The sequence below is a fragment of the Sulfuricurvum kujiense DSM 16994 genome, from assembly GCF_000183725.1.
GTDB classification, from domain to species: Bacteria; Campylobacterota; Campylobacteria; order Campylobacterales; family Sulfurimonadaceae; genus Sulfuricurvum; species Sulfuricurvum kujiense.
The window spans coordinates 115,344-229,022 of the sequence record NC_014762.1 but is presented as its reverse complement, the minus strand read 5'-3'; the positions used below and the strand labels follow the sequence as shown (position 1 = coordinate 229,022).

General features: G+C 45.3%; 122 protein-coding genes, 5 tRNA genes, 1 other RNA gene, 1 pseudogene and 2 riboswitches (2 of these 131 running past the window's edge). Of the genes and pseudogenes, 43 read left to right on the top strand and 86 right to left on the bottom strand.

Translation table 11 applies throughout. The features are described from left to right. Positions 1-560, bottom strand: partial view of a hypothetical protein gene (locus SULKU_RS01230; RefSeq protein ID WP_013459104.1) — the start only. The gene continues 925 nt to the left of window position 1, outside the view; 560 of the gene's 1,485 nt are visible here — the first part of the coding sequence; the start codon lies at positions 558-560; its stop codon lies off the left edge, out of view. Between the two features lie 79 nt (positions 561-639). Between SULKU_RS01230 and SULKU_RS01225 the strand changes: the two genes are divergently transcribed. Next, on the top strand, positions 640-1,116 hold the full coding sequence (locus SULKU_RS01225) for a phospholipase D-like domain-containing protein (protein WP_013459103.1): 477 nt from the start codon (positions 640-642) through the stop codon (positions 1,114-1,116). On the opposite strand, the gene fliR is transcribed toward SULKU_RS01225, so the two are convergent. The 4 genes from fliR to rpsB form a co-directional block, all read right to left on the bottom strand. Next, positions 1,108-1,872 carry a flagellar biosynthetic protein FliR gene (gene fliR, locus SULKU_RS01220; protein ID WP_013459102.1) on the bottom strand — a complete coding sequence of 255 codons (765 nt, stop codon included), beginning with the start codon at positions 1,870-1,872 and terminating at the stop codon, positions 1,108-1,110. The two genes, SULKU_RS01225 and fliR, sit on opposite strands and share 9 nt — an antisense overlap. 4 nt (positions 1,873-1,876) lie before the next feature. Next, the gene (locus SULKU_RS01215) at positions 1,877-2,518 is read right to left on the bottom strand and encodes an ABC transporter ATP-binding protein (protein WP_013459101.1); all 642 of its coding nucleotides are present in this window, start codon (positions 2,516-2,518) and stop codon (positions 1,877-1,879) included. A gap of 87 nt (positions 2,519-2,605) precedes the next feature. Continuing rightward, positions 2,606-3,673, bottom strand: coding sequence for a translation elongation factor Ts (gene tsf, locus SULKU_RS01210; protein WP_013459100.1), 1,068 nt, complete (start codon positions 3,671-3,673; stop codon positions 2,606-2,608). A 2-nt stretch (positions 3,674-3,675) separates the two neighbouring features. Next, positions 3,676-4,452 carry a 30S ribosomal protein S2 gene (rpsB, locus tag SULKU_RS01205; RefSeq protein ID WP_013459099.1) on the bottom strand — a complete coding sequence of 259 codons (777 nt, stop codon included), beginning with the start codon at positions 4,450-4,452 and terminating at the stop codon, positions 3,676-3,678. Between the two features lie 303 nt (positions 4,453-4,755). Here rpsB and SULKU_RS01200 point away from each other — a divergent pair, with 303 nt between their 5' ends. Beyond that, positions 4,756-6,285 carry a DUF3373 family protein gene (locus SULKU_RS01200; RefSeq protein WP_013459098.1) on the top strand — a complete coding sequence of 510 codons (1,530 nt, stop codon included), beginning with the start codon at positions 4,756-4,758 and terminating at the stop codon, positions 6,283-6,285. 26 nt (positions 6,286-6,311) lie between these two features. Here SULKU_RS01200 and bcp read toward each other — a convergent pair whose 3' ends face one another. Together bcp and SULKU_RS01190 are read right to left on the bottom strand one after the other, a co-directional pair. Beyond that, positions 6,312-6,779 (bottom strand): thioredoxin-dependent thiol peroxidase, encoded by a 468-nt coding sequence (gene bcp / locus SULKU_RS01195; protein WP_013459097.1) that lies wholly within the window; start codon positions 6,777-6,779, stop codon positions 6,312-6,314. A gap of 18 nt (positions 6,780-6,797) precedes the next feature. Next, the gene (locus tag SULKU_RS01190; RefSeq protein ID WP_013459096.1) at positions 6,798-8,213 is read right to left on the bottom strand and encodes an aldehyde dehydrogenase family protein; all 1,416 of its coding nucleotides are present in this window, start codon (positions 8,211-8,213) and stop codon (positions 6,798-6,800) included. A gap of 134 nt (positions 8,214-8,347) precedes the next feature. Here SULKU_RS01190 and SULKU_RS01185 point away from each other — a divergent pair, with 134 nt between their 5' ends. The 6 genes from SULKU_RS01185 to SULKU_RS01160 all read left to right on the top strand — a co-directional run bounded on the left by SULKU_RS01185 (position 8,348) and on the right by SULKU_RS01160 (position 12,706). Then, positions 8,348-8,797, top strand: coding sequence for a globin domain-containing protein (locus SULKU_RS01185; protein ID WP_013459095.1), 450 nt, complete (start codon positions 8,348-8,350; stop codon positions 8,795-8,797). Positions 8,798-8,906: 109 nt separating this feature from the next. After that, positions 8,907-9,827 (top strand): branched-chain amino acid transaminase, encoded by a 921-nt coding sequence (locus tag SULKU_RS01180; RefSeq protein WP_013459094.1) that lies wholly within the window; start codon positions 8,907-8,909, stop codon positions 9,825-9,827. Positions 9,828-9,881: 54 nt separating this feature from the next. Beyond that, the gene (locus SULKU_RS01175) at positions 9,882-10,919 is read left to right on the top strand and encodes a prohibitin family protein (RefSeq protein WP_013459093.1); all 1,038 of its coding nucleotides are present in this window, start codon (positions 9,882-9,884) and stop codon (positions 10,917-10,919) included. A gap of 70 nt (positions 10,920-10,989) precedes the next feature. Further along, on the top strand, positions 10,990-11,664 hold the full coding sequence (gene hisIE, locus SULKU_RS01170; protein ID WP_013459092.1) for a bifunctional phosphoribosyl-AMP cyclohydrolase/phosphoribosyl-ATP diphosphatase HisIE: 675 nt from the start codon (positions 10,990-10,992) through the stop codon (positions 11,662-11,664). Then, a complete protein-coding gene (locus SULKU_RS01165; RefSeq protein WP_013459091.1) occupies positions 11,661-12,176 on the top strand; it encodes a DUF2393 domain-containing protein in 516 nt (171 codons plus the stop codon). Before hisIE ends, SULKU_RS01165 begins: the two co-directional genes overlap by 4 nt. Next, positions 12,167-12,706 carry a DUF2393 family protein gene (locus SULKU_RS01160; RefSeq protein WP_083801855.1) on the top strand — a complete coding sequence of 180 codons (540 nt, stop codon included), beginning with the start codon at positions 12,167-12,169 and terminating at the stop codon, positions 12,704-12,706. The genes SULKU_RS01165 and SULKU_RS01160 overlap by 10 nt, the downstream gene beginning before the upstream one ends. Positions 12,707-12,713: 7 nt before the next feature. Here SULKU_RS01160 and mnmL read toward each other — a convergent pair whose 3' ends face one another. From mnmL to trxA, 5 genes are all read right to left on the bottom strand, one after another. Then, on the bottom strand, positions 12,714-13,676 hold the full coding sequence (gene mnmL, locus SULKU_RS01155) for a tRNA modification radical SAM protein MnmL/YtqA (RefSeq protein ID WP_013459089.1): 963 nt from the start codon (positions 13,674-13,676) through the stop codon (positions 12,714-12,716). 115 nt (positions 13,677-13,791) lie between these two features. Continuing rightward, complete coding sequence (gene purF, locus SULKU_RS01150) at positions 13,792-15,141, bottom strand: amidophosphoribosyltransferase (RefSeq protein WP_013459088.1); 1,350 nt, start codon at positions 15,139-15,141, stop codon at positions 13,792-13,794. A gap of 10 nt (positions 15,142-15,151) precedes the next feature. Further along, complete coding sequence (gene dapB, locus SULKU_RS01145; RefSeq protein ID WP_013459087.1) at positions 15,152-15,922, bottom strand: 4-hydroxy-tetrahydrodipicolinate reductase; 771 nt, start codon at positions 15,920-15,922, stop codon at positions 15,152-15,154. Positions 15,923-16,008: 86 nt separating this feature from the next. Then, the gene (locus SULKU_RS01140) at positions 16,009-16,947 is read right to left on the bottom strand and encodes an NAD(P)/FAD-dependent oxidoreductase (RefSeq protein ID WP_013459086.1); all 939 of its coding nucleotides are present in this window, start codon (positions 16,945-16,947) and stop codon (positions 16,009-16,011) included. A 183-nt stretch (positions 16,948-17,130) separates the two neighbouring features. Then, entirely contained in the window at positions 17,131-17,448 is a 318-nt protein-coding gene (gene trxA, locus SULKU_RS01135) for a thioredoxin (RefSeq protein WP_013459085.1), read from the bottom strand. Positions 17,449-17,660: 212 nt separating this feature from the next. On the opposite strand from trxA, the gene SULKU_RS01130 reads away from it, so the two are divergent. Further along, on the top strand, positions 17,661-18,560 hold the full coding sequence (locus SULKU_RS01130) for a cytochrome-c peroxidase (RefSeq protein WP_245535153.1): 900 nt from the start codon (positions 17,661-17,663) through the stop codon (positions 18,558-18,560). Continuing rightward, positions 18,557-20,605: an EAL domain-containing protein gene (locus tag SULKU_RS14185; RefSeq protein ID WP_013459083.1), complete on the top strand. Its 2,049-nt coding sequence runs from the start codon at positions 18,557-18,559 to the stop codon at positions 20,603-20,605. Before SULKU_RS01130 ends, SULKU_RS14185 begins: the two co-directional genes overlap by 4 nt. On the opposite strand, the gene SULKU_RS01120 is transcribed toward SULKU_RS14185, so the two are convergent. The 3 genes from SULKU_RS01120 to SULKU_RS01110 are packed head-to-tail and all read right to left on the bottom strand — an operon-like array spanning position 20,602 to position 23,796. Beyond that, positions 20,602-20,937 carry a YraN family protein gene (locus SULKU_RS01120; RefSeq protein WP_013459082.1) on the bottom strand — a complete coding sequence of 112 codons (336 nt, stop codon included), beginning with the start codon at positions 20,935-20,937 and terminating at the stop codon, positions 20,602-20,604. The two genes, SULKU_RS14185 and SULKU_RS01120, sit on opposite strands and share 4 nt — an antisense overlap. A 5-nt stretch (positions 20,938-20,942) precedes the next feature. Further along, positions 20,943-23,018, bottom strand: coding sequence for a molybdopterin oxidoreductase family protein (locus SULKU_RS01115; RefSeq protein ID WP_013459081.1), 2,076 nt, complete (start codon positions 23,016-23,018; stop codon positions 20,943-20,945). Positions 23,019-23,043: 25 nt separating this feature from the next. After that, complete coding sequence (locus SULKU_RS01110) at positions 23,044-23,796, bottom strand: SDR family NAD(P)-dependent oxidoreductase (RefSeq protein ID WP_013459080.1); 753 nt, start codon at positions 23,794-23,796, stop codon at positions 23,044-23,046. 40 nt (positions 23,797-23,836) lie between these two features. On the opposite strand from SULKU_RS01110, the gene SULKU_RS01105 reads away from it, so the two are divergent. The 3 genes from SULKU_RS01105 to ppnP are packed head-to-tail and all read left to right on the top strand — an operon-like array spanning position 23,837 to position 25,228. Beyond that, entirely contained in the window at positions 23,837-24,676 is an 840-nt protein-coding gene (locus tag SULKU_RS01105; protein WP_013459079.1) for a CvfB family protein, read from the top strand. Continuing rightward, the gene (locus SULKU_RS01100; RefSeq protein ID WP_013459078.1) at positions 24,666-24,881 is read left to right on the top strand and encodes a hypothetical protein; all 216 of its coding nucleotides are present in this window, start codon (positions 24,666-24,668) and stop codon (positions 24,879-24,881) included. The genes SULKU_RS01105 and SULKU_RS01100 overlap by 11 nt, the downstream gene beginning before the upstream one ends. A 29-nt stretch (positions 24,882-24,910) precedes the next feature. Continuing rightward, a complete protein-coding gene (ppnP, locus tag SULKU_RS01095) occupies positions 24,911-25,228 on the top strand; it encodes a pyrimidine/purine nucleoside phosphorylase (RefSeq protein WP_013459077.1) in 318 nt (105 codons plus the stop codon). A gap of 8 nt (positions 25,229-25,236) precedes the next feature. On the opposite strand, the gene SULKU_RS14180 is transcribed toward ppnP, so the two are convergent. The 24 genes from SULKU_RS14180 to rpsJ are packed head-to-tail and all read right to left on the bottom strand — an operon-like array spanning position 25,237 to position 36,544. After that, positions 25,237-25,878: a tetratricopeptide repeat protein gene (locus SULKU_RS14180; protein ID WP_013459076.1), complete on the bottom strand. Its 642-nt coding sequence runs from the start codon at positions 25,876-25,878 to the stop codon at positions 25,237-25,239. A gap of 54 nt (positions 25,879-25,932) precedes the next feature. Beyond that, positions 25,933-26,151: a translation initiation factor IF-1 gene (gene infA / locus SULKU_RS01085; protein ID WP_013459075.1), complete on the bottom strand. Its 219-nt coding sequence runs from the start codon at positions 26,149-26,151 to the stop codon at positions 25,933-25,935. A 10-nt stretch (positions 26,152-26,161) separates the two neighbouring features. Continuing rightward, positions 26,162-26,920, bottom strand: a complete 759-nt coding sequence (map, locus tag SULKU_RS01080; protein WP_013459074.1) for a type I methionyl aminopeptidase — start codon at positions 26,918-26,920, stop codon at positions 26,162-26,164. 2 nt (positions 26,921-26,922) lie between these two features. Then, on the bottom strand, positions 26,923-28,185 hold the full coding sequence (gene secY / locus SULKU_RS01075) for a preprotein translocase subunit SecY (RefSeq protein WP_013459073.1): 1,263 nt from the start codon (positions 28,183-28,185) through the stop codon (positions 26,923-26,925). Next, on the bottom strand, positions 28,185-28,583 hold the full coding sequence (rplO, locus tag SULKU_RS01070; protein WP_013459072.1) for a 50S ribosomal protein L15: 399 nt from the start codon (positions 28,581-28,583) through the stop codon (positions 28,185-28,187). The genes secY and rplO overlap by 1 nt, the downstream gene beginning before the upstream one ends. Before the next feature lie 3 nt (positions 28,584-28,586). Next, positions 28,587-29,030 carry a 30S ribosomal protein S5 gene (rpsE, locus tag SULKU_RS01065; RefSeq protein ID WP_013459071.1) on the bottom strand — a complete coding sequence of 148 codons (444 nt, stop codon included), beginning with the start codon at positions 29,028-29,030 and terminating at the stop codon, positions 28,587-28,589. A gap of 9 nt (positions 29,031-29,039) precedes the next feature. Beyond that, a complete protein-coding gene (gene rplR / locus SULKU_RS01060; RefSeq protein ID WP_013459070.1) occupies positions 29,040-29,396 on the bottom strand; it encodes a 50S ribosomal protein L18 in 357 nt (118 codons plus the stop codon). An 11-nt stretch (positions 29,397-29,407) separates the two neighbouring features. Then, entirely contained in the window at positions 29,408-29,944 is a 537-nt protein-coding gene (rplF, locus tag SULKU_RS01055) for a 50S ribosomal protein L6 (protein ID WP_013459069.1), read from the bottom strand. Positions 29,945-29,953: 9 nt separating this feature from the next. After that, the gene (gene rpsH / locus SULKU_RS01050; protein WP_013459068.1) at positions 29,954-30,349 is read right to left on the bottom strand and encodes a 30S ribosomal protein S8; all 396 of its coding nucleotides are present in this window, start codon (positions 30,347-30,349) and stop codon (positions 29,954-29,956) included. Positions 30,350-30,391: 42 nt separating this feature from the next. Further along, positions 30,392-30,577 (bottom strand): type Z 30S ribosomal protein S14, encoded by a 186-nt coding sequence (locus SULKU_RS01045; protein ID WP_041666707.1) that lies wholly within the window; start codon positions 30,575-30,577, stop codon positions 30,392-30,394. Continuing rightward, positions 30,577-31,122 (bottom strand): 50S ribosomal protein L5, encoded by a 546-nt coding sequence (gene rplE, locus SULKU_RS01040; RefSeq protein WP_013459066.1) that lies wholly within the window; start codon positions 31,120-31,122, stop codon positions 30,577-30,579. The genes SULKU_RS01045 and rplE overlap by 1 nt, the downstream gene beginning before the upstream one ends. A 2-nt stretch (positions 31,123-31,124) precedes the next feature. Next, on the bottom strand, positions 31,125-31,355 hold the full coding sequence (gene rplX / locus SULKU_RS01035; protein ID WP_013459065.1) for a 50S ribosomal protein L24: 231 nt from the start codon (positions 31,353-31,355) through the stop codon (positions 31,125-31,127). Then, a complete protein-coding gene (gene rplN / locus SULKU_RS01030; protein ID WP_013459064.1) occupies positions 31,355-31,723 on the bottom strand; it encodes a 50S ribosomal protein L14 in 369 nt (122 codons plus the stop codon). Before rplN ends, rplX begins: the two co-directional genes overlap by 1 nt. Beyond that, complete coding sequence (gene rpsQ, locus SULKU_RS01025) at positions 31,720-31,971, bottom strand: 30S ribosomal protein S17 (protein ID WP_013459063.1); 252 nt, start codon at positions 31,969-31,971, stop codon at positions 31,720-31,722. Before rpsQ ends, rplN begins: the two co-directional genes overlap by 4 nt. A 10-nt stretch (positions 31,972-31,981) precedes the next feature. After that, a complete protein-coding gene (gene rpmC / locus SULKU_RS01020) occupies positions 31,982-32,167 on the bottom strand; it encodes a 50S ribosomal protein L29 (RefSeq protein WP_013459062.1) in 186 nt (61 codons plus the stop codon). Beyond that, positions 32,154-32,579, bottom strand: a complete 426-nt coding sequence (gene rplP, locus SULKU_RS01015) for a 50S ribosomal protein L16 (protein ID WP_013459061.1) — start codon at positions 32,577-32,579, stop codon at positions 32,154-32,156. Before rplP ends, rpmC begins: the two co-directional genes overlap by 14 nt. 2 nt (positions 32,580-32,581) lie before the next feature. Next, positions 32,582-33,292, bottom strand: a complete 711-nt coding sequence (gene rpsC, locus SULKU_RS01010; RefSeq protein ID WP_013459060.1) for a 30S ribosomal protein S3 — start codon at positions 33,290-33,292, stop codon at positions 32,582-32,584. 2 nt (positions 33,293-33,294) lie between these two features. Then, positions 33,295-33,612 (bottom strand): 50S ribosomal protein L22, encoded by a 318-nt coding sequence (gene rplV, locus SULKU_RS01005; protein WP_013459059.1) that lies wholly within the window; start codon positions 33,610-33,612, stop codon positions 33,295-33,297. A 9-nt stretch (positions 33,613-33,621) separates the two neighbouring features. Then, the gene (rpsS, locus tag SULKU_RS01000) at positions 33,622-33,903 is read right to left on the bottom strand and encodes a 30S ribosomal protein S19 (RefSeq protein ID WP_013459058.1); all 282 of its coding nucleotides are present in this window, start codon (positions 33,901-33,903) and stop codon (positions 33,622-33,624) included. Between the two features lie 2 nt (positions 33,904-33,905). Next, entirely contained in the window at positions 33,906-34,751 is an 846-nt protein-coding gene (gene rplB / locus SULKU_RS00995) for a 50S ribosomal protein L2 (protein ID WP_013459057.1), read from the bottom strand. 1 nt (position 34,752) lies between these two features. Then, a complete protein-coding gene (locus SULKU_RS00990; RefSeq protein WP_013459056.1) occupies positions 34,753-35,034 on the bottom strand; it encodes a 50S ribosomal protein L23 in 282 nt (93 codons plus the stop codon). A gap of 1 nt (position 35,035) precedes the next feature. Continuing rightward, complete coding sequence (rplD, locus tag SULKU_RS00985; RefSeq protein WP_151174213.1) at positions 35,036-35,650, bottom strand: 50S ribosomal protein L4; 615 nt, start codon at positions 35,648-35,650, stop codon at positions 35,036-35,038. After that, positions 35,647-36,222, bottom strand: a complete 576-nt coding sequence (rplC, locus tag SULKU_RS00980) for a 50S ribosomal protein L3 (protein ID WP_013459054.1) — start codon at positions 36,220-36,222, stop codon at positions 35,647-35,649. Before rplC ends, rplD begins: the two co-directional genes overlap by 4 nt. A 10-nt stretch (positions 36,223-36,232) precedes the next feature. Beyond that, positions 36,233-36,544, bottom strand: coding sequence for a 30S ribosomal protein S10 (rpsJ, locus tag SULKU_RS00975; protein WP_013459053.1), 312 nt, complete (start codon positions 36,542-36,544; stop codon positions 36,233-36,235). A 173-nt stretch (positions 36,545-36,717) separates the two neighbouring features. Here rpsJ and SULKU_RS00970 point away from each other — a divergent pair, with 173 nt between their 5' ends. Next, the gene (locus SULKU_RS00970; protein ID WP_013459052.1) at positions 36,718-37,785 is read left to right on the top strand and encodes an ATP-binding protein; all 1,068 of its coding nucleotides are present in this window, start codon (positions 36,718-36,720) and stop codon (positions 37,783-37,785) included. Here SULKU_RS00970 and SULKU_RS14175 read toward each other — a convergent pair. Further along, complete coding sequence (locus tag SULKU_RS14175) at positions 37,782-38,450, bottom strand: TIGR04219 family outer membrane beta-barrel protein (RefSeq protein WP_013459051.1); 669 nt, start codon at positions 38,448-38,450, stop codon at positions 37,782-37,784. The two genes, SULKU_RS00970 and SULKU_RS14175, sit on opposite strands and share 4 nt — an antisense overlap. A gap of 85 nt (positions 38,451-38,535) precedes the next feature. On the opposite strand from SULKU_RS14175, the gene SULKU_RS00960 reads away from it, so the two are divergent. Both SULKU_RS00960 and SULKU_RS00955 read left to right on the top strand, forming a co-directional pair. After that, on the top strand, positions 38,536-39,084 hold the full coding sequence (locus SULKU_RS00960) for a ribonuclease HII (protein WP_013459050.1): 549 nt from the start codon (positions 38,536-38,538) through the stop codon (positions 39,082-39,084). 35 nt (positions 39,085-39,119) lie between these two features. Then, on the top strand, positions 39,120-39,353 hold the full coding sequence (locus SULKU_RS00955; RefSeq protein ID WP_013459049.1) for a hypothetical protein: 234 nt from the start codon (positions 39,120-39,122) through the stop codon (positions 39,351-39,353). A gap of 33 nt (positions 39,354-39,386) precedes the next feature. Here SULKU_RS00955 and SULKU_RS14170 read toward each other — a convergent pair whose 3' ends face one another. After that, a complete protein-coding gene (locus SULKU_RS14170) occupies positions 39,387-40,490 on the bottom strand; it encodes an OmpA family protein (protein ID WP_013459048.1) in 1,104 nt (367 codons plus the stop codon). Positions 40,491-40,566: 76 nt separating this feature from the next. Next, on the bottom strand, positions 40,567-40,899 hold the full coding sequence (locus tag SULKU_RS00945; protein WP_013459047.1) for a hypothetical protein: 333 nt from the start codon (positions 40,897-40,899) through the stop codon (positions 40,567-40,569). A gap of 73 nt (positions 40,900-40,972) precedes the next feature. Between SULKU_RS00945 and SULKU_RS00940 the strand changes: the two genes are divergently transcribed. Then, a complete protein-coding gene (locus tag SULKU_RS00940) occupies positions 40,973-41,920 on the top strand; it encodes an NAD(P)-binding domain-containing protein (RefSeq protein ID WP_013459046.1) in 948 nt (315 codons plus the stop codon). Between the two features lie 12 nt (positions 41,921-41,932). Here the strand turns inward: SULKU_RS00940 and SULKU_RS00935 are convergent, their stop codons facing one another. The 5 genes from SULKU_RS00935 to SULKU_RS00915 all read right to left on the bottom strand — a co-directional run bounded on the left by SULKU_RS00935 (position 41,933) and on the right by SULKU_RS00915 (position 46,546). Beyond that, entirely contained in the window at positions 41,933-42,286 is a 354-nt protein-coding gene (locus SULKU_RS00935) for an AMMECR1 domain-containing protein (RefSeq protein WP_013459045.1), read from the bottom strand. 41 nt (positions 42,287-42,327) lie between these two features. Further along, complete coding sequence (locus tag SULKU_RS00930; protein ID WP_013459044.1) at positions 42,328-43,176, bottom strand: biotin synthase; 849 nt, start codon at positions 43,174-43,176, stop codon at positions 42,328-42,330. A 3-nt stretch (positions 43,177-43,179) separates the two neighbouring features. Continuing rightward, a complete protein-coding gene (locus SULKU_RS00925) occupies positions 43,180-43,695 on the bottom strand; it encodes a metallophosphoesterase family protein (RefSeq protein ID WP_013459043.1) in 516 nt (171 codons plus the stop codon). Continuing rightward, entirely contained in the window at positions 43,692-45,914 is a 2,223-nt protein-coding gene (gene topA, locus SULKU_RS00920; RefSeq protein WP_013459042.1) for a type I DNA topoisomerase, read from the bottom strand. Before topA ends, SULKU_RS00925 begins: the two co-directional genes overlap by 4 nt. An 86-nt stretch (positions 45,915-46,000) precedes the next feature. Further along, positions 46,001-46,546: a YcbK family protein gene (locus SULKU_RS00915; protein ID WP_013459041.1), complete on the bottom strand. Its 546-nt coding sequence runs from the start codon at positions 46,544-46,546 to the stop codon at positions 46,001-46,003. Positions 46,547-46,711: 165 nt separating this feature from the next. Here SULKU_RS00915 and SULKU_RS00910 point away from each other — a divergent pair, with 165 nt between their 5' ends. The 14 genes and pseudogenes from SULKU_RS00910 to SULKU_RS00850 all read left to right on the top strand — a co-directional run bounded on the left by SULKU_RS00910 (position 46,712) and on the right by SULKU_RS00850 (position 60,824). Continuing rightward, positions 46,712-47,101 carry a hypothetical protein gene (locus SULKU_RS00910; RefSeq protein WP_013459040.1) on the top strand — a complete coding sequence of 130 codons (390 nt, stop codon included), beginning with the start codon at positions 46,712-46,714 and terminating at the stop codon, positions 47,099-47,101. After that, a complete protein-coding gene (locus SULKU_RS00905; protein ID WP_013459039.1) occupies positions 47,101-48,546 on the top strand; it encodes a type II secretion system protein GspD in 1,446 nt (481 codons plus the stop codon). Before SULKU_RS00910 ends, SULKU_RS00905 begins: the two co-directional genes overlap by 1 nt. A gap of 2 nt (positions 48,547-48,548) precedes the next feature. Beyond that, positions 48,549-49,343: a hypothetical protein gene (locus SULKU_RS00900; RefSeq protein ID WP_013459038.1), complete on the top strand. Its 795-nt coding sequence runs from the start codon at positions 48,549-48,551 to the stop codon at positions 49,341-49,343. Then, positions 49,330-49,773 carry a hypothetical protein gene (locus SULKU_RS00895; protein ID WP_013459037.1) on the top strand — a complete coding sequence of 148 codons (444 nt, stop codon included), beginning with the start codon at positions 49,330-49,332 and terminating at the stop codon, positions 49,771-49,773. The genes SULKU_RS00900 and SULKU_RS00895 overlap by 14 nt, the downstream gene beginning before the upstream one ends. Before the next feature lie 42 nt (positions 49,774-49,815). Then, on the top strand, positions 49,816-50,418 hold the full coding sequence (locus SULKU_RS00890) for a type II secretion system protein (RefSeq protein ID WP_013459036.1): 603 nt from the start codon (positions 49,816-49,818) through the stop codon (positions 50,416-50,418). 156 nt (positions 50,419-50,574) lie between these two features. Continuing rightward, positions 50,575-51,180 carry a type IV pilin protein gene (locus tag SULKU_RS00885; RefSeq protein WP_013459035.1) on the top strand — a complete coding sequence of 202 codons (606 nt, stop codon included), beginning with the start codon at positions 50,575-50,577 and terminating at the stop codon, positions 51,178-51,180. A gap of 116 nt (positions 51,181-51,296) precedes the next feature. After that, a complete protein-coding gene (locus SULKU_RS00880) occupies positions 51,297-51,890 on the top strand; it encodes a type II secretion system protein (RefSeq protein ID WP_013459034.1) in 594 nt (197 codons plus the stop codon). A 2-nt stretch (positions 51,891-51,892) separates the two neighbouring features. Beyond that, positions 51,893-51,964, top strand: a pseudogene (locus SULKU_RS15405) (type II secretion system protein); the annotation flags it as partial. A 66-nt stretch (positions 51,965-52,030) separates the two neighbouring features. Next, entirely contained in the window at positions 52,031-52,387 is a 357-nt protein-coding gene (locus SULKU_RS00875) for a hypothetical protein (RefSeq protein ID WP_245535152.1), read from the top strand. Between the two features lie 40 nt (positions 52,388-52,427). Next, a complete protein-coding gene (locus tag SULKU_RS00870) occupies positions 52,428-53,990 on the top strand; it encodes a GspE/PulE family protein (RefSeq protein ID WP_013459032.1) in 1,563 nt (520 codons plus the stop codon). Continuing rightward, on the top strand, positions 53,980-55,020 hold the full coding sequence (locus SULKU_RS00865; RefSeq protein ID WP_013459031.1) for a type II secretion system F family protein: 1,041 nt from the start codon (positions 53,980-53,982) through the stop codon (positions 55,018-55,020). Before SULKU_RS00870 ends, SULKU_RS00865 begins: the two co-directional genes overlap by 11 nt. Continuing rightward, entirely contained in the window at positions 55,021-55,686 is a 666-nt protein-coding gene (locus SULKU_RS00860) for a type II secretion system GspH family protein (RefSeq protein ID WP_013459030.1), read from the top strand. It abuts the gene before it with no gap. A 98-nt stretch (positions 55,687-55,784) separates the two neighbouring features. Next, positions 55,785-58,193, top strand: a complete 2,409-nt coding sequence (locus SULKU_RS00855; RefSeq protein ID WP_013459029.1) for a flagellin N-terminal helical domain-containing protein — start codon at positions 55,785-55,787, stop codon at positions 58,191-58,193. Between the two features lie 222 nt (positions 58,194-58,415). Beyond that, positions 58,416-60,824 (top strand): flagellin N-terminal helical domain-containing protein, encoded by a 2,409-nt coding sequence (locus tag SULKU_RS00850; RefSeq protein ID WP_013459028.1) that lies wholly within the window; start codon positions 58,416-58,418, stop codon positions 60,822-60,824. A 42-nt stretch (positions 60,825-60,866) separates the two neighbouring features. Here the strand turns inward: SULKU_RS00850 and SULKU_RS00845 are convergent, their stop codons facing one another. The 19 genes from SULKU_RS00845 to SULKU_RS00755 form a co-directional block, all read right to left on the bottom strand. Then, complete coding sequence (locus tag SULKU_RS00845; protein WP_013459027.1) at positions 60,867-62,867, bottom strand: motility associated factor glycosyltransferase family protein; 2,001 nt, start codon at positions 62,865-62,867, stop codon at positions 60,867-60,869. Positions 62,868-62,936: 69 nt separating this feature from the next. Further along, positions 62,937-63,557, bottom strand: coding sequence for a pseudaminic acid biosynthesis-associated methylase (locus SULKU_RS00840; protein ID WP_013459026.1), 621 nt, complete (start codon positions 63,555-63,557; stop codon positions 62,937-62,939). Positions 63,558-63,563: 6 nt separating this feature from the next. Beyond that, a complete protein-coding gene (locus SULKU_RS00835; RefSeq protein ID WP_013459025.1) occupies positions 63,564-64,913 on the bottom strand; it encodes an amidase in 1,350 nt (449 codons plus the stop codon). Next, positions 64,910-66,043 carry an N-acetyl sugar amidotransferase gene (locus SULKU_RS00830; RefSeq protein WP_013459024.1) on the bottom strand — a complete coding sequence of 378 codons (1,134 nt, stop codon included), beginning with the start codon at positions 66,041-66,043 and terminating at the stop codon, positions 64,910-64,912. Before SULKU_RS00830 ends, SULKU_RS00835 begins: the two co-directional genes overlap by 4 nt. Continuing rightward, positions 66,040-66,582 (bottom strand): GNAT family N-acetyltransferase, encoded by a 543-nt coding sequence (locus SULKU_RS00825; protein WP_013459023.1) that lies wholly within the window; start codon positions 66,580-66,582, stop codon positions 66,040-66,042. Before SULKU_RS00825 ends, SULKU_RS00830 begins: the two co-directional genes overlap by 4 nt. Beyond that, positions 66,579-67,880: a DegT/DnrJ/EryC1/StrS family aminotransferase gene (locus SULKU_RS00820; RefSeq protein WP_013459022.1), complete on the bottom strand. Its 1,302-nt coding sequence runs from the start codon at positions 67,878-67,880 to the stop codon at positions 66,579-66,581. Before SULKU_RS00820 ends, SULKU_RS00825 begins: the two co-directional genes overlap by 4 nt. Beyond that, a complete protein-coding gene (locus tag SULKU_RS00815) occupies positions 67,877-68,824 on the bottom strand; it encodes a Gfo/Idh/MocA family protein (RefSeq protein WP_013459021.1) in 948 nt (315 codons plus the stop codon). The genes SULKU_RS00820 and SULKU_RS00815 overlap by 4 nt, the downstream gene beginning before the upstream one ends. Beyond that, positions 68,817-69,836: a glycosyltransferase family protein gene (locus SULKU_RS00810; RefSeq protein WP_041666705.1), complete on the bottom strand. Its 1,020-nt coding sequence runs from the start codon at positions 69,834-69,836 to the stop codon at positions 68,817-68,819. The genes SULKU_RS00815 and SULKU_RS00810 overlap by 8 nt, the downstream gene beginning before the upstream one ends. Next, complete coding sequence (pseI, locus tag SULKU_RS00805; RefSeq protein ID WP_013459019.1) at positions 69,818-70,852, bottom strand: pseudaminic acid synthase; 1,035 nt, start codon at positions 70,850-70,852, stop codon at positions 69,818-69,820. The genes SULKU_RS00810 and pseI overlap by 19 nt, the downstream gene beginning before the upstream one ends. Further along, positions 70,849-71,316, bottom strand: coding sequence for a UDP-4-amino-4,6-dideoxy-N-acetyl-beta-L-altrosamine N-acetyltransferase (gene pseH, locus SULKU_RS00800; protein WP_013459018.1), 468 nt, complete (start codon positions 71,314-71,316; stop codon positions 70,849-70,851). Before pseH ends, pseI begins: the two co-directional genes overlap by 4 nt. Beyond that, positions 71,282-72,091: a UDP-2,4-diacetamido-2,4,6-trideoxy-beta-L-altropyranose hydrolase gene (gene pseG, locus SULKU_RS00795; protein WP_245535164.1), complete on the bottom strand. Its 810-nt coding sequence runs from the start codon at positions 72,089-72,091 to the stop codon at positions 71,282-71,284. Before pseG ends, pseH begins: the two co-directional genes overlap by 35 nt. A 50-nt stretch (positions 72,092-72,141) precedes the next feature. After that, the gene (pseF, locus tag SULKU_RS00790) at positions 72,142-72,828 is read right to left on the bottom strand and encodes a pseudaminic acid cytidylyltransferase (RefSeq protein ID WP_013459016.1); all 687 of its coding nucleotides are present in this window, start codon (positions 72,826-72,828) and stop codon (positions 72,142-72,144) included. 10 nt (positions 72,829-72,838) lie between these two features. After that, positions 72,839-73,966, bottom strand: coding sequence for a UDP-4-amino-4,6-dideoxy-N-acetyl-beta-L-altrosamine transaminase (pseC, locus tag SULKU_RS00785; RefSeq protein WP_013459015.1), 1,128 nt, complete (start codon positions 73,964-73,966; stop codon positions 72,839-72,841). Next, positions 73,963-74,970 carry a UDP-N-acetylglucosamine 4,6-dehydratase (inverting) gene (gene pseB / locus SULKU_RS00780; protein WP_013459014.1) on the bottom strand — a complete coding sequence of 336 codons (1,008 nt, stop codon included), beginning with the start codon at positions 74,968-74,970 and terminating at the stop codon, positions 73,963-73,965. The genes pseC and pseB overlap by 4 nt, the downstream gene beginning before the upstream one ends. Positions 74,971-75,019: 49 nt before the next feature. Continuing rightward, entirely contained in the window at positions 75,020-75,262 is a 243-nt protein-coding gene (locus SULKU_RS00775) for a hypothetical protein (RefSeq protein ID WP_013459013.1), read from the bottom strand. Further along, positions 75,249-76,961: a flagellar filament capping protein FliD gene (gene fliD, locus SULKU_RS00770; protein WP_013459012.1), complete on the bottom strand. Its 1,713-nt coding sequence runs from the start codon at positions 76,959-76,961 to the stop codon at positions 75,249-75,251. Before fliD ends, SULKU_RS00775 begins: the two co-directional genes overlap by 14 nt. Positions 76,962-77,062: 101 nt before the next feature. Next, entirely contained in the window at positions 77,063-77,749 is a 687-nt protein-coding gene (locus tag SULKU_RS00765) for an SDR family oxidoreductase (RefSeq protein WP_013459011.1), read from the bottom strand. Continuing rightward, entirely contained in the window at positions 77,731-78,750 is a 1,020-nt protein-coding gene (locus tag SULKU_RS00760; RefSeq protein WP_013459010.1) for an SPL family radical SAM protein, read from the bottom strand. Before SULKU_RS00760 ends, SULKU_RS00765 begins: the two co-directional genes overlap by 19 nt. Continuing rightward, positions 78,719-79,504, bottom strand: coding sequence for a 5'-methylthioadenosine/S-adenosylhomocysteine nucleosidase family protein (locus tag SULKU_RS00755; protein WP_013459009.1), 786 nt, complete (start codon positions 79,502-79,504; stop codon positions 78,719-78,721). Before SULKU_RS00755 ends, SULKU_RS00760 begins: the two co-directional genes overlap by 32 nt. 58 nt (positions 79,505-79,562) lie before the next feature. Here SULKU_RS00755 and ffs point away from each other — a divergent pair. Continuing rightward, positions 79,563-79,660, top strand: an RNA gene (ffs, locus tag SULKU_RS14620) — signal recognition particle sRNA small type. A gap of 6 nt (positions 79,661-79,666) precedes the next feature. Here the strand turns inward: ffs and msrA are convergent. Then, a complete protein-coding gene (msrA, locus tag SULKU_RS00750) occupies positions 79,667-80,194 on the bottom strand; it encodes a peptide-methionine (S)-S-oxide reductase MsrA (protein WP_041666839.1) in 528 nt (175 codons plus the stop codon). Between the two features lie 250 nt (positions 80,195-80,444). Beyond that, on the bottom strand, positions 80,445-83,036 hold the full coding sequence (locus tag SULKU_RS00745; protein ID WP_013459007.1) for an ABC transporter substrate-binding protein: 2,592 nt from the start codon (positions 83,034-83,036) through the stop codon (positions 80,445-80,447). A gap of 99 nt (positions 83,037-83,135) precedes the next feature. Between SULKU_RS00745 and metH the strand changes: the two genes are divergently transcribed. Next, positions 83,136-86,636 (top strand): methionine synthase, encoded by a 3,501-nt coding sequence (metH, locus tag SULKU_RS00740; RefSeq protein ID WP_013459006.1) that lies wholly within the window; start codon positions 83,136-83,138, stop codon positions 86,634-86,636. A 128-nt stretch (positions 86,637-86,764) separates the two neighbouring features. Here metH and SULKU_RS00735 read toward each other — a convergent pair whose 3' ends face one another. Genes SULKU_RS00735 through SULKU_RS00720 form a run of 4 tightly spaced genes read right to left on the bottom strand, consistent with a single transcriptional unit; the run spans position 86,765 to position 90,253 of the window. After that, entirely contained in the window at positions 86,765-87,943 is a 1,179-nt protein-coding gene (locus tag SULKU_RS00735) for a replication-associated recombination protein A (protein ID WP_013459005.1), read from the bottom strand. Positions 87,944-87,945: 2 nt separating this feature from the next. Next, a complete protein-coding gene (locus SULKU_RS00730) occupies positions 87,946-88,344 on the bottom strand; it encodes a secondary thiamine-phosphate synthase enzyme YjbQ (protein ID WP_013459004.1) in 399 nt (132 codons plus the stop codon). Then, the gene (locus tag SULKU_RS00725; RefSeq protein WP_013459003.1) at positions 88,341-89,288 is read right to left on the bottom strand and encodes a pseudouridine synthase; all 948 of its coding nucleotides are present in this window, start codon (positions 89,286-89,288) and stop codon (positions 88,341-88,343) included. The genes SULKU_RS00730 and SULKU_RS00725 overlap by 4 nt, the downstream gene beginning before the upstream one ends. Next, on the bottom strand, positions 89,285-90,253 hold the full coding sequence (locus tag SULKU_RS00720; protein WP_013459002.1) for a KpsF/GutQ family sugar-phosphate isomerase: 969 nt from the start codon (positions 90,251-90,253) through the stop codon (positions 89,285-89,287). The genes SULKU_RS00725 and SULKU_RS00720 overlap by 4 nt, the downstream gene beginning before the upstream one ends. Before the next feature lie 44 nt (positions 90,254-90,297). On the opposite strand from SULKU_RS00720, the gene SULKU_RS00715 reads away from it, so the two are divergent. Genes SULKU_RS00715 through SULKU_RS00705 form a run of 3 tightly spaced genes read left to right on the top strand, consistent with a single transcriptional unit; the run spans position 90,298 to position 93,031 of the window. Further along, positions 90,298-91,689: a bifunctional ADP-dependent NAD(P)H-hydrate dehydratase/NAD(P)H-hydrate epimerase gene (locus SULKU_RS00715; RefSeq protein ID WP_013459001.1), complete on the top strand. Its 1,392-nt coding sequence runs from the start codon at positions 90,298-90,300 to the stop codon at positions 91,687-91,689. Then, positions 91,686-92,240, top strand: a complete 555-nt coding sequence (purN, locus tag SULKU_RS00710) for a phosphoribosylglycinamide formyltransferase (RefSeq protein WP_013459000.1) — start codon at positions 91,686-91,688, stop codon at positions 92,238-92,240. Before SULKU_RS00715 ends, purN begins: the two co-directional genes overlap by 4 nt. Positions 92,241-92,254: 14 nt before the next feature. Further along, positions 92,255-93,031 carry a thiazole synthase gene (locus tag SULKU_RS00705; protein ID WP_013458999.1) on the top strand — a complete coding sequence of 259 codons (777 nt, stop codon included), beginning with the start codon at positions 92,255-92,257 and terminating at the stop codon, positions 93,029-93,031. A gap of 248 nt (positions 93,032-93,279) precedes the next feature. Here the strand turns inward: SULKU_RS00705 and SULKU_RS00700 are convergent, their stop codons facing one another. Together SULKU_RS00700 and SULKU_RS00695 are read right to left on the bottom strand one after the other, a co-directional pair. Further along, positions 93,280-94,503 (bottom strand): MFS transporter, encoded by a 1,224-nt coding sequence (locus tag SULKU_RS00700; protein ID WP_013458998.1) that lies wholly within the window; start codon positions 94,501-94,503, stop codon positions 93,280-93,282. Continuing rightward, a complete protein-coding gene (locus tag SULKU_RS00695; RefSeq protein ID WP_041666704.1) occupies positions 94,503-95,870 on the bottom strand; it encodes an amino acid permease in 1,368 nt (455 codons plus the stop codon). Before SULKU_RS00695 ends, SULKU_RS00700 begins: the two co-directional genes overlap by 1 nt. A 204-nt stretch (positions 95,871-96,074) precedes the next feature. Here SULKU_RS00695 and SULKU_RS00690 point away from each other — a divergent pair. The 6 genes from SULKU_RS00690 to SULKU_RS00665 all read left to right on the top strand — a co-directional run bounded on the left by SULKU_RS00690 (position 96,075) and on the right by SULKU_RS00665 (position 98,200). Then, positions 96,075-96,152 (top strand) — tRNA-Pro (locus tag SULKU_RS00690). 48 nt (positions 96,153-96,200) lie between these two features. Beyond that, positions 96,201-96,277: transfer RNA gene (locus tag SULKU_RS00685), tRNA-His, on the top strand. Positions 96,278-96,327: 50 nt separating this feature from the next. Next, positions 96,328-96,404 (top strand) — tRNA-Arg (locus SULKU_RS00680). A gap of 11 nt (positions 96,405-96,415) precedes the next feature. Beyond that, positions 96,416-96,492: transfer RNA gene (locus SULKU_RS00675), tRNA-Arg, on the top strand. Between the two features lie 18 nt (positions 96,493-96,510). Then, positions 96,511-96,595 (top strand) — tRNA-Leu (locus SULKU_RS00670). A gap of 247 nt (positions 96,596-96,842) precedes the next feature. Then, positions 96,843-96,935, top strand: a riboswitch (guanidine-I (ykkC/yxkD leader). A 47-nt stretch (positions 96,936-96,982) separates the two neighbouring features. Further along, entirely contained in the window at positions 96,983-98,200 is a 1,218-nt protein-coding gene (locus SULKU_RS00665; RefSeq protein WP_013458996.1) for a hypothetical protein, read from the top strand. Between the two features lie 180 nt (positions 98,201-98,380). Here SULKU_RS00665 and atzF read toward each other — a convergent pair whose 3' ends face one another. From atzF to SULKU_RS00605, 12 genes are all read right to left on the bottom strand, one after another. Beyond that, positions 98,381-100,129 (bottom strand): allophanate hydrolase, encoded by a 1,749-nt coding sequence (gene atzF / locus SULKU_RS00660; RefSeq protein ID WP_013458995.1) that lies wholly within the window; start codon positions 100,127-100,129, stop codon positions 98,381-98,383. Beyond that, positions 100,126-100,467: a DMT family transporter gene (locus SULKU_RS00655; RefSeq protein WP_013458994.1), complete on the bottom strand. Its 342-nt coding sequence runs from the start codon at positions 100,465-100,467 to the stop codon at positions 100,126-100,128. The genes atzF and SULKU_RS00655 overlap by 4 nt, the downstream gene beginning before the upstream one ends. After that, positions 100,467-104,066: an urea carboxylase gene (uca, locus tag SULKU_RS00650; RefSeq protein ID WP_013458993.1), complete on the bottom strand. Its 3,600-nt coding sequence runs from the start codon at positions 104,064-104,066 to the stop codon at positions 100,467-100,469. The genes SULKU_RS00655 and uca overlap by 1 nt, the downstream gene beginning before the upstream one ends. 135 nt (positions 104,067-104,201) lie before the next feature. Then, positions 104,202-104,843, bottom strand: coding sequence for an urea amidolyase associated protein UAAP2 (locus SULKU_RS00645; RefSeq protein WP_013458992.1), 642 nt, complete (start codon positions 104,841-104,843; stop codon positions 104,202-104,204). Continuing rightward, a complete protein-coding gene (locus tag SULKU_RS00640; protein ID WP_041666702.1) occupies positions 104,836-105,600 on the bottom strand; it encodes an urea amidolyase associated protein UAAP1 in 765 nt (254 codons plus the stop codon). Before SULKU_RS00640 ends, SULKU_RS00645 begins: the two co-directional genes overlap by 8 nt. Further along, complete coding sequence (locus SULKU_RS00635; RefSeq protein WP_013458990.1) at positions 105,569-106,345, bottom strand: ABC transporter ATP-binding protein; 777 nt, start codon at positions 106,343-106,345, stop codon at positions 105,569-105,571. The genes SULKU_RS00640 and SULKU_RS00635 overlap by 32 nt, the downstream gene beginning before the upstream one ends. Further along, entirely contained in the window at positions 106,345-107,154 is an 810-nt protein-coding gene (locus SULKU_RS00630) for an ABC transporter permease (RefSeq protein WP_013458989.1), read from the bottom strand. Before SULKU_RS00630 ends, SULKU_RS00635 begins: the two co-directional genes overlap by 1 nt. A gap of 121 nt (positions 107,155-107,275) precedes the next feature. Continuing rightward, positions 107,276-108,274 (bottom strand): putative urea ABC transporter substrate-binding protein, encoded by a 999-nt coding sequence (locus tag SULKU_RS00625; protein ID WP_245535151.1) that lies wholly within the window; start codon positions 108,272-108,274, stop codon positions 107,276-107,278. Between the two features lie 47 nt (positions 108,275-108,321). Continuing rightward, positions 108,322-108,414, bottom strand: a riboswitch (guanidine-I (ykkC/yxkD leader). A gap of 164 nt (positions 108,415-108,578) precedes the next feature. Continuing rightward, on the bottom strand, positions 108,579-108,785 hold the full coding sequence (locus tag SULKU_RS00620; protein WP_151174210.1) for a hypothetical protein: 207 nt from the start codon (positions 108,783-108,785) through the stop codon (positions 108,579-108,581). Positions 108,786-108,850: 65 nt separating this feature from the next. Further along, positions 108,851-110,071, bottom strand: coding sequence for an EAL and HDOD domain-containing protein (locus tag SULKU_RS00615; RefSeq protein ID WP_013458987.1), 1,221 nt, complete (start codon positions 110,069-110,071; stop codon positions 108,851-108,853). A gap of 2 nt (positions 110,072-110,073) precedes the next feature. Continuing rightward, entirely contained in the window at positions 110,074-112,524 is a 2,451-nt protein-coding gene (locus tag SULKU_RS14165; protein WP_013458986.1) for a sensor domain-containing phosphodiesterase, read from the bottom strand. After that, a complete protein-coding gene (locus tag SULKU_RS00605) occupies positions 112,521-113,420 on the bottom strand; it encodes a type 2 periplasmic-binding domain-containing protein (protein WP_013458985.1) in 900 nt (299 codons plus the stop codon). The genes SULKU_RS14165 and SULKU_RS00605 overlap by 4 nt, the downstream gene beginning before the upstream one ends. Before the next feature lie 126 nt (positions 113,421-113,546). Between SULKU_RS00605 and pgp3 the strand changes: the two genes are divergently transcribed. After that, positions 113,547-113,679, top strand: partial view of a peptidoglycan metallopeptidase Pgp3 gene (gene pgp3 / locus SULKU_RS00600; RefSeq protein WP_013458984.1) — the start only. It continues 707 nt past the right edge of the window; only the first 133 of its 840 coding nucleotides appear in the window; its start codon is at positions 113,547-113,549; the stop codon falls past the right edge of the window.

Below are 113,679 nucleotides of genomic sequence, written 5' to 3'. Positions count from 1 at the left end.
TCGGTATCCTCTAAAAGTTCTTGAACTTCCTGTACCTCTTCCTGATCCAAAATAGCGGTTTCAGGCAATTTGTCCTCATAATCGTCCAAGTCGCCAAAATCTAAATCGTCTTCCGCTCCGACTAACGCTTCAGTTTCATCGCCCTCTAGTTCTGAAAGGGAATCTTCCAAATTTATCGCATATGTCGAAGTACTTGAAGCATGCTCTTCAACTTCATTATCCGACTGATCACGCCCAACACTCACTTTTTTTTCAATTTGAACAAACATATCCACCAAATCGGTAGGCAAGAACGGCTTATTAATAACATTATCAAACCCGGAAGGGACGGCTTTGCCTCGTGTAGCCATAAATAACGTGTTTTTAGCAACAATTTTTTCATTGATGGAATCCAATATCTCATCACTGTACAATGCATCATCGACAATGAGCAAATCGTATTCATTCCCCTCAATTTCGTCTGTTGACCAGACTACACTCAAATCATCTTTTGTTTTTTGCGCGCTGAGAGCAACCAGCTTTCGAACTACCGGATTATCGTTAAAAAGCAAAATTTTCATTATTTGCTACCCCTCTTTTTATGTTTGTGCTTGTTCATTCATAGGCTAAATGGTATCATTGTAACTAAAAAAAAATTAAATGATAAAACTTCTTGTGCTTCTTTTCATATTTGTATCCGTTTATGCACAAGAAACTATTTTTAAACTGCCCGATAATCACAGCCGTTTTCTGCATCAATTGGATCGCTCGTTTAAAACTGCTTCACAAATTCTTATCATAACCCCCTCTTTGCACCATTCAGATTTAAGTAAAAAACTTCTCTCGGCAATCAAAAAAGGGACTACGGTGACATTAACCGTCCAAGAGACAAAGGGAGACCCTCTTTCTCTGATCCAGTATAAAAATATAGAACTGTATCTCTCTGAAGTGAAGCTGGATCAAACGCTCATCCTAGTAGATGATTCTTTGGTATGTACAAGCGATGGTACTATTAATGAAGAGTTATTTCGTTCGGCTCACTCCGTCATTCGATGCAGCGATAATCCAAACAAAATCCGTTCGATCCGAAATGCTTCCTATCCTTTTATTCAACACGCCAGACCTTATTTAGAATAGCTTTTCGAGAAAATTATAGGCATTTTGGGTTTGTGAGGTAACGATCATCAAGGTTGCCCCCAATGTAGCCATAAGGACTACAAACGAAACGGCGATTTTAATCGGCATACCGATGACCAATAGGTTGAATTGCGGCATCGTTTTCATCAGCATTCCGAAAATTAAATCTGCCAGCATGGATAGCGCCGTAATCGGAAATGCGATCATGAACCCGACGACAAACATGTTTGTCATTGCATGCATAATGTATTTAAACAGTGACGGGGTCATCAGAAATCCTCCCAAAGGAACGGTACTGATCGACTGTGATGCATATAACAATATCCAATGATGCAAATCAAAGATCAGTAATATCATTAATGCCAGCAACGATAAAAACTGACTGATAATCGGCATCGAAACCCCAGATTGCGGATCAATCGCCGAAGCAAGCGAGAATCCCATCATAAACGATATTTGCCCCCCTGCAAATGTGATCACATGATAGGCCAGCTGCAATACGATTCCGACGGCAAGGCCGAAAAGCATTTCACCCAAAATCGCAACGGTGAGACTAAGGGTATCGGTAGGGATATGTAGCGGCGGAACGGCACCGAAAAAAAAGACCGTAAAGAAAAAAGCCATAGCCGCTTTGATCGATATCGGAATATTCATATGTGAAAATATCGGTACTGCCATGAACAAAGCACCGAAGCGGATGAACAGCAAAATAAAAGCGATGGTCCGGCCTTCGCTAAAAATTTCTGCCCATTCCATAACTTTACATCTCTTTCAAACTACCGTTTTGCATACGATAGACATGTGTACAGCGTTCAGCCAGCGCTTCATCGTGGGTCACTAAGATCATTGCGGCCTTATGCTCGCGCAAATAGTCATCGAAAATTTCCATTACCTCAAGCGCCGTCGCATGATCAAGATTCCCTGTCGGCTCATCCGCAAAAATCAGACGCGGTTTTTTGGACATTACACGGGCAATCGATACACGTTGCTGCTGCCCTCCGGAGAGTTCGGTCACTTTTTGGTTGATCACGTGATCGATCCCCAAACGCTTTAGCAGCGTCGGATCAATTTTCTCACCGGAAAGGAGCGTTGCCACTTCCAGATTTTCATACGCGCTGAAGCCCTTAAAAAGGTAGTGGCTTTGATAGATCATCCCCAAATCATTACGGCGAAGCTTCACAAGCGATTTATCGTCAAGCCGGTAAATATCCTCACCGAAAAGCTCGACATTCCCTTTTAGAGGATGCAGCAATGAAGAGAGAATGTGCATCAGTGTCGATTTTCCGCTCCCGCTGACACCGACTATGGCGATCGATTCTCCCTCATTGAGAGTCATGGAAATATCCTCAAACAAAGGATAGTCAAAGGCATGTGATAAAGAGGTAGCTTTTAAAAGTGTCATAGGGGAATTATAAAGGAAATAAGATTAATAAAGAGGAAAAAGAAAGCGTTTCCCCGCAAAGGGGAACTAGAGAAAAAATAAAACTGATTAACTCATTTGTGCAGCGACTTCGGCAGCGAAATCGTTGACTTGTTTTTCGATACCTTCACCCACTTCGTACTTAACGAACTCTACAAGTTCAGCCGTTCCGCCGTGTTTTGCCGCTTCTTTTGTGATCGCTTCAGCTACTGTCAAAGAATCATCCATAACGTAGTTTTGATCCAAAAGCGCAAGCTCTTTATCCAAAGTCGTATTGTCCGCTACGAAACGAGCCAATTTACCAGGGATGATGTTTGCCCAGATTTTTTCCGGTTTGCCTTCTGCCGCGAGTTCAGCTTTTATCGCTTCTTCAGCTGCAGCCATAACTTCCGGAGTCAATTGGCAAGCAGAGATATATTGAGGAACGTTTTTAAGCGGTTTTTTCAAACGTGCCAATTCTTCGTTCTCAGTTTTGATCGCTTCGATACGACCGATAGTTTCCGCTTCAACGAACGCAGGATCGAAATCTTTAGATGTCAATGTCGTAGGTTTCATCGCCGCAGCGTGCATTGCAACGTTTTTAAGCATAGGAGCCATAGCTTCGGCTACTTTTGCATCCGAACACGCAGCCGCTACAAGAACACCGACACGGCCGTTAGAGTGAACGTAACCGTTAACGCATCCGTTTTCACCCGCATTGAGAGTTACAAAACGGCGAGTTACGATTTTTTCACCGATACGTGCTACTTGAGATGTGAAATACTCAGAGAATGTACCTGTTTCATATGAAGTTTCGTTCAACTCTTCTACCGTGCTTACACCCGTTGTAAATACGTGTGCCGCAGTGTTTCCGACCAAAGCGATGAAGCCGTCGTTTTTAGCAACGAAGTCAGTTTCCGAGTTGATCTCTACCAAAGAAGCCGAAGAGAAAGTTTCAGATACTTTAAGACCTAAAAGTCCTTCAGCCGCAACACGATCCGCTTTCTTAGCCGTTTGGGCCATACCGCGGTCACGTAACCAATCTTTCGCTTTTTCCATATCACCATCACACTCAGTGAGGGCTTTTTTACAATCCATCATAGGCGCATCTGTCGCCGTACGAAGGTCTTTTACCATTGCTGCTGTGATTTCTGCCATGATTACGCTTCCTCTGCTACAACTTCTTCAGTAGCCGCTTCAACCGCTGCTGCTTCAGGTGCAACTTCTTCTTCCGCTACCGCTTCGTCGTTTCCGCCGTTACGAAGTGCTTTACCTTCATTGATCGCTTCCGCCATTTCTTTACAGAAAAGTTGGATAGAACGGATCGCATCGTCATTTCCAGGGATTGGAATATCGATAACGTCAGGATCACAGTTAGTATCAAGTGGAGCAACAACTTGGATTCCGAGGTTACGCGCTTCTTGAACCGCGATGTGTTCTTTTACCGCATCGATAACAAACATCATGTCCGGCAAAGTTTTCATATGACGGATACCGCCGAGGTATGCGATCAATTTTTCTTTTTGACGATTCATCATCAACGCTTCTTTTTTAGTCAAAAGGTTGATTTGTCCGTTTGCTTGCATCTCTTCGATGATATCAAGTTTGCGGATTGATTTTTGGATCGTCGGGAAGTTTGTCAACATTCCACCCAACCATCGGTTGTCAACGTACGGCATTCCACATGCTACTGCCGCATCGCGGATCGCAACACGTGCTTGTTTTTTTGTTCCTACGAAAAGAACAGTTTTACCTTCAGCTGCAGCATCAACAACTTGTTGATACGCATTGCGGAAATAACGCAATGTTTTTTGAAGATCGATGATGTAAATGTTTTTACGAACACCGAAAATGTATTTTTTCATTTTCGGATTCCAACGACGTGTTTGGTGACCAAAGTGTACACCGCATTCCAAAAGGTCTTTCATAGTTACCATAAGAGGCTCCCGTGTTAATGTATTTTTTTGTTCATTCGTTTACTTGGGCGAGCGCAAACAGAGCCGATGAAACATCGGATGCACGAGAACAGCACGATTCGCTTGCGATTTTTTTCTTACGTCATAAAATGAGGAGAGAAAATCGGGCGGATTATACTGAAATGGCTCTTAAATTTAGCTGTATTTAATATTGTCTATTTGTCACGTTTTTATCACACGAATCTTAACTTTTTAAAATTGCTTTTATATAACTTTCGTTAATATCAATCTGCCAATGCACTGGCATTGGAATAAGGAGATATGATGAAACAACGGATTTTGGGCTCAGTCATAACCGCCGCGTTACTTACCACAAACGCATTTTCGGATGACTCGCTTATACAGCGGTTCGAAAAAATGGAACGTGAGATGGCGGCACTAAAAGCCGAACTTGAATCGATAAAAGCTGAAAACAGCCGTCTAAGCACTCAACTTTCAACGCCTTCGAATACCAATTCAAAACAAGACGCGACAACGTCTGCCAATATTAATGAGACACTTGAAGATATTCAAGACCAAATCAGCACGATCAATAAAAAAACAAACGGCGACAACCTGAAATTCGGGGTTGATTTCCGCACCAGTGTCGATAACCTTCACTATAAAATGGCGGATGGAAGCACACACAAAAACGATGCCGTATTCAGCAACCGCCTTTGGCTGAATATGGGCTATGCCGCCAACAAAAACATCAGTTTTACCGGGCAGTTAGCCTATAATAAAATTTTCGGCGAACGTGCGCAAACAACTCAAAGTCCGGCGATGGAGGGTTTTGACTGGATTAGCGGCGAATCGGCGTATGATGACACCCTGCGTGTCCGCTCGGCCTATTTCCTCTATACTGACGATGAACTCGCAGGTTTGGAAATTCCGTGGACGTTTAGTATCGGCCGCCGCCCCTCTACCGAAGGACACCTCATCAATTTCCGCGACGATGTCAAAACTTCCTCTCCGCTCGCCCATGCGATCAATGTCGAATTTGACGGAGCCAGTGCCAAATTCGGGACGGAAGAACTTACCGGCCTTGCGGGATCGTATTTCAAACTCTGTGCAGGGCGCGGTATGAGCGAAGCGGAACCGAGATTTAGTTCTGCCCCCTACACCGGTAACGGCTCTTCCAAAACCAATAACATCGATATGGCCGGCATTATCGTCGTTCCCTATGATGACAAACAATTCAGTACCGGCTTTCAATACACCTATGCGAATAATTTGATCGATCAAGAAGCTCCGGGCGGGAATATGGAAACGGTAGGCGGACTTCATACCGCAACGGCGTTTGCTATGGTCAACGGGATCGGGGACGGATGGAGCGAATTTTTGGATGATTCGTTAATTTTCATCAGCGGTGCCGTGTCCAAAACCGATCCGTACAAAGGGAGCGGAAAACAAGGTATGTTAGGCTCATTTGACAGCGAGACAGGTTACAGCTACTGGATCGGAACACAGTTTCCATCCCTCATCAGCGAAGAAGGGCGATGGGGGATCGAATTTAACCACGGTTCCTCGTTCTGGCGTCCTCTTACCTACGGCGAAGACACACTGATCGGTTCTAAAATCGCTGCACGCGGAGATGCGTATGAAGTGTATTTCACCGAACCTTTAGTGGACGACATCCTAACGTTCCAACTACGCTATACCTATATCAATTATGATTACAGCGGAAGCAACGGCTTTTTCGGAAGTGTTACAGGTACCCCTATGAGTATGGATCAGGCTATCGGTGCCGGTTACGGTGACAACGTCGTCGACAAAGCACAAGACATCCGCGCTTATCTGCGATATAAATTTTAATCCTTTATGTTCCCGTATCGCGGGAACTACCCTTGAACCTTTGCCAACTCCTCTTTAACTTTCGCCACATGATCTTTCACTTTAACATTCGTCCATGCCACACGTACGATCCCTTTCGGATCGATAATATAGGTTGAGCGGACAATCCCCATATACTCTTTGCCATAGTTTTTCTTCATCGCCCATACACCGTACTCTTGCATCATCTGGGTTGTCGGATCGCTGAGAAGTGTGATCTGAAGCGATTTTTTCTCGATGAAATTGCGGTGCGACTTGGTACTGTCAGCGCTTACACCGAGAATAATCGCCCCCATATCGTCATAATCGTCCATAGCGTCGCTAAACTCGCACGCTTCGGTCGTACATCCCGGAGTCGAATCTTTCGGGTAAAAATAAAGAACGATCCATTTTCCGCGCAGGTCGCGTGAACATATCTCTACGTCGTCTTGGTTACTCAAACAAAAATCGGGGGCTGTGGTTCCTACTTCTAACATTATTAATTCCTTTATTTTTTATAGTATGACTATGGACTTAATTTCCGTAAACTCTTCTATTGCAAAACGGGGACCTTCGCGTCCTACACCGCTGAGCTTGACACCGCCGTAAGGTTGAATATCAAAACGGAGTGTCGGCATATCGTTGATTACGACACCGCCGGCATCGAGTTCATCGATCGCTTTGGTCGCATGAGAGAGGTTATTGGTAAAAACCGAAAACTGCAATCCATACGGCGAATTGTTCATACGTGTGATTGCATCATCAATTCCATCCACCCGAACCAGACTCACGATCGGCGCAAATACTTCCTCGCAAACGATTTTCATCGACTCCGTAACATCCGCCATGACACACGGATAAAAAATGCGTCCTTCACATCTCGGCGGCGTCAATGCACGTGCCCCCTCTTCGATGGCGCTTTCAACCCAGCTCATAGCTCTTGACGCCGCTTCGTCATTGATCAGCGGTCCTAAAAACGTATCGTCGTTATAGGGTGATCCGACGACGAGTTTGGACGTTGCTTCGGCCATTTTGAGAGCAAATTCATCATATACAGAGCTGTCAACATAAATACGCTGCAATGAAATACACACCTGCCCCGAATTGACAAACGCACCGATCGCACAACGCGCGGCGGCATATTCCAAATCGGCGCTTGTATCGATATAGGTCGCCGCATTGCCGCCGAGTTCGAGAGAGATTTTTTTAATTCCCGCACTGCGGGTTATGATATTTCCGACCCCGACCGATCCGGTAAAACTGATGACACGAGGGATATCGCTCCCGACCAACGCGCTTCCCACCTCCGCATCACCGTAAACGACGCTAAGCGCATCGGGCGTCGCGTAAGGGCTTTCGATAAAAAGCTGTGCCAGCTTGTACGCGCATAGCGGCGCTTCCGGCGTCGGTTTCAACACGACTGCATTCCCCGCGACCAATGCGGGGGCGAGCTTGTGAGCAACAAGATTGAGCGGAAAATTAAACGGGGTAATCGCCACTACGACTCCGGCCGCCTCCCGACGCCAATAGGCGTGTGCGGCCCTTCCGCTCGGCATAGCATCGGTATTGATACTCTCTCCGTGCATGGTGCGCATCGTCTCCGCAGAGAGGGTAATCGTCTCGATACAGCGGTCCACTTCGATACGTGCGTAGGTAATCGGCTTACCCACCTCATCGCACAACACTCTGGCAAATTCCTCGCGCTGCTCTTTGAGCTTTGATGCGACATCCAGCAGCCATGCGCAACGCTGATGAAGAGCCACTTTTTTTGCGATTTTAGAGGCATTTTGAGCAATTATGAGCGCTTGGCGTGCATCATCTGCACTGCACTCGGCCGCACGTGAAACGACACGTCCGTCATACGGGCTGAGACGTTCGTTGTAACTTTGTGTAACCACCTGCCGTGATCCCATCCAAACGTGTGCATCCATAAAATCGTCTCCGCCATTTAATTATGTTTCAATTATACAAATCATCACCTAAAAGGAGGGAGAAACAAAATATTTAAGGAGTTTCTTTTTAAGAACCTTTTAGAATGTGTCTCAAAAATACGCAGAGGACCATTATGCTTGAACTTAAAATTACCGACGGTGTTTTAGGCGTACGCCCTCCCGTCACCAAACCCCATCCGGGATTTTTCTTCCAAGTGGGAGAAGAACGGTTCCGTAAACTCGTCGATGATCACTACGAGAAGATCCGTAACAGCGATATCGCTTTTTTATTTCCCGTCAATGACGAAGAAGATTTCGCCAATGCTAAAAAGCATGCCGCCGATTTTCTGATTCAAATCTGCGGGGGACCGGACTATTTTGCCCAAACGCGCGGAGAGCCTCGTATGGTCGGGCGTCATGCCCCGTTCCGTATTGATGAGCACGGCCGCCGCCGATGGCTGGAGTTTTATGCCGAACTCCTCCCTCCGCTCGAAGCGGAGGGGATTAATCCCGAATATATCCAATCCTTTTGGGACTACCTCGACATATTTTCAATCTGGATGATCAATACCCCTTCGCATTAAACGCTTCCCGCTCTGCGGGCAAAGTGCCCTGCGGGTAAACCTTCTCTTAATAAACCTTAAATCACATCTTCGCTAAAATCATCCAATTTTTCTTTTGGAGATCTTCCCTATGAATGAAGCCAAATATATTTGGATGAACGGTAAACTGCTCCCATGGCATGACGCGAAAATTCACGTCCTTTCCCATACACTGCACTACGGAAACGGTGCGATTGAAGGGACTAAAGCATACAAAACCCCGAAAGGGTATGCGATTTTTCGTCTGAACGACCATACCAAACGTCTGATCGAATCGGCAAAAATGACCTTGATCAATGTCCCGTACACCGTTGAAGAACTCAACCATGCTCAAATCGAGTTGTTAAAAGCCAACGAATTTACCGGCGAAAATGTCTATCTCCGTCCAATCGTTTATCTCGGATACGGTGTTATGGGTGTTTACCACAAAGAAGCACCGGTTGAAGTTGCCGTTTCCGCATGGGAATGGGGCGCCTATCTCGGCGAAGAGGGGATGAAAAAGGGAATCCGTCTTAAAATCTCATCGTTCAGCCGCCCGAATAACAAATCGAATATGGGTAAAGCCAAAGCGGTTGCCAACTATCTCAACAGCCAAATGGCAAAATTTGAAGCGGTTGAAGCGGGATACGACGAAGCACTGCTCCTTGATGATGAAGGATACGTAGCCGAAGCGAGCGGAGCTTCATTTTTCATGATAAAAGACGGAGAGATCATCACTCCGCCAAACGATAATTCGCTTGCGTCAATCACCCAAAAAACGGTTATCGAAATGGCAGAAAAAATGGGTTACACCGTCTCCCGCCGACGCATCAGCCGCGAAGAAATCTACATCGCCGATGAAGCATTCCTTACCGGAACTGCAGCTGAAATCACCCCTGTCCGCGAAGTTGACGCGCGTGTTTTAGGAGCCGGCGGACGCGGGCCGATCACGGAGAAAATCCAAAGCAGCTATTTTGATATCGTCTACGGACGCAATCCGGATTACGACCACTACCTAACGTATATAAATTAAAACACTAAATCTACCGGTATAAATACCGAAGATTTTATAGTAAAAAGGAAAATTATGGCTAGTGACATGAACGACTATTTTAATAAGAAAAAAAATGAGGCAAACCGAGGGGGCGGATTTCAGTCTCCGAAACCGCCAAAAATGGACTTTAACCTAAGCGGGCAAAAAGCCGGAATGTTATGGATCATCGGCGGAATCCTTTTGCTCCTTGTTTTAGCGAAGCCGTTCATCATTATCACCGAGGGGGAACGCGGTATTCTTTCGACGAACGGGAAATACGAAGAACGGGCTTTATTGCCGGGACTTCATTTTCTTATTCCGTTTATCCAAAAAGTCTATCTCGTCGATACCAAAGTGCGTATCATCAACTATGCCGATAAAATCGATCGTGCTTCGACAGCGGGGGATGGCATCGTCCTCAAACCGGCTATTACCGTTTTGGACAAACGGGGGCTTCCCGTCACTATTGAATTAACGGTTCAGTACCGTCTTAATCCGCAAGTGGCTGCACAAACGATCTCAAACTGGGGATTTAGCTGGGAAGACAAAATCATCGATCCGGTAGCCCGTGATATCGTCCGAAATGTCGTCGGTCAATATGAAGCGGAAAATTTGCCGATTATGCGCAATGCCATTGCCCAAAAAATCGAAGTCGGAATCCGCAATACCGTAGAGGGGCAGAAAAATGCTCCTGCCCAGCTTGAGTCGATCCAGCTCCGTGAAATCGGGCTTCCTCAAAAAGTAAAAGATCAGATTGAACGTGTCCAAGTAGCTAAACAAGAGGTCGAACGAGCTCAACAAGATGTAGAACGGGCAAAACAAGAAGCATTCAAAAAAGAGACGGAAGCGCAAGGAACCGCAAATGCGATCACTATCCAAGCCGAAGCTCAAGCCAAAGCCAACCGACTGATCGGTTCTTCCCTTACTCCGGGACTGTTAAAGCTGGAGCAAATCCAAGTGCAAGGCAAATTCAATGAAGCACTGAAAGAAAATAAAGACGCCAAAATTTTCCTGACACCGGGGGGTTCTACCCCAAATATTTGGCTCGATACCAAAACAGGCGATGGACAAAAGATTTCTTCCACGAAATAACACTCTCCTTTCGGAGAGTTTCTTTGGTATCCATTCGTGAACACCAAAGAAACCCTTAAAAGGCAACCCCATGAATCTCGACCTTATCGATTGGCAAAAATCGGAACTTCTTCCCGTAATCGTTCAAGACTCCACGACACTGGAAGTCTTGATGATGGCCTATATGAACCGCGAAGCATTGGAGCTCTCTTTATCGACGCGGATCGCTCACTATTATTCCCGCTCCAAAAAACGGCTTTGGAAAAAAGGGGAGTCCAGCGGACATCTTCAGCATATCGAACAATTCTTGCTCGATTGCGATAACGACACCCTCTTGCTGATTGTCCGCCAAGAAGGGGTGGCCTGCCATACCGGACGCAAATCGTGTTTCTTTACCAATATCGAAAGCGGTGAGGCGATTAGCCGGCCCCTAATCGATACAGCGGCGACTTACGGTATCATTGATGAACTTTATCACACCATCTTGTCACGTAAAAATGCTGACCCCTCTACCTCTTGGACAGCTAAACTGCTCAGCAAAGGGGACAACACCATCCTTAAAAAAGTAGTCGAAGAGGCAGGAGAGTTTAGTTTTGCGATCAAAGACGGCAACGAAGATGAAATTATTTATGAATGTGCCGATTTAGTGTATCACGTCTTAGTAGCACTCGGACATAAAAATATATCTCCCGATCGTATCAAACAAGAGCTTGCCCGACGATTTGGGATGAGTGGGATTGCGGAGAAAAACTCGCGGGAACAATGAAAACAAAAATAATCGATTTTATACACCACCTCATCATCTACGATTACCTCCTTTTCGGAGGAATTTTTATTTTATTTCTTTTATTTTTGGTATTGGCCATCGCCCTTCGCCACAAAATGGCTTTAGCGGTTCTTTTTGTTGTCTTAGCGTTCGGAACGCTAACCGCAGGATCTGTTGCAGGGTATATTCAACTGCATAAATACCTTTTTAAAAATAAAATCATTCTTCATGAAGTGAAAGCGCTTCAATATACGGAAGCCCTTTTGATTAAAGGCGATATCAACAACACATCAAAACGCTCTTTTAAGGAGTGCACCATTACTACAGGCGTCTATAAAGTGACTCACAATAAATATTTGGATCGTGTTTATCCCTACGTTCCTTTTAAAAAATCCTCACAAAAGTTTATCAAGCCTATCCCTCCGGGCGAATCAAAACCGTTTAAACTTTTTGTTGAACCGTTCCGATATACTAAAGACTACAATATCACTATAAAGGCGGAATGTCGATGAGCCCGTTAACTATTTGGCATTATCTTTTAATTGCCGTTTTAATACTTCTATTACTGATTGGATTTCTTGTCTCCCTTCGTACAAACTCCAAATTTTCAGTTTTTACTACAATATCTCTTACTCTTATGCTGATTGGATTTTTTACCTGGAGATCTATTAATGAAAATGTCTATATCGTGGAAGTCTCTCAACTGGATCAGGAGCGCTTTTATCAATCTGAACAGATTGTTCTCAAAGGGATCGTACGCAATGTCGGAAACTATCCGGTAGCCAATGTCATCGCTACCGTCAAACTGATCAACTCTCATGGCGGAGTCGGCGGGAAGCAATCTTTATTTACACAGCCATCCGTTTTTGCCCAAATATATGAGGGAGACAATCCTAATTTTAAACGCCAGACAGTCGAAAAAGAGGAACTTGTCGCTGATTATTTAAATCCTGGAAAGGCAAAGCCCTTTACGATTATTATGAAATACCCGTCATACTTTAAACACGCTACGTTTGATGTCACGGCAAAAGCAGCCTATTAAGCATATGCTAGTATTTTAGGCCAACCGATTCTAGCGCTTTATTGATGGAGCGGAGTTGCCTATTTTTATCTTTGCACCATTGCGGAGCAATCAAGCTCTCATCACCGATACCGGCGCTGATGCGCTGGACACTGACATGGGACGGTTTTAATACGATCGCTTCTCTTAGAACTTCTAAATAAAGCTCTTCGTCTATCGGTTCAAACTCGCCCCGTGCATACTCATTTGCCAAAGCCGTCCGTTTTACGACATACAAAGGATGATATTTAACCGAATCGATACCGAGCGCATACGCCTCTTTCGCGGTTTCCAGCATCATCTCTTTCGTTTCGCCCGGAAGACCGAAAATCAGATGTCCGCAAACATTCAGTCCATACGATTTTGCTTTTCGTATCGCCTCTTTTACATTGGCGCTGTCATGTCCCCGATTGATACGTTCCAACGTAGTATCATAAATGGACTGGATCCCGAACTCAATCCATATTTCCGTCTTTTGCGAAAGGTCAGCCAAATATTCAAATGTCTCATCACTGATACTGTCCGAACGGGTTCCGATACTAAGTCCGACTACATTATCGAATGTCAGCGCTTTTTCATAAAGGGCTTTGAGTGTTTCCAGAGGAGCGTAAGTGTTGGTAAAACTCTGAAAATAGACTAAAAACTTCTGGGCATTATTTTCATCACTCAAACGAGATGAAAGGGCTTGAAATTGCCATTCAAGCTGCTGTAGCTGTTTTTCTAAATGAGGGTTGGAGGTTGATTGAAGATTGAGATAAAATCCCTTTAGTTCGCGTGCTCGATCCAAGCTTGGGCTAAAAGAATCATTTTCACAAAAAGTACATCCACCTTTGGCAACACTGCCGTCTATATTAGGGCAGGTGAATCCCGAAATTGATACGGGGACCTTTGAAACTTTTGCCCCGAAACGGCGATGCAGATATTGCCCGAATGTAAAAATTTGAGTACGCATTAAAAATTCATTGCCTTACACTTCTCAAAAAACTCTGTTTTTTCTAGCTTTAGGGGGATGCAAGGGACAAATGTCCCTGCCATTAAAACGGACGAGTTCGTTTTAATGTATAGCATTAAATAATGTACTTGCCGGTGAAACAAGCTGTACAGTAGTTCTCTTCCTTGCCGTTAACACTCGCCAAAAGTGCTTCATTGCTCAGATAGCCTAACGAATCGGCCTCAATGAACGCGCATATCTCTTCGTTGGTCATATTGGCCGCAATCAGTTTCTCTTTATCGGGGGTATCGACGCCATAGTAGCACGGATCAGTCGTCGGCGGGCTGGAAATACGCATATGCACTTCACTCGCCCCGGCCGCTTTAAGCATACGGACGATTTGACGGCTGGTCGTTCCGCGTACGATAGAGTCATCAATAACAATCAACCGCTTACCGCGAATAAGATCATTGATCGGAGAAAGTTTCATTTTAACTTTCAAATCCCGCATCTCTTGTGTAGGTTCGATAAACGTGCGCCCGATATAATGGTTACGCATGATTGCCATCTCAAACGGAATTCCGCTTTGTTGCGAGTAACCGATGGCTGCCGGGACTCCGCCATCAGGTACCGGGACTACCATATCGGCTTCGATCGGTTGCTCTTGCGCCAATGCTTTCCCCATCGCTTTACGCATTTCATAAACATTTTGGTTATATACGTTTGAATCCGGGCGGGCGAAATAGACGTATTCAAAAATACAATGTTTAGGAGTAGGCTCAAATACTTTGATAGATTTAGGAGCTTTCCCTTTTTCAAAAATCAACAGTTCGCCCGGTTCAACGTCGCGAATGTATTCCGCACCGATCAAATCAAACGCACACGTTTCAGAAGCAACCACATATCCGTCCCCGACACGTCCGAGACTGAGCGGACGGAATCCGTGCGGATCGCGCATTGCAAACATTTTCGTACGGCTCAAGAACACAAGCGAATACGCACCCTCGATCTTTTTGACCGCATCAATGATTCGATCGGTCAAATGGTGCTGGTCACTTTTAGCAATCAAATGGATCAGATTTTCCGTATCCATATAGGTTTGAAAAATCGCCCCTTTTTTGATCAACGCATCCCTAACTTCTTTGGCATTGGTGAGATTTCCGTTGTGAACAATCGACATTTCACCCAAATCGTAGCGGGCAAATACCGGCTGTGCATCGAGGATCGAATCATCACCCGCTGTAGAATAACGAGTATGCCCGATTGCCATATGCCCTTTGAGGGTATTGAGTTTTTGAGTATCAAATACCTGCGTTACCAACCCGCGGTCTTTAATCGTATAAAGTTTTTCACCGTCTCCGGTACTGATTCCGGCTGCTTCCTGCCCACGGTGCTGAAGGGCATGGAGGGAAAAATAAGCCAATTTTGAGGCTTCCGGATGGTCGAAAATTCCGACTACTGCACATTTTTCATTTAAGCTACGCACTTTTGTTTCCTTATGCTAGTTCTAAACAGTCTTGGATACTGTAAAGGCCGTTGGGTTTTCCGACCAGCCATTTTGCGGCACGAATAGCACCTTTTGAGAAAGTATTTCGACTCGTTGCCGTATGGTGCAACTCTACAAACTCTCCGTCATTGTAAAAGCCGACCGTATGACGACCGACGATATCTCCCCCGCGCAATGCCATGACCGCAATCTCGTCTTTGGTTCGCTCACCGATATTCCCGTTACGTCCGCTGACACGAACGGCATCAAGATCGAGATTCCGTCCTGCTGCCGCTGAATGGGCAAGGGTAAGTGCCGTTCCACTCGGAGCATCTTTTTTATGGCGATGATGCTGCTCTACAATCTCGATATCAAAACCCTCAAGCGTTTTGGCCGCCATATGAACCAATTTATTCAGAAGAGCGACCCCCAACGACATGTTCGTAGCATATAAAATCGGCATTGACTCGCTTGCAGATTTCAGCAAATTCATTTGGTGTACATCCATCCCAGTTGTGCCTATCACCAGCGGCGTAGGGTGCTCAATTGCCTGTTCCAGTAAAAGCTGTGTCGCTTCGGGCAATGAAAAATCGATAATAACATCACTCCCTTTCAGCAATGTCGCCATATCATTGGTTACTAACACCGAAGGGTCGATGGAAAAATTGAGTTCATTACGGACATAAACTGCACCCAATGAGATTTCATTTTCATTATGCAAATCTTCGATCAACAGTTTTCCAACACGCCCGCCAGCGCCAAATACACCTGCTCTAATCATTTTGTACAATCCCTATACTGCATTATTCTGATGACATTCTAGCGTCATACTGTTTAAAAAGGCGTAAATAAACAGTTATAGCAGGGTTAATGATGTCCATCCACAAACGCGATTGCCTGCAATGCAGCTACCGCACCGTCACCTGCTGCGCAAACAACCTGTTTCGGAGCAGATTCACGCATATCTCCGGCTGCGAACAGTCCTGGGACAGAGGTTTTCATACTTAAATCGACTTTCACTTCTCCCCATGGAGTCATGTCACATAAAAAAGAGCCGTCTTCTTGAATCAATACCTGATTGTTCACATTATTACCGACAAATACAAAGATTCCCGGAACATCGATTTGGCGAAGTGAACCGTCTTGAAGTTTTACACGTATCCCGTCCACTCCCATTGCACCGCCGAAAACCTCTTCGGGGACCGCATTTAGGACCAATTCGATATTCGGAGTCCCTTTGACTCGTGCAATAGTATTGGGTGCTGAACGGAACGAATCTCTGCGGTGGATAAGATAGACTTTGGTACAAATTTTTGCCAAATAGAGCGCCTCTTCCAGTGCGGTATCTCCCCCTCCGATAACCGCAACCTCTTTGTTTTTATAAAAGAAGCCGTCACAGGTTGCGCATGTACTGACACCGCGTCCGAAAAATGTATCTTCGCCGACAAATCCGGCTCGCTTCGGAGCCGATCCGGTACAGACAATAACACTCTTGGCCTCATCGCTTGTTCCATCCGATTTCTGGATGATGAAAATACCGTCTTCACCTCGTGCGACACGAGTCACTTCCGACATTTCATGTTTCAGACCGAAACGCTGACATTGTTCCGGCCACGGGATCATCAAATCCATTCCCGTAATATGTCCGGTTACACCCGGATAATTTTCAATCTCAGAACTCATTGTAATCTGGCCGCCCGGCATCCCTTTTTCAAACATTGTTACGTTATCCAAGCCGCCGCGTGTAGTATAAAGTCCCGCAGTAAGTCCCGCAGGTCCTCCCCCGATAATCGCACAATCCAACATCCCTGATCTCCTGTTATTGAAAACATTAATATGGGTATATGATACAGTCTAATAAATAAAGAGGCACTTTTGAGGGATAAAAAGGTAAAAAGTTAAGATTCTATTTATAATTAAAATAAATTTTTGAAATAATATTGAAGGATTCAGAAAATGGGGCATCGCCCCACTTCTTTATAAAAAGAGTTACAGTAGAGCGTTCAGCTTATCAGCAAACGCTTGTTTTGATGCGGCACCGACCATTTGTTCAACGACTTCGCCGTTTTTAAAGAAAAGGATAGTCGGAATAGAACGGATACCGTATTTTACCGCAATATCTTGCTCTTCATCTGTATTTACTTTACAGATATTTGCTTTTCCTTCATATTCTGCCGCCAATTCTTCGATGACCGGAGCGATCATACGGCAAGGTCCACACCAAGGAGCCCAAAAATCTACCAATGAGACACCCTCTTTGGTTATTTCATCAAAATTTGATACTGTCAATTCAACGTATTTACCCATTGTACTTCCTTGATTGCGAATGTTTGTAATAAGTCATTATAACGCTCCAATCTTTAAAATGACTTATTACATTATTCTCACACAATTTCTCAAGATGCAATACAATGAACATATTTTAATCTAATTTGAATTATAATAACTTCCTTTTAAAACACAATATAAATAAAGGGTATGGACACTGGGTTATGAAGGGGCTGATATGGATTGTATGCTTGTTATCATCTTTGACCTATGCAATAGAACCGATTGCTCCGATCCCTCAAACACTTCCTTACGATCCTCAAAAAGCGGCCTTAGGTCAAAAACTGTTTTATGATCCGATCCTTTCCAAAGATTATTCTATCTCTTGCGCAAGCTGTCATAAGAGAGCGTATGGGGGAACAGACGGGGAAAGTGTCTCTGTCGGCATCTACCAATTGCAGGGAAACATGAATGCTCCCACCGTATTGAATTCAACCTTTAACTTTAAGCAATTTTGGAACGGCCGTGCCAACAATCTCCGTGAACAGGCACTCGGTCCTATCCATAATCCGATTGAAATGGGCTTTAGTGCAGCTGAAGCCGTATCACGCCTTAAGAAGATCCCTGAGTACAAAGAATCATTTCAAACCATTACAAAGCGCAGTCTCATTACCTCAGATGATATCGCCGATATGATCGCCGAGTATGAAAAAACGCTTATTACACCCAACGCGAAATTCGATCTCTTTTTGAAAGGGAAATCAACACTATCGTATGAAGAGCAAGAGGGATATAATCTCTTTAAAACACTCGGATGCGCAACCTGCCATAACGGCGTGAATGTGGGAGGCAACTCTTTTCAAAAAATGGGAGTCATCATCCCTGTAAAATGGGATCAAAAGAGCAGCGACCGGTATGCCCTTACCAAGCGGGAGATAGATAAGAACGTTTATAAAGTCCCGACATTGCGCAATATTGCCCTGACCGCACCTTATTTTCATGACGGCAGTGCCCCGACCCTCAAGGATGCGGTTAAACGGATGTCATATCACAACCTGGGTATAACCCTTTCCGACCAAGAGTCAGCCTACATCATATCTTTTTTAAAAACACTCACCGGCAAACTTCCTAAAACGAGTCTATATCGATGAAGCTCTCCCATAAACTCGCTTTAACCGCCGTGCTTGGCGGCAGTGCACTCATCTCATTATTTCTCTTTAAAACATTTTCACATGATTATTTCACTGATCGAAATAAACTCGGGCTTAATTTTAAAGCGATAGAAACAGCTCAGAATCAGCTCGACAATCAAATCTTAAATAATGCTTTTTTCCTCTATACCAATCAAGACGGAATTAATGACAAAATCAACCATGTTCACAAAGAGCTGGATATCCTTCTTCGCAATCCGCATATTATTCAGGAGCATCCAAACACCTATGCGGCTCTCCAAAAATACCGCGCACAATTTAACCATAAAGTTAATGCCATCTATGATTTTCAAACAACCAATATCGTCATTAAAAATACAACTGCAGCCCTTTTAGCCTCACAGCAGCATTTGTTTGAACACGATGAGACCACCCCTCAGGGACAAGAGGTACTCTACGAGATCAATCGGTTGGCCGGTTCTATTTTACTGGCAAAAAACGCTTTGGACAGTGAACTTATCACATCTTTGCGTCCCAAGATTGCTGCCCTGGAACACTACCGTTTTGTGAACCCCAAAAATGAAGAGCTTACACAGCGGATGATCTCTCATTTCAAAGTTATCGAACAATACTTTCCCCAATTTGTCAAAGTGACGGAGCAGATAAAAGATCCCGCTTTATCGGCTACCCTGAGCGAAGCAGAAACAGCTTTTTACCGCGAATCGGATGCTGAACTTCGCTTTGTCTCCTATTTTTCCTATTTGCTAGTCACTCTGTTCATTATCAGTATCGGAATCATCGCCATCTTTTTGGTTCAAAGCGAGCGAGAAGCGAGAATAGACCCTCTTACCCGGCTTCGTAACCGTAAAGCGTATGAAGAAGACTTAAAACGAAAAGGTGAAAAGGCCGCCCTTATCTTGATCAATATTAACAAGTTTAAGCACTACAACGATTTTTACGGCGTGAAAGAGGGGGATCGTCTCTTAATCGAAACCGCACATCATATACAGAACATCCCTTTTGCAGGATACAACCCGTCTTATTACCGTCTGGGTGCGGATGATTTCGGAATCCTGTTTGAATTATTCGACTACAACGATCTCCATGCAATTTCCAAAACATTTCTGAAAACTTTTTCCGAGAGACCGATTCTAATCGATAATGAACCCCGTACCCCTTCCATTTCAATCTCTGCATCCAAATTCTCGCCTTTGCTGGAAACAGCCGATATGGCGCTTAAGAACAAAACACATACGAATCCTACCGTCTACCATCAGGGGCTTAATCTCCACCAAATCATAGCCGACAACGTTACCAAAGCGAGAGAATTAAAAGATGCCCTAGCGGAAAATCGGATCGTTCCGTACTTTCAACCGATTATCAGCCTCTCTACCCGGAGCGTTACCAAACACGAGGTGTTAGCGCGTATCATTATGAAAGATGATCAGGCAAGGTCCATTTATCCCTATCTCCATATCGCTAAAGAGTCCAATCTCTACCCTCAACTTACTCGTGCCATTGTTACCCAGAGTTTTGCCATAATCGCAGAACATGAGGGAGATTTTTCAATTAATGTATCGATCGATGATATCGGAAATAAAGAAACCGTAGCACTTCTGGAACAATTGCTGGAACAGTACGAATCGATCGGAAAGCGGATTATTTTCGAACTGTTAGAATCTGAGGCTATCGAAGAGTATAATGAAATTGTTGAGTTCATTGTCAAAATGCGCCGTTACGGTTGTCGCATCGCCATCGATGATTTCGGCAGCGGTTATTCCAATTTTTCACGCATTTTAAATCTTGCTATCGATATTATCAAAATAGACGGTTCACTCATCCGCAATCTCGATACCGATGATAAAGCCATAACAATCGTTCAAACCATTGTCAATTTTACTAAAAACAGTTCCATCAAAACGGTCGCTGAGTTTGTCCATAACGAAGCCATTGCCGATATCGTTGAAAAACTCGAAATTGATTCCGCGCAAGGATTCTACTTTTATGAACCGGCAAGACATCCTGTCACTGTCGGGCAGCCCTAAAGGGTAATATTTTCAATCCACTCCAGAGTCTCATCGCTGATGATCAGCGCATCGATGCAATAATCAAGATTAAGCTTTTTTTGTTGGAGATAGGTTTGGATCGTACGGTTTAGTTTTTGGAGTTTGGAAGAGGTAATATTGTTAACCGCCTGTTCATACGAGGAACCGCTTTTAACTTCGATAAAGTGAAGAACGTTATCGGAACTTAGCGCAATAATATCGATTTCTCCGAAACGGTTATAGACGTTCCTATCAATGATACGAAGCCCTTTTCCTCTCAAATAGTCACATCCCCGCTCTTCGGCTAAATTGCCACGAGCGCGAGTGTGCATAGTATTTAATCCAAGTAGTCGGGTTTGATCACCTCGACTTTTATTGATTTGAAACGCGCCGTTTTAATCAGCTCGTCACACTCATCTCCGAAAAGAAAGTTAATATTGCTCTTAGCATGGTGAAATGTTGTAAAAAGGGTCCCTTTTTTGACGGTTGAACTCACTTTTACCCGTAACGGAGCACTTTGGCCGTATTCGCTTTTAAGGACGACAAAGTCTTTGTATTCAAAAAAATCTTCATCCTCGACACTGACCAACAGCGTATCTTCGCTGTGACTGCGACTGAGTTTATCACACGCATTGGTTTGGGCACCGTTGTTGTAGTGGACCAAAATCCGTCCTGTCGTCAGATAATATCCTTCATGACTTTTAACATTTAAAAGCTCTTCAACCTGACCTCGGGGAGAGTATTGATGGTAATGAAACGACCCTAAGCCGTCTTTGGTTCGAAACGTACCGATGTGCAATACCGGAAGGTCCTCTTCCTGTACCGGCCACTGCAATCCCCGCAAACGGTTAGCCTCAAGCTTTTCATAACTCGCCCCGCCGAAACGGTTTGGAGCATCGGCTCTCACTTTTTCCCACACGTCATACGAGGATGCAACGCCCAAATCGACACCGTAACGTTTGGATATCTCCGCAATCACTTCCCAGTCATCCGGCATCGTCGCCCGTACAAGCGGTTGTGAAAGGTGGAGTCGGCGCTCGGCGTTGACGTAAACGCCTGTTTTCTCATAGGCACTTTTTACCCCGAAAATTATGTCGGCAAATTTAGTCACTTCGTTGTCAAAGAGTTCATTGACGACTAGAAGATCGAGATTGCCCAATGCCGCATGAATTTTATTTTGATTCGGATGGATATGGGCGATATCTTCACTGATATTGAAAAGGGCTTTTATTTTCCCATCACACATCGCATTAATAAGATCAGGGGTCATCATCCCCACCTCTTTGGGCGGTTGATAATCGGGAGCATAGTACGGAAGCATCCCGACATCACAGGTCCCCTGGACATTGTTCTGTCCCCGAAGCGGCATCAATCCCGCTCCCCGTTTTCCGATATTGCCTGTCAGCATAGCCAGATGGGTAATCGCCATCACGGCATACGATCCGTCAAGATGTTCAGTAATTCCCAAGCCCCAGAAAAAAAGACTTTTTCGGGTTGCATATTTGCGGGCAACGATACGGATATCATCCACCAGCGATTCGTATCCCGGAATCTGCAATAAAAATTCGGGGTTGGCGTAAGAGTCGTTCAAGATTGAACTTTTATACGCTTCATACCCTTTTGTCCGGCTATTAACAAATTCGACATTGACAAGATTCTCGGAAATAATGACATACGCCAACATGTTAAGTATCATCAAGTTGGCTTCATACGGGATACTCAAATGATGCGTCGCTGATTTCGAGAGCTGAATCCTGCGGACATCGAGGACCGCCAGCTCCACCCCGTTGTTTTTAATGACATCAAGCATCCGGTTGGCAACGATAGGGTGCCCTTCGGTCGTATTGCTCCCCATCACTACCATAAATTCCGTCTCATAAATATCGTCAAACGGATTGCTCATTGCCCCCTCGCCGATCGTCGTACGCATCCCTTTTAATGACGGGGAGTGGCAGACACGGGCGCAGTTGTCGACGTGCGGCGAACCGACCACATGGCGGGTAAAATGTTGAAACAGATAGGAACTCTCACAGCTTGTACGGGCACCGCCGATTGCGGCAAAACTGTGCGAACCGTGTTCATCGGTGATCGATTTGAGCTTTCGTGCGGCAAGCTCATATGCACTCTCATAGCTAATCTCATAAAAATCGTGATCGACTGGTTCGAGATAATCCATATCGAAATCAGCAAACAATGCGGAATTCTTCGCTAAAAATGTCTTACGGACGCGGGCATTGCGCAAACGTTTCGGATGCGTCAAAAAATCCCATCCCTGCTTTCCTTTGATACAAAGGCGCCCTTGTGAAACGACTCCCTCGTCTTTGGCAAAGATTTTTTGAATCTTGTTGTCTTCTACCTCAGCGGAAATATCACACCCCACACCGCAATAAGTACAAACGCTGTCGATAGTCATCCGTTATTTCCTTGGAAGAAGAGAGCTACTGCCCCTTTTTAAAATTAGTGAAGTTTACAATTTTGTCTCTTAAGGACTGCGGAAACAGCAATACAATTCGAATCATTAAGTAAAATCTAAAAGGGAATGCGTATCGGATTTTTTTTCGCTCTATCGCACGGACAATCCGCGCAACCCCTTCCTCCGTTTTTAATAAGAACGGCATCTTAAAACGGTTCTTCCGGGTCATCTCCGAATCTATAAATCCCGGCATAATCGTCATCACGGAAATTCCATGCGGTTTGAGCTGATAATGCAGCCCCTCCGCATACGCGTTAAGCGCCCGTTTGGAACTGCTGTAGGCGATAGATGTCGGCATACTGAGCAATGATGCGAGAGATGAAATAAAGACGATTTCTCCCGATCTTTGCTCCATTAATTTAGGGATAATCGGTTCCAACAGCGCGTGAATACTCAAAAAGTTGGTTTTGAAAAGACGCTCAAAATCTTCAAACGGTGTCACTCCGCCGTTATGCCCGACCGACACACCGGCATTGAGGATAATGCGGTCAATCGGATTTTGACCGAGTTCCGTCCCTATTTCTCTTATCCGCTCAAAATCGTTGACATCGGCTACAAGTGTTTCCACGTCCGCTCCCAACTCTCTGCATCGGCTCGCCACATCGGATAATCTGTCTTCTCTACGTGCAATCAATACCAACGTATTATCTTTCGTCGCGTAGTGTAGAGCCAACACTTCTCCCAAACCGCTGCTTGCACCTGTTATTAGTATCCGCACCCTTTTCTCCCGCAAGCAAATAATCGATATAATTATACCCATGAATGAAACACTAAAAGTCGGGGAGATCAATATCCTCGTTATCGACCGCTCTACCGTGCCGGGGTTATTCCTACGTGCTCTGGATGAGAGCGATATATTACTGCCGAACCAGTACGTCACCGAGTCGATGCATATCGGCGATACGATCGACGTATTCGTCTATACCGACAGCGAAGACCGCCCTGTCGCGACAACCGTAAAGCCCAAGGCGATGGTGAACGAAATCGCCTTTGTCGAAGTGGTCGATACGAATTCGATCGGTGCCTTTGTAGACTGGGGACTGCCGAAAGATCTTTTTGTCCCCAGAGCCCTTCAAAAACGTCCCTTCGCCGTCGGGGAAAAACGGCTGGTTCGTGTCATTCTCGATGATCAGACCAACCGTCTTGTCGGAACCGAAAAGATCAGCGGTGCATTAGAGACTCCTCCGAAGAGTTTTTATCCGAACACCCCCGTAGAGTTTATGATTATTGCCAAAACCCCTATGGGGTATAAAGTGATAGTCGATCATAAATATGAGGGGATGATTTACGCCAATGAAATTTTTGAAGACGTCCGTGTCGGGCAGATCAAAAAAGGATTCGTCAAACTTTTGCGTCCCGACGGAAAGCTCGATCTCTCGTTGCAAATGGTCGGAAAAGCGAAAGCGTCCAGTGCCGCCGATAAAATTTTCTCGATGATACAAGGCAATGGAGGAATGCTCCCGTATAACTACAAGAGCGATCCCGATTTAATCCAAAAAACGTTCGGGCTCAGTAAGAAAAATTTCAAAGCGGCCCTGACTCAGCTCGTCGATGCTAAAAAAATAACAGTTCAGGAGAACGGAATCTATGGGATATAGACCACGCAAAAGCCCTTTTACCCACTTAAAGGCCCGTAATCTCGTCTACACGGAAAACGATCAAACCTATACCCTTATCAGCTTTAACCGTGATTCGATGCTTCTGGAAGTTCATATCAAAGATGGAACAGAGACAAAAATTGTTACCGATTTCCCGTTTGCCCACTTGCCTAAAAAGATCAAGCAGGAACTCAATCCGCTATAATTGCGCCACTATTTTACAAAAGGATGTGTATGTCACAGTTCATCAACGTCACTATCGACAAAAAAGCCAATGTTTATTTCGACGGAAAAGTTACCAGCCGTACAGTTCACTTTGCCGACGGTAGTATCAAAACTCTCGGGATCATGGCTCCGGGAGAATATACGTTCGGTACAGCCGATAAAGAGATCATGGAAATTATGAGCGGAGAAATGGATATTCAGCTTCCTGGTTCAGATGCATGGATCACGATCAACGGGCCGATGAGTTTCGAAGTTCCGGCGAACAGCTCTTTTAACCTAAAAGTCAAAACGATCAGCGACTACTGCTGCAGCTACATTAAAGAATAAGACCCCCATCAGCGTCGTATCTCGACGCTGTTCTCATCAATCCAACCCTCTTTTTTATACTCTTGCCACCCTTTTTTAGTGACCGTTCCGCTTATTTTATAGAATTGCCTGTTTTTTGATGTTGACGTTAAAGCTGTATTAGCCTTAAGTGCGATACATATCCCTTTTTGGTCGCAGACTTTTGCACCCTCTTTTGTCATCAGGGTTGTCGGGGTGATCATTTCGAAAGAGTTGTCCGAAACTGCATCATGATAATTATTTACGGCATCGGATGATTTTTTATCCAGTTTCCCGTCAATAATGTCGTTAAGTAGTTTTCGTGCTTCTTTATCTTTTTGTTTCGCCGCTTTGGCAAGCCACATCATCGCTTTACCCTCATCCACGTCGACTCCCCGTCCGGCCGCATACATGATCGCTACATTGTATTGCGCGTCCACATGCCCTTGTTCTGCCGATTTTTCAAACCATTGTGCCGCCAGCGACTGATTTTCCTCTCTACCGATTCCGCGCTCAAATATAACGCCGACTTGAAACTGCGCTTCTTTGTTACCGCGCAGAGCATCCGTATAGGTTTCCCAAAAAGATTGTTGTCCTTCCGAAGAAAAGAGTGGAGTAACAAGAAAGAAGAGCAGGTATAAGTATTTTTTCATAAATGAAAATCCCTTATCAAAAAATAGTTATAGGCTTCCCGCTAAGGGGAAGATTTATTTGTAGCGATAGGTAATTCGCCCTTTGTCCAAACTGTATGGAGTAAGTTCGATTTTCACCGTATCACCTGGGAGAATCTTAATGTAGTGCATACGCATTTTTCCTGCGATATGACACAAAATCACATGACCATTCGGCAACTCAACACGAAACGTTGCATTGGGTAGTGCCTCAATAATCTTTCCGTCTACTTCAATGACATCATCTTTTGCCATTTTTATTCCTTTACGCGATTGATAATATTTCAGCTCTACCGTTGATTATTGCAACCGTATGCTCGTAATGAGAGCCTCTCAGCCCGTCCGTACTAACCACATCCCAACCGTTTGCCAAAATTTTGGAAGTCCCCTCTTTTTGGCAAATCATCGGTTCCAGACAAAAAACCATTCCGTTTTTGATCTTTGGACCCGCTTTGGCATTGTTCCCGTCCAAATAATTGGGTATTTCAGGTTCTTCATGCGGTTTTTTGCCGATGCCGTGCCCGCAGAACCCTCTTAGCGGGACAAATCCCCGCCCATTGATAAATTGTTCAATCTCATAAGAGAGCTCTTTAAAGCGCATCCCGTCTTGAATAATATCTATGGCGAAATACAAAGCATCTTTCGCGCAGGCGATCAAAGCTTCATCTTCTTGAGAAATTTTCCCGACACCGACTGATATAGCCGCATCGCCGAAATAACCACCCTTTTTTGTACCGACATCAAATCCAACAATATCACCCTCTTTTAGAGCATAATCGGTCGGGATACCATGAATAATGACATCATTGACAGAGGTACAAACAGCATTCGGAAATCCGTAGAGCCCTTTAAAAGAGGGGATAGCGCCTTGGCTACGGATATACTCCTCACCAATAGCGTCAAGCTCTTTCAGGGTCATCCCGGGCTTTGTATGTTGAGCCAACAGCTCCAATGTCCCGGCAACAATTTTATTGGCGGAACGAAGAAGTTCTATTTCACTGTTTTTGCGTAGCGCAATCGCCATTGTTACAGGCCAACCGCGCTGAGGGTTTGATATTTAGACATGTACACTTGCGCTTCAATACGACGCATCGTATCCAGTGCAACCTGAACAACGATCAAAACCGCCGTCCCTCCGAAGAAGAACGGTACTCCCATCGCTTTAACGATAACCCACGGCAATGTTGCGATCAATCCGAGATAAATAGCCCCGGTAATCGTCAAACGTCCCGCCGTGTCATTCAAAAACTCTTTCGTTGATTCACCCGGTCTAACACCAGGGATAAATCCGCCTTGACGTTTAAGATTCTCTGAAATATCTTTTGCATTGAACACGATTGACGCATAGAAAAACGCAAAAAATACAACAAATAGAAATGTCAAAAAGTTAAAGAAATAATGGTTCGGGTTAAGTACGTCTGCAATCGCTTGAACCGTCGGATTAGTGCTCGAAGACATAACAGTCATCGGGAACATCAAAATAGCCGAAGCGAAAATAACCGGAATAACCCCTGAAAGATTCACTTTGACCGGAATGTAGTTCATAACCCGTTTATTTTGATTTTGCATCATCGTCTTTTTCGCATAGGTAACCGGTATACGGCGTTCTCCAAGCTCAACATAGATGATGACCAAAATCGTTGCAATAATAAGGGCAATAATTCCAAGTAACGACAAGAATCCCATCGCTCCGGTATTTACCATTGTTACTGCTTGCGAAATCGCACTCGGAATTGCCGAAACAATCCCCGCAAAAATGATTAACGACACACCGTTCCCGATTCCGCTTTGCGTAATCTGCTCACCGATCCACATCAACAACATTGTCCCCGCAAGCATCGAAACGACTGCCAACGTTACAAATGTACTGTGATCGACCAAAATAGCGCTCGCGCCGTCTTGTCCGGTCATGCTTTGCAGTCCGACGCTCACTCCGATTGCCTGAACAATCGTAATCACTATCGTTGCATAACGGATAATTTGCATGTATTTAACCATACCGTCACGCTCTTTTTTCATTTGCGCTAAGTTAGGGAAAGTCGCTGCTAAAAGTTCCATGATGATAGATGCGGTGATATAAGGCATGATACCCAGAGAGATGATCGAGAGACGTTCTACGGCGTTACCGCTGAACATATTGAATAGACCTAACGCGTCAGCTTGATGAGAGTTAAAAAATGAAGCGATAACGGCTGTGTCAACACCCGGTACCGGCACGTATGCCAGTAGACGGTAGATGAAAAGAAAACCGATCGTAATTAAGATCTTGTTTACAAGTTGTTGGTTCATTAGTTACCAGTTGTTGTAACGTTTTCATCTTTGATTTTAGATGCTAAATCTTTAGCGCTTGCGCCAACAAGTTTAACGCTGACAACCGATTTTGCCAATCGGTGTACACTACGGATGGTTTCCATAGTGATTTCCGAAAGTGCGGCAATCTCTTTTACTTTTTCAACATTGATTGTTGTCGGTTTAACAACACGTGATGTAAAACCGAATTTCGGCAAACGGCGAGCAAGTGGTTGTTGTCCACCCTCAAAGTTACGTTTTTCATTGTAACCTTTACGCGCTTTTTGACCTTTGTGACCTTTACCGGCAGTTTTACCCTGACCGCTTCCTTGACCACGTCCAAGACGTTTTTTGCTGTGGGTAGAACCCTCAGCAGGAGTAAGGTTTTCTAATGCCATCGCTTATCCTTTAATACGTGATAGTGCATCGATTGTTGCACGTACCACGGTGTTTGGATTGTTAGAACCCAAAGACTTCGTCAAAATGTCTTGGATTCCCGCAAGCTCAAGTACCGGACGGGTAGCGCCACCGGCGATAACCCCTGTACCTTCTGATGCAGGTTTAAGCAAGATACGACTCGCGTTATATTTAACTTCGATGTCATGAGCAATGGTAGTACCTTTGATCTTAACTTCTGTCAAATTTTTGAACGCTTCGTCGACCGCTTTACGGATAGCGTCTGGAACTTCTTTCGCTTTTCCGACTCCGTAACCTACGGTTCCTTTTTTATTTCCTACAACGACTAGAGCGGTAAAACGAAAACGTCTACCACCCTTTACAACTTTAGTTACACGACCGATGTTTACAATCGCTTCTGAAAATTCTTCTCTGTTAATCGCTTGCATCATCAGCCCTTAAAACTTGATTTCATTTGCACGAAGTGCTTCGGCAAACGCTTTTACAACACCGTGATACAAAAATCCGTTACGATCGAACGTAACTTCACTGATCCCGGCATCTTTGAGGTTTTTAGCAAATACTGCCGCCGCTTTTTCAGCATCGGCTTTGTTCGCTTTAAGACCCAAAGTTTTTGAGTGTACTGCTGCTAATGTTACCGCTGCTTCATCATTGATCGCTTGCGCGCTGATGTAGCGGTTTGAGCGGAAAATAGAAACACGCGGCAATGACGCGCATCCAGAAATTTTAGAGCGAATACGGCGCTTACGCTGAAGACGTTTTGCCGATTTGTTTTTAAGTGTTTTACCTGTCATTTCATCGCTCCTTATTTCTTAGATGTCTTACCGGCTTTACGCAGGATAGTCTCATCAGAATATTTAACACCTTTACCTTTGTACGGCTCAGGTGGACGGAATGATCGGATCTCAGCAGCGATTTGACCAACTTGTTGTTTGTCTGCACCTTTGATGCTGATAACGTTTTTCTCAACTGCCATTGAAATTCCGGCTGGAATATCGTAGTTGATATCATGACTGAAACCGAGTTGAAGATTCAATACATTCCCGTTAACCGCTGCACGATAACCAACCCCGTTGATTTCCAGTTTTTTCTCAAAACCGGTAGTCAAACCTGTAATGATGTTTGCTGCCAATGCACGGTATGTGCCCCAGAAAGCGCGATCAGTACGTTGATCAGAATTTGTGCTAAACGTCAAAGTATTACCGTCAAGCGCTACACCGCAGTTACCAAGAGTATCCAAGGTCTGTGTTGTTGCACCTTTGGTAAATGTCAATACAGTTCCCTCAAGCGTTGCTTTTACATCAGCAGGGATAGAAATAGGAAGTTTTCCAATACGTGACATCTTATCTCCTTACCAAATTGTACAAAGGACTTCTCCGCCTACGCCAAGCTCGAATGCTTTATCGTTAGGAAGAACCCCTTTAGAACTGCTGACAATGATGGTACCGTAACCGTTTTTGAAACGTTTTAGTTCATCTTTACCTTTGTAAACACGACGTCCCGGTTTAGAGACACGTTTTACTTCATTAATAACCGTACGACCTTTTTCGTCGTATTTCAATACTACATTGATTGTTTTTTTAACGCCGTCTTCAACAACGTTAAAGCTCTCGATGTAGCCTTTGTCTGCCAAAATGGCAACCACAGCTTCTACAACTTTAGAGTGTACCAATGTTGTAGAATCTAAACGACGCATAGCCGCATTACGGATACGAGTCAACGAATCCGCGATCAAATCATTAATCATTTATATTTCCTTATCTTAGTCGTAAGCAGTATCGAGCCGGAATTACCAGCTTGACTTTCTAACGCCTGGGATCAACCCTTCGTTTGCCATTTTACGGAAGCAAACGCGACAAATTCCAAAATCACTGATGACAGAGTGCGGACGACCGCAGATCTGACAACGAGTATAAGCACGAACTGCGAACTTAGGTGTACGCGCCGCTTTAGCGATCATTGACTTCTTAGCCATTATTCTCTCCCTTTAGCAAACGGCATACCGAGCATTTCAAGAAGCTTGAACGCATCTTTGTCAGCTGTTGCAGATGTAACCACAGTGATGTTCATCCCGTGGATTTGCATAATTGAATCGTAATCAACTTCCGGGAAAATCAACTGTTCGGTAATACCGAAGTTGTAGTTACCGCGACCGTCAAAACCGTTACGTGGAATACCACGGAAGTCTTTAACACGCGGAAGTGATACAGAGATCAATTTGTCCATGAAATCATACATTTGAGCACCGCGTAGTGTCACTTTAACACCGACCGGCATCCCTTCACGTACTTTAAATCCCGCAACTGATTTGCGAGCATTAACAACCATCGCACGTTGACCGGCAATGTTGCTGATCGTGTCTTGGATGTTTTGGATCAATTTATTGTCTTTCATGGCAAAACCACAACCGACAGAGATGATCACTTTTTCCAAAGCAGGAACTTGCATTACGTTTGCAATCCCTAAAGTTGTTTGAAGCTCTGGTTTAAGAGCCAAATATTTATCTTTTAGTCGTGCCATGATTATGCCTCTACTTTGCGGACATTCGATGCATCGATCGGCATCTCTTTGTTCAAAAATCCGCCTTGTGGATTTTGTTCGCTAGGTTTGATTGCTTTTTTAGCAACACGGCAACCTTTAACGATTACTTTGTTTTTCTTAGGCATAACTTGAAGCAATTCTGCTTTAGTCCCTTTATCGTCACCGGCGATTACTTCAACGATATCGCCTTTTTTGAAATTAAATTTTGCCATCATACAACCTCTGGAGCAAGTGATACGATTTTCATGAATCCAGCATAACGAACTTCACGGCTTACTGGTCCGAAAATACGTGTACCGATCGGCTCACGTTTTTTATCAAGGATTACGGCTGCATTTTCGTCGAAACGGATAAGTGAACCGTTTTCACGGTGAACTTCTTTTTTCGTACGTACAACAACTGCTGTAACAACTTGACCTTTTTTGATCTTACCGGTTGGAGCCGCTTTTTTAACAGAAGCGATGATAACATCACCTACTGTTGCATAACGACGTTTTGAACCGCCAAGAACCTTGATACACATAAGCTCTTTAGCTCCTGTGTTATCGGCTACCGCTAAACGAGTAAAACTTTGAATCATGCATTCACTCCTTTAACAAGAGTTTTAAGACGAAACGATTTGCTTTTTGAAAGTGGGCGGCACTCGATCGCGATCACTTCATCACCAATGTTAAGTTGGTTGTTTTCGTCATGAATCATATATTTTTTGAAACGTTTTACCGTTTTGTGGTAACGCGGATGCATAACACGGCGCTCAACAACGATAGTTGCTGTTTTTTCGCCGGCCTTAGTCACTACGATACCTTGAATTTCACGTTTATGTGTCATAGCTTAGCCCTTACTTCACTGCGTTCATAGCAGTGTTAATGCGTGCAATGTCTTTCTTTGCCGTGCGAAGTTCGCTCGTGTTAGTCAATTGCATCATTTTTTGCTTAATTTTCAAAGTGAAAAGCTCAATCTTTTTCTCTTTGAGCATCCCTTGAAGTTCAGCAGCTGTTTTGCCGTTCAAATCAGTATATTTCATTGCTCATCTCCGCAGTTACAATTTTGGTTTTGAACGGAAGTTTTTGCATCGCAAGCGATAATGCTTCACGCGCAAGAGTCTCTTCAACACCACCCATTTCAAAAATGATACGGCCTGGTTTGATGTTCATTACCCATTGGTCAACAGAACCTTTACCTTTACCCATACGCACTTCAAGTGGTTTGGCAGTCAATGGTTTAGCCGGGAACACACGGATCCAGATTTTACCTTGACGTTTGATATGACGGTTTGCTGCAATACGAGCCGCTTCGATTTGGCGAGAGTTGATACGTCCCGCTTCCGTTGCCTTGAATCCGATTGAACCGAAATCAAGTTTGTTGGCATTCGTAGCGTAACCGCGGTTACGCCCTTTCATCATTTTACGATATTTCGTACGTTTAGGCATCAACATGATTAGTTAGCCTTTCGTCGTGGACGACGTTGTTGATCTTCGCCACGCTCTTCTTTAGATTCTTTTGCTTCTGGTTGAATTCCTTTAGTGAGAACCTCACCTTTGAAAATCCAAACTTTGATACCGATTACACCGTAAGTGGTGTGCGCTTCAGCAAAACCGTAATCGATTTTTGCACGAAGTGTATGCAACGGTACGCGACCTTCAAGGTACCACTCAGTACGAGCGATCTCAGCACCGCCAAGACGGCCGGCAACTGAAACTTTAATACCTTTAGCCCCTGCACGTTGTGCATTTTGCATAACTTTTTTCATCGCGCGGCGGAACGCTACACGTTTTTCTAGTTGAGTCGCAACGTTTTCTGCAACGAGTTGTGCAGAAGCTTGTGCTTTTTTCTCTTCTTTGATGTTAACTGCTACCGGTTTACCGATAAGGTTTTGAAGAGATTCTTTGATTTTTTCAATGTCAGAACCTTTCTTACCGATGATGATACCCGGACGAGCCGCAATGATAGTAACGCGAAGACGTTTCGCAGTACGCTCGATTACGATGTTGCTCACACCGGCGTAGTAGAGTTCTTTTTTCAAATAGGTACGGATTTTATGGTCTTCGCCAAGTGAAACCGCAGCCGTTTTAAAGTTAGGGAACCAGCGAGATTCCCAGTTGCGGTTGATACCGAGACGAAGTCCGATAGGATTAACTTTATGACCCATAATTATTTACCCTCTACTTCTACCAAAATGTGTGCTGTCGGTTTACGGATACCAGAAGCCGTACCACGTGCACGTTGAGTGAAACGTTTAAGTACAGGACCGTTATCTACACGGCATGATTTAATAACACAATCTTGTGCATCAATACCGCTGTTAGCTACTGCTGACGCAACCACTTTAGCGATAATTTTTGCCGCTTTGTTTGGAGTGAACTCCAATGCAGCCATTGCTTGCTCTGCATTCATACCTTGAACTTCGCGAGCGATCAAACGAGATTTAGTCGGAGATACGCGAACGAATTTTAATAGTGCTCTTGCCATATCTCTTCCTTATTTCCCGATTTTCTTTTGTACAGAACCTTTATGGCCCTTAAATGTACGTGTTGGTGCAAATTCACCAAGTTTGTAACCAATGTGGTTTTCCGTTACGAAAACAGGTACAAACTGACGGCCATTGTGAACGTTAAACGTTAAACCGATCATGTCTGGCAAAACAACGCTTCGGCGTGACCAGGTTTTGATAGGTTTGTTGCTTTTCGTCTCTTTGGCAGCAATCACTTTTTTCATAAGGTGTCCATCAACAAATGGTCCTTTTTTTACTGATCTAGCCATGATTAGCCTACCCTTTTAGCATTTGGTTTACGGCGAGTAATAATCAATTTATCACTTGCTTTCTTCTTACGTGTTTTAGCACCTTTAGTCGGTTTACCCCACGGAGTAACCGGGTGACGTCCTGAATTCGTTTTACCTTCACCACCACCATGCGGGTGATCGATAGGGTTCATCGCAGAACCACGCGTTTGAGGACGGATACCCATATGACGAGTACGACCTGCTTTACCAAGGACGATGTTGATGTACTCTTCGTTACCGACAGTACCGACAGTCGCCATACATTCACCCAATACATAACGCATTTCACTTGACGGAAGACGAAGAGAAACGTATTTCCCCTCACGACCCATGATTTGCGCAGATGTTCCGGCTGAACGGACGATTTGTCCACCTTTGCCCGGTTTAAGTTCGATATTGTGAACGGTTGTCCCCACAGGGATGTTCATCAATTTCATCGCGTTACCCGCTTTAATGTCCAAACCGCTCTCAGCAGCAGCAACAACATCACCGACTACCAAACCTTTTGGTTGGAGGATGTAACGTTTGTCACCGTCTACATAGTTGATAAGAGCGATACGGCAGTTACGGTACGGATCGTATTCGATTGCTGCAACAGTTCCGTTTACACCGAACTTGTTACGTTTGAAATCGATGATACGGTAAAGCTTTTTAGCTCCCGCTTCTTTATGACGTGATGTGATACGACCGTTGTTGTTACGCCCAGCAGCTGCCGGAAGTTTGATCAACAATGAACGAACAGACGCTTTTGCCGTGATATCCGAGTTGTCAACGTTAGTATAGAAACGTCGGCTCGGGGTTGTAGGTTTATAGGTTTTGATCGCCATATTACACCGCCAAACTATCGATTTGTGCGCCTTCTGGCAATTTCACATAGAACTTTTTAAAGTCGTTTTGTTTACCAGCAAGACCACGGAAACGTTTTACTTTTCCGTCTTGATTTAGTGAGTTTACGCGAGCCGGAACGATTCCGAAATACTCTCTAAACACCTCTTTAAGAGCGTTCTTTGTCATACGTGGAGACGTTTGAACAACGATTACACCCTCTTCTTGAAGACCAAGAGTCTTCTCTGTATACAGGATTGATTTGATATCAGTAATATCTGCCATCTTAGCTCTCTTTAGTCAGATTTTCCCATACCGCTTTTTCGATAACCACCGAACGGTATGTCGCAGCCAAAAAGGCGTTGAGTTCATTCTCTTCTACAACATACGTAGAAGAAATGTTGCGGAATGCAAGATAGGTATTCTCATCGAGAATCTTTTTCACCAACAATGCGTCACGTACGTTCAATTTGTCAAACAATACTTTTGCATCTTTTGTTTTACCGCTTGGAACTTCGATCGTATCAACGATGAACAATTTCCCAGCTTGAGCCAAAGCATCCAACGCACATTTAAGCGCTAGTTTCTTTTGCTTTTTATTGATTTTTTGATCGTAGTTACGACCAGTGTTCGGCCCGTGTGCAATCGCACCGCCAACAAAGATAGGTGAACGGCGTGAACCAGCACGTGCGCCACCTTTACCTTTTTGAGCCCATGGTTTTTTACCACCACCGCTAATCATTGATCGAGTTTTAGCCGATGCCGTATTAGCACGGATACTCGCTTGATACGATTTAACGTACAAGTAGAGGTTATGTGGGTTGATACCGCTAAAGCTCTCTGGCAATGCTGCTTCTGAGGCTTTTTCGAATTTTTCGTTCAGTACAATCGCGCTCATTATTTAACAACCTTTACTCGACCTAGTGCACCGTTTGCTCCTGGGATAGAACCCACAACAACCAATACACCGTTTTCTGCGTCGTATGACATTACTTCATTTTTTACAGTAACTTGCTCGTCACCGTATTGACCTGACATTTTGCGCCCTTTTTGGACTTTACCAGGCCATTCGCGGTTACCGATAGATCCACCGGTACGGTGGAAACGGTGACCGTGTGCGCCAGGTCCGCCGGCAAAGTTCCAGCGTTTCATAACACCGGTAAAACCGCGACCTTTTGTGTTGAAAGACGATTTAACCGTAGTCGCGTTTGCCAAAGGAGCCATATCCAAATCACCAGCTTCGGTGTTTGCAACTTCCAATGTTGCGAATTTGTTGAATTCAGCAGAAAGATTATATTTCTTTTGTTGACCTTCAACCGGTTTGTTCGTCGATTTGCCTTGGCTATACGCTACAAGCGCAACGCCGTCGTTCACTTCACAAACTTTGATCTCTTTTACTTTTAAAAGAGTTACAACTTTGCTCGGAACGCTGATAGTTCGGCTCATGCCGATTTTTTCTACAATGTATTCCACACCCTACTCCTTACTTGTCCATAGAGCGAACTTCTACGTCCACTTCCGGAGCCAAGTCAAGCTTCATCAACGAATCAACTGTATCTGGCGTAGCCGACACGATGTCGATCAAACGTGCATGCATTCGAATCTCAAATTGCTCACGAGAGTCTTTATTGACGTGCGGAGATTTAAGAACCGTATACTTGCGAATCTTGGTTGGCAAAGGGATCGGACCGCGGATTTCCGCACCCGTTCGCTTTACAGCTTCAACAATAGAGGCAACTGAACGATCAAGTACACGATGATCGTATGCTCTAAGTTTCAAACGAATTTTTTCCATAATGTTTTCCTTAGATAAAAGAACTCGTCAGTCAATGCTGACTATATAAGGCGCCGAAATTATACCGACATACCCCTATTAGGTCAAGGATTTTAGGGGCAAAAAACGGTTTTGTCTATAAATTTGCTTCCTTTTAATAAGGAAGCTATATTTTTTAGGGTAAGATTCTAACTATGAACACTTTATTAGATGAGTACTATCGCTACGATTTGCATAACGCCGGATTTATAGAACGTAAATATACGATCGGCGATGAAAATACCCTGATTTATGGAATTACACAGTCAGGCAAAACGTCTTTGATCAAAAATCATCTCCTGTCGTATAAGAAATCGACCTATCTGTATCTCGATTGCCGAGATGTACGACTCGACACAAATGATCTCAACCGATCACTGAAAAACTTTTGCCGAGAAAATAAAATTTCTATCCTTGCCCTCGATAACTATAATGAGGAGATAGAGCTGTTTGATATGGATCAAATCATCCTCTCATCCGACAAAATGCTCCCGATTCCCTTTCATACAGTGCAGCTTGAACTACTCGATTACGAGGAATTTCTTGCTTTTGAAACCAAATTTGATTCGACGGCACTCAACCATTTTTTTCAACTCGGCGGTTTTCCCGCTATGCACCGCATTCCCAGCGAAGAGAGAGTCTTGTATCTGCAAAACACCCTCAAAAACACGTTGGAGCCCATCGAGTTCTCTATTCTTGCGCAAGCTTCCAAAATGGTGACGCAGAAAGTTTCCGCATTCAATCTGTACGAACGGCTCAAAGGGGAGCGCAAAATATCCAAAGACAAACTTTATCTCCATCTGCAGTCGATGTATGATAGAGGTTATCTAAAAAGTTTGGAGAAGTTCAATCATCCGAGCGCCGTCAAAAAACTCTACCTGTGTGATATCGCCATTAAACATGCCCTCGTAACTCAAAAACATTTCGGACGACTTTTTGAAAATCTTGTTTTCTCGGAACTGGATAAACATCATATCGAATGCTATTATGACGAGGGGATAGATTTTTACCTTCCTCATAGACGGCAAATCATTATCGCTTCACCGTTTGCGAATGAACATGCATTATTTAAAAAAGTAGAAGCGCTGGAAGCTTTTATCGTATCGAACCGCATACGAGAAGTAATTGTAGTAACTATGAATTTAGAAAGTACCCTCTCTCACCCGGTATCACGTATTGAGATGATCCCGTTTGAAATGTGGGCATTGGGAGATGACGCTTAGAAACGGTAATTAAATCCGACAAACGGTCCTTTAAAAGTAACGTCACTGTTCAAATCAAAATGATCCGAAACTTTAAGCGATTCGTAGCGGTATCCCGCCTGAGCGCCTAACCCTGCTCCTATCTTCCAAACCAGCTTAATTCGTGCATCCGTTAAAGAATCCCCGTTATATCCGACATATTTTACACTCCCTTCCATCCCTATCGGAGAATACGGCGGAGTTAGTGCAACCCCCAGATATCCCATCGGTATAACTTCATTCAGACTCTCATTAATAGTACCTTCGACCGTAGCATCTAACACTTTGAAACTGACCCCAAAATCAATCTCGACTGCATTGTCAAGAATCTCATAATACGGGGTAATATCCGTCTGAGTCACTGAAACTTTGCTACTGCCGCCGATCCCGTCTGAACCGCTAAAACTCGTTTTAGGTGTAAAATCTATGCGAACATTAGGGATTACAGGAACTGGATGTTCTACAAACAGTCCTATCTGGTAGCCTGACTCGTCATTATTTCCAAAACGGGTATGGGTATTTTTATAATCAAAATCCCCGCTTGCGCTCGGTGTATAATAATCTGCCTCTGCACCGAATCCTAAAATAGTTGCCGCAGATGCGCTAACCGATACCAAACATAACACTAAAATAGATGCTCTAAACATTGCAAATGCCTTTTTTCAGAATGATACCCAATTTCCTATAAGGGCATGCGCTACAATATCGATTACATTACTTTTTGGAAAAACGATGCAGCTATGCGGAATCGATGAAGCGGGGCGCGGCCCTTTGGCAGGTCCACTGACTATTGCCGGAGTTATTTTAAATAATCCTATCGAAGGATTGAATGATTCTAAAAAACTCACAGAAAAAAAAAGAGAATCACTGTATGAGCTAATCTGTGAGAATTCCATCTATCACATTGCACGATTTGATGCGGCACAAATCGATGAACTTGGACTCTCGCAATGTTTAGCGACAGGATTACGAGAAATAATGTCGGCACTAGGAGAAGCAGACTATCTCTATGACGGTAATTCGAAATTCGGGGTAAGCGGTCTGAGGACTATGGTGAAAGCCGATGCCACAGTCCCTGAAGTGAGTGCCGCTTCAATTTTGGCCAAAGTAACACGAGACCGTGAAATGATACAACTCGCTTCGCTCTATCCCCAATACGGATTCGACGGGCATAAAGGTTATGGCTGCGCAGCCCATATAGAGGCGATCCGCCAATACGGATATTGCGAAATTCATCGTAAAACTTTTAAATTAAAAGCATTTCAACCCTCGTTATTTTAGAACCTCGTCGCTATAATGACCTAAAAAGAGCACAGATGATATCACTTACCCATATAGAAGCGGCTCTATCGGCCGTCGATGCCGAAATTAAGGCATTGCTATACAACCAATCGCTTTCGCTTACTGAAAAAGATGAAAAAATGCTGCCGTTATTGCGAGAAAGCAAGGTTCTAAAACAGGCACATGAAGATTTATGTTATTTAAGAGACAATCCGCCCAGCACTCCAAACGGATGTAAAGCGGGAAGTTATAGAAAAGAAGAAGAATAATTTCCCCCTCCTTTGATGGAGAGGAAAAGAGGTTTATTTACAAAGCTCTACTTCAATACGGCGGTTTTCCGCACGTCCTTCTTTGGTTTTGTTCGAAGCAATCGGCATTTTTTCACCCATTCCTTCAGAAGTCAAACGAGAAGAGTCAACACCGTCTTCGATAAGCATCGATTTTACTTTTGCAGCACGTTTTTCAGAAAGTTTTTGGTTATAGGCATCAGATGCGGTGCTGTCCGTATGACCTACAATATTAGCTTTATAGGCCGGACTTTCTTTTAAGAAGCTTGCAAATTCAGCGACTTTAGCCGCCCCTTCTGCATCAACTTTTGTTGAGTCCGTTGCAAAATTCAAATGAAGTGTCGCTTTCAACGGACATCCGTCTGCATCAACTTTAAACCCTTTAGGTGTGCCTGGACATTTATCCAAAGAATCGATTACCCCGTCTCCGTCACTGTCAATCGGTGCCACAGCTTTTGGAGCTGGTGCAGGAACCGGTTTTGCTTCAGCTTTTGGAGCAGGCGCGACCGCTTCAGCAACGGCCGGAGCGGCAACGGCAGCAACAGGTGCAGCTTTTTTATCAAAGCTGAATGTCAATCCCGCAAGAGCCGCTACATTATGAACTTCGCCGTTACTGCCGTCCGCAGAACCGTTACGGTTCATTTTATACATATAAAGACCCTCTAATTTAAGGGCGATACGGTCTGTGATTTCAGCCTTTAGCCCAAGACCTGCATCCAAGAGCATTCCGTCAAAATCATTCGGATGGGTATTCGTATACCATTCATACCCAACCCCTGCTTTGGCAAACGGTGTAATCGCAGTATCGGTCGGCATTTCATAAACACCGTTAAGCATCGTGGTCAATACTCCGGTTTTATCCGTTTCGCCATCCGCACGGTCACGTCCGTACAGAAGAGACAGTTCCGGCTTGATTAAATCGCATGCGTTGTTCATCTGCATCTCAAGACCGTAGAGCGCATGATTATCCACTCCGCCCATCGCACCGCGGTTGGATTGCGTGTTCTCATTTGCCGTACTGTTCCATAGGTAACCCACAACCGGAGTCACTTCATAATTGTAATCACTTGCATTGAGCAGTGTTGCAGCAAGCAAACTTGAAAATAGTAATTTCTTCATATCAAACGTCTCCTTCAGACAATTAAAGTTTAAATATTATAACTTATAATTTATTCTAAAAATTTCTAAAAAGTATTTAATTGTTTTTTTTAATGGTTTCAAATTCTGTCTGCATCGTACTGAGCATTGCAGAAATTTCCTGATTCAGCTGTGTTTCGGCAGCACCTATCCGTTCGAGATGAGTGCGCTTTAAACTTTCAAGTTTTTCAAGTGTCTCTTTAAAAAACTGCTCGTTGTCAGTCAACAAAACAATCTCCTCTTTTGGAGCCCATTTTCGTTTAACAGTGTCATTATGGCGGAACTCAAAAATAATATTCTGAGAGTTCTCAGAACTAATATATCGCGGTACCGTGTACGCAAGATAATGTTTTTTAGGATCGCCGTGGTGTCGTTGAATTACATAGTACATGCGGCAAGTATAACATAAATTGAATTTTATCGCTCTTTGTGATAAAGTATTAGAAGAGAACAAGGGAGCAAGAATGGAACATACATACGAATTAGCCATTATAGGGGCAGGCCCTGCGGGAATCGCAACGGCAATCGAAAGCTATGCTGTAGGGATGAGAGATATTATTTTGCTCGAAAAAGATGAAAATCACAACGCGACCATTCGAAAATTTTATAAAGACAACAAACGGGTCGATAAAGACTGGAAAGGACAAAAAATCGAACTTGACGGTACCATCTATTTTATGGACGGCACCAAAGAGTCGACGCTCGATTTTTTTGACCAGATGCTGGATCATGAATCGTTGGAACTTCGTACCCACACCGAAGTGCAGAAAATTGTAAAAAACGACGATGGGTTTGAGGTCTTTGTTGCCGGCGGCAGTATCCGTGCAAAATACGTAGTCGTTACCATCGGACGGATGGGAAAACCCAATAAGCCGGATTATAAAATCCCCCCCTCCATCAAAAATCAGATCCATTTTACCCTTGACGGCTGCGGATCAGGGGAGAAAATCATGGTGGTCGGGGGCGGCGATTCCGCGATCGAGTATGCGGTCGAACTGTGTGATAGAAACGAAGTCACTATCTGCTATCGCCGCGGAACATTCCGCCGGGCCAATCCGACGAATCAAGCCGATATCGATAAAGCCGTCTCTAACGGATCCGTCAGAGCATTGCTAAATACCGAGATTATAGAGCTGGAGAGTGAAAGCGGAAAAGTCAAAGTCATATTTTCCGATGACTCGAGCGAATTATTTGACCGTTTGGTTTACGCTATAGGCGGAACGACTCCGAGCGGTTTTTTGCAAAGCAGCGGCATCCGGGAAGAGGATGGCAAACCGGTTCATGACGAAAATTATCAAACCAATATCTCCGGCCTTTTCGTAGCTGGCGACATTACACAAGAGTCAGGCGGTTCAATCGCCCTGGGGCTCAATCACGGATTTGCGATCGCAAACTACATTAAATCACTTTAAATCCAAAAAGTTTTACTCTGATAAAATAGGGTCGCTCTGATGGCTTAATTCGCCCTCAGGGCTGAAAATAGTCAGGTGTATCGTGGCATGAAGGTATTCAGAGGTGACGAGCGGATCGAAATTTTCATCCTGGAAAGCGGCTGTTTTGGCATTATAGATAATGTCTTCAAGGAGTGAACGCTCGGCCGTTTGCGTTTTGGCACTCCCCCGAATTTTTGTGCCGAGATAGAGTGTTATTTGTGTCGCCATAGGTTCGGATAGTATCGGGAATTGTTCGAGAAGTTCACGTCGATTAATCGAATTCTGCCCTTGCAAGACCTCTTCGATAGAAGCTCGAGCAATGGTTAATAATACGGATTGCGACATATATTAACCCCTTTTAACTATCTAGATGGTGTTATTATAACTTACTTATCCTCAGGTGTCATAGCAATTTCAAAACCGAGATCTTGTAGCATCATCAAATCGGCATGTGCCTCTCGGCCTGCAGTCGTGAGATAATTTCCGATAACGATACTGTTGGCACCGGCTTCGAATATCTCATGCTGCCGCTCTTTAAATGTAATTTCCCGTCCTCCGGCGATCATTATACGATCCGCTTTATCCAGTATTTTTCGTGCAAGTGAAATCAGTTCCAATGACTCATCAATCGTAAGAGGACTCGGATTTAACGGCAATGCCGCATTATGATGATAAAAGTTAAGCGGGACCGATATAGGGTTGAGCTCTTTTAGGGAGTACAGCATGCTGAGGCGATCTTCCTGCGTTTCGCCCATACCGAAAATCCCCCCACTGATCAGCTTTAGACCGGAACGGTTAACATTTTCACACGTCTCATACCGCTCATCCCACGGATGCGTCGTACATACCTGTGGATAAAACTCCCGGCTGGTTTCAAGATTGTGATTATAGGCACTCACACCCGCGCGTCTCAATTCGTTCAATTGTTCAAACGACGCCGTACCGTTGCAGGCGATAAGACGTAAGCGGGGAACTTCACGTTTGAGTGTCGAAGCGACGTTGCAAACAAAATCGAGCGTTTTGTCATCCAGCCCTTTTTGAGCCGTCACGAGACAAAAGCCTAATGCCCCGAGTGCTTCAAGACGTCGGGCCTCTTCCAAAATCTGCTCCATGGGCTTTTGACGGTAACGCTCAATGTCAGCTTTATATTTAACGCTCTGGCTGCAAAACTTGCAATCTTCGTTACATGTTCCGCTGTTGATATTACAGATGGAGCAAAGAAAAATCTTTTTCATAAATTACGCTCTTTCAAAAGTATAGTGGCGCTCTTCGAAATATTCACTCTCTAGCGCACGGGAATAGTGAGTCACTTTCAGTTCATTATCCGTTATCTCAAGCATAGCACAGCTTGAATAAGGTTTATCACGCGCGCATGCCTCTCCGGGATTTAAAAACAATGTACGGTTTTTAAAATCACATTCAAATACATGGGTATGGCCGAAGATGATCACTTCCGCATCGGCATTCATGTAAAACGGCAGATGCATCAGTTTGAAATTTACTCCGCCAAGTTTAAAATAATGGGGTTCCTGAACAAGATTATATCGGGTGTGATATTCAATCAAATTAGCATCATTATTCCCATACACCGCGACATAACGCAGCCCGCTGCTTTTCAGCTGATCGAGAATTTCGGGCTTGACGATATCCCCTGCATGGATCAAAAACTCCGCACCCTGAGCTTTTAAATGATCAATTACCTTTTGTGAACGCCCTTTTTTAGTATGAGTGTCGGAGAGCAATCCGATTTTCATTCACCGGCTTCCTCGCGAGGCGTACGATCTTTACATTTAACACACTCATACACTTCTTTATTGCGATACGTTCGCGGTGCCAGTGCTCCGCCGCATCCCGGGACTTCACATTTTTTATCACTTGGTTCAAATTTGGAGATAAATTTACATTTCGGATAATGTTCACACCCCCAAAATGCACCGCGCCGCGATTGTCTCCACAGTAGCTTTCCGCCGCATTCCGGACACGGAACTTGTGAGAATTTCGTTTCCTGATTGAGCGTTTTGGTATTTTTACATTTCGGATAGCCGCTGCACGCCAAAAACTTTCCGTTACGGCCGTTTTTAACCACCATCGCGCTGCCGCATTTATCACATACCTCTTCACTCACCTCATCAGGGGTTGCGGGATTCTCTTTTTGATTCTCTTCGGTCTGCTCCGTGTATTTACACTTCGGAAACCCGCTGCAGGCAATAAACTCACCGAAACGGCCCGAGCGGAGCAACAATTCGCTTCCGCACTGCGGACAGTTTCGTCCGAGCGGTTTCGCCATTTTGAGACTAACAATGTTGCTTTTACCCGCATCAATTTTCTCGATGAACGGATAGTAAAAATCGAGCAAAATTTTGTGCCACGATTTGCCGCTCTCACTGATCTCATCAAGGGTCTCTTCCATAGTCGCGGTAAAAGAGGCATCGACAATCTCATTAAAATGATTCTCCAGCATCTCCGTAACGGTAAAAGCGATCTCAGTCGGCATGATCGCACGCTTTTCGATCTCGATGTAGTTACGCGCTTGAAGCGTGCTTATCGTCGGTGCATACGTCGATGGACGGCCGATCCCTTCAGACTCGAGCTTTTTAATCAGACTCGCTTCCGAATAGCGTGCCGGCGGCTCGGTAAAATGCTGCTCAGGCGTAACGGTTTGTATCTCGATCGAATCTCCGGTCGTAAGTGACGGGAGGAGTTTGTCTTTGTCATCACTTCCGGTTACACGGTAAAATCCGTCAAACAAAAGCTTTCGACCTGTCGCTCGAAACTGTGCTTTTGCCGATTCAAACGTAATACTTTGCTGTTCAAAGCGTGCATCGTTCATCTGACATGCCAAAAAGCGATTGTAGATGAGACGATAAAGTTTGATCTCATCAGGTTTAAGATAGGTAGCCGCAACTTCCGGGGTAAAGCCAAGCATAGTCGGGCGGATCGCTTCATGCGCCTCTTGTGCCCCTTTGGATTTTTTCGTATAAACTTTCGCTTCTTTGGGAAGATACTCTTTGCCGTAACGGGTCAAAATCACTTCGCGTGCCGCCTCAACCGCTTCGGTTGCAAGATTGAGTGAATCGGTACGCATGTAGGTGATAACCCCGCTGGTCCCCTCAGGAGTTTTAACCCCCTCGTACAGCGCTTGAGCCACCATCATCGTCTTTTTCGGAGAAAATCCAAGCTGTGAGCTGGCCGTTTGCTGCAAAGTAGACGTCATAAACGGCGGCGGTGTAGAGCTTTTGCGCTCTTTGGTCTCAATCTCGCCGACTTTAAAACTTTCACCTTTCAGAGTCTCAACAATCCGAGCAGCCTCATCACCCGTTTTGATAGTGAGTTTATCAATTTTCTCATTCTCAAAGTTGACAAGTGCGGCTTCGATATCTTTTTTGAAAAGGGTATCGATCGTCCAATACTCTTCCGGAATGAAAGCACGGATTTCTCTTTCTCTATCGACAACGATTTTAAGGGTAGAGGATTGTACCCGTCCGGCAGACAACCCTTTTTGGATTTTATTAGCCAAAAGCGGAGAGAGCTTATACCCTACAATCCGGTCCAATAACCGGCGGGCTTGCTGTGCATTGACACGATCCATATCGATCGTACGCGGCGTTTCGAGTGCATGGATAATCGCATTTTTAGTAATCTCATGAAATACGATACGCGGAAGCGATGAGGGGTCTTTATCAATAGCATGGGCAATATGCCATCCGATAGCCTCTCCCTCACGGTCCTCATCGGTCGCGATATAGATCGTATCGCTTTTTTTAGCCAATTCTTGAATCTGTTTGACGGTCGCGGTGCTGTCTTCACTGATGCGATATTCGGCAATTATTTTTTCGTCATCGATTTTAATACCGAAACGGTTTTTTGGGAGGTCGCGAATATGACCTTTAGAGGCAATTACCTCGTAATCTTTAGAGAGAAAGTTTTTGATGGTCTTGGCTTTGGCCGGAGACTCGACAATGATGAGTTTCAAAAGAATGAATCCTATATATTATGGATGAATTTTGAAAGTGTAACAAAAAAAGGTCAAAATAAAGCAATATTTTTAAAGTAAAACCTCTAACCTCTCCATGCCCGTTCTCTCCACGTATCTACATGGACGAAGGTCGGGTATATTCCTATTCCGGCTCCGCCGCACATCCTAAGCAGCCTCGCTAAATAATCTGCAGGAATGCCTTCGATTTTTATATCGGCAGCTTTGCCGTACAAATGCATCGAATTAAAGGCTGCTCCCTCCGTTATACTATTCGTGTGTTCCGTACGATAACCGGATGTCAGAATAATAGGGCGATTAATATGATTGCTTGACAGCCATTGTTGGGCTTTTGTCAAAATCAAAAATAAATTCGGATCCATTCTTACAGCTACTCCGGCACGAACATCGGCAAAAACACGGCATAAATCATCATAGCCGTTTTCTTCTATTTTGCCATCGCGAATAAACGGAATTTTATAGGAAGTACCGTTGCGGATAACACTGAGAATTTCGTCTTTCTCTTTATTATCGGCAAAAAGCGATGTTGAAGCCGATAAAGCTATCACATTTTTTATAAATGTTCTTCTCGACGGATTCAAGAGCGGAGATTCTAATCGTTTGATTTCCATGAATAAAAACTCTTTTTGCTTTCTACAATATTAATAAACATACTCATAAGCAAATTACAGTCCATCTTCTTCAAAAATCAAACCTACATAAGATAAAGATATATTTTATAAACTTGGTACGCTTCTTGCTTTTTATCGTCAAATAATCTCTATGAAAGTGGCGATATGAACTATTTTTGGTCATTTCTTTTTCTTGCACTATCGCTAAATGCGGCCTATAACCCGTTTTTCCGTGAACCTGTAAAGCCGAAGAAAGCTCCTGTAGCAACATCAGATGCACGTCCTATGCCTCTGCCGCCACTGTTAGCGCCCCCTTCATTACCGTCTAAAACGGAATTTGATCTTTCTCAACTCATCTATAACTGTTTTTTAGAGACCAATAAAGGGAAATTCATACTTCTTAAAATTGGAGAGAACACCGTTGTTCTAAAAGAGGGAGACCCTTTTTATGCAAACAACCACAAATATTTTATCCGCAATATCACCAGCAATTATATCACTGTTGATGATGCCGGTCGAATCCAAACCATCTATTTCACGACAGGAGCAAATTAATGCGTTCAATTATACTTGCTGCCGTACTTTTAGGATTAACCGGGTGTAGTGTCGCGACTAAACAAGAAACTCTGACACCGGAAATGCATCTCAAAGAACTCGATAACCCTACCACTCAGATTCAGCGTTCCGAGCCAGCGGTTCAGGTTGTGGAAGTAAAGGCGGATAATTTCCATATCGAACCGCAAATTATCCCCGATAAAGAGATCATCAAACGGGCAAAAATCATGGGAGCGGAATTAAGCGACGTTATTGCATTGCTGACCGAAGCAACCAACGAGAATGTTGTATTTCAACTTCAGGCAGAATCGGTCAATTCAAATAAATTCAGCACCTCTTCCTCAGCCAACGGGGCTTCTAATAATGAATACACAGGCAAAAATGATTATTTGCTTACGGAAACCACCATCAATCTTTCGGCATCCAATATCTCTTTTGGAAAAATACTACAAAAAACGGTGGGAGACAAACTTAGTATTCTTTATGATGACAACACTTTCTATCTAGGGAATTTACGTACGGTAACTCTTAAAATTCCTTCCATTAACGGTCTGCCGGAAATACTAAAAGCAAGCATTACTTCGATGGGTGCAAGCAATGTCACGACAGATGCTATTACCTCTTCCGTCAGTTTTTCGGCACGCGAAAAAGAGTATAGCGATATCATGAAATATCTTGAGATACTCCGCAACAATCTCTATGTTATCGAGTATGAAATTTCTATTTACGATGTTGAGCTCAAAGACAACTATGCGCTAGGGATTGACTGGAGTCTTGTTCCGAGTCTCGCAAAAGACGGTCTCAGTTTTGTCGCTTCGGCAACAGGAAGTTTGGGCTCTGCCGGTGCCTCAGCCGTCCCTCTCACCTTCGGAATGATCATGAAAAATGACACCTATAACGGGAAAGCACTTGTCAATGCACTCGAAAACTTCGGAAAAGTCGAAAGCGTTCAAAGACCGAAGCTTCTCGGACTTGCAGGAACTAATGTTAAACTGACCGACGGAGTTGAAGCCCCTTATATCAGCGGTATTCAAAATACGTCTGTGGGCAACGGAACCGCTCAAGTTTCTACTACCAGCGCAACCGCACTGAGCGGATTAGAGATCAATCTTAAATCCAATATGCTCGATGGCACCGTCATCACCGATATCGGACTTAAAATTAACGACATCGTCGGCTATACCTCTTTTGAAGTGAACGGCAATAAATTTTCTCAGCCGCAAACCGTCACCAAAGCAATCAATAACACCATGCGGGTCCAACCGGGAGTACCCATTGTTATTTCAGGTCTTTTCCGCAACAAAAGCGATAAAGGCTGGAACGGGTTGCCAGGCCTTGGTGACAGCGCGGCAGGCGTTGTAGGTGGAGCACGCCATACCTCTAATACGAAAAGCGAAATGGTAATCGTCGTTACCCCTCGCGTAATCAAATATGTGATGAAATAGCCATGGCAATCTTTACAGCAGGATCTATCAGTTTAACCAATGATATCAGCAATATCCGCACGCAGGTCTACAACTATGCGCGTCAGGATCTTGATTCTTCAGCGGTCAAAGTTTCATTACGAAAGCACTCGGAGGGGATCAACTATATCGCATTTCTTCCGAAAGAGAAGCTCGTTTATGAAAACATCCTTCTCCTTGCTTCAAAGAACCAAGGAAAAAGTGTGATCATTTTTGAACTGGACTATAAAAATGTCGGTGTAGTCGTCGAAGACGACAAAATTATTGATTATATCCTCGATAAACCCGAAGATTTTGCGACAGAACGCGGTTATGGAACTCTTTATGCTGATAACACGAAAGGGGATAAGCTTGTCTCTATCAATCTGGATAAGGAGCGGAAAGATACCTGGGTCGGAAGCTTTTTGCTGGCGTGTACCATCGTAGTAACCTCAGGAATTTTGTATGCCGGATACGGCTATCTCAATGCGACTGAAATTAACATAACCAACAGAGATACACTCGTTAAAGAGTACAAAGAGCTGGTGACTAAAAATTGCCAAACCTCGTTTGCAATGACCAAAAAAGTAGATATTGTCCATGAATTGGAAAAAATTGAAAATCTTACGAAAGAGACGGAGTCCACCCTTCAGCAGATAAGCTATCAAAACGATAGCTTATGTGCTGAGGTGGTGACACCAAACCTCAACGCTTTTGTCAGGTTGTTACCACCGGAAGCGAAAATTATAAAGGAAGACGTTGCTCAGGGCATCGTGCAATATTGTAATGAAAAAATATAGTCTCTTGGGTCTATTTGTTGTTATTTTATTAACAATTTTAGTCTCAACATACTTTTATTTTCTCGATATTGTATACGAAGACAAAACGGTAGCCGAAGAGGTAAAAACCTTTAGTGCTTTAAAAACTGCCGTTGAGCAGCCAGTTGCTGTGTACGCAGAACAAGATGTTCTGCGTACTAAAAATGATCAATACGACGCTATGCTCCAGGAATTGGGGATGGACGCCGAAGTAAAGATCGACCAAAAAAAATTAACTATTCAAGGAGGCATTCATGACACCTATTCATACCTACTATTGAAACGGCTCTTGGATGTTGTCAAAAATGATGACGTTGAATTAGTCAGCAGCTGCATCGGTCAAGGATGCACGGGGGATGAATTCGGATTTTCAATCACAATTCGTCCCTATGTGTTAAAGATTCCACAATAAAAAAAACCGATCTTAAAACAAGATCACAAAAAAGGATACACAATGAAACAGTACACAGGAATGAGAAAAGGTATCTCTCTTATTGAGATGATTGTTGCCGTTATTTTATTTGGAGTTCTCTCCGCTATCGGAGTTAAATACTATAAAAACTTCTTTAATACGGAGTTAACGGCTAAAAAAGCACGTGTAGCGGCACTTTTGGATCAAGCATCACAAATGTCGAATGCGTATGACGCATACATTGTACAAGTGGGTTCAATCGCGAACCTTGATACCAACCTTACCCAGCTTGATGACGCGAACGTTTCGATCCTTAGCCGTCTTCCAATCGCTATTACCGAATTGGCTTCAGGAAATGTGGACGGCACCGGCGGTTGGGAATTGAACAAAACTACCGGTATTTCTGGTACAACAGGTATCGCACTTCAATACAAACTGGATAAAAATGCTACCGGACGCTTGAACACTTCAGATGATGAGCAATATTGTGCGATTATTAACCATGAGTTCAATGCAAGTATCGAATACAATGCGTCTAATGCAACCGTATTCCCTGTTAGTGCAACAAGTGCTTACCAACGTTTCGGACAAGTATTCTGCTGGAACAACGGAACACACCTTACGCTCTTCGTAGTTAAACCTTAATAAGAGTCGGCGCTACGCCGCTCTTTACTCTTTTCCACCCCCTCTTAGAGGGAGGAGTGGAATTTCATCCCCTCTTTTTTTCTTTTCATTAAACAATCCCCAAAAACAACCGATATGGTATTCATCTTTACTTTCAGACAAAAGGGGTACATAATTATGCGTAATATCTACAAAAGTCATCGAAAAGGTATCTCTCTCATTGAGATGATTATTGCTGTTATCTTATTTGGAGTTCTCTCCGCTATCGGGGTTAAATACTACAAAAACTTTTTTAATACGGACTTGACGGCTAAAAAAGCACGTGTAGCGGCACTTTTGGATCAAGCGGCACAAATGTCGAATGCGTATGACGCATACATTGCGCAAGTAGGTTCGGTCGCAAGCCTTGATATCAACCTTACCGAACTCGATGACGCGAACGTTTCGATCCTTAGCCGCCTTCCGGTAGCTATTACGGAATTGGCCTCAGGAAATGCGGACGGCACCGGCGGCTGGGAATTAAACAACACTACCGGCATTGCGGGGACAAGCGGAATCGCGCTTCAGTACAAACTGGATAAAAATGCTACCGGACGCTTGAACACTTCAGATGATGAGCAATATTGTGCGATTATCAACCATGAGTTCAATGCAAGTGTCGAATACAATGCGTCTAATGCAACTGCATTCCATACCAATCCAACCATCGCGTATCAAAATTTAGGTCCGGTATTCTGCTGGAACAACGGATCGCACCTAACACTCTTTATAGTTAAACCTTAACAAGAGGCGGCGCACTGCGCCGTTTTTGACTTTTTTCCCCAATCAATATTAAACGATTAGGAAAAAAAGCCGATATAGAATTTATTTTTTCTTTTAGAACACAAGGAGTGTGTACAATGACTATCTATAAAAATCACAGAAAAGGTATCTCTCTCGTTGAAATGACGATTGCCGTTATCTTGTTTGGTGTTTTATCAACCGTTACAATGCTGTATTACAAAAATCTTTTCAACATTGATTTAACGTCTAAAAAAGCACGTATTGCAGCTTTGATGGATCAAGGCAGACAACTCTCAGGTGCGTATGATGTTTATATAGCGCAGTTCGGTATTGCCCCATTGGATGTCAATTTGTCCGATTTTAACGCAACTAATGTCATGATCCTTAAGCATCTTCCTAAAGATATCATCGAAATGACCACAGTAGGATGGGAGCTGAATACTTCAGCAGTTGACGGACATCCTGCATTTCAGTTTCCTATTGACTTGAATGGTACCTCTTATAAACTGGCCGGTGTCAAAGATGATGATCAGTATTGTGCTATCTTCAACCATGAAATCAATACAAGTTTGGATTTAAATGTCTCCGACAACATGAATTTCGGAACAGCAGCCAGCCAATATTCCGCCCTCGGAGATGCATTTTGCTATACCGAAATACTTGGAGCCAATGATCACAAACATTGGATTATGATCGTTCAACAAAATTAATAATGAAAAATAAAGGATTTACTCTCATTGAAATTGCTGCGACTATATTTTTGGTCGGGTTATTAGGGGCGATAGGATATTTTTATCTAAATACCTCCTCCTTAACCAAGTCACAATACAAAAGTGCTCTCCAGTCTCACATGAATCTCATTGAATCCATGGTGTTTCAATGTAAGAGTCTTTCCGAGCAATTTCCAAAAGAGCTGAATGCTTCTGTTGACGCATCGAATACTCTCCTAACCGAATTAGAGTGCAATACCTCTACACCTTATTCACTAGACGGGGGGAGAAACGGGTTTGTTCCCGTTTCTCCGAGCGGCTTCAATCCTTATACGGCAACCGAATCAGGGAGTGCATTCTATATTATGACCAGTGCGGAAAACAACTCAACCCAAGATAAAGCGTTAAAAGAGCTTATCCTCAATTATACCTCCCAACAAGCGACGTTGGAACACAACCTAACTTCAGCACGTTTTAAATTTTACCTTTCGCGCTGAATATTCTCTTTTTGTGTTATAATTAAACCAAAAAGTGCCTATGAATATTAAAAAGATATTGACGTCGAAACAGCTGGAAGTATGCCAAAAAGAGCAATACTATTATCAGCAAATCGGCATTAAAAAGCATCTTCTCGATATTGCACTCTCTCACCACTTCATCCAAAAAAAAGAGACCTCAAAAACCTATAATCTCGAACTCATGAAAGAATACGAAATGATTATCGCCGACGAACGCGATGACACCCTCACAATTCTTCGAAAAGAGCTTTTAGGGGAAAAACGTCTTGCCGAACTCAGCGGAAAAGTCCATAAAAAAATCGAGCAAAAAAATATCCCCGTTCGTGAGTTTCAACAAAAATATACGTCTCTTCTGCGCGTCGATCCCGAGAGTATTGAGCGAAAAATCAAGCAGTTTAATGCGATGGATGACGGAGAAAATGAAGTCATCGATATTTTTGAAATGCTTCTGGAATACGGTATTCAACGTTCCGCCAGTGATATCCATATCAATGCCTACGAATCGTTTTATTGGCTCCGCTACCGCATCGACGGAAAAATCATAGCCCGATACCTCCTCAATCATGAGTTGGCGCAACGTTTTGCTCTGATTATCAAAGAGCGCTGCAACATCGATATGATTAATGTCTATGCCCCTCAGGGGGGAAGTTTCTCCCGCGAATACGAAAACCGCACCATCGATTTTCGTATTGAAATTGCCCCGTCGCAGTATGGAGAAAATATCGTTTTGCGTATTTTGGACAAAGCGAGCAATATCAAATCGCTTAACTCCCTCTTCCCTAAAAGCCACCCTATGTCGGAACACCTTCACCATTTCGTCAACCAGTCCAGCGGCTTTTTTCTCGTCGTAGGACCGACCGGAAGCGGGAAAACAACAACGCTCAACGCCATTTTAAATCAGCGGGACAGACTCCACGAAATCATCTATACGATTGAAGATCCGATCGAGTATAAAATCGACTTCGTTACCCAGTATCAGATCAACGAGGCAAGCGGCTTTACCTTTGCGGAGGGGATGAAATCGATCATGCGTCAAGACCCTGACGTCATTGTTATCGGGGAAATGCGGGATCGCGAATCGATTCTCACCGGACTTAAAGCGGCGCACAGCGGACACATGGTTTTCTCTACACTCCATACACCCAACAGTTTTATGGCGATGGAACGTATCCGTGATGAGGGGGGGGATCTCTTTATCCTCGCCTATTCACTCAGCGGAGTTGTAGCTCAACGGCTTATTCCTAAACTCTGCTCGTGTAAACAACCCTGCGGCGTTGAAGACGGAAAAGCATTTTTTAGCACCGAAACGTATGGGTTTGAAAAAAGCGGCTGTATCCGATGCAATTTTACTGGATACAGTGGTCGGGCATTATTGCTGGATATGGTTTTTATCCCCGGAGATATGAAAATACGCTACCAATTTTATCTTGCCCTTAAAAACAGCACCGTCTTTAAAGCATGGGAACACTTCATCACGTTTAGCTATTTCCAATCGGCTGCGTATTTATTCGAGATGGGGACATGTGATTATGAAACGCTCTCTAGCGAATTGCTATCGTTAGGATACGTCCATGAAACCTGATGTACTCACCCTCTTAAAGGCGCTGCAGTTATCTTTGGAAAATGGAAAGAGCCTTACTAATGCACTCAATTTACTTCAAAATACGGCAAAAGACAAGGACGAACGCGCCATATACATCAATATTACCCGCTCAATCCAAGAAGGAGCCTCTTTTTCCAATGCGATAGAGAAATACATATCCCCTTCCCCCGATATCATCCAGTTTGTTGCTATGGCAGAAAAAGGGGGTGGATTCGTCAAAACGCTCAAATCGGTTGTAAATTATCTAGAGATAAAAAACCGATTTCATCAAGAGTCAAACGACAAAATTGCCCTTCCTGTCATCTATTTTACGTTGACGGCAATCATCATTATTTTCATCCGTTTTTTTGCTGTTCCGTTTCACATCAGTGAAGCCAAAAGCTACGATCCGAGAATCTACGCTATTATCGCTGAACATTTGGATATGGCTCTTATTCTAAGCAATCTTCTATTAGGAGGATTGCTTTTCTTTTCGGCCTATTTTCTTATCGTTATGATCGCCCTTTTTAACTATAGTGGAGCCATTCAAGGCGTGGCGAAACGGATAGCGTCGCACCTGCCGATCTCTTCTCTCGTTATCGGTTATTTTGAAAAATTCATCCTACTGAGTCTGCTCAGCGAAATGCTTAAAAATGGCGTTTCGTTAAAAATGACCTTTAAAACCGCCGCAAACAGCACCATTATTCCTCGCATATCAAAGCAATTCGAGGGGATTCTTGCCCAAGTGAGCCGAGGCGAAAAAAACTTTTGGAGTATCCCCTTTTTCGAAGAGATCGAACAGCACCTCCTCGCCGGAGCGGGAACAGTAGCTCAACTGGGCAATATGTTTGGTGAATTTGCGGACCGGGCCAGATTTAATGCACTCACTATGGCGAGTAAGTTTTTTCGCAGTATGACGATAGTGGCTATTTTACTACTGTCGTTTGCCGTATTTGTCGAATTTTTCACCATCGTCTTGACTCAGGTATTAATCCAACAAGGGATCATCGATCAAGTAGGACATGCATAAATGAGACAAGGATTTATGCTTATCGAAGTAATGCTTGCCATTGTCATGGCAGGAATTTTGGCAGCAGTACTGGCGACTATGGGATATTACACAGTTATTCAAGGCAATACTCTAAAACAGCAAAACAGCAAAACGATGCTTGAAGTGATCCGAAGCCGATTACTCAATACTGCTTCAAATCCGGATAATGATGCCTATTTTGAACTACTAAAAGAGGTAAATGCTACCGTTCCGGTTGTGATTGGTTTGGGGAAAGACGCATGGGGTCGTAATATCAGCTACACGACCTACGATTTTGGTACCCATAATACAAACGCCACTTATGCCGATAATAATACGACATCCATCTCTCCCAATGCAAATGTACTCGGCCGTCTCCTCAGCCGAGGGGAAGACGGTATTTTACAAACCAATGCGACCCATTCGAGTGCTCAGGGTGATGATATACTGCTCGAAATCGGGATCGGTGAAACCAACCATATGAAACTCTATAACGGTTCGGAAGTCTCCACACAGACCCGCGGATACAACAGCGCAATCGTCGCCCTTTCAACCGACCCCTATCCGGCTTCGCCTATTAACGGAACCATTTTATTTCTACGCGATACCAACGTAACCAAAATTTACGATTCCAATACATCCGACTGGATTCAAATTTCTCCCTAATATGTTAAAGCTTTTTTTTTATCGTCCGATATAGTCTGTAACAGCAAGGACGCTGAACTAACTTAAGAGCAAAAGCTCTTGCGATAAAAGGATTTATCATGGGTTTCAGAATTAATACTAACATTTCGGCGATGAACGCTCACAGTAATAGCGTAATGAACAATCGTAATTTGGACGAGTCTCTCTCCAAACTCAGTTCAGGTCTTCGTATTAACAAAGCCGCAGACGATGCATCAGGGATGGTTATTGCCAATGCGCTTCGTAACCAAGCAAATTCTCTGGGACAAGCGATCTCTAATGGTAACGACGGTATTGGTTTGATCCAAACGGCGGATGGTGCACTCAACGAGTACTCAAAAATCCTCGACACCATTAAAACCAAAGCAGTTCAAGCATCATCTGATGGGCAAAACACCTCTTCACGTCTTGCGATTCAAAAAGATATCAACCGTTTGATGGAAGAGCTTAACACCATTGCAAAAACTACCTCTTTCAACGGTCAGAAACTCCTCTCCGGATCGTTTACCAATAAAACTATCCAAATGGGTGCCAGCTCAAACGAAGGGGTTAACTTTTCGGTTGCTTCTGCAGAGACTAATAAAATCGGTCATACCAGCCGTGCGACATTGAACCTCGCTTCGGAAGTGGGAAGTGTGCAATTGACGATGAAAAGTGCCTTGACGGGTGAAAACATCACGATGAAAGCAATCGATATTCAATACAATAATACACCGGAAAACGGTATGGGTGCATTGGCCGATGAGATCAACTCCCACAGCGGTATTACCGGTATCCGTGCCAAAGCGGTCGTTGAAGTAACCTCTGGAAGTGCGATTGCAGCGGGTGCTACGGGAACCGATTTCACTATCAACGGAATCAACATCGGAGCAATCAATACTAAAGCCAATGACGGCGACGGCGCATTGATGGCGGCGATCAACGCGAAAACCGCCCAAACGGGTGTTGCGGCAACGATCACCGATGATGGAAAAATGACCCTCAAATCAACCGACGGTCGTGCGATCAAAGTACAGGGGAACGTCGGTGACGTCTTCGGCGGAACGGCGAATCAGCTCTCTACGGTCGGATACATCGAACTGGTTCAAAAAGGGGCGGCAGAGTTTCAAGTCAGCGGTATCGGTGCCGGTGCCGTCGGAGGGACGATCAACCTCTCAGGGGCTACCAGTATGGTTAAAGACTCAATCCTTGCGGCTGGCTCTTCGATCGCCGTCGGTTCGACGTTGAAAGTGGGAACCACCATCGGGGGAGATGTTAACTTGTCTGCAGCTACCACGTTGGTCTTGGACGGAACCCTCAAAGCGGGGACAACCCTTCTATCGGCAACGACATTTGCCAAAGGGACCACAACGGGAGCCGCTTTCAATACGTCAGCTGCCGTAGCGCTTTCATCGGATATGTTCATCACGGCCGGTTCTACCCTCGTAAGCGGTTCTATCCTTGACTCAGGAACCGTAGTACAACAAGACTTTACCGTCAACGGCGTAACGTACAGCAAAGGGGATACTCTCACTTCGGACGTTACGTTGACGGCATCCTTAACCCTTACCTCTGATATGACGATCAACGTCGATCTCAGCGGTACTGCCAACTCTTCCATTGCCGCAGCGTCGACCATCAACGTCGGTTCGGTACTCGGCGGTAACCTTGTCAGCAGTTCGAGTGCAACCGTATCGGAAGATATGACGCTCAAATCGGGATCAATTATTGCGGCCGCTTCCAAACTCAAAGCGGGATCGGTACTCGGTGCCGATACGGTCAACTCATCCGCCGTTACAACCTATACAACGACTGATTTGAAAGCGGGAAGCTCTTTGGCCGCCGCAAGTACGCTCAAAGAGGGTTCAACGATCGGGGGGACGGTCATCAACTCATCCGCCATTACCCTCAATTCGGATATGACGATCAAAGCGGGTTCAACCCTCGCAACCGGTACCGTGATCAAAGCGGGAACCGTTCTGACTCAGGATCTTACCGCCGCTCAAACCGGTGCAGCAGCAATGAGTGCGGGGGATAAAGTAACGGTCGATATCACGACCGGTGCAGCTATCACCCTCTCTGAAGATATGACATTGCTTCGCGGAGATGGTACGGCTCCGACCATCGCTGCCGGATCAACCTTTATGCCGAATACGGAGAACTCCGGTAGTGTCGGAATCGATGCGGGCGAGGTGACGAACCTCTCCAGTGTCAGCGTCCTCAATCTCACAGATGCCATGAAAGCGATCGATACTCTCGATGCCGCTATCGGGGATCTCGATACGATCCGCGCAGACCTCGGTTCGGTTCAAAACCAGTTGACGGCTACAATTAACAACATCAGCGTGACTCAAGTTAACGTTAAAGCGGCGGAATCACAACTCCGTGATGTCGATTTCGCGGCAGAGAGTGCAAACTTCTCTAAATTTAACATCCTTGCACAATCAGGAAGCTATGCGATGAGCCAAGCCAATGCTGTGCAGCAAAACGTATTGAGATTGTTACAATAGTAACAAGATCGTATAGCAACCTTTTGGTTGCGTAATACGTTTCTCTGAAAACATGCTTCGTTTGCTACAATAGCCTCTTGCACGTTGATCGGGCTTGTCCCGATCAACTCTTTTTCTCTCTTCTTATTCTTCTTAAAACTATATACCTTAATTCTGGAACTATTTTTGCTTTAATCCGTTTAAATACGCGCATGGACGCAAAACCACGATTAAGGATTTAACATGGGTTTTCGAATTAACACTAACATCGCAGCAATGACTGCCCATACAAGTGGGGTAATGAACAATCGTAATTTGGACGAGTCTCTCTCCAAACTCAGTTCAGGTCTTCGTATTAACAAAGCCGCAGACGATGCATCAGGGATGGTTATTGCCAATGCGCTTCGTAACCAAGCAAACTCTCTGGGACAAGCGATCTCTAACGGTAACGATGCAATCGGTTTGATCCAAACGGCGGACGGTGCACTCAACGAGTACTCAAAAATCCTCGACACCATTAAAACCAAAGCAGTTCAAGCATCATCTGATGGGCAAAACACCTCTTCACGTCTTGCGATTCAAAAAGATATCAGCCGTTTGATGGAAGAGCTTAACACCATTGCAAAAACTACCTCTTTCAACGGTCAGAAACTCCTCTCCGGATCGTTTACCAATAAAACTATCCAAATGGGTGCCAGCTCAAACGAAGGGGTCAACTTTTCGGTTGCTTCAACAGAGCCGAATAAAATCGGTCATACCAGCCGTGCTCAATTGAACCTCGCTTCGGAAGTGGGAAGTGTGCAATTGACGATGAAAAGTGCCTTGACGGGTGAAAACATCACGATGAAAGCAATCGATATTCAATACAATAATACACCGGAAAACGGTATGGGTGCATTGGCCGATGAGATCAACTCCCACAGCGGTATTACCGGTATCCGTGCCAAAGCGGTCGTTGAAGTAACCTCTGGAAGTGCGATTGCGGCGGGTACTACAGGATCGGGATTTGCGATTAACGGAATCAACATCGGGGCGATCAATGTCAAAGCCAATGACGGCGACGGCGCATTGATGGCGGCGATCAATGGCAAAACCACCCAAACGGGTGTTGCGGCAACGATCACCGATGATGGAAAAATAACCCTCAAAGCAACCGACGGTCGTGCGATCAAAGTAGAGGGGAATGTGAGTGACGTCTTCGGCGGAACGGCGAATCAGCTCTCTACGGTCGGATACATCGAACTGGTTCAAAAAGGGGCGGCAGAGTTCCAAGTCAGCGGTATCGGTGCCGGTGCCGTCGGAGGGACGATCAACCTCTCAGGGGCTACCAGTATGGTTAAAGACTCAATCCTTGCGGCTGGCTCTTCGATCGCCGTCGGTTCGACGTTGAAAGTGGGAACCACCATCGGGGGAGATGTTAACTTGACTGCAGCTACCACGTTGGTCTTGGACGGAACCCTCAAAGCGGGAACGACCGCAGCAGCGGGAACGACATTTGCCAAAGGGACCACAATGGGAGCCGCTGTTAATCTAACGGCTGCCGTAGCTCTTTCGGCCGATATGTATATCACGGCCGGTTCTACCCTCGTAAGCGGTACGATTTTTGATGCAGGTACGTTAGTACAACAAGACTTTACCGTCAACGGCGTGACGTACCACAAAGGGGATGTTCTCTCTTCGGACGTTACGTTGACGGCATCCTTAACCCTTACCTCTGATATGACGATCAACGTCGATCTCAGCGGTACTGCCAACTCCTCTATTGCCACAGCATCGACCATCAACGTCGGTTCGGTACTCGGCGGTAACATTGTCAGCAGTTCCACCGCTACCGTATCGGAAGATATGACGCTCAAATCGGGATCAATTCTTGCGGCCGCTTCCAAACTCAAAGCGGGATCGGTGCTCGGTGCCGATACGGTCAACTCATCCGCCGTTACAACCTATACAACGACTGATTTGAAAGCGGGAAGCTCTTTGGCCGCCGCAAGTACGCTCAAAGAGGGTTCAACGATCGGGGGGACGGTCATCAACTCATCCGCCATTACCCTCAATGCGGATATGACGATCAAAGCGGGTTCAACCCTCGCAACCGGTACCGTGATCAAAGCGGGAACCGTTCTGATGCAAGATCTTACTGCCGCTCAAACCGGTGCTTCAGCAATGAGTGCGGGGGATAAAGTAACGGTCGATATCACGACCGGTGCGGCTATCACCCTCTCTGCAGATTTGACATTGCTTCGCGGAACAGGTACGGCTCCGACCATCGCTGCCGGATCAACGTTGATGCCGAATACGGAGAACTCCGGTCGGGTTGGAATCGATGCGGGCGAGGTGACGAACCTCTCCAGTATCAGCGTCCTCAATCTCACAGATGCCATGAAAGCGATCGATACTCTCGATGCCGCTATCGGGGATCTCGATACGATCCGCGCAGACCTCGGTTCGGTTCAAAACCAGTTGACGGCTACAATTAACAACATCAGCGTGACTCAAGTTAACGTTAAAGCGGCGGAATCACAACTCCGTGATGTCGATTTCGCGGCAGAGAGTGCAAACTTCTCTAAATTTAACATCCTTGCACAATCAGGAAGCTATGCGATGAGCCAAGCCAACGCTGTGCAGCAAAACGTTTTAAAACTCCTCCAATAACCTCGCCGCTGCTTATGCAGCGGATTTTTCCCTAATCTCCTCTTACTCCAAATAACTTTCCATTTTCGATAGATAGGTTTTCGATATCTTTAACAATTGATCATCCAACATCCGATGCATTTGTACTACATGTTTATTCGGGTTACTCAGCTCCTGTGTATTAAAAAGGGCATAGATATAACTCAACACTATCAAAAAATATTCATAATAAACCTGTGCAAGATTTGAATTTGTTTTGTAGTCCATGTCACTCAACTCAATCGAGAGTTTTGTCAAAGAGTTAAGATAAGCCTCCGGATGAGCAAACTTCTTTTTTTGATGCTGTTTAATAATTTTTTCTAGCGCTTTTGCTGTTTTTATTTGATATTTTATCCATCCCTTATCTTCCTCATTAAACTCTGTCGATCCGATGGATTGAAAAAAATCTTTCAGCGGTTGATGTATCTCTTTTTTATCCAAAACATTCCACTGACCCCAATCGTATTCACCGATACGGAGCGGTTCACACCCCTGCAACAATGCTCCGTTGCTTAGATTATAGATACGATGATAATCTTGTTTAAATTTATCCGTAAACATTTCCAATTGCCAAATAGAGAGTTTATACGCGGCAAGTGTCGGAACCTGCTCTAAAAAGTTCCCCGGTACAAACTCTATCGCTTCCGAAGCTTCCAATGATGCGTTCTCTTTATCCACTTTACCGGTAAACTGATCGGGATGGAAGTCTCCATGTGATTGCAATGTCTCACTGTCCAACGCCATATCGATTCCCAACAAAAACATATTAGCTGCGCCGAGGATTAAAAACAGCGCATACGTATACTCTCCGACGCTCGGAGCCGACAGTGTCCCGAATCCTCGTTTGTAATGTGTCCCCTGATCAATAAAATGGATACTCTTTTTATCGAATTTTTGGACGGTCGCTTCATCAACATTGGCGGAGAGAATAACAACAGTATTTTTAAAATATTCGGCGATATCCAGCCCTTCGAACAGTGCTGCGGTATTTTCTCCCGGATCGATATGCATGACGACATCGGGAGAAATATTGTAACTGCTCAAAAGTCGGCAGGTTGAAAGTGCACTGACGATGATAAAACGATCACTGTTTTCTTGCACCCATCGGATATTTTTAAGGGTTGATGGACCGGAAAAAAGGAGTAAGACCGGTTTCTTTGAAAAAAGATTATCGACATAGTAACGACCGATATTGAGAAAAGAATATTCTCTAATCAAATAGCGAGGAGAATCGATATAACGCAGCAGCATCGGACTGTAGCCATAATTGATATAGCTTTGAGAGAATACGTGCGTTTGAAGACGTTTTACTTCCTCTTCATAATCCAGTGTAAAAGGGATGAACTTCATGTATAAATTATGATTATTTCCTTTATGCAAAAACGGCATAAAATTTTCTCTCTCTTTTTCAGTATCATCGGTGATTGAAAAATAAAGGTACCGATTAACTGCAAGTTTTTCATAATCGGTGACAAATAAAGAGAGTCTGAATATCTCAAGATTTTTTTCTTTTATAAATACGACTTGTGATTTTAATTTGTCGGCGATGCTTTCTACGTATAATCCCAATCCAATACCGATAAAAATAATTTTATCAACACTCTGCATATAGGTTTCATACGATGTATATCGCTTGACATAATTAATAATTTTAATCGTCGCCCATAATACATTATGAAACGAAAGTTCGCTTTTATCAATGTATTCGGCTTGTTCATCCGTAGCAGCAGCCAAACGCTGCGCATAAAAAATACCGCCGGTACGTTTGAAATTTACACCCTCAGTTACCCTTTTCGCATGTTCATAGCTGTTTTCTTTATACAGCAATTCATTGCTGGAGAGTTCCAAAACGTCAAAGTACCCCTCTTCTTTGTACTCAAGGGCATATCGCTCGATATATTCCTCTGCCTCGATCAAAAGATTTAAAAGATTTATTCTTTCATAAAGTTCAGGGTAATTTCTTTCGAGAAAAAGAAGGTTTTTTTGAAACGTGTTCAGCGCTTCGGTAATGATTTCGGCAGACATACCGGTATCCTTTTAGAAAATATTGGTGCCTTTTTATTTCAAAAATTCTTTATCAGCATATCGACCCGTTTACTTTTTTTCAAATAAAAACCAGTTGACATCTTCTTGTCCATGTCGAGGATCGCGCCCGTAAAAAAATCCGTAATCCAAAAGGGTGAGGTCAGGATATTTTTCCCACAACTCTCCGGCAAAATCCCGTTTAAATAATTTTTCTTTATGCCCTCGATAATCCAGTTCAACGGGAGATGGACTGTGATACTCAACCATTGCTATATATCGCTTGCTGCTCTTATACATTCGTTCATAAACATTTTGGAGTTCATTTGGGTCAATATGAATCAAAACCCCTTTAGTAAAAACCAGATCATAGTGCCGTTCAGATTCAAATTCTAAAATGGATTGGTGATAAATATTCAAATCCGGTATTTTTTTGAGGTGCTCAACTGCAACGGCATTGATTTCTACTGCTGAGAGATATGCCTTGGGAAGAAGGTTCCCAATAGCATGTATATTCATTCCGATGTTAGCACCAAACTCAATGATCGACTCTATCTTCTGTATACGCTGAAAGAGTCGGGCGAAGATTACGGTATTGGATGCGATTAAGTTTTCTCCTCGATTTCGTGAAATGTAATCATCTCCGAACTCTCCTGCCCAAAATTTTTCTTGCTCAGTGCTAAATTTACTCATTTTATTTCATTCCTTCGATTTAGAATTGGGGGTGATTGGTGAAACCATCGGCAAAATGCCCAAGAGCGCAAGATACTGTAAAAAATCAAGCAACAGTTTATCATTATATTTTCGTGAAACGGCACTTACCCCTATCGGCAAATGATTTTCTCCTTTTAAAACCGGCAAGGTCGCAATCGGTAATCCTAAATAAGTCCAGATCAAATTTGCATCAGGAATGTCCGATGTCGTCAACCCGATCGGTGCTTCATCAGCGGTAGCAAGGGTGATGAGGATGTCATACGAATCCATCCATGCATCAAATTCGCGTGTTTCACGCGATTGTTTTTCCAAAGCATCTTGGTACTCCTCTTTCGTTATACGCAATCCATCTTGGATAATATCATAAAAGATAGGACTCATCAGGGTGTGTTTTGCGTATTCTTCTTTGAAATAGTACGCAAGCGATTTATCGTAGATTGTCTGATGGGTCGCATGAATCGTATCGCAAAATTGGGGAAGCGTAACCGTCTGTACCTGCAAACAAGGAGATTTAAGACGCGCGCACCATGCCTCAAAGGCATTTTTGGCAGATTCAGAGGCTAAATCCCATTTAGGATGTTTGATGATGCCGATCCGATAAACTTTATCGGGGACAGAGACGTAATTATCAATGTATTGATGAACAAACTCGTAATTCTCGCCATGCACGCGGGATGCTTCAAACATCAACGCCAAATCACTAACACTTCGTGCAAAAAATCCGAGCGTATCCAACGAATCGGTCGTTTTCAATACACCGATACGGGGCAATACCCCAAACGTCGGTTTAAATCCATAGATACCGCAATAACTCGCAGGTCGGCTGATCGAACCTGCCGTTTGGCTGCCCAGTGCGACCGGAACCATCCCCGTTGCCACCGCAACGGCCGAACCGCTCGATGACGTCCCCGGTGATCGGCTCAAATCATGCGGGTTTCGGGTTTTATCCTGATAATGGACGGCAAACTCCGCCGTTACCGTTTTTCCGAGCATCACGGCACCGGAGCGGCGAAGATAATGGATCATCCGTGCATCGTTACCGGGGGTAAAGTCGCTCCACAACGGCGAGCCCATCTGTGTGGGCATATCAAAGGTGTTATAGATGTCCTTGACGCCGACGGGGATGCCGTAGAGGGGATAATCGTCTCGGTTATAGGTTCCGATTTTGGCAAGTTGCGCCTCAATCGCAGCCTCATCGAAATACTCCCATGCATTGACCATTGGATCAATTGCACGAATACGTTCGATGCAGCTTTGGGCGATCTCTTTGGGTGTTGTGGAGTTTGTTTTCAAACGCTCTAATAATTCAGTCGCAGTACAATCACTCAATCTCATCGGCACTCTCTGAATTTTCCTTGACGCATCGCTTTGAGGACATTGTTGTATTCTTCTTCGGTGATGTTCGCCATATCCAAAAATTCATCCAGATACGCGGGGCGCTGTTGGTCGTACTTTTTAGCGATTTCAAACCCCTCTTCACGAGTGAGCAATCCGGCACGGACATCGGCGCTTGCTTGATCGGTTCCCCGACCGAATCCCCGTTTAACGTACTTCATATGATCGTGCAGGGTTTCAAATTTGCACTCGTTCCCCTTGAACCCTTTGTAGTGTCCCGGACGATGCTCTTCACGCCAATCGTACTCTTTTTTGATAAACTCCATCTGACGCTCATCATCCCAAAAGAGATAATCCCCCAAATGCAATCCTACGACACCGACACGTTCGATATCCTCAAAACTCGGCAATTCAAACGGTTTGAGATCTTTGCGGGTGATCTCTTCGTCAATCATCTGCTCAGGATAGAGTTTGGCAGAGACTTTGGTGAAATAGTCACGGTCGAACTTTTGAACGTTATCGCGAAAATCGGCGCGACCGCTGCTCTCACACACCGATTCTCCCCAGATGAGGAGCGGAATGTTGAATTTGACGGCGATTTGGAGGGGAAATGCACCCACACCGGCGTGACAATGCCAGCAAGAATCTCCGATTTTATAAAACGATTTGACGAACAGTTTTTTTACCAATGCTTTATTCGGGGTGAACATGATATGGTCAATTTCAAGTTTTTCAAGGGCATTTTCGAGATTATAACGACCGATCTCCGAATACCAGTTATGGTTAAAGGTCACGGCAAGCGGTTTCATCCCGTACACTTTTTTGAGGACATGGAGTTGGAAAACGCTGTCTTTTCCTCCGCTGATCGGGATAATACAATCATAGTTGTCTCCCGATCTCTCTTTGTAACTCTCGAGGGTTTCACGAAGGACTTCTTCGCTTTTTTTCCAGTTTATCCGCATCTTTTGCTCTTGCGCACGACACGCTAAACAGATACCGAGTTCATCGAACTGCATCCCCTCGTTCGAGCTGGGCATACAGCAGCGGGTACAGTATTGAAGATACTCTTTGTACAACGGTTCGCCGTAATTATCCGGCGGTGTATCGGTAAAGATCATTTGTTTGGTCATAGAGTCTCCTTTTCAGAAACGGTGTTAAGTAATCCATATTCCACTATATCGGCTAAAACACCGTTTTTCCAAAGGGCTTCGCGCCGCCGCCCCTCCTCACTCATTCCGAGCTTCAACGCCAACTTTTGCATCCCGATATTCGCCTCATGGGTACCGCAATAGAGACGATGGAGCTTCAACGTACTAAAAGCATACTCCACCAAAAGCTTCCCCGCTTCATAGCCGATCCCTTTTCCATGAACAGAGGGATCTCCGATCAAAATTGCCAATTCGGCATTGCGATTTTTGAGTGAAATTTGCTGCAATGCGATATTACCGACATGACGATCATTCTCACGTAAACAGATCGCAAAAACGGCTGTGCTTGGGTTGTCCATCACGCTCTTTATATACGATTGTGCCATCTCTTTCGTATACAGAGTATCCCCGTGCGAGTTGTAACGGCATACGTCGGGATCGTTTAACCATAAAGGGTACGCGCCATCGGCATCACTCAGTTCAATCGGACGCAGATAAACACGCTCCCCCTCAAATTTCATACAAGCTCCGCTCTGTTGTCCCATACTTTGACAAAGGCTTGTACGACATCGTCCATATCCGCTTTGCCCATTCCAGGACGCATAAATTCATGGGTGACGAGGCGATTAAAATGCATCTCTTCGGTTATCGGACAGAGCCCTTTCGGGTAGGTAACTTCGCTGAGATTAAACGGATAACCGTCCCGTCCGAATGCGATTTTTTCCTGATAGAGAGGTTGAAGATAGAGCGGTTTGACATAGCCGTAGCTAAGCAGCACTACCGACTCCTCACGCAGCAATGTCGGAGGGAGTTCCGCTTTGACCGCATCGATAAAACGGTTGCGATGCATTCCTGCGACCTCTGCATCGAACTGCAACGGATGGACGTAAAACGCGTGTTTTGCCCCCTCGCGGATTTTGGTCGGCTTTATGCAGGGAATTTGTGCCAACTGTTCATTGAAATATGCAGTATTTTCGAGTCTTTGCGTCAGCAAAGAGGGAAGTTTTTTAAGCTGACAACGGGCGATAGACGCTTCAATCTCCGTCATTCGGTAGTTATAACCGACCATATTGATGAGTTCTGATTTATCTTTGATCCCACGTGCAGAGAGAACCGCTTCGGCATGGTTGCGGATAAGGCGGATTTTATCGGCTAAGACATCATCATCGGTAACGATGATTCCCCCCTCCCCGCTATGGATGTGTTTGTGGTAGTTGAGCGAATAGACCCCGATGTCACCGAGTGTTCCCGCATATTTTTCACCCAGCATCGCACCCGGAGCTTGCGCCGTATCTTCGATGACAAAAAGATTATATTTTTTCGCTAATGTGTTGATCGCTTCGACATCATAAGGCTGTCCGAAAATATCAACCACAATAATCGCTTTGGTTCGAGGGGTAATCTTGGTTTCGATACTTTTGACATCGAGACAATAAAAATCCTCTTCGATGTCGGCGAAGATAGGGATAGCACCGTACACCAATGCGGCAGTCGCCGAGGCACTCATAGTATAAGCGCTGACGATCACCTCATCCCCCGGACTGATTCCGCACGCTCCGATCGCTGCATAAAGCCCCGATGTCGCGGAGTTGACGCTGATCGCGTGTTTGACACCGAAATATGCTGCCCATTCCGATTCCAATGCACGCACTTCTGGACCGCCGAAAAAGTCATCATGCCATGTCCCCAAAAACGTCGAGAGCTTTCCACTGCGCAAGACACGCAAAACCGCCTCTTCTTCTTCGATTCCGATCGTGTTATAGGCGGGAAACGGTGTCGTGCGGAGTTTCTCTCCGCCGTTTATGGCGAGTTTCTTCATGGGTATACCTTGGCAAGCGTTTGAAAAATCATCTTGTGAATATGGAAATGCTCGCTCAGAATGTTTTTGCACGTCTCTTTGCTTTTACGGAGTAAAAATTCTACTGAATCATACGCATAATTGGAGAGATTCGTCGTCATACTCTCCTGCAATGCAAGGGAAAAATATCCCTCATAGGTCGATGGGACACGCGAATAGATTTCGATTTTATCCCCTCCGTCGAGTATTTTTATCACACCCGTTTCAAACCAAAAGGTTATCTCAAATAAAGAGTATGGCGGATGACTCAGAACCGAAATAGCTCCGTCACCGCGTTCGAGCGATATACCGAAATCTCCGCACAGATCATCATGGCAAAACGATGCACGAAACGGTTTTATCGAAGTAACATTGCCTAAAAAATGGCTCAACACGGCGATCATATGGGAACCGTTGTGGAGTAGCCCTTTGGTACAAACCCCTTGAAATCCTAATGATTTACCGAATTCTCCCTTTTGAATCCGCTCCGCGAGGTTGATAAAAGCACTATTGTATCGGCGAACGAAATGAACCAGTATTTTTTTATCACTGTGCATAAGAAGTGTGGAGAGGGAAGATAATTCCTCTTGGGTTGCAACAAGAGGTTTTTCACACAGTATCATGGAGCTATCGCTGCGTTTGAGCAAGGTGATCAGATCATAAAAATGGGATTTTGTCGGCGAAGAGATAGAGACAATATCATAAAGCTCATCGGTGCTAATCTCATCAATCGACCCATAATGGTGTACCTCTCCCCACCGCTCCATAAAGGCAAAAACATTGAGTTCTGAGGGTTCACAGATCGCATATAGCTGCGTATCCGGATGCTTTTTATAAGCATGTGCATGACTCGCAACCGTTTTTGATGTCGGAGAGTCGATAAGTCCGCCGATACTTCCGGCGCCGATGATCAGTGCTTTATACATTTCGCTCTTTTACAACTATAGTTTTTATAAATAAAGCAAAATCCATACCGAAATCATCACTACTCAAAGTCGAAGCAGTGAGAAGTTTAGGTGGGATTTTTAATAGAGAACGAACCTGCCGATCATTCGGAAGCGGGAGTAAAAATTCTCTGTTTTTCGAGGGGAGATACGAGAGGACGGGACGTCCTAAAAGTGCCGCGATATAGAGGGCCATCGTATCGAATCCAATGATCATCTTGGCACTCAAAAGCTGATCAGATAGCTCACATACCGCCGCATCATTGATTTGAACTCGGATATGGGGATAGGCTTTGAGGATCTTTTTATAACCGCTTCCATTATCACTAGGATGAAGCCGAATCGTAAGTCCCGCACATTCAAACCGATGAAAATTTTTCAATATCTCCTCTAGTGCACTGTATTGGGTAAATCCCCAGTAGTTTTTATCTCCGTAAGTACGCAACGCCACCGCATCGGTCGGCTCGCTCAAAAAGAGGAGGTTGTTGTTGGAATGAGGCTCTTTTTGACGAGCCTGAGCAATCGTATCCCGCAGATAAAAATTTTGAAATCCGACAGGGTTGGGGAGATTGAACGCTTCGGCAAGAGAGAGCGCTTTTTGATCCGAAACTGCCGTAAAATCTCCCAGATTCTCTTCCCAACCGCCCTCAGGAAATCCGAACCGCTCACGATAGTTGCTCCAATGATCCAAAAAAGCGACGCTCATAATGGCGTGTTCTTTGCAAAAACGGACATAGGGGCGCTCAATCTTCTCCTGCCATCCCGTTCCGAATAACAGCAGATCGGGCTGAATGGCACGAAACTGTTGTTCGGGATCACCGATTGGTGTGAAGGGGAGAGTATATCGTTCACACAGTCTTCCCATAGGACTTTGAGGCAGTGCAAAAATATGCCATGAGGCAAGGTCAAAATACTCGCGAATCAATGCGCACAGTATCTCCGAACTTCCCGCATCATGGGATACGACGGAAATCGTCATCCGATATGATCCCATGAAAGCGGGGTTCCTTTTATAGCGCCCGCTTTAAACGTTTTGCCCAGAATCTCTTTGAGATGTTTGGGCGCTAATCCGAAACCGGGGCGGACGGAGCGGACATTTTTATCGCTAATCACTTCACCCTCTTTGACATCTTCGGCGATAAACAAACTGCGGGAAAACTCGCGCGATTTCAAACTCTTCGGACTTAATTCGTAGGTCACTTTCCCCAACAGTTTTTCGGTGTCGCGTACCGCATCGACCATCATTTTAAATTCGTGCGGCTCCAGACTAAAGGCGCTATCCGCTCCCCCCATACCTCGATCAAGGATAAAATGCTTCTCGATCACCCGAGCCCCCAAAGCGACAGCAGCGATAGGGGCAGCCAAACTCATCGTGTGGTCACTCAACCCTACATTCACTCCGAAGCGAATTTTCATATCAGCTATCGTGAGGAGGTTCATCTCTTCCAGAGCGGCAGGATAAGCGGAGGTACATTTGAGCAACATAATCTGCTCGTTTCCGACACGTCGGCAGGCGTCCAACGCCTCTTCAATATCGCTGAGTGTGGCGATTCCGGTCGAGATGATGATCGGTTTTCCCTTAGCAGCCGTATACTCGATCAGCGGAATATCGGTGATCTCAAAACTGGCGATCTTATACGCGGGGACATCGAGCGATTCGAGAAAATCGACGGCACTCACATCAAAAGGGGAGGAAAATGCCGCCATCCCCAAACTTTTGGCATGATCGAAAAGAATAGGATGCCATTCCCACGGGGTCATCGCCTCTGCGTAGAGATCGTGAAATTTCCGTTTGTCCCACAGCGTTCCCTGCGAAATGGTGAACATTTCACTGTCGCAATCGAGAGTGATCGTATCGGGGGTATACGTTTGGAGTTTCACCGCATCCGCCCCCGCATCTTTCATCGCTGTGATCGTACGCAGTGCCGTATCGAGCGAGCCGTTGTGGTTGGCGGAGAGTTCGGCAATAATAAAGACTTTTTCATCTGTGTTATGGTGGGCAATATTCATTTTTTCAACTCCATAGTGATCATCTCTCTGCCGTTATAGTGTGTTCGATTTGTCTCGATAAAATCGAATTTTTCGTACAAATGTTTAGCCCGCTCGTTGTCGGCAAACACCGAGGCTATCAGTGTTCTCACGCTCAGTGATGTAAAACCGTACTCGATCACTGTACGCATCAAGTCTTCGCCGACTCCGCGTAACTCAGGGTTGGCATATATCCCGATTTCGGCAGAGTTTTGAGCAATATCGGTAAAATCGATCACACCGATATACCTATCTTCATCCTGAACCAAAAAATAGCGCTTATCCGCTCTATTTTTCAGGGATTCGACAAAACGCAGATGATTTTCTATCGAAATTTCCTCCGTATTCACCATCCAACGGCTAATATCGCTATGGTTGCGCCATGCTAACACCATCGTTAGCAGCTGCGTCTCAAGCGTTGTAAAATCGAGCAATCGCACCTGCATCCCACTCCTTTAACACGATATACCCCTCTTGCTGCAAATATACAACCATATCCTCTTGATTAGCCGCAGTTTGTACGGCTATAAACGGAACCTCCATAAACAGCACCTCATGCACCATTACACTGGGGGTGATAATCGCCAAGCGGCTTTGATGGAGCAATTGCGCGATCCGTGCTGAATCGATCTCCAAGGTGATATTTTTTCTCTCCTGCACACAGGTTTCCAATTCGCTCACATGCGGGTTACCCGATGTCGTTACGATACAGACACGCATCTCATCGCTTAGGGTTGAGAGAATATTCATCGTCGCATTGGTCGGATCGGTTCCCCCCATAGCAATAAAAACATCGTAGAGTTTTTCCCGCTTGACCTGCTTTTCGGTTTTAAACTCATCGCGTATCAGCGTATATTCCCCACCGCATCGGAGTTCACAATGTGGCGGAACCAACCCGACATATCGGTTTTTATCCGCTGAGATGTTGTGGTTGAGGAGGATATCACAATAGTGTTTTTCGTACGTGTCATCAAAAGAGAGAATACTAACACCGCACGCTTCTTTGATTTTTTTCTCGAATATCTCATCGATACCGTAGTGATCGAACACCACCCTATCGATACGCTGCTCTCGAATAAGCGCGATCAGTTCTTCAGGATCATTGGAATCTAATATATGGACGGGATAAGGGATGTGATCGATGATATTACCGCTCAAATTTTGACAGGCGAACCGTACCGAATCCTGCGAATATTGCGCGGCAAACACCACATCGCGCATAATGTGTCCTAACCCGATACTACTCGAAGAGTCGGCACGGATAAGGAGGTTCATAGCTCTTGAAGCACTTTGTGCATTAGCTCGGCGCGCGTCCAATCTTCCGGCGTATCGATGTCCTGTACCAGATGACGGGGCAAAACAATCGTTGTCGCCGCATCGGAGAAGATCGCTCTTCCCTCCAGCCATGCTTCAGCCGTTCCCCAATAAAATTGCCCCACATCGTGATACGCCTCTTCGAGATCTTGGCTGCGAGTGGCGAAATGTTCGGGATAAAACATCTCGATATTTCCCTCTTTATCGCGTTTAACTCCACGCTGAATCGGAAACGGGAATGTTGTAACAGGAAAGGCGTACTGTTTGTTATGGGTTATAAGGGCGTTATGGGCATCACGAATATCTTCCGCGCGGATAAACGGTGCCGTGGCATAGATACAGCAGGCGTATTCGATAACCGAATCGTTTTGAAGTGTTTGGATCGCGTGAGCGATGACGGGGATGGTAGCGGTGTGATCGTCGCTCAGCTCTTTGGGTCGCATAAACGGGATCTCGGCACCGTAACGGCGTGCCACGTCGGCGATCTCTTCATCATCGGTCGTGACCACGATACGATCAAACAGCCCCGATTCCTGAGCCGCTTTGATACTGTGGGCGATGATAGGAAGACCCGCAAACGTTTTAATATTTTTTCGGGGGATCCGTTTGCTTCCGCCTCGGGCGGGGATAATGGCGACGCGCATGAATGCTCCTTTAAAAACTGCACTCTCTATGGGAATAGTGTTCCATCACTTCAAGAACCGTATCGGCGACGATCCGTGCATCCTCCATGCTCATCTTCTGATGACACGGAATGGAAAGGGAGCTTTTGTAAAAGTGCTCCGTATTCGCCAATCGCTGTTCGCCGAAACGCTCTTTGTAAAAACTGTTTTGGTAGATCGGTTTGTAGTGAACTTGAACCCCTAATCCGCGTGTTTGCAATTCGGTAAAAACATCCTCTTTCGAACAGTGCAGTGCAGGGGATAAGAGTAACGGATAAAGATGCCGCGCACTCTGCTCATCCGCATCAATCGCAATCGTCGCGAATAGTTTATGCCCTGCAAAACGCTCATCGTAATAACGGGCGATTTCATTGCGTGTTGCCAAAAAACGATCCAGTTTGTGGAGCTGTGAAAGTCCCAACGCAGCGGCAAATTCGGTGAGGCGGAAATTATGCCCCAAACTCACCATATCGGAGTTCCAAAGCTGTTTTTTGATGATGCCGTGTGAGCGGAAGAGTTTGAGTTTTTGGGCGAACGCTTCGTCATTGGTGACAACCGCACCCCCCTCTCCCGTGGTAATCGGTTTGATCGCATGGAAACTAAAAATCGTCATGTCGGCAAAAGAACCGATTCTTTGAGTGCCGATACCGCTTCCCAAAGCATGGGAAGAATCTTCAATGACGAGGAGATTGTGCTTTTTGGCTATCGCTTTGATCGCCTCTATCGCAACCGGCTTGCCGGCGAAATCGACGGGGACGAGTGCGCGGGTTCGTGGAGTGATGAGCGATTCGATCAACGATTCGTCGATGTTTCCGTCCGTTTTAACATCGCAGAAAACGGGTTTTGCTCCCAATGCAATCGCCATGTTCGACGTTGCGACAAAACTGATCGGAGTTGTGATAATCTCATCATTTTCACCGATCTCGGCAACGGCATAGGCACCCAACAACGCGGAGGTGGCGGAGTTAAACGCGACACAAAAACGCGCTCCGACATACTCGGCAATCGCAGCTTCAAACTCCTCAACTTTCGCTCCTTGGGTTAGATGCGAGCTTTTGAGCACATCGACAACGGCGGCAATATCATCCTCTTCGATAAACTGTGTGGAATACGGGATCATTTTTCCTCATTTTCCGTCAATGCGATTTTCTCTAACAGTGCTTCAGGTGTGAGCCAGTCGGTATTCGTTTCAGAACTGTACTTAAACCCGTATTCGACCGGTGTTCCGATCTCCCCGCAATTGTTTTTCGCAAAATCGGCCGCTTCGGTAAATTGGATCGTCGGTTTGATCACGTAATGGTCGTGAAATTCCAATGTGAGATGGGAATCATCACGCGGACACATCACTTCGTGCATTTTCTCACCCGGACGAATCCCAACATTTTTATGAGGAAGATGCGGAGCGATCGCGGTAGCAACATCCACCACTTTCATCGAGGGAATTTTCGGGATAAAGGTCTCTCCTCCGTGCATACGCTGAAAATTTTTCAACACGAAATCGACCCCCTCTTGGAGAGTGATCCAAAATCGTGTCATCCGCTCATCGGTAATAGGAAGTTCTTTTGCCCCCTCAGCGATCAGCTTTTGAAAAAACGGAACAACCGATCCGCGAGAGCCCAAAACATTCCCATAACGGACAACGGCAAAACGTATATCTTTCCCGCCGCGAATATTGTTTGCCGCGACAAATAGCTTATCGGATGCGAGTTTGGTAGCGCCGTAGAGGTTGATAGGACTGGCGGCTTTATCGGTGGAGAGGGCAATCACACGGCTAACACCGCAATGGAGTGCGGCATCGATGACGTTTTGCGCCCCGTTGATATTCGTTTTGATACACTCCATCGGATTGTACTCGGCGATAGGAACATGTTTGAGCGCTGCGGCATGTACCACATAATCGACACCGCTCATAGCACTTTCCAGTCGTGAAAGATCACGGACATCTCCGATAAAATAACGCATACACGGGTCATTAAACCGCTGTGCCATTTCGTATTGTTTGAGTTCGTCACGGGAGTAGATGATGATTTTATTGGGTTTGTAGCGTTTTAAAATCGTTTTTACGAATTGCTTTCCGAAGCTTCCAGTTCCACCGGTGATAAGAATATTTTTTCCGTTGAGCATACTATTCCCTTTTTACATTGAAAAAAGAAAAGCAATAAAAATACCAACTTTAAACTACATTATTTTTATAGAAGTGACTATGCCGCTTTCTCTCCTCAACCAAACGTTCCCTTATTTCCAATACGGTCGCTTCGGCATCCATTGTTTGCAAAAGTACATCTCTTATCTCTTCCTCCCTTTCAAAGACGGGAAGCGATCGGATCAATGCTTGGATCTGCCCCATATTCTTTGAATTAATCGCTTTTTGAAAAGCTTCAGACCACTCTTCTACATTTATCTTAATTATTGGCATTTGCAGCCGCATCAATTTGTTGCTGGAGAGCTGAAAACTGGGAGTTTAATTTGCTGATCATAGAATCATAGGCCGCAAATTTTGCCGTTAATGTCGCGTATCGTGCTTCTAGCAATTTAACCGCTTTTGCCCGTTCTTCATTTAAAGACGTTGTTGCGCTTTTTGTATCGGTTACCAAGTTGGTAACGGTACCGGAAGAACCGACATAGCTTGTCATCAGATCAGAAAGTGTCGTAAATACACCTTTTGTATAGGTTTCACTTCCTACGGAATTTACCGTAGTTTTTCCGCTAAAAAAGGCTTCTGTCCCTTCCGGATCAGCATCCATTTTTTCAGTAAAAACACTTTTATCAAACGTCATTGTCCCGTCACGGGTCAAATCGATACCGTAATTCGCTAACGAAGACCCTTTTGAATCGACCGAATTGATCATTTTGGTAATTTCTCGACCGATATTGCGGATCGTATTGTCACCGTTAAAAATACCGACTGTCCCTGCTTCGCTATCGGAAGAGAGCATACTGTCAAGTTGTTGCTGCAATGTGTTATAACTGCTGACAAGTCCTTCAAGCTCCGTTGCAATCTGATCTCGATCCTGAGAAATCGAAATATTCGAACTTCCCCCGTCTTGAAGCAAATTAATGGTTAATCCCGTCGCAATATCGGTTATCGTATTGGTGGATCTAGTCATGGCGATCCCGTCAAAGGTAAATGACGCGTCTTGCCCGTTTTGTACCGTATTGACCAAACCGCCCTTATCGGTCGTCCCCGTCATAACGCCCACCAATCCTGTTCCGCTGGACGGTGTATCCGTAATGGTTATTGCACTCCCTTCCGTTCCGTCTTTAGGCGTTAATACCATACGATAATCATTCGCTCCGTATTGTACGATGCTTGCCGATATTTTGCCGCTAAGAGTGGAGTCATTGTTAATGTTATCGACCATTTGCTCTAGGGTTGTCGTATCATCGTACGCAAAATTGTATCCGACCCCTCCGACATTAACACTCATCGTACCCGCTGCTCCGGTATTGGCTATAAAATCATCGGCGGCAATAAAGGAGCCTGAAGCAACCCCTTCGCTCACTAAATTGTTATTTTTTAAATTACCGGATATATCCGTTAAAGAGATGGTCTGCTCTTTTCCCGTTACCTTCGAGGTTACCACCAAACTGTAAGCCGATGTCCCGGTCTGAAGAACGCTTGCGCTCACGTCTGATCCGGCGGCATCATTGATAGACTGCTTGATGTCATCCAACGTCGTTGTCGCCGTGTAGTCGATCGTGTAATTTTTACCGCTGATATTAAGATTCAGCTTTCCGTCCGTATTGGCGATTTTATCGGTGTTAGAGGAAAAAGAAGCCGATTGCACTACATTTTTTTTCGCGATATTGGTAATTCCGATTGAAAAATCACGTATCTGGCTACCTGCACTCGCACTCACGCTCACACCGTCATTCGTGCCGCTTACCGATCTTTTTTGGTACAAACTGTCATTATCAAGGGCATTGACACTGCTTTTAAAGGTTGTCAATAAACTGTTTAAAAGATCTAAAGCCTGAGATTTTTGCTTATTGAGAGATATTTTGCTATCGAACGGCGTAACACTTACGGCTTCATCACTTGCTTTTAATTTATCAATAAGATCCGCTGTTAAAACGCCCGATCCCAATCCGAGTGAATTTATTGTTCCTGACATGGCAAATCCTTTTACTCGATATTGCTTACTTAAACTAATATATCGACCGAAACGTTCAAAAGTTTAATGTTTTAGAGACAAAGCAAAAAAGGTTCCGCCGACTATTTTTTCGTTATCCCGAAACGTTGTGAGCGAATGGTCATTTCGGTCACGCAAATCCCCTCGCGTGTATCCAGTAGGTATTGAACCGCTTGTGCGATATCGGAGGTCAACAGTTTCGTATCGTCCTCTTTTCCCACCCCGAATCTAAATCCGTCAAAAAACGGCGTTTCCGTCATATCGGGATTGATCGTAACGACTTTAACTCCGGCGTTTCGGGTCTCTTCGAAAAGTGTCAGTCCGAATGCCCGAAGTCCCGCTTTGGTCGCACTGTAAAGAGCGGAAAATTTTGAATGGCGCGTCGCTTCGATCGAAGTGATGTTGATGATCATCCCTTTTGTTTTTTTAAGAGGACGCATCAAGGCGTTCGCCAGTAAAATCGGGGTAGTCAGATTGAGCGAAATCATGTCGGTAATCGTTTTAGAGCTGAGTTCTTCATGCGGCTCAAACCGTCCAAATCCGGCTGCATTGACGAGAATCTCCAGATCCTCTATCTCTGTCAGTTTTTTTTGGAGGATATCGACCACTGCCAAATCACTCAAATCACAGGGCAAATGTTCAAAGAGAGGATGGTGGATATCTCCTCGCCGGCGGCTGAGACCTATAACGTTATACCCGTTTTGAAGCAATATCTGGGCTATCGCTTCCCCGATCCCCGAACTCGTTCCCGTTACGATTGCCGTTGCCATGTTCTAATCCTCTCTTGCGGTAGATACTGTGTTGCTTTTGCCAGCAAAGTCTCTAAAATATACGATTCAACTGTTTCGGGATAAGTTGCCATCTCATCTTTTACCGTGTAGGGGAAAAATGCCACATCGCTGCGGCGGAGTTTTTTGAGGGAACGAAGATGGCTTTGGCTCATTCGAAAACTCCCCAATGTAAGGTGCTCGATTGATTCAGGATCAATTGTAGCGAAAATTGTCTCAATCAGTTGTGGATAAAGGCTATCGAAGTTTTCCGTATAGATAACCGGATCGATACATAGACGTACTTTCCATCCTAATTGGATCGCTTCGCGTACTGCAGACAACCGCTTTTGAAGCGATGGGGTAGCGTGTTCGTATCGATCGATTATCTCCTGCGGCGAGAGGGTCCACGCCAATGTCACCCGATCATTGGGTATATTATTTTTGAGTGCTTTGATATTGGCACTTTTGGTACGGATTTCAAGATGAAGCTTTTCATTCTGTGCCGCAAAATCCAACCAACTTTTTGTTTGGTGTGTTAGCGATTCGATGGCCATCGTATCGGTATCATACGAGGTCGCAACAAGGGTATCCTCCCCTAAATAAGGGGTCAATTGTTCAAACGCGTCCTCGAGATTGACGAATAACACCGTGTTAGCCGATGGGTACAGTCCCTGAAGATAGCAGTAGTCGCAGTCGTATAAGCACCCCATAACGCTGGAAGCGTAAAAAAACTGCTTTATTCCGAATCCGTCGCTGTATTGGCTCCCCTCATGCAGGAATTTTCCCTCTTTACGGGCTAAAATCAGTTTTTTAGCGCTGCTTTGGGCGGCAAAACTCTGTGCGGAGCGGTTAAAAACCTCTTTGTAGTGCTCAATTACGATGACCTGCGAATCGGAAAATTTGACACGGATCATTTGGGTCTGCGGATGCTCCAATATCCCTCTTTCGATATAAAGATGCGAAAAGAGTTTAGGCTGTGAGGGCAATGATGAGTGTTTCAAGCAATTGGCTCCTTTCGCGTTTGGAATGGGGAATGTCATGATCGATTTTGAGGGATTGTTCCGGATTTTTTAGCCGAAAATAGTTCAACGCATCTTCCAGAGCATCCCCCTGACTTTTGGTAAAGTGCCCTTTTAAGGCATCAATTTTTTGCCTCTCTTCAGATGTAAACAGCAAAGAATCGACTTGAACCGATTGGAGATTGCGTATGAGTTCGTCCAAGGTCTTCACATGAGAGCGCACAAGATCCATAGCCCCCTCTTTCGTCACGCTTTCGGGTGTAAAATGGTCCGATACTATTTTAATAAATGCCATTTGATGAAGCTTGAAAAAACGGGATGCGGCCTGAAAGAGGGCGCTGCTCTCCATATCGACAGGATAATCGCGGACTATTGACTGGGGAGAATTTATACACACGAGCGATGATTCCCGAAGAGTATGAGGGTAAAGGATATCGGGATAATAGCGCCGTTCCCCCTCAAAGATTTGGTGGATCAAAAGGGCTTCGCCGATCGTATACTCTGAGGGTGCACCGCAGATTCCGATATTAATCAAAATATCTCCCGTTTCAGGAATCCGCCATCCCAGCAGAGCACTGAGCGCCATCATCGTATTGGCTTTACCGATCCCGCCCACCAAAAGCGTCATCTCATCATTTCGATAAAGGGTATAAGGGAGCGACGAATCGCGTTTGAGACGGTAATGATCCCATAAAGGTTTGGCTTCGGCATCGAGTGCGGTAATTAGATAAATCATAGATTTATTATAGCACCATCTTGCATTTGCAGGTTTAAACGGCTATAATTCGCCAACTCTTCTAGACCTGTGCAAGGGTGTGGACGGACAACGTGTCAGGGTAGGAATACAGCAGCACACCCGTTCATGTTTTGTGCCGCAGGTATCTGGGAGAGCCACTTTTTAGCTCCTTTTGACTTTATCCCCAAATTTTTTCATAAACTTTTCAATTTTCGGTGCAATTACCGCATAACAGTACCCTTGCGTCGGATGCTCGCTGTAATAGTCTTGATGATACTCCTCCGCTACAAAAAATTCCGGTGCGGGTGAGCGTTCGGTCACAATCGGATCAGTCCAATTTTTTTGCGCCTGAGCAATAGAAGCCTCCGCTTTTTCTTTTTGTACCTCATCGTAATAATAGATGACGGAACGGTACTGTGTCCCTCTATCCGCCCCTTGAGCATTAAGAGTGGTAGGATCATGGATTGCCCAAAAGATCTCTAAAATCTCTTCATACGAAATAACGGCAGAATCATACGTTACCTCTACAACCTCCGCATGTCCGGTAGCACCGCTGCATACCTGCTCATAACTCGGATGTTTACGTGCACCCCCCGCATACCCGCTGATTGCACTTTGAACCCCGATGACACGATTATAGACTGCTTCGATACACCAAAAACATCCGCCCCCGATCAACGCTTTTTCCATTGTTCCCATATTCACTCTTTTTTAGAGGGATTATCTATCCGATCCACTGTAAATGTGTTGAAGGATGCGTGCTGCTTCATCATTTTAAGTTACCGTCCCGTAACTTTTCGCCGATACACTTGCATTTGAAAATCAAATATAAGGAGACCCAAATGGAAAAATTGACACCGTTAGAAAAAACATTGGTTAAAAAACTACGTCAATCAAAACGCGCCCGCTGGATGGTGGATTAATTAACCAAAGATTGCGCTCACAGTGAGCCGTCTGTACTTTCTCTCTTCAACACTTTATTCTCTTCCGTATCCTTTTTTTGCTCACGATTAAGCCGAATCTCAAAACATGCCCCTTTACTCGTGTTATAAACACTCAGTTTCCCTAAAAAATGTTTCTCAATAATCATTTTGGCCATATAGAGCCCGATTCCCGTCCCTTGGGATTCAAATTTTGTCGTAAAATAAGGATCGAAAATCTTGTCGATTATCGACGCATCAATCCCGCCCCCCGTATCTTCGATACTGATCGTACAATAGCGCTTATCGTTCTCGCAGCGAATATAAATAATCCGTTCATTACCGCGGCGCTGTTCAATCGCTTCACGGGCGTTATTGACCAGATTGATGATCACCTGCTTGAGTTCATTCGGGTAAACCAGTACTTCAATCAAAGGATCGATTTCATGCTTAACGGTTATTTTTTTACGAACAAGCAAAGGTCCTAATAACGCTTCGACATCATTAACCATTGCGGCGATATTCACAGGTATTTGGCTTCGGTCCTGTTTGAAAAAATTGCGAAAATCGTCAATGGTCTGAGACATATATTCAATTTGTGCTTCAGCGATTTCAATCACTTTCGCCGATTCGCTTTTCCCACTCAAAGCACAACTCAGATTCAACCGTGTCATGGAAAGTCCCAGAATATTTAACGGCTGGCGCCACTGATGGGCAATCGATTCAAGCATTGAACCGATTTCCGCCATTTTGGCCTGCTGCATCAGCAGTTTTTCCTGCTTCCGATTTTTTTCAACCGCTTTGTCAACTTCATCCTGAAGCCGTTGATTAAACGTCTCCAGCTCACCCGTACGCTGGCGTACCAGTACATCCAATCGGTGATTTTTATAAGCCACCAGAAAAAACAATAAAGCCATAAACCCTGCGATTCCCCATACTAGACGATAATTGACAGGCTCATCGTGTTTCATCTCAAGCCAGTGCCCGTGTATCTCTTCATATTCCGCAGGGGTAACAGAAGCCAGTACTTTGTCGGATATTGAGGCCATGATCCCCCAATCCTTGCGAAAGGCAAAAGCGAGTTCGTATCGAAACGGCGTCTCTCCCACCACTTTAATATTTTTGAGATTGTGCCGTTCTATCAAATAACTCACGACACTTAACCCTTCGATGCAGGCATACGCTTCCCCTGAAGCGACTTTTTTGAGTGCTTCCAGGGAACTGTCGGCTAAAACCGGAATGATCTTTGGATAATAGGTTCGTAAATACTCTTCACTTGCGTAGGAACGGACGACAGCAACTTTTTTCCCGTTCAAATCATTTAAATCGTTAACGTATCCGACATTTGAATTGGTTACGATGACCACCGTTTGTTTCAAATACGGACGGCTGAATCTCAGTTTATCATTTCTATTATCGGCAATTGCGGCACACGAGAGCATATCAAGTTCTTTGTTATTGACTGCCCGGATCGAATCGCTCCAAAGCGGCCGACTGTAATCAACGTCAAAACGGACCCCCAGCCGCTTTTCGAGAAAATGCAGATACGACGCACTGATTCCCGTATATCTCCCTTTTTCGTCAACCGATTCAATAGGGGGCCAATTATGATCTACCCCGACACGAATGACCGGATGCATTTTTAACCACTCTTTTTCTTGATCGCTCAAATGCAGTTTATCATGCTTATACAGCAAAGGTTCAAACGGAGGAATCGCTTTCACCGCCCCCATAAGCCGATAGCCCTGTGCAATAAGCTCCAGCCGGCTCTGATCAATCGTTCCAAAAGGGGTATTGGGGCGAAATGCAAGTTCTTTGAGGACTTTCCCCTCATAAATCAAGGCTTCCAGAGATTTATGCTGAGGATTATACTTTCGATAAATCAGTGCGGCTGTCTCTTCGATATGGTCAAACGCCCAGAGCCATCCTTGTATTGACGCATTGTAAAAAGCCTCTACCCGTTCAGGATGGCGGACAGTCTCCTCTTTACTTGTAAATAGAATATCGCTGTAATAATTAAATCCGTAGTTTTTCGGATCTATTGCATAGGTTTCTAACCCTGCTTGTTTTAAAATAAACGGTTCGTTTGAAACATAAGCGACCATCGCATCGGTTTCACGACGGGATAACGACATAGAATCATACGAATGAGGCTGCACTATCAAATCTTTTGTGCTCATACCGATGCTTCGAAGCATTGCCTGAATTTCAGCCCATTGAACCATATCATCGGTTAACATGACCCGTTTGTTCTTTAAATCTTTAGGACCGGTAATATTCGCATCTTTGCGTGTCAACAAAATCATGGGGGAAGATTGATACGCGGCTGCCATCAGGACGATCGGTGCACCGTTAATATAATTAACGATCAACGAAGAGTGTCCCACTCCGTATTGCGCCCTACCGTCCAAAACACTTTTTAATGATGCCTCTTTCTTATTGGCGTCCAAGATGGTAACATCTAAACCCTCATCCGAGAAATACCCTTTTTCTTTGGCAACATAATATCCGGCAAACTGGAACTGATGGAGCCATGGCAACTGTAGAGTCACCTTTTCTACACCCCAGAGCGAAACTGTAAAAATGAGTAAAAATAAAAAAAGTTTTTTCATGTTTAAAGTGTATCGAAAGAATTATATTTTCACCCTTAGAAGCGCTTATGCTCCTTTTGGATAAAATCGTGCCATTATTTATAATACAAGGTCTTTGCTATGTCGGTAAAAAACACGCTTCTTGAAACCATTTCCCGCCGTCCCCTTATTATCGACGGCGCCATGGGAACACAGCTTCAAGAGCGTGCCGACAAAATCCCTGAAAGTGCCTGGGAAGGATTAGAAGGGTGCAACGAGCTTCTTAATGTCACCTGCCCGGAGGTCATGAGCGATATTTTTCACGCCTACCTCACTGCCGGAGCCGATCTGATTACGACCAACACCTTCGGCGCTTTCAGCTGGGTACTCGATGAATACGGGATCGGTCATCGCGCCTACGAGCTCTCCCGTGCGGGAGCGGCAGTCTGTAAAGCCGAGTGTGATAAATTCTCCACTTCCGATCACCCCCGTTATGTGCTCGGTTCCATCGGACCGGGAACCAAACTCCCCTCTTTGGGACATATCCATTATGATGAGATGTATGAGGGGTATCTAGAGTGCTGTCTCGGTCTGATTGACGGCGGATGCGATATTTTTCTTTTGGAGACCTGCCAGGATCCACTCCAGATCAAAGCGGCTCTGCACGCCTGCGAAGCGGCCAATAAAGAACGCACTACGGCTCTGCCGATTATGGTCTCCGTCACCATCGAGCTAGCGGGAAGTATGCTCATCGGAACCGATGCGGCAACGATCGCGACCATAATGGAGCCGTTCGATATCATCAGCCTGGGATTCAACTGCGGTACGGGACCGGAGCAATACGCCAAACACGTCAGAACCCTCTCCGAGGTATGGGGGAAACCGATCTCGGTGCATGCCAATGCGGGATTGCCCCAAAACCGTGGCGGCTATTCGTACTATCCGATGGGGCCCGATGAATTTGCCAATCTTCAACGCGATTTTTTGAATTACGACGGTGTCAGCTTCCTCGGAGGATGCTGCGGTACGACTCCTCAGCATATTCGTGCACTGGTCGATAAAGTCTCCAGGGTTGCCCCTAAAAAACCGAGCGGAGAGACGAAACCGTCCATCGCATCGCTGTTCAATACAGTTGAGCTGATCCAGACCCCTGCTCCGCTCTTGATCGGAGAGCGCTCCAACTCGACGGGATCGAAAGCGTTTCGCGAACTCATCATCGCGAGCGATTATGAGGGGACACTCAGTGTCGGTCAAGCGCAGGTGCGCGACGGCGCCCACTGTTTGGACGTCAACGTCGAATTTGCAGGACGTGACGGTGCGGTCGATATGTCTCACGTCATGAGGCTCTATAACCAAAAAATCCCACTTCCCCTCATGCCCGATGCGACACGGGTCAACACGATGGAAGAGGCACTCAAATGTATCGGCGGAAAACCGATCATTAACTCGGTCAACCTCGAAGACGGAGAAGAGCGTTTAGACGCTATCTGTTCTCTCGCCAAAAAATTCGGAACGGCGCTTGTATGTCTCGTTATCGATGAAAAAGGGATGGCGAAAACCACCGAGGATAAAATGCGTATCGCCGATCGTATTTATGATCTGTGCGTCAACCGCCACGGCATCGATCCGCGCAATCTGATGTTTGATATGCTCACCTTTACGGTGGGAAGCGGAGATTTGGAGTACCGTGATGCCGCCATCCAAACGCTCGAAGCGATCCGGCAGCTCCATTTCAAATATCCGAATGTCGGCTCAACTCTTGGGCTTTCTAATATCTCATTCGGACTCAGTACCAATGCCCGTGTCTTTTTAAACAGCGTCTTTTTACACCATTGTATTGAAGCGGGAATGACGAGTGTCATCATCAACGTCAAACACATCATACCGCTCTCTAAAATGTCCGAAGAGGACCGTGCCATCTGTGAAGAGCTTTTATTCCATCCGGATGATCAGTCCCTGTTTAAGTTTATCGGACACTTTAGCGATAAAACAATCGATAACTCTAAAAACGATGAAGCCTATGAAGCGCTCAGTGATGAAGAAAAGATTGCCAAGCTCCTTCTCGACGGGGACAAAGAGCGAATGATTCCGTTGGTCGAAAGAGTCCGCCTCACAATCAGTCCCGATAAAATCGTCAATGAGATCCTTATCGATGCGATGAAAGTGGTCGGCGAACTTTTCGGATCGGGGAAAATGCAGCTTCCGTTCGTATTGCAAAGTGCCGAGACGATGAAAACGACGGTCGATTATCTCAACCCGTATCTCTCCAAACAGGAAAAAGATACCGATACTACCCTCGTTATCGGAACCGTCAAAGGGGACGTCCATGACGTCGGCAAAAATCTCGTCGATATTATCCTCTCCAATAACGGGTTCAAAGTGATCAATATCGGGATCAAAACGGAGCTTGAAGAGTACCTCGAGGTTATGAAGTCTAAAGATATCCACGCTATCGGGATGTCGGGATTGCTGGTCAAATCGACCCAAGTAATGAAAGACAATCTGGAGACAATGGCGGGCATGGGGATCACCACTCCGGTACTCTTGGGAGGAGCGGCACTTACCCGTAGCTTCGTGGACGATTTTTGCCGACCGATTTATCAAGGTCCTATCTTTTATTGCCGCGATGCGTTTGACGGGGTTATCGCGATGAGCCGCATCGAAAAATACAATGCCGATCCGAGCATAGGGCTTGATACACGTTTGGGCGGCGATATGGTAGAAAAGTCTGTCAAGGAAGTTATCGACGTAGTCATCCCTCCATTTCATGAGCTGAAAATGCCTTCTCGTGAAGTTAAAATCCCCACCCCTCCGTTTTGGGGGCGTCGCGTATTGCGCAAAGAGCAGCTCGACTTTGATATGGTGTGTGAATGGATCAATAAACGAAGCCTCTTTAAACTGCACTGGGGATACAAGCGCGCCGGAATGCCGGTAGATGAATACAAAAAACTTTTAGAAACCAAAGTCTATCCGGCCTATGAGCGGATCAAACGTGAGATAGTGAAGCGGGGACTGTTTGATCCGACGATAATCTACGGCTACTATCCCGTTCGAAGCAGCGATCAGGAACTCCTTATTTTTGATGAGAGCAGCGGATGGAACATCGATGAAAATGCTAATCGCCAGCCTCTGGATGAAGTGATCGGAAATGCCAAATATGTATTCGAATTTCCGCGTCAGCGCAAAGTACCACATCGGGCGTTAAGTGATTTTTTTACTCATACGCGTGATGACGTATTGCCGCTAACGTGTGTCAGTGTCGGGGACAAATTCAGCGAGTATGAAAAAGAGCTCTACGCAGCCAATGAATATCTGGAATATAATCTGGTACACGGATTTGGGGTAGAGCTGGCCGAAGCGCTGGCCGAAGTGGCGCATAAACAAATACGGCTCGATCTGAATATCGCGAGTGATGACGAAGGGTTCAGCCTGCGTGATGTCCGCATGAATCGCTATGCGGGTGCACGATACAGTTTCGGATATCCTGCATGTCCTGATTTGGAGCCGAGCCGTATTATCTTTGATCTGTTGCGTCCTGAAGAGTTCGGGATTACTCTCAGTGAAACGTTCCAAATTCACCCTGAGCAGAGTACGACGGCGCTCGTTGTCCATCACAAAGAAGCGACGTATTACAATATTTAACTCTCTTGTCCCTTTTTTTGTTCCGGCAAAAAAAGGAACCAAAAAAACCTCATCTGTCTGATGGTTCGCTAACGCGCGACTCTCGCACTACTGCTTCGCGCGCGGCTCATTTACATCAGACAGATTTTTTATACTTTAGAACGGTTCCACACTTTTTGAATCCACTCCCCCATCTTCGCTTCATACCCGCTGTTTTTAAATTCGACAAACTTGAGCGGTTTCGATAGGTATTGCTGATCTACCCAACCGCCGAAGTCGTGCGGATACAAATACCCTTTATGCTGTTGGCGCAAATGGGTGGGAATGTCCAGAATGACTCCGTTTTTGACGGCTTGCTGTGCCGAATTGATCGCGTTGTAGGCCGTATTGGATTTAGGCGAAGCACACAGATAGATCACGGCTTGAGCCAAAATAATCCGTGCTTCGGGATAGCCGATCTGCTTTACGCTCATCATCGCCGAGGTCGTCAGCGTCAACGCCTGAGGATTGGCATTTCCCACATCTTCGGATGAGAGAATGACCAGACGGCGGGCGATAAATTCCGGCGGTTCTCCCCCTTCTATAAGACGGGCGAGATAATAAATCGCCGCATCGGGATCGCTTCCCCGGATACTTTTGATCAGTGCGGAAGCAAGATCGTAATGGACTCCCGCTTCGGAGCTTCCCAAACTTTGTGCAGCAGGACGGAGCGATTTGAGTAGTCCCAATGTAATCGGTTTATTTAGTGCACAAGAGACTTCGAGAAGTTTGAGCATTGCACGCGCATCGCCGCCCGAACTGGCAATCAAATATTCGCGTGCCTCTTCGTCCATCTCAATAGCCGTTCGAACTAACAAATCGTCTAACGCTTCATGTGTAATCGAATAGAGTTCAAACAACAACGAACGGGATCGCATCGCTGCCGTAAGCGAAAAATAGGGATTTTCCGTCGATGCACCGATCACTAACACGCTGTTTTTTTCCATAACCGGGAGTAACACTTCCTGCTGATTCTTTGCTAGACGGTGTACCTCATCGATGAAAATAAGCGGCTTGGTGAGTGAATTTTCATATTGATCGAAAATTTTGCGGAGCTGTTCGATTTTAAGAGATGTGGCATTAAATTCGTAAAAGGGCAAGCCCATCACTTCGGCAATAATCCGCGCCAATGTCGTCTTGCCACAGCCGGGAGGACCGTAAAAAAAAGAGTGGGTAAGATTACCGTTCTCACACAGAGAACGCAATGGGGAATCAGGAGAACAAAGGTGAGGCTGGCCTACCACATCGTCAAATTTTTTCGGACGAAGCAGATAGGTCAAATCGGCCATAATTAACCTGCTATTACTTTGATAATCACTTCACGTTCTTGACGCGGTCCGTCAAATTCACCGAAGAAAACACCCTGCCATTTTCCGAACATCGGACGCCCCTCATGTACGGGGATGCTAACCGATGCACCCATACGGGATGATTTTAGATGGGCTGCCGCATTGCTTCCGACATGAGCGTATTGCGCATCACTCGGAATGACTTTGGAAAGAGCTGACAATAAATCACGGCGAAGATTTTGGTCTGCATTTTCGAATAAAAAGATGCTTCCTGTCGTATGCGGAGTGAACACGACACAAATACCCTCTTTAATACCCGACATAATGACCGCTTCTCTCACTTCTGCACTAATATCCATTAACTGTGTTTTATGACTGGTTGGAAATTTGAGTGTTTTCATTTTTTGTGTTCACCTTTTGCAAATTTTTTTTCCGGTTTGTACTTATTCGTACCGAAAGGCTCGTTGGAAGATTTCGGTTTGGCTTTTGATTTCTCTTTCGTAAACGTTTTTGCCGGTTTGAATTCTGATTTTCCCTCAGCACGCGGCGCTTTTTTTTCACTCTTTTGTTTTTGTTTTTCCGCTTTTTCCAAAGCATCCAAGAATTCACGCAACGATGCGTATTCGCTCCGCTCCAAAAAGCGTACTTTTCCGGTCGGAAGATTATTCAGATCGATCCCCCCGAAACTGAGCCGTTTGAGGTCGACGACCTCGGCACCGAAATGGGCGAAAAATCGGCGAAGCTCGCGGTTTTGCCCCTCACCGATCGCAACTTTGAGAACCGAATAATCCCCTTGGTCTTTTTGCACCTGATACGCATAAAAAGGGGCGAAGCTCATCGGGCCGGCTTCCGCGTGTTCATGGGCACCGGCGCTCGCGTCTTCAAGCTCCAGCCCTTCCCCCATAGCCACTTTCATCGCTTCGGTCACGGGACCTTTGATCTTAATCTTGTACACCCGTTCCATTTTCGAGGTCATCAATGCCGTAGCAACCCGTGACGCATCGGTGAGGAGCAACAGTCCCTCGGAGGCGAAGTCAAGCCGTCCTATCGGGATGTAATGACGATACTGTTTAGCCAAAGAATCGTAAATCGTTTTACGCCCCTGCGGGTCTTTTTTCGTTACCAACTCTCCGCGCGGTTTGTTATAAACGATCACCGTGAATTGATCCGTCGGGGTGATTTTATTCCCGCTGATCATGACGTTTGCATGGCGTTCATCCACCTGTGTGGCGGGATTGGTTTCGATTTCACCGTCAATCCGGACATAGCCGTCTAAAATCGCCTGATCGGCTTCACGGCGCGAATAGGTCGAATAGTGGGCAATAAATTTGTTAAGTCGCATCATGAGATACCTGCTTCCACGAGTGTATGAAGATGCAATGCACCTTGAATAACGCCGGCTCGGTCGGTGACCACCAGCAACTGGATTTTTTTCGTCTCGATCAATACCAGCGCATCACTGGCAAGCATCGACGCATCATCGATTACAAGGGGTTTTTTGGTTGCATACGCCTTGGCGGAGGCATCGAGAGAAAACGATTCGCTCATCAACGCACGGCGAATATCGCCGTCACTCAAAAGACCTGAAAGTTTTCCTTCATTGTTTGTGAGCATCACGGTTCCCAATCGTCCTTCGCTGAGGATGAGAATCGCCTCTTTCAACGGAGTGTTTTCATTGACGATCGGAAGGTTCTCCGTCCGCATCAGATCACTTACTTTAACAAAAAGGCGTTTGCCCAATGCACCGCCGGGATGGAAAGAGGCAAAATCCTCTTTTTGAAAATTCCGTGCCTTCATCAAACATACCGCCAACGCGTCCCCCATGGCCAATGTCAGCGTCGTTGAACTGGTCGGAGCGATATCCAGCGGGCACGCTTCGTGTTCAACATTGATATTGATCACTTCATCACTGTAACGTCCGAGTGTCGAAGCGGCATTGCGCGTCATCCCGATCAAAGGGATATCGAAACGCTTGATGTGCGGAAGAATAGAACTGAGTTCAGGACTCTCGCCGCTGTAACTGATCGCCAGTACCGCATCCTCACGTCCTATCATCCCTAAATCGCCGTGTAGCGCTTCGGTCGGATGGAGGAAAAAGCTCGGTGTCCCGGTAGAGGCAAACGTTGCGGCTATTTTAGCCCCGATCAGTCCCGATTTTCCGACACCCGTTATAACCAATTTTCCTTTGCATGAGAGAATAATCTCTACCGCACGCGCTATCTCTTCTCCGAGCCGTTCAGATCCTTCACGGAGAGCTTGCGCTTCAATTTCAAGTGTGTTTTTGGCTATTGCGATATAATCGTTGTTCATAAAATTATTATAGCTCAATAACCCTTTAAAACTGGTGTCTGTTTATGCAAAATCTTTACCTTGACGTATCACCTCTTGATCAGCGCGGCGTTACGAAATTTGCCCTCAGTGAAGAGGTGATGATGGAACATGCCGCAATGGCGATGGCACACTTGATCCGAGCGCGGTTTAACGCCAATTCATCCGTTCTCATTGTCTGCGGCAGCGGAAACAACGGAGCGGACGGCTTAGCCCTAGCAAGGCTTCTGGAAGGGGATTTTCATATCTCTCTCCATATTCCTTTCGGTGCGAGTTCGCCGCTTGCCCATCTTCAGCGGGATCGCGTCGAAGCGTTAGGATTAAAACATGCTCCTATCGAAGGAGACTATGACGTTATCGTTGATGCACTTTTCGGTTCAGGGTTGAACCGTCCTCTCGGCCCGACGGCTATCGAAGCTTTGATCTTGATGAATGGGATGAGCGGACTCAAAATAGCGTGTGACGTCCCCAGCGGCCTTTACGCCGAGGGCACATTCGATACTAATGTTTTTTATGCCGATATCACGGTCACGATGGGGGCTTATAAACGTTCGCTTTTCAGCGACGGCGCCAAAGAGGTCTGCGGCGAAATCATCGTTGCGGATTTAGGAGTACATAAAAAGCGATATGAGACACCGTCGCCATGGAAGTTATTAGAATCTCAGGACTTATCACTCCCAAACAGAATCCGAGCCTCTTCCCATAAAGGAAGCTACGGCCATTTGGCGGTAGTCTGCGGCGAAAAAGCAGGCGCATCCGTAATCGCAGGCTCAGCAGCCCTCCGTTTCGGAACGGGATTGGTGAGTCTGATCAGTAACGAAAACGTAACCATCCCTTATGAGCTGATGCAAAGCCATTCCATTCCCTCAACGGCCACGGCTATTGCACTGGGGATGGGGCTGGGGGTAGAGTTTTGCGACGATGAGCTCTCCTCTTTGCTGGACAATACCCTTCCGCTGGTTTTGGATGCCGATATTTTTTACCATCCGATGTTTAGCAAACTTTTAAAACGCACCTCGCTCGTCCTTACCCCGCATCCCAAAGAGTTCACCCAAATTTTACGGCTCACCGGTATCGCCGATATCGATGTTAGCGCATTGCAAAGCAACCGTTTCACTTACGTTGAGAAATTTTGCTCCGCCTATCCAAACACGGTGTTAGTGCTTAAAGGCTCCAACGTTATTATCGGGCAGGGAGAAGAGTTTTATATCAACCCGCTGGGAACCGTAGCTCTTGCCAAGGGGGGAAGCGGGGATGTCCTAAGCGGTCTTATCGGTGCCCTGCTGGCACAAGGGAATACGCCGTTGGAAGCGGCAATTCAAGGTTCGCTCGCACATACCCTCGCTGCACAGAAATTCGATAAAAACAATTATGCCCTCACCCCATTTGACCTCATAGAAAGAATTACCTGCTTATGAAAAAAATCGTTGCCCTCTTTAGCGGCGAGGGGACCAACCTCGCCAATCTGATCACAAAAATCCATCTTAAGCATGCCGCAATCGTTTGTGCTATCACCAATAATCCCGAAGCGGGAGGTATTGCCAAAGCCAGAAGTGCCGGCATACCGGTCGAGATACTTGACCACCGGGATTTTGAGAGTCGCGAACTCTACGATGAAGCGTTGGTTTCACTCATCCAAGAGTACAATCCCGATCTCGTAGTGCTGTGCGGGTTTATGCGGATTCTTACCCCCGTATTTACATCGCAGATCCGTTCCATAAACCTCCATCCCGCACTTCTCCCTGCGTTCAAAGGTGCCCGGGCAATCGAACGCAGCTTCGAAAGCGATGAAAAAGTATGCGGAGTCAGTGTACACTGGGTCACCGATGAACTAGACGGCGGTGAAATAATCTTGCAAAAAAGTTTTACTAAAAATCCTAATGATAATTTAGAAGAATTTACTGCTAAAATTCGCGCAATCGAGCATGAGGTTCTCCCTCTGAGCATACTAAAAGTTTTACATGACTAAACAAAAGGATATGGATGCATACATTACAAATCGGAAAATATACTCTCGGAAGCCGACTCATCGTCGGAAGCGGTAAATACGACTCGTTTGAAACAACCAAAGCGGCAACTTTGGCCTCGGGTTCTGAGCTGATCACCGTCGCCGTACGCCGTTTGAACATCACCAATCCGAATGAGCCGAATCTCCGTGATACCTTTGCGGGAACGAACGTCAAGTTTCTGCCAAACTCTGCCGGATGTACGACAGCCGAAGAGGCGATTACCCTTTTCCGTCTTACCCGCGAAGCGACGGGGATCGATTTGATCAAACTCGAAGTAATCGGCGATACCCAAAAAACTCTCTACCCCGATGTTTTGGAGACGATCAAAGCGTGTGAAGTGTTAGCCAAAGACGGTTTTACTATTATGGCGTATACCTCGGATGATCCGATTATGGCACGCCGATTGGAAGATGCGGGTGCCCATGCGATCATGCCGCTCGCCGCTCCGATCGGATCAGGTCTCGGCGTTCAAAACAAATATAACATCGTGTTTGTCCGTGAAGCGGTCAAAGTGCCGATTATCGTTGATGCGGGAATCGGATGTGCGAGTGATGCTGCGTTAGCGATGGAACTCGGAGCGGACGGAGTTTTGACGAACACCGCGATTGCGCAGGCGCAAAATCCGATACTGATGGCGGAAGCTATGAAGAATGCTGTAATTGCAGGACGTTTAAGCTATCTTGCGGGACGCATCCCGAAACGTCCGTATGCGACCGCAAGCTCACCGGTTGATGGGATGATTCAGTTTTAATCATTTCTATACTTTTCTTTTCATAGAAAAGTATCAAAAGAAATCGCCCTCACCCCAAATCGCTGTCGGTACGCCTCCGCACTACTGCGGGTGACCTTGCTCTTAGTGTGGCGTGAGGGCATTATTATTTAAAATTCCCGTGATCCAATACCTAGAGCCGTTCCGGAGGCAGTAGTGCCGAGAGGAACGAGCGTTCTTGGATCACGGTATGCTCTTTTGGTACTTTTCTGACTAAACAGAAAAGTACATTACGCTTCTATATAATCCAAATCTTCATGAAACGTCTCACGCGTATAATACAGCGCGACTAACGCAATCACAAATACAACCGATCCAACTGTGGCCGCAGCACCCAACACACCCATACTCTCTTTCAGAAGCATGAAACTCGACGTGATCGGCACCACCGATCCGCGAACGAAATTAGGTACTGTCGTTGCGACAGTAGCACGAATATTCGTTCCGAACTGCTCTGCCGCCATCGTAATAAACAGCGCCCAGTAGCCGCAAAATACCCCCAGTAAAAAGACAGCGATGTAAAACGCATCGGCACTGGCACCCTGAAGGGTAAAATAATAGATAACGCTTAAAAGCGAAAGGGCCATGAAAATCGTATACGCTTTCTTACGGCTCCGCATCTGCTGAGACAAATATCCGCTGGCCAAATCCCCGACAGATAAACCGATATAGGTATACATCAACGCCGATCCCGCCGTTACTTCTCCCTGAATGGAAAGCGCGGTCGCAAACTCGGGAGAAAACATCACCAAAATACCGACGACATACCACAACGGCATCCCGATGACGATCGCCTTGATGTATTTAGTAAAAAGCTTTTTATGGGTAAAAAGGGCAAAAAACTGCCCACGTTTGATATCATCGCTCAAATTATGCTCAAACATCGCCGACTCACGAACCCGAAAGCGCAGTGCAAGGAGCATGAATCCCAATACCCCTCCGATAATATAGGCATTGCGCCACTCAAAATATCCGGCAACACCTTTAGCTGCCACAACACCCAATACCCCAAACGCCGCAATGGTCATGACACCATACCCTCGTAGCTCTTTGGGAAGAATCTCGGCAACCAACGTCACTCCCGCGCCCAATTCTCCCGCCAGGCCGATTCCCGCGATAAAACGCAAAATCGTATATTGCTCGACATTGGTAACAAACGCATTAAGCAAATTGGCAACGGAATAGAGGATGATCGAGGCAAACAGTACTGAGAGTCGCCCTTTTTTATCCCCGAGAATCCCCCATAGAATCCCACCGATCAGCATCCCAGCCATTTGGGCATTCAGGATATACGAACCCCACAGAGTAATACCCTCTTTATCCAATCCCAACTCGCTCAAACTCTCGACACGCACAACCCCAAACAAAATCAGGTCGTAAATATCAACAAAATACCCCATCGCGATAACAATGACGGGGAGTGTCAGAACCTGACGCCATACCGATATCGCCATCACTCTGCCTTTGAACGTTTCGTACTGTAATAAGCGTAAATCAACATCCCGATAACCGACCATCCGATAAAGCGAAGCCATGTCTCAAACGGCAACCCCGCCATCATAAATATAATCAGAATGAAATTAAGGGGCATCAGGATTTTAAACGCAGGGATTTTAAAGACCGGCTGAATACTATTTTGGCGACGAAGAACGATAATCGCCACCGCTACCATCAAATAGGCGAACAGTGTTCCGATATTGACCAATTCCGCCAACGTTTTAAGAGGGATCAACCCTGCCATAATACTGAGCAAGATACCGCCGATAATAGTCGCTTTATAGGGAGTATTGAATTTCGGATGAATTTCACTTAGTGTCTTCGGCAATAGCCCGTCGCGTGCAAGGGCAAAAAAGATACGGGTAAACCCGAGCCCCATAACGATCATAACCGTCGTAATCGTAATAACGGCACCCAAAGCGATAACGTTTGCCGCAAACGGTTCATTTACTTTGTACAATGCAAAAGCAAGCGCATCGGGAACGTTCAGTTCCTGATACGGTACGATTGCAGTAAGGGTAAAACTCACCAGGATAAAAAAGACGACACTCAAAGCCAAGGAGAGGATAAGTCCCAACGGGATATTGCGTTCAGGGTTTTTCGTCTCTTCAGCTACCGTACTGATCGCATCAAATCCGAGGTAAGCAAAAATAATCAATGAAGCTCCGTGCCATACCCCTTCCCATCCGAACGGGAAAAAGTTGGAGAGATTATGAAAATCAACGTGCGGCAATCCTACTACCACGAATGTTACTAAAACTCCAAGCTTAATAAATACGATGGCCGTATTAACTTTTGCACTCTCCTTGATACCGATTGCCAGAAGAACAAAAATAGCCAAAATAATCCCGAATGCACTGATATCGATATAAGTCCCTGCACTCGGGTTATAAGCGCCGCTGAGGGCTTGCGGGATATGTAGTCCCATAGAGTTTTCCAAGAAACGGCGCAGATACCCGGACCACCCCGTAGCCACCGCGGCAGTAGCCACTCCGTATTCAAGGAGCAGATTCCATCCCACAAACCACGCAAATACTTCCCCCAAAGAAGCAAATGTAAAACTGTACGCACTCCCCGCAACCGGATAGGCGGAGCTGAGTTCCGCATATATAAGAGCCGTAATCCCGATCATCACGGCACCGAGCAAGAACGACAATACGATCGCCGGTCCCGCCATCGTTGCCGCCGCCTGACCGGTGATAACGAAGATACCGGCGCCGATAACCGCACCAACACCGATAAACGTTACATCCATGAGACCGAGGCTTCGACGGAATTCTCCGTTTGTGCCGCTCATATCCTTTTTCCTAAAAATACCTTTCATTCCCCATCCTCAACACAGTATCTGCAGTACAATTAGAGTCAATTATACATTATTTTTCACGTGCTTCGTCATTTTTATACTCAACCCGGACAAAAGATAAACGATTCGTTTAACACGGTTACGCAAAAGTCTTGACAATTCTTTTATTTTCGACTATAATTTCGCCTCACTAATTAGCTCACCTGAGTAAAATTAGATGAAGGTCGGGGCGTAGCTCAGTATGGTTAGAGTACTTGGTTTGGGACCAAGGGGCCGGAGGTTCGAGTCCTCTCGCCCCGACCATGTTTTTTTATTTTAATGTATCATTTCAAACAGAATCTTTTACATATGGTGGAATTAGCTCAGTCGGTTAGAGCATCAGGTTGTGGTTCTGAGGGTCGTGGGTTCGATTCCCATATTCCACCCCATTTGTTTCTGGTTTGAAACTCTTCTGATACGCGATGTTTTAGAAGGATGTGCGTTCGTAGCTCAACTGGATAGAGTAACGGACTTCGGATCCGTAGGTTATAGGTTCGAACCCTATCGGGCGCACCATATATACTCTCGCGTCCTTAGCTCAGCTGGATAGAGCAATGCCCTTCTAAGGCATCGGTCAGAGGTTCGAATCCTCTAGGGCGTACCACCTTAGACTTTTTTTTATGCGGATGTGGTGAAATTGGTAGACACGCCAGACTTAGGATCTGGTGCCTAACGGTGTGAAGGTTCAAGTCCTTTCATCCGCACCATCGAAAAACCCCTATTTTTATGGGCTTCGGTATACTTTCTTTAACAAAAAATCCATTAATTGCATCTTTACAAGATTTAATCATATAGCTATTCCACTCGTATTCTCACAATCGTTTATTCTTTATTCTAAAATTTACTTTTGAGTTGATTATAAATTAATCACATTACATGATTACAGTTTAATCAATTAGATTATAATTATTTCATGTAGAAAATTCGGGGGGAATATATCTCCCAATATTGTCAATAAATGGATGCTAGGGTTCCGACTGCAAAGTGCTGGTCCGAGAGCATCCGGCCTCGTAAGCGGCTACACGGAGGGATAAAAGCCCGGGAGAGAGAGATATTTCTCCCAGTTTTTTCTCAAAAACCGTTTAGGAGTCATTATGAGAGTTACAAAAATCAGTTTATTGGCGTCATTGTTATTATATACGTCATCTTTTGCTGTCGACAACATAGAAGTTTCAGGTGCCGGCAAATTCTTTTACGGCACTGTCGATGGATCGCCTGATGGGACTAGCCGTCCTAACCTTTTTAACAAAGAAGGGGCATTCGCTCAATTCGGGATTGATATGGGCATCGCTGCCGATCTGGGAGCCGGATTCAAAGGAAAAATTGCCGGTACCGGATTAGCCACTGCCAATATGGGCGGCAATATCGTCAATGCACCGTGGGCGACCGGGATGATGGGAAGCCAGGTCTGGCTAAGCGAAGTTTATTTAAATAAAAACGTATTGGATAAAACAGCCGTAACTCTTGGGCGCCAGAGTCTTGACACCCCTTTTGCTTTTACCGAACTTTGGAATATCGCGGCTAATACTTTTGATGCTGTTTTAGTTGAAAACACCGATTTATCGGATACGACACTTATCGGAGCCTATATCGACAAAGGTAACGGCGTTAACGGATTTGCAACGGTCAATCCGGCTATTGCAGATTCAGGAAAATTAAAAAATCCGTTCAAGAAGTTTTATGAAGGGGCCTATGTCGTAGGGGCGAAAAACAAATCGTTTAACGGCACTGAACTGCAAGCATGGTTCTATGAACTAAAAAATACGGCTAAATCGTACTGGATTCAGGGCGACACAGAATTTTCCGGAATAACGTTAGGAGCTCAGGCGGCAGTGTTGAATTTGGATAATACGCTTGACTCGTCTGACAATTCTAAAGCTTATGCAGCTAAAATCGGATACACCGCGATTGAAAACCTCACGCTAAGCGCCGCCGTTTCCCAAACGGATAAAGACGGATCGGCAAACTTTCAAATCGCTAATTTGGCTACCGGCGGGAGCGGCGGAGCGCAATCAAAACTCTACACCGAAGCATGGTGGAACTTCGGATATGTCGGCAAAGCGGGTACGACCGCCTATAATGTCACCGCTCTTTATACTGTTCCTGAAATCGTAGATCTTGGATTCTTTTATACGGATGTAGATCAGCGTGCGGCAAACGGCGATAACGATATGCGCGAATATACCCTAACCGCTGCTAAATCTTTCGGTTCGCTCGACACAAGCCTCGCTTACGTCTACTCTAAAGCCAATGATTATAACGATGCCAAATATTACAATAACATCCAAGTTTATCTAACGTATAAATTTTAATGGATTCTCTTTAGGCCGCTTCGGCGGCCATTTTTATCTTTCTTCCCCTATCTATTTTGCAAGAAGCCTGCCCTTTAAAAATATATGTAAATGATTGAAATGGCGGTGAGCAGTGGGGTTTGTTGCAGCTGCAGCAGGCTCAATAGTCAAACCTGCTGATGAGGGTTTAGGGTGAATTCTTTATTGTAAATAATTTCTCCATCCGCCTAAGGCAGTGATCTCTTTTGCCCCCTCAACTGCGTAACTCTCGCAAAGAAATCCTTTGACTACTTTGCCATCGGCCAATATCAGGCTCCCCAGAGCCAATGGTGAGGGAACTCCGCTAAAAAACGATCCGAACTCTTCGCTAGGAATCTCCCAAAGTTCAACTTCAATTGTGCCGCCGCCTTCATTCACCTGGACAAGCCCCGGACGCGGAGGGGTAAAGTTTTCCAGAGCAAAAAAGCGGTACTGCGGGGCGGTTGAAGATTTTTCAACCAGCCGTGCCCCTCTGTCGGTTAATTCATGATTCAGGGGAAGACCGGACATATGCGCCCCGCAAACGGCTAAAACAACCGTTTTCGGTTGGTGCGGTTCAATAAGACCGCTTTCATACCCTGATGCAGCATGCAATTTTGCTCCGACATTTAAAAGAGAATGTTCATACCAGGCCGGTGCGGCAAGGGTCACCCCAAACGGCAGCCCCTCAGAGGTAAATCCGGCAGGAACGGCGCATGCGCTCAGATCAAGCAGATTCATAAAATTGGTGTAATAGCCGAGATTCGTATTCAACGCGAGCGGCTGTTCACGAATTTCATCACGACGGTAGATTGTCCCGGCCGTAGGCGTCATGATCATATCGACCGAGTCCATAATCCGGTCGCTGATTTTTTTGAGCTCAGAGAGGCGGTAAAACCCTTCAAACGCATCCATAGCGCTCGGTTTGGCACCGGAGAGGATAATCCCTCGGGTCACGTCCAGCATTGCGTCGCTCTGCGTATCGGCGAAGGATTTAATCCCGCAGTAGCGTTCGGCAATCCACGGTCCGTGGTAGAGCAGTTTTGCCGTCTCGATAAAAGGGGAAAAATCAATCTCGCATCGGATCCCCCCTAACGACTCGAGTTTTTTAACACTCTCCCAAAACAGGGATTCGTACGCACTGTTTCCGAAAAATTCCAGTTGCTCTTCTCTCGGTACCCCGAAACGAAACGTCCCTCCGAACGGAATAATGCAACTTTTCGAACGTGAAAAGGAGTCCTCATCATCAACGATGCCGCACAGGTCATAAACACGTCCGGCATCTTCGCAGTTTTGGGCAAAAATGGCGACACAATCGAGACTTTTGCATGCGGGGACAACCCCTCGGATACTCAATGCCCCCCGTGTCGGTTTTAACCCGACGATGTTTCCGAACGCGGCAGGAACGCGGCCCGATCCTGCCGTATCGGTTCCCAGCGAAAAAGGGACGATCCCCGCAGTCACGGCCAATGCTGACCCTGAACTCGACCCTCCGGAGACGTAATCGGGATTAAATAGATTAATCCCCTCTCCATAAGGGCTTCGTGTCCCGACAAGCCCTGACGCAAACTGGTCCAGATTGGTCTTGCCGATCGGAATCGCACCGGCTTCAATCAGCTGTTTGACCACAAACGCATGTTCGCTCGGAAGATAGGAAAATTCCGCACATCCGGCCGTTGTGTTCATCCCTGCAATATCGATGTTGTCTTTTACCGCAAACGGAACTCCGTATAGCGGCAATGAGGCAGGATCACACCCTTCCAAACGGAGGAAATACGGTTCCAGAAATGATGTATCCGCTTTGGCAATCCAAATGTTTTTATCATCAAACATACTCGATTTGTCAAGACAACTCTGAATTACTTCTCTGACGCCACGACCTTCTACCCGATACTGATGCAGATAATCACCTATCGTTTTCAACTCTCTCATCCTAACCCTCCTTGTGAACTGCGTTCGGCAAAATGCAGACCAACAACTCCAAATGCGATCAATGCAATACTGGCCAGTTTGATCGGATTGGAAGATTCGCTGAAATAGGCAATCCCTATCACTGTCACCATTACCGTCCCCGCACCCGTCCAGATCGCATACACCGTACTCATCTCAATTTTTTTCATCACAAACGGCATCAGTACAAACGCCATCGCATAAAAAATGAAAATCATCACCGTAGGAAATATCTTTTGCATTCCGTCTGAAAGTTTCATTGATGTCGTCCCGGCAACTTCTAATAAAATTGCCAGAGCCAGTAAAATCCAGCTGTTCATTACACACCTTCTGTTTTAATGATGACAAGAGTATGACCCGTATGAACGGTATCGCCCTGTACGCATAATACTTCGACCACTTCCCCCGCAACAGGTGACTCGATCATCACTTCCGATTTCATCGCTTCGATAATCACAAGCGTATCCCCCTCACGGACTGTGTCCCCTGCTTTAACCGAAATTTCCCATACATTTCCGGAAAGAAAACTCGAAACCGCTTCGCACCCCTCAGGAATTTCAGCGAAATCGCTCTCATCGTCCGTTTCGAGTGTTTCGCTGACATAAGCCGAAATCCCTGAAGCCTCCCATCGTTGGCGTTCGGCGTTGAACGATTCTTGCTGGATTGTTTTGAATGCATCGATCGATTCTCTGTTCGTCTCTAAAAACTCGAGATACTCTGCCAAGGAGAATTCTCCCTCTTCAATCCGCAATGAAAACGTCCCGTTGATGAAATCTTTTCGCATTTGTGCCAATTCATTCTGCGAGACGGGATAGAATCGGATACGGTCGAAAAATTCCAATAGCCACGGCTTGCCCAGTTTAAAATCGGTTGTCGATTTATATCGGTTCCACATCTGTACCGTCCGTCCGACGAACTGATATCCGCCGGGTCCTTCCATCCCGTAAACACACATATACGTTCCGCCGATTCCTACCGCATTTTCCGGTGTCCACGTACGGGCTGGATTGTATTTGGTCGTCACAAGACGGTGACGCGGATCGACGGGAACCGCTACCGGAGCACCCAGATAAACATCCCCGAGACCCATGATCAGATATTCCGCTTCAAAAAGGATATTCTGGACATCCTCGATGCCATTCAAACCGTTCATCCGTCGGATGAATTCGATGTTGCTCGGGCACCACGGTGCATCGTCACGTACCGACTGCATATATTTCTCGATCGCCAGTTTCGTTGAGGGGTCATCCCAAGACAACGGAAGATACACCGTACGGCTCGGAACGATGATATCCCGAGTTGCCGGCATTCGTGAAAGTTCTCCCTTAACTTTTTCCAATAGTTCCGTCAATGAGAGTGTTTGGCTCTCATAATGGATCTGTAATGAGCGGATCCCCGGCGTGAGATCGATCAAACGGACATCATTGTCAGCTTTGAGCCGGCGCATCAGTTCATGAACCTGAAAACGCAATGTCAGATCAAGCTCCATCGGACCGAACTCGATCAGGATATAATGGTCGCCCGACAGCCGTATTTTCACCGCGTCATGACGATCGTTGGCAGCGATTTCCGCTACCACCGGATTCGTGACGGTCGGAGCCGGCAGAGATGGCAATGTCCCCTCAAGTCCTGCGATCTTCGCTTCTAAATCACGTTCCATCTTAACGGCATCATCGTACGTCATCGGAATGAAACGGACTCTGTCTTTGGGGCCTAACTGCCCCATTTTCCACAGCTCCGCACCCACAATCGTTACCGGGCAGACAAACCCTCCCAGACTGGGACCGTCAGGGCCTAAAATGACCGGCATATCACCGGTAAAATCGACCGTACCGATCGCATAAGCGTTATCATGCAGATTGGAAGGATGCAATCCTGCTTCTCCTCCATCCTCCCGCGCCCAAAGCGGTTTAGGACCGATGAGCCGGACTCCGGTACGGTTGGAGTTGTAGTGCACCTCCCAATCGGTAGCAAAAAACGTTTCAATGTACTCCTCTTTGAAAAAATCAGGTGCTCCGTGAGGTCCGTAAATCACCCCGATTTTCCACTCTTTGGCCATTTGCGGGCGTAATGCGGCGTCGAGGACTGCCTGAAATTTTTTCTCATCGGATCGGTGGGTACTGAGCTGATCGCCGATCTGCAGGATTCTCCCTGCATGGCCGCCGAATTCACCCAGCGTAAATGTCGCCGTACTCCCCAGATACTCGGGAACGTCAAATCCACCGTCAATAAGCAGATAGGTACGGGCGCCCGCTCCTTCGATAATCCCCATTTTCAGGATATCGCCTGCAGAAATTTCGATGGTTTCCCAATAAGCCGCTTCCGCTCCGTTGAGCTGAGCTTTCATCGCGGCTCCGGTCAGCACGATCCGTGTCGGAAAATGAAACTTCAGCGTCGAACCCGTTACCGTCATTTCCAAACCGGGTGCTTTTTCATCGTTCCCTAGCAGTCGGTTCCCCAGACGAAACGAGAGTGAGTCCATAGGACCCGAGGGGGGAACACCGATATCCCAGTAACCGATCCGTCCCGGTGCGGATTGAACCGTCGTATGGGTCCCCGGCTTGATCACTTCGACAATAGCAGGGGAATAATTGAGCGTCCCCAGATATTTCGTAGTCTGTTCCCCTTTTGCAAATACCTCTTCGTCCAGAACACTTTTCAAATATCCGATATTGGTAACGATCCCATACAGTGTCGTCTCGCTCAATGCGCTCTTCATCGCTTCGATTGCTTCGTCACGGCTGGAAGAGTGTACGATCAATTTGGCAATCATCGGGTCATAATACGGTGAAATGGCACTCCCGCGCTCGATCCATGTCTCGCATCGGATATTTTCCGAAAAAACAACTTCACTGAGTACCCCCGAACTCGGTTGAAAGTTTTTCAACGGATCTTCCGCATAAACCCTCACCTGAATCGAGTGTCCGCTCGGCGTATAGCTTTTTTTCAGCACATCGCCCAGCTCTCCGGCAGCTTCAAGTATCATCCACTCGACCAAATCTACTCCGAATATCTCTTCGGTTACCCCGTGTTCGACCTGTAATCTTGTATTCACTTCCAGAAAATAGAACTTTTCTTCCGTCGTATCGTAGACGAACTCTACTGTTCCGGCCGATTTATACGATGCCGAACGGGCCAAATTGACTGCTGCACTGCGTAATGCATCACGAACCTCTTCGGATAATCCTGGGGCCGGTGTCTCTTCGATCACTTTTTGGTTACGGCGCTGAAGCGAGCAGTCCCGCTCACCCAAAGCGATCACATCCCCTTTTCCGTCACCGAATATCTGTACCTCGATGTGGCGTGCAGAGGCTACGAATTTTTCGAGGTAGATCCCCCCTTGCGAAAAGTTGCTCTTGCTGAGACGGCCGACCGATTCGAAACCGTTTTCAAGATCTTCGGCACCGTAGCACAGCTGCATTCCGATTCCCCCGCCACCGGCCGTACTTTTGAGCATGACCGGATAGCCGATCTCTTGAGCGGCACGCAATGCTTCCTGCACATTTTCAAGAAGCTCGGTACCCGGTAAAAGCGGAACATTTTGAGCTTTTGCCATAGAACGGGCGGTATGTTTCAGTCCAAAATCTTCCATATGCTTCGGTGTCGGTCCGATAAACACGATCCCCTCTTGCGCACATCGACGTGAGAATGCTGCATTTTCACTCAAAAAACCGTATCCGGGATGAATCGCATCGGCACCCGTCTCTTTCGCCGCTTGGATAATTTTCTCTACATCCAGATAACTCTCTTTTGCAGGCGGCTCCCCCAAACATATCGCTTCATCCGCCATCATCACATGAAGTGATCCGGCATCGGCATGCGAATAGACCGCGACAGAAGCGATCTTCATTTTCTTGAGAGTACGGATAATACGGCACGCTATCTCTCCACGGTTAGCTATCAGTACTTTAGCAAACATTTTTTTTCCTCACATCATAATCTATACATAAATTTTGAACGCAATCGGAGCGACGCCATAAAGGACGCATGAACCCCGATATGCTACGCTGGCCTATGGCATTAAAGCTTGCCTCATCGAGGCAGAAATCTGTTATTAAAAAGGTTTATAGATGCTCAGTCTTACCGGTGTAGGATTGAACGCATTGCACGGGTTATTAAGCTGCGGACAGTTCGAGATCAATACCAGGGTATCCATCAATGCGATCAATTCGATCGTACTGCCGGGGGTGGAAATCCCGTCTATGATGGCCAGTGTCCCGTCCGCTTCGACCGGCACATTCATGAAAAAATTGATATTGCTCACGAGATCGCGCTTGTCCATCCCCATTTGTCCCAATGCCAAAAGATAATTGTCCCGGCACGAATGCATATCGAGTTTATCCAGCGCGTAGCGAACCGTATTGCTCTCGGCACTGCATGCACCGCCCAGTGTATCGTGGCGCCCGCAGGTATCGCTGATCACTTTCATCATCGTATTTCCCAAATTGGAAACGAGTTCGGTACCCGTTTCGACAAAGATGTTCTTTTGTCGTACGATGGTTTGAGGAGCGCTGTAGCGTTCTGTGACGTCATTGGCATTGTAAAAAAGGGTATCCACAGCCTGGCACCCTTCCAAATCGACGATCCGCAGCACTTCGCCCGCTTTCACAACATGGTACCAAGGCTCTCCGGCAGGTATCGTCTCATCATAGATAGGTTCATTCAAAGTCAAATCGACCGTAATCATCTCAGACATTTCCGCCTCCTTGAGTAAACTGTTTCATATAATTTCTGGTGTTGACAAATGCGCGCTCGCTTCGCTCCGAATCAATCACACATATATCATCTTCTGCCACGGCATCTCCCTGATAGACGGTCAGATTCACCGGTTTGACATCGTACGTTTCATTGGTGCTCAGCACATGCACGGTATTTGACAGGATTACGAGGACATCCATCTCGGCACGCAGTTCGATAAAGCTCCCCGCAGGCACAGTGTCCTCTCGGAAGATCAGTTCTCCGCGTTCACCGATCTTCGCATCGGCGAAAAGGTTGAGACACGGCATGATATCGCGGCGTCCCATCCCGTATTTTCCTACTTCCACGAGGAAATTATCAAAATCGTTTTTGTAATAGCAATTACGCTTGGCCTGATAGTTTCCGAGTCCGCAAAGTTTTTCGACATCGGCTGCCATGGTATAACCGCACACCGTATCGTGCGTCTCACAACTGTCTTCAATAATCGACATCAAAATACGGCCCATGTCCGAATAGAGTGCTTTGCCTTGCTTTAGATACGCGTTATATTGAATCTTGACCGTATCGGCCGCGTTATAGCGCTCGGTCCGTTCATGGACGTTATAAAAAAGGGCCGAAAGGCCGCTTGTCGCTTCGGTATTCAGGATTCGAAGCACCTGACCTTTGCGAATGATCTTGCTCCAGCGTCCTCCGCCCGGCAGTACCTCATCAAAGAGGATAGTCTCAGGCGATAATGGTTTCATCATGGTCGACATGCCCTTCTCCTTTATTTTTTCGTTTATTTTTATCAAGTTTTATATCATTGACGACCGTAGCGCCGTAGGCATTCGGTGAGTGCGGATCGTTACGGACTTTATCAAACACCAGCAATCTGGTGCCGAGCTCAAAAGCCTCTTTGACATCATGTGTCACCATAAATGCGGTCAGCCCGTAGGTCTGCCATAATCCGTGAACCAGCTCCTGCATATCGGATCGGCTTCCAGGATCAAGTGCGCCGAACGGCTCATCCAGCAACAATATCTTCGGCTTTTTCACCAAAGCCTGAGCGATAGAGAGACGCTGCTGCATCCCTCCTGAGAGTTCAGAAGGGTACTTGTGCGCCGATTGCTCCAACCCTACCGCTTTGATCATCTCCATCGCTTCCTCTTTAATCCGGCGGCGTGCGCTTCCGAACGCTTTGCCCAGAAATGCAGAGTGTTCCATCTCCAGTCCCAGCATCACGTTTTCCAATGCTCTTAGATGCGGGAACAGGGTGTATTTTTGAAATACGACACCTCTGTCGCTCCCCGGCTCATTCGAGAGCGGCTCGCCCTCAAGCAAAATTGTCCCGCGAGTCGGGCTCTCCTTCCCTAAAAGCATTCGCAAAAAGGTGCTTTTTCCGCATCCTGACGGTCCGATAAGGGTACAAAATTCCCCTTTTTCGATCGTGAAATTGAGTTTTTCAAGAATGACGTTATCATCGTAGGTTTTCCATACATTACGGATTTGCAAATAACTCATTATTTCTCCTTCCGATACCATGGAAATGCTCTGCGAATGATCACCGCAAGTATCCAGTCCATAAGAAATGCCAGCAGCGTGATCCACGCGACGTACGGTAAAATGACATCCATCTCCATGTAGCGGCGCATCAAAAAGATACGGTATCCCAAACCTTCCGAAGACGCGATCGCTTCCGCCGTAATGAGAAAAAGCCATGCCGCACCCAGTGAAAGTCTGAGCGCATCCAGCAGACGTGGCATAACATGGGGTAAAACGACACGCAGAATGATCTGCCATGTCGATGCCCCCAAGGTTTGCACCTTGATCAAGAGCTCTTCGGAAAGTTCCATGGAACGCTGCTGCGTATCACGGATCAGAAACGGAGCCACACCGATAGCGATCAGCGCCACTTTAGCCGATTCTTCCAGCCCGAAAATGATCAACAGTATTGGCAATATCGCGATCGGCGGTATTAACGATACTGCTGCCGAAAACGGGGAAAGAAGTGAACGAAACAGAGGTAACGTCCCCTGTACGATCCCCAATATCAGGCCGACAGCCGTAGCAATCCCCAATCCTTGTGCAATCCGGTTCAGACTCGCAACCGTATCGGTGTACAAAATCGGCTCTTCGGTTAATTCATCCGGTTCCATGACCATCGTTTTTACCGCTTCGCCGATCGCTTCAAATGTCGGAAGAAGCTTGTCTTCCGGATTTAGGGCGTGACGCGCATCTGCAGCAATCCAATAGACCAATCCGAGAATCACAAACGGCAATATTTTTAAAAGCGGTGAAAACCGTCCAGCATTCAGATTGATCAAACGCATGGATTACAGTTTCCCTTCTGCCGCTTGTTTCATAAACTCTGAATTAAATCGGAGTTTGACATTTTTCGTATTTCCGATCGATTTGTTTGATGGAAACGTCATACCGATGAAGCCGTCATTCTTAGCTTTGTCTCCCAATAATCCGTGTGCAAACGAAAACTTGCTCACTTCTCCCATGGTTGTGATCAGTTTTGGATCTTCGGTAAATTTCACAGCTTCGCCGGCCGTATAACATTTTGGTGGTTGCAAGCTGTGCTTGGTACTCTTTGAGTGATGCTCCCGAAGCTTTAGCCATCAACGTACGCGCTTCAATACCTTTTGCATCGTTTTTCGACATGATTCCCATGATTTCAAACCATGCCCCCGTTAATGCTTTGCCCAATTTCGGGTTCTCTTTCAAAGTTTGGGTATTTACAACCATCATATCGATGATCTCGCCGGGAATTTTGCTGGAATCAAACAAAAGCTTGGCATTTTTAACTTTTTTCACTTCCCCAAGCTGCGGGTTCCATGTCACCACATTTTTCATAGAAGGAGAATTGAATGCCGAAACGATATCCGCATCCGATGTATTGATTGTTTTGACGTCTTTAGCCTTCAAGCCTGCAGATGCCAATCCCCGTTCCAACAGATAATGTGATACCGAATACTCGACCAGATTGATTTTCTGACCTTTAAGATCTTTCATGCTATTAGCACTTTTTGAAACGATCCCGTCATTTCCGTTTGAGTAGTCACCGATAATTACGGCAGTTGAATCTACCCCTCCCGCCGCCGGAATGGTCAATGCATCCATATTGGTCATGACACACCCGTCAAACGAGCCCGCCGAGTATTGATTGATCGACTCTACATAATCATTGAGCTGAACGACATCGATTTTAATACCGTATTTATCGGCCCATTTTTTGACGATCCCTTTTCGGGCGCCGTAATCCCAGGGCATCCAGCCCGCATAAATGGTCCATGCAACTTTAAAGTTGGTTTTCGGAGCGGCAAACATAGTAGTCGACGCAACGGCAAGAGCCAAAACAGCCAGAGAAATACGTGTGGAAAGCTTTGGTGATGTTAGTTTGGATGAGCCTGCAGCGGATGTGCACTGTGTGAGTGAATGTTTCATAAAATCCTCCTAAACGGTTAGTCGAGAAAAAACGGGGAGAAATATCTCTCTCCCGGGCTTTTATCCCTCCGTGTAGCCGCTTACGAGGCCGGATACTCTCGGACCAGCACTTTGCAGTCGGAACCCTAGCATCCATTTATTGAACAATATTGGAAGATATAATCTTCCCGAATTTTCTACTTGCAAAAATTATAATATAATTTATTCAACCGTAATGAGAAATATTGATTAAATTTTAATCAATATGATAAAAATGTGTATGAAGGGGGTGGATCTTTTCAAACTTAGGCATAATTGGCCTAAACTATCCTCTAATATCCAAATTCAATCCCTTGCCTGTCATTTGAGCTGCCATAACGGAAAGATTTTCCTGAAATCTGCTGCTATTTTTTTGCACTTCTTGTGTATTGAACTCTATAATCGCATCATCGAGAGACTTGTTTGTCTGAAGAGCAGATTTTGCAACTTGAGTCGATTCCATCGGTGATGGAGACTGGAGAGAACTATTCACTATAACCATCTTTTACCTTGTTTAATTTTTTTGGAAGTATAAAGCAAACACATTTAATTACTGATTTATCCCATCGCCTCATCAAACTGATTTACTTTTTCCATAGCCGAAGCGATCAGCGGTTCCAATACTTCGCGTTCTAGAGAATGTTTCTCTAAAAACTTGTCTATTCCCTCGGTATCGAGCATCTCGATTGAACGTACCGTTGTCAATAGCTCGCCGTAAAAACCGTCCCCTTCAAACAGCGCTCGTTCGATTTCGGGGGTAACGTTTAGCTTCTTGAGAGCTTCGCGGTGGGGAATATTAAAAAGAAGATGGATCAAAGAGAGCATTCCGACAAAATAGGCGGTTGCCTGTTGCGATTCCGTCGCATTCGGTTTGATCAACGTCAATAACTGCGTCATCAGTTCTGTCCGGTTCACTACCATTAGCATTAGGGGGATATTATTTTGATCCGATTCCTTCGCTTCGGAAAACATCAGCAGCATTATCCAGCGTGCCAGAGGTTCTCTCCCCATTAGTGTAAGCACATGACGGACGGATGAAACAGGGTTACGGAGTGCGAATACGGCTGAATTTACAAAACGGATCAGTTTTAAACTCACCATGTGGTTCAGTTCAAACGCTTTCACCAACGCATTAATATCCGCATCGCTTTGGAGCATGTTCCATAACTGAATAACTGCCGTTTGATCAAGTGAAAAGGAAGGGTTTTCAAGAACTTTCGGCTTTGAGATGAAATACCCCTGAAAATACGAAAACCCTTTGGCGACACACTGTGCATGGATATCATGAGACTCGATTTTTGCTCCGATTACGGTCAATTCCTGTTGTTTGAGCTGCTCTACATCCTCTCGTTTAATCCGGGGACTGCGGGGGATATCGATCTTAACATACTCCAAATATGGGAACAAAGGAGAAAATTTCTCTATATTTTCAGGCGTATAGGCAAAGTCATTGAGCGCAAAACGGTATCCTTGTCCCCTAAGCTTTTCTAATGAGTCGCATAGCTCCTTATCAACAACACTCTCTTCCAACACCGCATAAACGATACTCTCTTTCGGTAAAAGTCCAAAAAGCTCATGAAATATAAACTGATGATCCGCACGAATAAACCCGAGCCGTTTTCCGATAATTTTATCAATTCCGAATGAACTTTGAAGATCATTGACCAGTGTTTCCGTTGCGTGTTCGCTTGCGCTTTGCGCGGAAGAAAAAAGATCATAAGCGAATAAGGCCCCCCGTTCATTAACAATAGGCTGACGACCGATATAGCTGCTTCCCATCTTTAGTTTCCTCCGACTACTATAGGGGATGGTTCATAAAAATAGTATCCTTGCGATGCATCGATACCGATCGCTTTAACCTGATGAAAGATTGCTTCGTTCGCCACAAACTCTGCGATCACTTTGATCCCCATCTCGTGGGCAAAATCACAGATATGTTTAACGAAAATCTGTGCGTTACGGTTGTGCGGCAGATTTTTAATCAACGAACCGTCAATTTTCAAGGTATCGATATTGAGTTTAAGCAAATGGTCGAAATTTGAGTATCCCGAACCGAAATCATCGATTGCAAAACGGCATCCGATCGCTTTGAAACGATCCACAAACTCGCTTACGGAGCTATAGTTTTCAATCCCCTCGCTCTCTAAGATTTCGAAAATCATCAATTGCCCTACTCCGTTTTCATGGATTGTTTCCTCTAAAAAATCGGCTAAGTCATGGTTTGTAAGATCTTGCGTCGAAAGATTCAAACTTACCGGAAACGCAGAGTCTTTAAACAGTTTCACCACCTTGGTAATCATCATTTTGGTCAACTCGGGATAAAGTTTTGTTTTTTTCGCAATTTCTAAAAATTGATAGGGTGAAACAATACTGCCATCCACGTCTACAAGTCGTATAAGAGCTTCGTATTTTATGATTTTTCCGCTTTCATTATCAACGATCGGCTGAAAATAGGGGACAATCCGAGAATCTTCTATCGCCTCTTTGATCCGTTTGTACCAAGCGATGTTATTCTCCTGCTCCTGTTTTGATTCACTGGAGAAAATCTCCAAACTGTGCCGATTGCGCTTCGCCTGCTTAAGCGCGGCAGTGGCATGTTCCAGTACCTGCTCCGTCGATTTTGCGACACCGACCGTAATGGTGAGGACAATCTCTATCCCCTCGACCCTGAAGACCTCTTTTTGTGTAGTCGAAATTAAATTTTCCAGTAAATCGGTAAAAAGCTTTAAATCGTTACACTGGGTAGCCACCAAAGCATATTCATCGCTCCCCAGCTTAAAGAGCTCGATATTTTTCCATGAAGCAATTTTTGCCCGAAGCCAATGACCGTACTGGGATAAAACCGCATCGCCGATGGAAACACCGTAAACTTCATTGATATCACCGAAGCGGTCAATATTAATAATGGCCAACCCGTACATACTTTCCCGGCTAAGAACTTCTACCAATGAGAACCGGTTAGGCAGATCCGTATTGGAATCAGTGGTCAGGTAGTATTTCAATTGTTCGCGCTGGGTAAAAGACCGGATCGCGAATCCGATGTCTCCCGCCAACTCTTCGAGCATAGAGACTTCTTTGGATTCAAATCCTTCCGAGTATTTCGTATAAAGTGTTATAACCCCTAACGGCAATGCATCTATCGCACTGATCAGCGGAAGTGAAATGACAGAACCGTATAACCCGGTCTCGGCAATAAATCGCCAAGGACCGAATGAATTTTCATACTCCAAATGGTCAATAATGACCGTTGACATCTCTTTCATCGCTCGAACAGTCGGATCGGTTAGATCTTCCGTCGGGATTTTCATTTTTGGATGCAGGTATTCTGTCGGATCGTTAGAATACGCTTGGACAACAAGACTCTCTCCTTCTTTGAGTGCAATATAGCATAACTCATACCCCGGATGTTCAGCCAGTCTTAAACACGAATTCATTAACAATTCATCCACATCCTTAGCGGTAATCAGCAGCTGATTAATATCGGCGACGGTACGGAGAATACCGTCCAGATATAAAGATTCATCCAATGCCTCTTTCAGATGTTCTTGTTGTACTTGCATCGAATGAAACGAATTACATAGTGTTTGATCAAGGATGGAGAGTTCTTCGATCAAATGTTTTTCTGCGATAATATCTTGATTTTGTGCACGCTGTGCGATCCTCTCTAGCGGCTTTATTATCAGCTTTCTTACTCCGACCAATAGGGCAAGTGCTGTTGCTCCCAATCCTAAAAACAGTGCCAAAGCGTAAAACATCGCAATATTGTTCAAACGCTCAAAGATATACGCTTTGTCCAAATCCACCAACAGAAGTGCTCTTTTTTTGGTCGCACCCGAAAAATAGGTTACTTCGCTTTCATACTGCAATGACTCGTTCTCTACCAATCCTTCAGAGATTTGAGTCAAAGGGAGATACTCGCCCTCAATTACTTTTCCGATCAGGGAACGCGACGATGAAACCGCTATCGTATGCCCGTCCAATGAGACAGACAGAATGCGTATCCCGCTATTAATCGCACTCCCTTGATCAAGAAGCGCCTGAACATTCTCTAAGTGATCCTGCTGAAGAGTTTTTTGTATATCTTCTTCCAGCCGAAATAAACTTTGGTTGACCCCGTCCGCAAGATAATTGAGCATCCCGTTTCGTTCGATAGTATAAAAACTGCTCGACAAAATCCCGATCAGTAAAAACAAAACCGCTAAATTTAGAAAATTAAACCGCTGCAGTTTCACGGCAACAGCCTGTCTGTTTTTATCTGCTGGGCATTGAGATGAGTAATAATCTCATTCGGATGGGTTTGATACAACCACTTGATTTGAGTGGTTGTTTCCATAAATTCTTCATAGCTCTGCCCTTCCAAATACCCTTTGATCGTCTCATAGTACTCATGCGGATCTCGTTTAAACCGCTCAACCCCTAACGCAAACAATTTTTTAAGATCGGCAAACTCTTTCTCTCGCCCCTGAATCGTCTTTTCATCCACAAATAACGCATCAACGACAAAAAAAGTCTGCATGCTCTGGGTCGAAACAAGGACTTTAAACCCTTTTTTGATCAATCCCGCAAGATACGGCTGATACGAGATAATAATAATCGGATGTGACATCTCCGTGAGGGTAGAGATATTTTTTTGAGATGTATCGATTTTTTGAAACGTTACTTTTTGGAGCCCTTTTTCAGTGACAAACGCTTCAAAAAAATCATCATTGAGGGATCCTTGTTCCAAATAGACATCTACTTTTTCTCTCGTATTTTGCAATTCTTCAAGGGTTCGGTTGGAAACAATGGCATCGGCACCGAAAGATTGATCGATTAAAAATACAGGTTTGATGGTATTTTTGTTTTTAAAATGGAGCAGCTCATACTGTGTTGCGGTAAATCCCTGCGTGAATCCCCTTTCGTACAAACGGGCATTATCCGTCAAATCAACCAGCCATAAGAACCGAAACGGAGTGCTCTCCAGCCACCCTTTCTCCTGGGCATAGATAAAAGGGGTAAAGCCGATCCACGGATTGGTTGAAATATGAATTCTTGATGACTCTGCCGGACGGTTGTAATAATAAACCGAAGCCGCAATCCCGACGATCAAAAATAGCAATATGAACCCTATGACTCGAGCTTTTCTCATCCTCTTCTCTTTTTAGAACCAACATATTTCTGATAGTAACATACAATACTTTATATATTCTCAAAAATTATGTTTCTAAGCCCTAAATGCTACAATACCGTCCTTAATAATACTGCAGGATACACCATGCGATTTTTGCTCATTTTATGGCTCGGTTTTTTAGCCCTTTGGGGTGCTGAAGGATTTAACGGGAAAAGTCTCATCATACCCCTACCTTCACCTTCGGGAACCGTGATTATGAGCGATCGCAATATAAGCG

Excerpts from the sequence above, each read along its gene's own strand:
- SULKU_RS01225 (WP_013459103.1), top strand. The coding sequence starts at position 640 with ATGATAAAACTTCTTGTGCTTCTTTTCATATTTGTATCCGTTTATGCA.
- fliR (WP_013459102.1), bottom strand. The coding sequence starts at position 1,872 with ATGGAATGGGCAGAAATTTTTAGCGAAGGCCGGACCATCGCTTTTATT.
- SULKU_RS01215 (WP_013459101.1), bottom strand. The coding sequence starts at position 2,518 with ATGACACTTTTAAAAGCTACCTCTTTATCACATGCCTTTGACTATCCT.
- tsf (WP_013459100.1), bottom strand. The coding sequence starts at position 3,673 with ATGGCAGAAATCACAGCAGCAATGGTAAAAGACCTTCGTACGGCGACA.
- rpsB (WP_013459099.1), bottom strand. The coding sequence starts at position 4,452 with ATGGTAACTATGAAAGACCTTTTGGAATGCGGTGTACACTTTGGTCAC.
- SULKU_RS01200 (WP_013459098.1), top strand. The coding sequence starts at position 4,756 with ATGAAACAACGGATTTTGGGCTCAGTCATAACCGCCGCGTTACTTACC.
- bcp (WP_013459097.1), bottom strand. The coding sequence starts at position 6,779 with ATGTTAGAAGTAGGAACCACAGCCCCCGATTTTTGTTTGAGTAACCAA.
- SULKU_RS01190 (WP_013459096.1), bottom strand. The coding sequence starts at position 8,213 with ATGGATGCACACGTTTGGATGGGATCACGGCAGGTGGTTACACAAAGT.
- SULKU_RS01185 (WP_013459095.1), top strand. The coding sequence starts at position 8,348 with ATGCTTGAACTTAAAATTACCGACGGTGTTTTAGGCGTACGCCCTCCC.
- SULKU_RS01180 (WP_013459094.1), top strand. The coding sequence starts at position 8,907 with ATGAATGAAGCCAAATATATTTGGATGAACGGTAAACTGCTCCCATGG.
- SULKU_RS01175 (WP_013459093.1), top strand. The coding sequence starts at position 9,882 with ATGGCTAGTGACATGAACGACTATTTTAATAAGAAAAAAAATGAGGCA.
- hisIE (WP_013459092.1), top strand. The coding sequence starts at position 10,990 with ATGAATCTCGACCTTATCGATTGGCAAAAATCGGAACTTCTTCCCGTA.
- SULKU_RS01165 (WP_013459091.1), top strand. The coding sequence starts at position 11,661 with ATGAAAACAAAAATAATCGATTTTATACACCACCTCATCATCTACGAT.
- SULKU_RS01160 (WP_083801855.1), top strand. The coding sequence starts at position 12,167 with ATGTCGATGAGCCCGTTAACTATTTGGCATTATCTTTTAATTGCCGTT.
- mnmL (WP_013459089.1), bottom strand. The coding sequence starts at position 13,676 with ATGCGTACTCAAATTTTTACATTCGGGCAATATCTGCATCGCCGTTTC.
- dapB (WP_013459087.1), bottom strand. The coding sequence starts at position 15,922 with ATGATTAGAGCAGGTGTATTTGGCGCTGGCGGGCGTGTTGGAAAACTG.
- SULKU_RS01140 (WP_013459086.1), bottom strand. The coding sequence starts at position 16,947 with ATGTTGGATTGTGCGATTATCGGGGGAGGACCTGCGGGACTTACTGCG.
- trxA (WP_013459085.1), bottom strand. The coding sequence starts at position 17,448 with ATGGGTAAATACGTTGAATTGACAGTATCAAATTTTGATGAAATAACC.
- SULKU_RS14185 (WP_013459083.1), top strand. The coding sequence starts at position 18,557 with ATGAAGCTCTCCCATAAACTCGCTTTAACCGCCGTGCTTGGCGGCAGT.
- SULKU_RS01120 (WP_013459082.1), bottom strand. The coding sequence starts at position 20,937 with ATGCACACTCGCGCTCGTGGCAATTTAGCCGAAGAGCGGGGATGTGAC.
- SULKU_RS01115 (WP_013459081.1), bottom strand. The coding sequence starts at position 23,018 with ATGACTATCGACAGCGTTTGTACTTATTGCGGTGTGGGGTGTGATATT.
- SULKU_RS01105 (WP_013459079.1), top strand. The coding sequence starts at position 23,837 with ATGAATGAAACACTAAAAGTCGGGGAGATCAATATCCTCGTTATCGAC.
- SULKU_RS01100 (WP_013459078.1), top strand. The coding sequence starts at position 24,666 with ATGGGATATAGACCACGCAAAAGCCCTTTTACCCACTTAAAGGCCCGT.
- ppnP (WP_013459077.1), top strand. The coding sequence starts at position 24,911 with ATGTCACAGTTCATCAACGTCACTATCGACAAAAAAGCCAATGTTTAT.
- SULKU_RS14180 (WP_013459076.1), bottom strand. The coding sequence starts at position 25,878 with ATGAAAAAATACTTATACCTGCTCTTCTTTCTTGTTACTCCACTCTTT.
- infA (WP_013459075.1), bottom strand. The coding sequence starts at position 26,151 with ATGGCAAAAGATGATGTCATTGAAGTAGACGGAAAGATTATTGAGGCA.
- map (WP_013459074.1), bottom strand. The coding sequence starts at position 26,920 with ATGGCGATTGCGCTACGCAAAAACAGTGAAATAGAACTTCTTCGTTCC.
- secY (WP_013459073.1), bottom strand. The coding sequence starts at position 28,185 with ATGAACCAACAACTTGTAAACAAGATCTTAATTACGATCGGTTTTCTT.
- rplO (WP_013459072.1), bottom strand. The coding sequence starts at position 28,583 with ATGGCATTAGAAAACCTTACTCCTGCTGAGGGTTCTACCCACAGCAAA.
- rpsE (WP_013459071.1), bottom strand. The coding sequence starts at position 29,030 with ATGCAAGCGATTAACAGAGAAGAATTTTCAGAAGCGATTGTAAACATC.
- rplR (WP_013459070.1), bottom strand. The coding sequence starts at position 29,396 with ATGACAGGTAAAACACTTAAAAACAAATCGGCAAAACGTCTTCAGCGT.
- rplF (WP_013459069.1), bottom strand. The coding sequence starts at position 29,944 with ATGTCACGTATTGGAAAACTTCCTATTTCTATCCCTGCTGATGTAAAA.
- rpsH (WP_013459068.1), bottom strand. The coding sequence starts at position 30,349 with ATGATTAATGATTTGATCGCGGATTCGTTGACTCGTATCCGTAATGCG.
- SULKU_RS01045 (WP_041666707.1), bottom strand. The coding sequence starts at position 30,577 with ATGGCTAAGAAGTCAATGATCGCTAAAGCGGCGCGTACACCTAAGTTC.
- rplE (WP_013459066.1), bottom strand. The coding sequence starts at position 31,122 with ATGGCACGACTAAAAGATAAATATTTGGCTCTTAAACCAGAGCTTCAA.
- rplX (WP_013459065.1), bottom strand. The coding sequence starts at position 31,355 with ATGGCAAAATTTAATTTCAAAAAAGGCGATATCGTTGAAGTAATCGCC.
- rplN (WP_013459064.1), bottom strand. The coding sequence starts at position 31,723 with ATGATTCAAAGTTTTACTCGTTTAGCGGTAGCCGATAACACAGGAGCT.
- rpsQ (WP_013459063.1), bottom strand. The coding sequence starts at position 31,971 with ATGACACATAAACGTGAAATTCAAGGTATCGTAGTGACTAAGGCCGGC.
- rpmC (WP_013459062.1), bottom strand. The coding sequence starts at position 32,167 with ATGAAATATACTGATTTGAACGGCAAAACAGCTGCTGAACTTCAAGGG.
- rplP (WP_013459061.1), bottom strand. The coding sequence starts at position 32,579 with ATGTTGATGCCTAAACGTACGAAATATCGTAAAATGATGAAAGGGCGT.
- rpsC (WP_013459060.1), bottom strand. The coding sequence starts at position 33,292 with ATGGGTCATAAAGTTAATCCTATCGGACTTCGTCTCGGTATCAACCGC.
- rplV (WP_013459059.1), bottom strand. The coding sequence starts at position 33,612 with ATGGCAAGAGCACTATTAAAATTCGTTCGCGTATCTCCGACTAAATCT.
- rpsS (WP_013459058.1), bottom strand. The coding sequence starts at position 33,903 with ATGGCTAGATCAGTAAAAAAAGGACCATTTGTTGATGGACACCTTATG.
- rplB (WP_013459057.1), bottom strand. The coding sequence starts at position 34,751 with ATGGCGATCAAAACCTATAAACCTACAACCCCGAGCCGACGTTTCTAT.
- SULKU_RS00990 (WP_013459056.1), bottom strand. The coding sequence starts at position 35,034 with ATGGCAGATATTACTGATATCAAATCAATCCTGTATACAGAGAAGACT.
- rpsJ (WP_013459053.1), bottom strand. The coding sequence starts at position 36,544 with ATGGAAAAAATTCGTTTGAAACTTAGAGCATACGATCATCGTGTACTT.
- SULKU_RS00970 (WP_013459052.1), top strand. The coding sequence starts at position 36,718 with ATGAACACTTTATTAGATGAGTACTATCGCTACGATTTGCATAACGCC.
- SULKU_RS14175 (WP_013459051.1), bottom strand. The coding sequence starts at position 38,450 with ATGTTTAGAGCATCTATTTTAGTGTTATGTTTGGTATCGGTTAGCGCA.
- SULKU_RS00960 (WP_013459050.1), top strand. The coding sequence starts at position 38,536 with ATGCAGCTATGCGGAATCGATGAAGCGGGGCGCGGCCCTTTGGCAGGT.
- SULKU_RS00955 (WP_013459049.1), top strand. The coding sequence starts at position 39,120 with ATGATATCACTTACCCATATAGAAGCGGCTCTATCGGCCGTCGATGCC.
- SULKU_RS14170 (WP_013459048.1), bottom strand. The coding sequence starts at position 40,490 with ATGAAGAAATTACTATTTTCAAGTTTGCTTGCTGCAACACTGCTCAAT.
- SULKU_RS00945 (WP_013459047.1), bottom strand. The coding sequence starts at position 40,899 with ATGTACTATGTAATTCAACGACACCACGGCGATCCTAAAAAACATTAT.
- SULKU_RS00940 (WP_013459046.1), top strand. The coding sequence starts at position 40,973 with ATGGAACATACATACGAATTAGCCATTATAGGGGCAGGCCCTGCGGGA.
- SULKU_RS00935 (WP_013459045.1), bottom strand. The coding sequence starts at position 42,286 with ATGTCGCAATCCGTATTATTAACCATTGCTCGAGCTTCTATCGAAGAG.
- SULKU_RS00930 (WP_013459044.1), bottom strand. The coding sequence starts at position 43,176 with ATGAAAAAGATTTTTCTTTGCTCCATCTGTAATATCAACAGCGGAACA.
- SULKU_RS00925 (WP_013459043.1), bottom strand. The coding sequence starts at position 43,695 with ATGAAAATCGGATTGCTCTCCGACACTCATACTAAAAAAGGGCGTTCA.
- SULKU_RS00915 (WP_013459041.1), bottom strand. The coding sequence starts at position 46,546 with ATGGAAATCAAACGATTAGAATCTCCGCTCTTGAATCCGTCGAGAAGA.
- SULKU_RS00910 (WP_013459040.1), top strand. The coding sequence starts at position 46,712 with ATGAACTATTTTTGGTCATTTCTTTTTCTTGCACTATCGCTAAATGCG.
- SULKU_RS00905 (WP_013459039.1), top strand. The coding sequence starts at position 47,101 with ATGCGTTCAATTATACTTGCTGCCGTACTTTTAGGATTAACCGGGTGT.
- SULKU_RS00900 (WP_013459038.1), top strand. The coding sequence starts at position 48,549 with ATGGCAATCTTTACAGCAGGATCTATCAGTTTAACCAATGATATCAGC.
- SULKU_RS00895 (WP_013459037.1), top strand. The coding sequence starts at position 49,330 with ATGAAAAAATATAGTCTCTTGGGTCTATTTGTTGTTATTTTATTAACA.
- SULKU_RS00890 (WP_013459036.1), top strand. The coding sequence starts at position 49,816 with ATGAAACAGTACACAGGAATGAGAAAAGGTATCTCTCTTATTGAGATG.
- SULKU_RS00885 (WP_013459035.1), top strand. The coding sequence starts at position 50,575 with ATGCGTAATATCTACAAAAGTCATCGAAAAGGTATCTCTCTCATTGAG.
- SULKU_RS00880 (WP_013459034.1), top strand. The coding sequence starts at position 51,297 with ATGACTATCTATAAAAATCACAGAAAAGGTATCTCTCTCGTTGAAATG.
- SULKU_RS00875 (WP_245535152.1), top strand. The coding sequence starts at position 52,031 with ATGAATCTCATTGAATCCATGGTGTTTCAATGTAAGAGTCTTTCCGAG.
- SULKU_RS00870 (WP_013459032.1), top strand. The coding sequence starts at position 52,428 with ATGAATATTAAAAAGATATTGACGTCGAAACAGCTGGAAGTATGCCAA.
- SULKU_RS00865 (WP_013459031.1), top strand. The coding sequence starts at position 53,980 with ATGAAACCTGATGTACTCACCCTCTTAAAGGCGCTGCAGTTATCTTTG.
- SULKU_RS00860 (WP_013459030.1), top strand. The coding sequence starts at position 55,021 with ATGAGACAAGGATTTATGCTTATCGAAGTAATGCTTGCCATTGTCATG.
- SULKU_RS00855 (WP_013459029.1), top strand. The coding sequence starts at position 55,785 with ATGGGTTTCAGAATTAATACTAACATTTCGGCGATGAACGCTCACAGT.
- SULKU_RS00850 (WP_013459028.1), top strand. The coding sequence starts at position 58,416 with ATGGGTTTTCGAATTAACACTAACATCGCAGCAATGACTGCCCATACA.
- SULKU_RS00845 (WP_013459027.1), bottom strand. The coding sequence starts at position 62,867 with ATGTCTGCCGAAATCATTACCGAAGCGCTGAACACGTTTCAAAAAAAC.
- SULKU_RS00840 (WP_013459026.1), bottom strand. The coding sequence starts at position 63,557 with ATGAGTAAATTTAGCACTGAGCAAGAAAAATTTTGGGCAGGAGAGTTC.
- SULKU_RS00835 (WP_013459025.1), bottom strand. The coding sequence starts at position 64,913 with ATGAGATTGAGTGATTGTACTGCGACTGAATTATTAGAGCGTTTGAAA.
- SULKU_RS00830 (WP_013459024.1), bottom strand. The coding sequence starts at position 66,043 with ATGACCAAACAAATGATCTTTACCGATACACCGCCGGATAATTACGGC.
- SULKU_RS00825 (WP_013459023.1), bottom strand. The coding sequence starts at position 66,582 with ATGAAATTTGAGGGGGAGCGTGTTTATCTGCGTCCGATTGAACTGAGT.
- SULKU_RS00820 (WP_013459022.1), bottom strand. The coding sequence starts at position 67,880 with ATGAAGAAACTCGCCATAAACGGCGGAGAGAAACTCCGCACGACACCG.
- SULKU_RS00815 (WP_013459021.1), bottom strand. The coding sequence starts at position 68,824 with ATGTATAAAGCACTGATCATCGGCGCCGGAAGTATCGGCGGACTTATC.
- SULKU_RS00810 (WP_041666705.1), bottom strand. The coding sequence starts at position 69,836 with ATGGGATCATATCGGATGACGATTTCCGTCGTATCCCATGATGCGGGA.
- pseI (WP_013459019.1), bottom strand. The coding sequence starts at position 70,852 with ATGAATATTGCCCACCATAACACAGATGAAAAAGTCTTTATTATTGCC.
- pseH (WP_013459018.1), bottom strand. The coding sequence starts at position 71,316 with ATGCAGGTGCGATTGCTCGATTTTACAACGCTTGAGACGCAGCTGCTA.
- pseG (WP_245535164.1), bottom strand. The coding sequence starts at position 72,091 with ATGCGCGATGTGGTGTTTGCCGCGCAATATTCGCAGGATTCGGTACGG.
- pseF (WP_013459016.1), bottom strand. The coding sequence starts at position 72,828 with ATGCGCGTCGCCATTATCCCCGCCCGAGGCGGAAGCAAACGGATCCCC.
- pseC (WP_013459015.1), bottom strand. The coding sequence starts at position 73,966 with ATGATCCCGTATTCCACACAGTTTATCGAAGAGGATGATATTGCCGCC.
- pseB (WP_013459014.1), bottom strand. The coding sequence starts at position 74,970 with ATGCTCAACGGAAAAAATATTCTTATCACCGGTGGAACTGGAAGCTTC.
- SULKU_RS00775 (WP_013459013.1), bottom strand. The coding sequence starts at position 75,262 with ATGCCAATAATTAAGATAAATGTAGAAGAGTGGTCTGAAGCTTTTCAA.
- fliD (WP_013459012.1), bottom strand. The coding sequence starts at position 76,961 with ATGTCAGGAACAATAAATTCACTCGGATTGGGATCGGGCGTTTTAACA.
- SULKU_RS00765 (WP_013459011.1), bottom strand. The coding sequence starts at position 77,749 with ATGGCAACGGCAATCGTAACGGGAACGAGTTCGGGGATCGGGGAAGCG.
- SULKU_RS00755 (WP_013459009.1), bottom strand. The coding sequence starts at position 79,504 with ATGATTTATCTAATTACCGCACTCGATGCCGAAGCCAAACCTTTATGG.
- msrA (WP_041666839.1), bottom strand. The coding sequence starts at position 80,194 with ATGGAAAAAGCGTTGATCGGGGGCGGATGTTTTTGGTGTATCGAAGCA.
- SULKU_RS00745 (WP_013459007.1), bottom strand. The coding sequence starts at position 83,036 with ATGAAAAAACTTTTTTTATTTTTACTCATTTTTACAGTTTCGCTCTGG.
- metH (WP_013459006.1), top strand. The coding sequence starts at position 83,136 with ATGTCGGTAAAAAACACGCTTCTTGAAACCATTTCCCGCCGTCCCCTT.
- SULKU_RS00735 (WP_013459005.1), bottom strand. The coding sequence starts at position 87,943 with ATGGCCGATTTGACCTATCTGCTTCGTCCGAAAAAATTTGACGATGTG.
- SULKU_RS00730 (WP_013459004.1), bottom strand. The coding sequence starts at position 88,344 with ATGAAAACACTCAAATTTCCAACCAGTCATAAAACACAGTTAATGGAT.
- SULKU_RS00725 (WP_013459003.1), bottom strand. The coding sequence starts at position 89,288 with ATGATGCGACTTAACAAATTTATTGCCCACTATTCGACCTATTCGCGC.
- SULKU_RS00720 (WP_013459002.1), bottom strand. The coding sequence starts at position 90,253 with ATGAACAACGATTATATCGCAATAGCCAAAAACACACTTGAAATTGAA.
- SULKU_RS00715 (WP_013459001.1), top strand. The coding sequence starts at position 90,298 with ATGCAAAATCTTTACCTTGACGTATCACCTCTTGATCAGCGCGGCGTT.
- purN (WP_013459000.1), top strand. The coding sequence starts at position 91,686 with ATGAAAAAAATCGTTGCCCTCTTTAGCGGCGAGGGGACCAACCTCGCC.
- SULKU_RS00705 (WP_013458999.1), top strand. The coding sequence starts at position 92,255 with ATGCATACATTACAAATCGGAAAATATACTCTCGGAAGCCGACTCATC.
- SULKU_RS00700 (WP_013458998.1), bottom strand. The coding sequence starts at position 94,503 with ATGGCGATATCGGTATGGCGTCAGGTTCTGACACTCCCCGTCATTGTT.
- SULKU_RS00695 (WP_041666704.1), bottom strand. The coding sequence starts at position 95,870 with ATGAAAGGTATTTTTAGGAAAAAGGATATGAGCGGCACAAACGGAGAA.
- SULKU_RS00665 (WP_013458996.1), top strand. The coding sequence starts at position 96,983 with ATGAGAGTTACAAAAATCAGTTTATTGGCGTCATTGTTATTATATACG.
- atzF (WP_013458995.1), bottom strand. The coding sequence starts at position 100,129 with ATGAGAGAGTTGAAAACGATAGGTGATTATCTGCATCAGTATCGGGTA.
- SULKU_RS00655 (WP_013458994.1), bottom strand. The coding sequence starts at position 100,467 with ATGAACAGCTGGATTTTACTGGCTCTGGCAATTTTATTAGAAGTTGCC.
- uca (WP_013458993.1), bottom strand. The coding sequence starts at position 104,066 with ATGTTTGCTAAAGTACTGATAGCTAACCGTGGAGAGATAGCGTGCCGT.
- SULKU_RS00645 (WP_013458992.1), bottom strand. The coding sequence starts at position 104,843 with ATGTCTGAGATGATTACGGTCGATTTGACTTTGAATGAACCTATCTAT.
- SULKU_RS00640 (WP_041666702.1), bottom strand. The coding sequence starts at position 105,600 with ATGTCGACCATGATGAAACCATTATCGCCTGAGACTATCCTCTTTGAT.
- SULKU_RS00635 (WP_013458990.1), bottom strand. The coding sequence starts at position 106,345 with ATGAGTTATTTGCAAATCCGTAATGTATGGAAAACCTACGATGATAAC.
- SULKU_RS00630 (WP_013458989.1), bottom strand. The coding sequence starts at position 107,154 with ATGCGTTTGATCAATCTGAATGCTGGACGGTTTTCACCGCTTTTAAAA.
- SULKU_RS00625 (WP_245535151.1), bottom strand. The coding sequence starts at position 108,274 with ATGAAACATTCACTCACACAGTGCACATCCGCTGCAGGCTCATCCAAA.
- SULKU_RS00615 (WP_013458987.1), bottom strand. The coding sequence starts at position 110,071 with ATGGGAAGCAGCTATATCGGTCGTCAGCCTATTGTTAATGAACGGGGG.
- SULKU_RS00605 (WP_013458985.1), bottom strand. The coding sequence starts at position 113,420 with ATGAGAAAAGCTCGAGTCATAGGGTTCATATTGCTATTTTTGATCGTC.